This is a genomic window from Methylobacterium sp. P1-11, from assembly GCF_008329595.1.
In the GTDB taxonomy this organism is placed as follows: Bacteria; Pseudomonadota; Alphaproteobacteria; order Rhizobiales; family Beijerinckiaceae; genus Methylobacterium.
Genome location: NZ_NPKS01000026.1, coordinates 1 through 99,489, shown reverse-complemented (window position 1 = coordinate 99,489; position 99,489 = coordinate 1). Strand labels below are relative to the sequence as shown.

Annotated in this window: 107 protein-coding genes, 1 other RNA gene and 5 pseudogenes; 47 read left to right on the top strand and 66 right to left on the bottom strand. The window is 67.6% G+C overall.

The window, feature by feature from the left end; genetic code table 11:
- From CIW48_RS23555 to CIW48_RS23525, 7 genes and pseudogenes are all read left to right on the top strand, one after another.
- A pseudogene (locus tag CIW48_RS23555) lies at positions 1-687 on the top strand (glycosyl transferase); the annotation flags it as partial.
- A gap of 45 nt (positions 688-732) precedes the next feature.
- On the top strand, positions 733-1,527 hold the full coding sequence (locus CIW48_RS23550) for an ABC transporter permease (protein WP_149312909.1): 795 nt from the start codon (positions 733-735) through the stop codon (positions 1,525-1,527).
- Positions 1,528-1,751: 224 nt separating this feature from the next.
- Positions 1,752-2,027: a hypothetical protein gene (locus CIW48_RS23545; protein ID WP_246695393.1), complete on the top strand. Its 276-nt coding sequence runs from the start codon at positions 1,752-1,754 to the stop codon at positions 2,025-2,027.
- Between the two features lie 56 nt (positions 2,028-2,083).
- Positions 2,084-2,836 (top strand): FkbM family methyltransferase, encoded by a 753-nt coding sequence (locus CIW48_RS23540; protein ID WP_149312908.1) that lies wholly within the window; start codon positions 2,084-2,086, stop codon positions 2,834-2,836.
- Between the two features lie 14 nt (positions 2,837-2,850).
- Positions 2,851-3,171, top strand: a complete 321-nt coding sequence (locus CIW48_RS23535; RefSeq protein WP_149312907.1) for a hypothetical protein — start codon at positions 2,851-2,853, stop codon at positions 3,169-3,171.
- A 217-nt stretch (positions 3,172-3,388) separates the two neighbouring features.
- Complete coding sequence (locus CIW48_RS23530; protein ID WP_149312906.1) at positions 3,389-4,804, top strand: phosphomannomutase; 1,416 nt, start codon at positions 3,389-3,391, stop codon at positions 4,802-4,804.
- A gap of 233 nt (positions 4,805-5,037) precedes the next feature.
- Positions 5,038-5,229, top strand: coding sequence for a hypothetical protein (locus CIW48_RS23525; RefSeq protein WP_149312905.1), 192 nt, complete (start codon positions 5,038-5,040; stop codon positions 5,227-5,229).
- Between the two features lie 2,006 nt (positions 5,230-7,235).
- Here CIW48_RS23525 and CIW48_RS23520 read toward each other — a convergent pair.
- From CIW48_RS23520 to CIW48_RS23505, 4 genes are all read right to left on the bottom strand, one after another.
- Positions 7,236-8,336: a hypothetical protein gene (locus tag CIW48_RS23520; RefSeq protein WP_149312904.1), complete on the bottom strand. Its 1,101-nt coding sequence runs from the start codon at positions 8,334-8,336 to the stop codon at positions 7,236-7,238.
- Between the two features lie 323 nt (positions 8,337-8,659).
- Positions 8,660-9,586, bottom strand: coding sequence for an NAD-dependent epimerase/dehydratase family protein (locus tag CIW48_RS23515; protein WP_149312903.1), 927 nt, complete (start codon positions 9,584-9,586; stop codon positions 8,660-8,662).
- Positions 9,573-10,550 (bottom strand): NAD(P)-dependent oxidoreductase, encoded by a 978-nt coding sequence (locus CIW48_RS23510; protein ID WP_149312902.1) that lies wholly within the window; start codon positions 10,548-10,550, stop codon positions 9,573-9,575. The genes CIW48_RS23515 and CIW48_RS23510 overlap by 14 nt, the downstream gene beginning before the upstream one ends.
- 2 nt (positions 10,551-10,552) lie before the next feature.
- A complete protein-coding gene (locus CIW48_RS23505) occupies positions 10,553-11,812 on the bottom strand; it encodes a class I SAM-dependent methyltransferase (RefSeq protein WP_246695392.1) in 1,260 nt (419 codons plus the stop codon).
- Between the two features lie 211 nt (positions 11,813-12,023).
- Here CIW48_RS23505 and CIW48_RS23500 point away from each other — a divergent pair, with 211 nt between their 5' ends.
- Positions 12,024-12,569 (top strand): NUDIX hydrolase, encoded by a 546-nt coding sequence (locus tag CIW48_RS23500; RefSeq protein WP_246695391.1) that lies wholly within the window; start codon positions 12,024-12,026, stop codon positions 12,567-12,569.
- Between the two features lie 98 nt (positions 12,570-12,667).
- The gene (locus tag CIW48_RS33445) at positions 12,668-12,817 is read left to right on the top strand and encodes a hypothetical protein (RefSeq protein WP_173009372.1); all 150 of its coding nucleotides are present in this window, start codon (positions 12,668-12,670) and stop codon (positions 12,815-12,817) included.
- A gap of 56 nt (positions 12,818-12,873) precedes the next feature.
- On the opposite strand, the gene CIW48_RS23495 is transcribed toward CIW48_RS33445, so the two are convergent.
- The 17 genes from CIW48_RS23495 to CIW48_RS23415 form a co-directional block, all read right to left on the bottom strand.
- Entirely contained in the window at positions 12,874-14,112 is a 1,239-nt protein-coding gene (locus tag CIW48_RS23495) for an HAD-IIIA family hydrolase (protein WP_246695390.1), read from the bottom strand.
- Positions 14,109-14,711 (bottom strand): D-sedoheptulose 7-phosphate isomerase, encoded by a 603-nt coding sequence (locus tag CIW48_RS23490; protein ID WP_149312901.1) that lies wholly within the window; start codon positions 14,709-14,711, stop codon positions 14,109-14,111. The genes CIW48_RS23495 and CIW48_RS23490 overlap by 4 nt, the downstream gene beginning before the upstream one ends.
- Before the next feature lie 84 nt (positions 14,712-14,795).
- Positions 14,796-15,728 (bottom strand): NAD(P)-dependent oxidoreductase, encoded by a 933-nt coding sequence (locus tag CIW48_RS23485; RefSeq protein ID WP_149312900.1) that lies wholly within the window; start codon positions 15,726-15,728, stop codon positions 14,796-14,798.
- Positions 15,729-15,794: 66 nt separating this feature from the next.
- Positions 15,795-16,796, bottom strand: a complete 1,002-nt coding sequence (locus tag CIW48_RS23480; RefSeq protein ID WP_149312899.1) for a GHMP kinase — start codon at positions 16,794-16,796, stop codon at positions 15,795-15,797.
- A 1,274-nt stretch (positions 16,797-18,070) separates the two neighbouring features.
- Complete coding sequence (locus CIW48_RS23475) at positions 18,071-19,288, bottom strand: ABC transporter substrate-binding protein (protein ID WP_149312898.1); 1,218 nt, start codon at positions 19,286-19,288, stop codon at positions 18,071-18,073.
- A gap of 221 nt (positions 19,289-19,509) precedes the next feature.
- Positions 19,510-19,806 carry a YciI family protein gene (locus CIW48_RS23470; RefSeq protein ID WP_149312897.1) on the bottom strand — a complete coding sequence of 99 codons (297 nt, stop codon included), beginning with the start codon at positions 19,804-19,806 and terminating at the stop codon, positions 19,510-19,512.
- Between the two features lie 13 nt (positions 19,807-19,819).
- Entirely contained in the window at positions 19,820-20,104 is a 285-nt protein-coding gene (gene catC / locus CIW48_RS23465; protein ID WP_149312896.1) for a muconolactone Delta-isomerase, read from the bottom strand.
- 156 nt (positions 20,105-20,260) lie between these two features.
- Positions 20,261-21,895, bottom strand: a complete 1,635-nt coding sequence (locus CIW48_RS23460; RefSeq protein WP_149312895.1) for a GMC family oxidoreductase N-terminal domain-containing protein — start codon at positions 21,893-21,895, stop codon at positions 20,261-20,263.
- A gap of 21 nt (positions 21,896-21,916) precedes the next feature.
- Positions 21,917-22,726, bottom strand: coding sequence for a shikimate dehydrogenase (locus CIW48_RS23455; protein WP_173009371.1), 810 nt, complete (start codon positions 22,724-22,726; stop codon positions 21,917-21,919).
- A gap of 41 nt (positions 22,727-22,767) precedes the next feature.
- The gene (fabG, locus tag CIW48_RS23450; protein WP_149312893.1) at positions 22,768-23,574 is read right to left on the bottom strand and encodes a 3-oxoacyl-ACP reductase FabG; all 807 of its coding nucleotides are present in this window, start codon (positions 23,572-23,574) and stop codon (positions 22,768-22,770) included.
- Between the two features lies 1 nt (position 23,575).
- Positions 23,576-24,280: an ABC transporter ATP-binding protein gene (locus tag CIW48_RS23445; protein ID WP_149312892.1), complete on the bottom strand. Its 705-nt coding sequence runs from the start codon at positions 24,278-24,280 to the stop codon at positions 23,576-23,578.
- Positions 24,267-26,072 carry a branched-chain amino acid ABC transporter ATP-binding protein/permease gene (locus tag CIW48_RS23440; protein WP_149312891.1) on the bottom strand — a complete coding sequence of 602 codons (1,806 nt, stop codon included), beginning with the start codon at positions 26,070-26,072 and terminating at the stop codon, positions 24,267-24,269. The genes CIW48_RS23445 and CIW48_RS23440 overlap by 14 nt, the downstream gene beginning before the upstream one ends.
- Positions 26,073-26,082: 10 nt before the next feature.
- Positions 26,083-26,970, bottom strand: coding sequence for a branched-chain amino acid ABC transporter permease (locus CIW48_RS23435; RefSeq protein ID WP_149312890.1), 888 nt, complete (start codon positions 26,968-26,970; stop codon positions 26,083-26,085).
- Between the two features lie 26 nt (positions 26,971-26,996).
- A complete protein-coding gene (locus CIW48_RS23430; RefSeq protein WP_149312889.1) occupies positions 26,997-28,205 on the bottom strand; it encodes an ABC transporter substrate-binding protein in 1,209 nt (402 codons plus the stop codon).
- Positions 28,206-28,263: 58 nt separating this feature from the next.
- Positions 28,264-30,000 carry an acetolactate synthase catalytic subunit gene (locus tag CIW48_RS23425; RefSeq protein WP_149312888.1) on the bottom strand — a complete coding sequence of 579 codons (1,737 nt, stop codon included), beginning with the start codon at positions 29,998-30,000 and terminating at the stop codon, positions 28,264-28,266.
- Positions 30,000-31,016: an NAD(P)H-quinone oxidoreductase gene (locus CIW48_RS23420; protein ID WP_091787240.1), complete on the bottom strand. Its 1,017-nt coding sequence runs from the start codon at positions 31,014-31,016 to the stop codon at positions 30,000-30,002. The genes CIW48_RS23425 and CIW48_RS23420 overlap by 1 nt, the downstream gene beginning before the upstream one ends.
- Positions 31,013-32,071 carry an alcohol dehydrogenase catalytic domain-containing protein gene (locus CIW48_RS23415; RefSeq protein WP_149312887.1) on the bottom strand — a complete coding sequence of 353 codons (1,059 nt, stop codon included), beginning with the start codon at positions 32,069-32,071 and terminating at the stop codon, positions 31,013-31,015. Before CIW48_RS23415 ends, CIW48_RS23420 begins: the two co-directional genes overlap by 4 nt.
- 112 nt (positions 32,072-32,183) lie before the next feature.
- Between CIW48_RS23415 and CIW48_RS23410 the strand changes: the two genes are divergently transcribed.
- Entirely contained in the window at positions 32,184-32,882 is a 699-nt protein-coding gene (locus CIW48_RS23410; protein ID WP_149312886.1) for a GntR family transcriptional regulator, read from the top strand.
- A gap of 284 nt (positions 32,883-33,166) precedes the next feature.
- Here CIW48_RS23410 and solA read toward each other — a convergent pair whose 3' ends face one another.
- From solA to CIW48_RS23375, 7 genes are all read right to left on the bottom strand, one after another.
- Positions 33,167-34,321, bottom strand: a complete 1,155-nt coding sequence (gene solA / locus CIW48_RS23405; protein ID WP_149312885.1) for an N-methyl-L-tryptophan oxidase — start codon at positions 34,319-34,321, stop codon at positions 33,167-33,169.
- Positions 34,322-34,352: 31 nt separating this feature from the next.
- Positions 34,353-35,324: a dipeptidase gene (locus CIW48_RS23400; RefSeq protein WP_149312884.1), complete on the bottom strand. Its 972-nt coding sequence runs from the start codon at positions 35,322-35,324 to the stop codon at positions 34,353-34,355.
- An 11-nt stretch (positions 35,325-35,335) separates the two neighbouring features.
- Positions 35,336-36,409 (bottom strand): ABC transporter ATP-binding protein, encoded by a 1,074-nt coding sequence (locus CIW48_RS23395; RefSeq protein ID WP_149312883.1) that lies wholly within the window; start codon positions 36,407-36,409, stop codon positions 35,336-35,338.
- A gap of 31 nt (positions 36,410-36,440) precedes the next feature.
- A complete protein-coding gene (locus CIW48_RS23390) occupies positions 36,441-37,247 on the bottom strand; it encodes an ABC transporter permease (protein ID WP_149312882.1) in 807 nt (268 codons plus the stop codon).
- A 4-nt stretch (positions 37,248-37,251) separates the two neighbouring features.
- Positions 37,252-38,157, bottom strand: a complete 906-nt coding sequence (locus CIW48_RS23385; RefSeq protein WP_149312881.1) for an ABC transporter permease — start codon at positions 38,155-38,157, stop codon at positions 37,252-37,254.
- A gap of 4 nt (positions 38,158-38,161) precedes the next feature.
- Positions 38,162-39,226, bottom strand: coding sequence for an extracellular solute-binding protein (locus CIW48_RS23380; protein ID WP_149312880.1), 1,065 nt, complete (start codon positions 39,224-39,226; stop codon positions 38,162-38,164).
- A 67-nt stretch (positions 39,227-39,293) separates the two neighbouring features.
- Complete coding sequence (locus CIW48_RS23375; protein ID WP_091787264.1) at positions 39,294-39,998, bottom strand: isochorismatase family protein; 705 nt, start codon at positions 39,996-39,998, stop codon at positions 39,294-39,296.
- A gap of 122 nt (positions 39,999-40,120) precedes the next feature.
- Here CIW48_RS23375 and CIW48_RS23370 point away from each other — a divergent pair, with 122 nt between their 5' ends.
- Positions 40,121-41,044: a LysR family transcriptional regulator gene (locus tag CIW48_RS23370; protein WP_149312879.1), complete on the top strand. Its 924-nt coding sequence runs from the start codon at positions 40,121-40,123 to the stop codon at positions 41,042-41,044.
- Positions 41,045-41,502: 458 nt separating this feature from the next.
- Here CIW48_RS23370 and CIW48_RS23365 read toward each other — a convergent pair whose 3' ends face one another.
- The 9 genes from CIW48_RS23365 to CIW48_RS23325 form a co-directional block, all read right to left on the bottom strand.
- Positions 41,503-41,976, bottom strand: a complete 474-nt coding sequence (locus tag CIW48_RS23365; RefSeq protein ID WP_091787269.1) for a carbon monoxide dehydrogenase subunit G — start codon at positions 41,974-41,976, stop codon at positions 41,503-41,505.
- A 26-nt stretch (positions 41,977-42,002) separates the two neighbouring features.
- A complete protein-coding gene (locus CIW48_RS23360; RefSeq protein ID WP_149312878.1) occupies positions 42,003-42,707 on the bottom strand; it encodes an ABC transporter ATP-binding protein in 705 nt (234 codons plus the stop codon).
- Positions 42,700-43,461, bottom strand: coding sequence for an ABC transporter ATP-binding protein (locus CIW48_RS23355; RefSeq protein ID WP_091787275.1), 762 nt, complete (start codon positions 43,459-43,461; stop codon positions 42,700-42,702). The genes CIW48_RS23360 and CIW48_RS23355 overlap by 8 nt, the downstream gene beginning before the upstream one ends.
- On the bottom strand, positions 43,458-44,471 hold the full coding sequence (locus CIW48_RS23350; protein ID WP_149312877.1) for a branched-chain amino acid ABC transporter permease: 1,014 nt from the start codon (positions 44,469-44,471) through the stop codon (positions 43,458-43,460). Before CIW48_RS23350 ends, CIW48_RS23355 begins: the two co-directional genes overlap by 4 nt.
- A 12-nt stretch (positions 44,472-44,483) precedes the next feature.
- Complete coding sequence (locus CIW48_RS23345; protein WP_091787282.1) at positions 44,484-45,374, bottom strand: branched-chain amino acid ABC transporter permease; 891 nt, start codon at positions 45,372-45,374, stop codon at positions 44,484-44,486.
- A gap of 20 nt (positions 45,375-45,394) precedes the next feature.
- The gene (locus CIW48_RS23340; RefSeq protein ID WP_149312876.1) at positions 45,395-46,624 is read right to left on the bottom strand and encodes an ABC transporter substrate-binding protein; all 1,230 of its coding nucleotides are present in this window, start codon (positions 46,622-46,624) and stop codon (positions 45,395-45,397) included.
- Positions 46,625-46,688: 64 nt separating this feature from the next.
- A complete protein-coding gene (locus CIW48_RS23335; RefSeq protein ID WP_149312875.1) occupies positions 46,689-49,055 on the bottom strand; it encodes a xanthine dehydrogenase family protein molybdopterin-binding subunit in 2,367 nt (788 codons plus the stop codon).
- Positions 49,052-49,555: a (2Fe-2S)-binding protein gene (locus tag CIW48_RS23330; protein WP_091787290.1), complete on the bottom strand. Its 504-nt coding sequence runs from the start codon at positions 49,553-49,555 to the stop codon at positions 49,052-49,054. The genes CIW48_RS23335 and CIW48_RS23330 overlap by 4 nt, the downstream gene beginning before the upstream one ends.
- On the bottom strand, positions 49,552-50,430 hold the full coding sequence (locus CIW48_RS23325; protein WP_149312874.1) for a xanthine dehydrogenase family protein subunit M: 879 nt from the start codon (positions 50,428-50,430) through the stop codon (positions 49,552-49,554). Before CIW48_RS23325 ends, CIW48_RS23330 begins: the two co-directional genes overlap by 4 nt.
- Before the next feature lie 113 nt (positions 50,431-50,543).
- On the opposite strand from CIW48_RS23325, the gene CIW48_RS23320 reads away from it, so the two are divergent.
- A complete protein-coding gene (locus tag CIW48_RS23320; RefSeq protein ID WP_091787296.1) occupies positions 50,544-51,215 on the top strand; it encodes a TetR/AcrR family transcriptional regulator in 672 nt (223 codons plus the stop codon).
- Positions 51,216-52,107: 892 nt separating this feature from the next.
- Here the strand turns inward: CIW48_RS23320 and CIW48_RS23315 are convergent.
- The 4 genes and pseudogenes from CIW48_RS23315 to CIW48_RS23300 form a co-directional block, all read right to left on the bottom strand.
- A pseudogene (locus tag CIW48_RS23315) lies at positions 52,108-52,346 on the bottom strand (IS110 family transposase); the annotation flags it as partial.
- A gap of 86 nt (positions 52,347-52,432) precedes the next feature.
- Positions 52,433-53,878 (bottom strand): AAA family ATPase, encoded by a 1,446-nt coding sequence (locus CIW48_RS34225; RefSeq protein ID WP_246695389.1) that lies wholly within the window; start codon positions 53,876-53,878, stop codon positions 52,433-52,435.
- Positions 53,879-54,171: 293 nt separating this feature from the next.
- Positions 54,172-54,615 carry a hypothetical protein gene (locus CIW48_RS23305; RefSeq protein WP_149312873.1) on the bottom strand — a complete coding sequence of 148 codons (444 nt, stop codon included), beginning with the start codon at positions 54,613-54,615 and terminating at the stop codon, positions 54,172-54,174.
- A gap of 108 nt (positions 54,616-54,723) precedes the next feature.
- On the bottom strand, positions 54,724-55,614 hold the full coding sequence (locus CIW48_RS23300) for a hypothetical protein (RefSeq protein WP_149312872.1): 891 nt from the start codon (positions 55,612-55,614) through the stop codon (positions 54,724-54,726).
- 751 nt (positions 55,615-56,365) lie between these two features.
- Here CIW48_RS23300 and CIW48_RS23295 point away from each other — a divergent pair.
- Positions 56,366-56,725 (top strand): hypothetical protein, encoded by a 360-nt coding sequence (locus CIW48_RS23295; RefSeq protein ID WP_149312871.1) that lies wholly within the window; start codon positions 56,366-56,368, stop codon positions 56,723-56,725.
- 256 nt (positions 56,726-56,981) lie between these two features.
- Here CIW48_RS23295 and CIW48_RS23290 read toward each other — a convergent pair whose 3' ends face one another.
- A complete protein-coding gene (locus CIW48_RS23290) occupies positions 56,982-57,272 on the bottom strand; it encodes a hypothetical protein (RefSeq protein WP_149312870.1) in 291 nt (96 codons plus the stop codon).
- Positions 57,273-57,505: 233 nt separating this feature from the next.
- Between CIW48_RS23290 and CIW48_RS23285 the strand changes: the two genes are divergently transcribed.
- Positions 57,506-57,769, top strand: coding sequence for a hypothetical protein (locus CIW48_RS23285; RefSeq protein ID WP_149312869.1), 264 nt, complete (start codon positions 57,506-57,508; stop codon positions 57,767-57,769).
- 38 nt (positions 57,770-57,807) lie between these two features.
- On the opposite strand, the gene CIW48_RS23280 is transcribed toward CIW48_RS23285, so the two are convergent.
- On the bottom strand, positions 57,808-58,035 hold the full coding sequence (locus CIW48_RS23280; RefSeq protein WP_091787307.1) for a hypothetical protein: 228 nt from the start codon (positions 58,033-58,035) through the stop codon (positions 57,808-57,810).
- Between the two features lie 264 nt (positions 58,036-58,299).
- Here CIW48_RS23280 and CIW48_RS23275 point away from each other — a divergent pair, with 264 nt between their 5' ends.
- Positions 58,300-59,832, top strand: coding sequence for a sensor domain-containing diguanylate cyclase (locus CIW48_RS23275; protein WP_149312868.1), 1,533 nt, complete (start codon positions 58,300-58,302; stop codon positions 59,830-59,832).
- A gap of 208 nt (positions 59,833-60,040) precedes the next feature.
- Entirely contained in the window at positions 60,041-60,286 is a 246-nt protein-coding gene (locus CIW48_RS23270) for a PilZ domain-containing protein (protein ID WP_149312867.1), read from the top strand.
- Positions 60,287-60,407: 121 nt separating this feature from the next.
- Here the strand turns inward: CIW48_RS23270 and CIW48_RS23265 are convergent, their stop codons facing one another.
- Positions 60,408-61,136: a GntR family transcriptional regulator gene (locus CIW48_RS23265; protein ID WP_149312866.1), complete on the bottom strand. Its 729-nt coding sequence runs from the start codon at positions 61,134-61,136 to the stop codon at positions 60,408-60,410.
- A gap of 176 nt (positions 61,137-61,312) precedes the next feature.
- Between CIW48_RS23265 and CIW48_RS23260 the strand changes: the two genes are divergently transcribed.
- The 9 genes from CIW48_RS23260 (at position 61,313) to CIW48_RS23220 (ending at position 69,114) form a co-directional block, all read left to right on the top strand.
- A complete protein-coding gene (locus CIW48_RS23260) occupies positions 61,313-62,062 on the top strand; it encodes an aspartate/glutamate racemase family protein (protein WP_246695388.1) in 750 nt (249 codons plus the stop codon).
- Complete coding sequence (locus CIW48_RS23255; protein ID WP_149312865.1) at positions 62,059-63,159, top strand: ABC transporter ATP-binding protein; 1,101 nt, start codon at positions 62,059-62,061, stop codon at positions 63,157-63,159. The genes CIW48_RS23260 and CIW48_RS23255 overlap by 4 nt, the downstream gene beginning before the upstream one ends.
- A 52-nt stretch (positions 63,160-63,211) precedes the next feature.
- Positions 63,212-64,255 carry an ABC transporter substrate-binding protein gene (locus CIW48_RS23250; protein WP_091787327.1) on the top strand — a complete coding sequence of 348 codons (1,044 nt, stop codon included), beginning with the start codon at positions 63,212-63,214 and terminating at the stop codon, positions 64,253-64,255.
- Entirely contained in the window at positions 64,252-65,157 is a 906-nt protein-coding gene (locus CIW48_RS23245) for an ABC transporter permease (protein ID WP_149312864.1), read from the top strand. The genes CIW48_RS23250 and CIW48_RS23245 overlap by 4 nt, the downstream gene beginning before the upstream one ends.
- A 7-nt stretch (positions 65,158-65,164) precedes the next feature.
- Complete coding sequence (locus tag CIW48_RS23240) at positions 65,165-65,983, top strand: ABC transporter permease (protein ID WP_149312863.1); 819 nt, start codon at positions 65,165-65,167, stop codon at positions 65,981-65,983.
- Positions 65,984-66,000: 17 nt separating this feature from the next.
- A complete protein-coding gene (locus CIW48_RS23235) occupies positions 66,001-66,753 on the top strand; it encodes an aspartate/glutamate racemase family protein (RefSeq protein ID WP_149312862.1) in 753 nt (250 codons plus the stop codon).
- Complete coding sequence (locus CIW48_RS23230; RefSeq protein WP_149312861.1) at positions 66,750-68,171, top strand: amidase; 1,422 nt, start codon at positions 66,750-66,752, stop codon at positions 68,169-68,171. The genes CIW48_RS23235 and CIW48_RS23230 overlap by 4 nt, the downstream gene beginning before the upstream one ends.
- On the top strand, positions 68,168-68,500 hold the full coding sequence (locus CIW48_RS23225) for a hydroxyisourate hydrolase (RefSeq protein ID WP_149312860.1): 333 nt from the start codon (positions 68,168-68,170) through the stop codon (positions 68,498-68,500). Before CIW48_RS23230 ends, CIW48_RS23225 begins: the two co-directional genes overlap by 4 nt.
- 164 nt (positions 68,501-68,664) lie before the next feature.
- Entirely contained in the window at positions 68,665-69,114 is a 450-nt protein-coding gene (locus tag CIW48_RS23220; protein ID WP_149312859.1) for a hypothetical protein, read from the top strand.
- Here the strand turns inward: CIW48_RS23220 and CIW48_RS23215 are convergent.
- A complete protein-coding gene (locus tag CIW48_RS23215; protein WP_149312858.1) occupies positions 69,099-69,434 on the bottom strand; it encodes a hypothetical protein in 336 nt (111 codons plus the stop codon). The genes CIW48_RS23220 and CIW48_RS23215 overlap by 16 nt on opposite strands.
- Before the next feature lie 64 nt (positions 69,435-69,498).
- Between CIW48_RS23215 and CIW48_RS23210 the strand changes: the two genes are divergently transcribed.
- From CIW48_RS23210 to CIW48_RS23200, 3 genes are all read left to right on the top strand, one after another.
- Complete coding sequence (locus tag CIW48_RS23210; protein ID WP_149312857.1) at positions 69,499-69,840, top strand: hypothetical protein; 342 nt, start codon at positions 69,499-69,501, stop codon at positions 69,838-69,840.
- A gap of 570 nt (positions 69,841-70,410) precedes the next feature.
- Positions 70,411-71,259 carry a methyltransferase domain-containing protein gene (locus CIW48_RS23205; RefSeq protein ID WP_149312856.1) on the top strand — a complete coding sequence of 283 codons (849 nt, stop codon included), beginning with the start codon at positions 70,411-70,413 and terminating at the stop codon, positions 71,257-71,259.
- 47 nt (positions 71,260-71,306) lie between these two features.
- Positions 71,307-71,573, top strand: a complete 267-nt coding sequence (locus tag CIW48_RS23200) for a hypothetical protein (RefSeq protein WP_246695387.1) — start codon at positions 71,307-71,309, stop codon at positions 71,571-71,573.
- Positions 71,574-71,734: 161 nt separating this feature from the next.
- Here the strand turns inward: CIW48_RS23200 and CIW48_RS23195 are convergent, their stop codons facing one another.
- The 5 genes from CIW48_RS23195 to CIW48_RS23175 all read right to left on the bottom strand — a co-directional run bounded on the left by CIW48_RS23195 (position 71,735) and on the right by CIW48_RS23175 (position 75,414).
- The gene (locus CIW48_RS23195; RefSeq protein WP_246695386.1) at positions 71,735-72,019 is read right to left on the bottom strand and encodes a hypothetical protein; all 285 of its coding nucleotides are present in this window, start codon (positions 72,017-72,019) and stop codon (positions 71,735-71,737) included.
- Between the two features lie 165 nt (positions 72,020-72,184).
- On the bottom strand, positions 72,185-72,478 hold the full coding sequence (locus tag CIW48_RS23190) for a hypothetical protein (protein WP_149312855.1): 294 nt from the start codon (positions 72,476-72,478) through the stop codon (positions 72,185-72,187).
- 237 nt (positions 72,479-72,715) lie between these two features.
- Positions 72,716-73,972, bottom strand: coding sequence for a PHB depolymerase family esterase (locus CIW48_RS23185; RefSeq protein ID WP_149312854.1), 1,257 nt, complete (start codon positions 73,970-73,972; stop codon positions 72,716-72,718).
- Positions 73,973-74,046: 74 nt separating this feature from the next.
- Positions 74,047-74,466, bottom strand: a complete 420-nt coding sequence (locus CIW48_RS23180; RefSeq protein WP_091785570.1) for a CopG family transcriptional regulator — start codon at positions 74,464-74,466, stop codon at positions 74,047-74,049.
- A 258-nt stretch (positions 74,467-74,724) separates the two neighbouring features.
- On the bottom strand, positions 74,725-75,414 hold the full coding sequence (locus tag CIW48_RS23175) for a hypothetical protein (protein ID WP_149312853.1): 690 nt from the start codon (positions 75,412-75,414) through the stop codon (positions 74,725-74,727).
- 286 nt (positions 75,415-75,700) lie between these two features.
- On the opposite strand from CIW48_RS23175, the gene CIW48_RS23170 reads away from it, so the two are divergent.
- Complete coding sequence (locus tag CIW48_RS23170) at positions 75,701-76,099, top strand: TIGR02300 family protein (RefSeq protein ID WP_149312852.1); 399 nt, start codon at positions 75,701-75,703, stop codon at positions 76,097-76,099.
- A gap of 51 nt (positions 76,100-76,150) precedes the next feature.
- Here the strand turns inward: CIW48_RS23170 and CIW48_RS23165 are convergent, their stop codons facing one another.
- Both CIW48_RS23165 and CIW48_RS23155 read right to left on the bottom strand, forming a co-directional pair.
- Entirely contained in the window at positions 76,151-76,426 is a 276-nt protein-coding gene (locus CIW48_RS23165) for a hypothetical protein (RefSeq protein WP_149312851.1), read from the bottom strand.
- Between the two features lie 695 nt (positions 76,427-77,121).
- Entirely contained in the window at positions 77,122-77,331 is a 210-nt protein-coding gene (locus CIW48_RS23155; protein ID WP_091785246.1) for a cold-shock protein, read from the bottom strand.
- A gap of 211 nt (positions 77,332-77,542) precedes the next feature.
- On the opposite strand from CIW48_RS23155, the gene CIW48_RS23150 reads away from it, so the two are divergent.
- Together CIW48_RS23150 and CIW48_RS23145 are read left to right on the top strand one after the other, a co-directional pair.
- A complete protein-coding gene (locus tag CIW48_RS23150) occupies positions 77,543-77,821 on the top strand; it encodes a hypothetical protein (protein ID WP_149312850.1) in 279 nt (92 codons plus the stop codon).
- A gap of 255 nt (positions 77,822-78,076) precedes the next feature.
- Positions 78,077-78,367 carry a hypothetical protein gene (locus CIW48_RS23145; RefSeq protein WP_091785253.1) on the top strand — a complete coding sequence of 97 codons (291 nt, stop codon included), beginning with the start codon at positions 78,077-78,079 and terminating at the stop codon, positions 78,365-78,367.
- A gap of 367 nt (positions 78,368-78,734) precedes the next feature.
- Here the strand turns inward: CIW48_RS23145 and CIW48_RS23140 are convergent.
- A pseudogene (locus CIW48_RS23140) lies at positions 78,735-78,982 on the bottom strand (hypothetical protein).
- A 305-nt stretch (positions 78,983-79,287) separates the two neighbouring features.
- Here CIW48_RS23140 and ssrA point away from each other — a divergent pair.
- Positions 79,288-79,665: a transfer-messenger RNA gene (gene ssrA, locus CIW48_RS23135) on the top strand.
- Between the two features lie 84 nt (positions 79,666-79,749).
- On the top strand, positions 79,750-80,043 hold the full coding sequence (locus CIW48_RS23130; RefSeq protein WP_149312849.1) for a hypothetical protein: 294 nt from the start codon (positions 79,750-79,752) through the stop codon (positions 80,041-80,043).
- A 149-nt stretch (positions 80,044-80,192) separates the two neighbouring features.
- Here CIW48_RS23130 and CIW48_RS23125 read toward each other — a convergent pair whose 3' ends face one another.
- On the bottom strand, positions 80,193-80,723 hold the full coding sequence (locus tag CIW48_RS23125; protein WP_091785573.1) for a DUF2059 domain-containing protein: 531 nt from the start codon (positions 80,721-80,723) through the stop codon (positions 80,193-80,195).
- Between the two features lie 144 nt (positions 80,724-80,867).
- On the opposite strand from CIW48_RS23125, the gene CIW48_RS23120 reads away from it, so the two are divergent.
- Positions 80,868-81,053 carry a hypothetical protein gene (locus CIW48_RS23120; protein WP_149312848.1) on the top strand — a complete coding sequence of 62 codons (186 nt, stop codon included), beginning with the start codon at positions 80,868-80,870 and terminating at the stop codon, positions 81,051-81,053.
- Between the two features lie 86 nt (positions 81,054-81,139).
- Entirely contained in the window at positions 81,140-81,427 is a 288-nt protein-coding gene (locus CIW48_RS23115; RefSeq protein WP_149312911.1) for a hypothetical protein, read from the top strand.
- Positions 81,428-81,506: 79 nt separating this feature from the next.
- Here CIW48_RS23115 and CIW48_RS23110 read toward each other — a convergent pair whose 3' ends face one another.
- A complete protein-coding gene (locus tag CIW48_RS23110) occupies positions 81,507-82,421 on the bottom strand; it encodes a manganese catalase family protein (RefSeq protein ID WP_063111887.1) in 915 nt (304 codons plus the stop codon).
- Positions 82,422-82,631: 210 nt separating this feature from the next.
- Between CIW48_RS23110 and CIW48_RS23105 the strand changes: the two genes are divergently transcribed.
- Positions 82,632-82,841, top strand: a complete 210-nt coding sequence (locus CIW48_RS23105; protein ID WP_149312847.1) for a hypothetical protein — start codon at positions 82,632-82,634, stop codon at positions 82,839-82,841.
- A gap of 269 nt (positions 82,842-83,110) precedes the next feature.
- Here the strand turns inward: CIW48_RS23105 and CIW48_RS23100 are convergent, their stop codons facing one another.
- Positions 83,111-83,380, bottom strand: a complete 270-nt coding sequence (locus tag CIW48_RS23100; protein WP_149312846.1) for a hypothetical protein — start codon at positions 83,378-83,380, stop codon at positions 83,111-83,113.
- Between the two features lie 351 nt (positions 83,381-83,731).
- On the opposite strand from CIW48_RS23100, the gene CIW48_RS23095 reads away from it, so the two are divergent.
- The 3 genes from CIW48_RS23095 (at position 83,732) to CIW48_RS23085 (ending at position 86,469) form a co-directional block, all read left to right on the top strand.
- A complete protein-coding gene (locus CIW48_RS23095; protein ID WP_149312845.1) occupies positions 83,732-83,935 on the top strand; it encodes a hypothetical protein in 204 nt (67 codons plus the stop codon).
- Positions 83,936-84,753: 818 nt separating this feature from the next.
- Positions 84,754-84,939 (top strand): hypothetical protein, encoded by a 186-nt coding sequence (locus tag CIW48_RS23090; RefSeq protein ID WP_149312844.1) that lies wholly within the window; start codon positions 84,754-84,756, stop codon positions 84,937-84,939.
- A gap of 51 nt (positions 84,940-84,990) precedes the next feature.
- The gene (locus CIW48_RS23085; protein WP_149312843.1) at positions 84,991-86,469 is read left to right on the top strand and encodes a hypothetical protein; all 1,479 of its coding nucleotides are present in this window, start codon (positions 84,991-84,993) and stop codon (positions 86,467-86,469) included.
- A 169-nt stretch (positions 86,470-86,638) separates the two neighbouring features.
- Here CIW48_RS23085 and CIW48_RS23080 read toward each other — a convergent pair whose 3' ends face one another.
- The 6 genes from CIW48_RS23080 to CIW48_RS23050 form a co-directional block, all read right to left on the bottom strand.
- The gene (locus tag CIW48_RS23080; RefSeq protein WP_173009370.1) at positions 86,639-87,739 is read right to left on the bottom strand and encodes an acyltransferase; all 1,101 of its coding nucleotides are present in this window, start codon (positions 87,737-87,739) and stop codon (positions 86,639-86,641) included.
- 1,443 nt (positions 87,740-89,182) lie between these two features.
- Entirely contained in the window at positions 89,183-90,001 is an 819-nt protein-coding gene (locus CIW48_RS23070; protein WP_149312841.1) for a universal stress protein, read from the bottom strand.
- Between the two features lie 71 nt (positions 90,002-90,072).
- Complete coding sequence (locus CIW48_RS23065) at positions 90,073-91,062, bottom strand: glucokinase (RefSeq protein WP_149312840.1); 990 nt, start codon at positions 91,060-91,062, stop codon at positions 90,073-90,075.
- A gap of 90 nt (positions 91,063-91,152) precedes the next feature.
- Positions 91,153-91,506 carry a cytochrome c gene (locus tag CIW48_RS23060; RefSeq protein ID WP_149312839.1) on the bottom strand — a complete coding sequence of 118 codons (354 nt, stop codon included), beginning with the start codon at positions 91,504-91,506 and terminating at the stop codon, positions 91,153-91,155.
- Positions 91,503-91,877, bottom strand: coding sequence for an SPW repeat protein (locus CIW48_RS23055; protein WP_149312838.1), 375 nt, complete (start codon positions 91,875-91,877; stop codon positions 91,503-91,505). Before CIW48_RS23055 ends, CIW48_RS23060 begins: the two co-directional genes overlap by 4 nt.
- 17 nt (positions 91,878-91,894) lie before the next feature.
- Complete coding sequence (locus tag CIW48_RS23050; protein WP_091785295.1) at positions 91,895-92,134, bottom strand: biotin/lipoyl-containing protein; 240 nt, start codon at positions 92,132-92,134, stop codon at positions 91,895-91,897.
- 175 nt (positions 92,135-92,309) lie between these two features.
- Between CIW48_RS23050 and CIW48_RS34755 the strand changes: the two are divergent.
- The 8 genes and pseudogenes from CIW48_RS34755 to CIW48_RS34215 all read left to right on the top strand — a co-directional run.
- Positions 92,310-92,633 (top strand): annotated as a pseudogene (locus CIW48_RS34755) (ion channel); the annotation flags it as partial.
- Positions 92,634-92,844: 211 nt separating this feature from the next.
- Positions 92,845-93,060: a hypothetical protein gene (locus CIW48_RS23040; protein ID WP_149312837.1), complete on the top strand. Its 216-nt coding sequence runs from the start codon at positions 92,845-92,847 to the stop codon at positions 93,058-93,060.
- Between the two features lie 10 nt (positions 93,061-93,070).
- The gene (locus CIW48_RS23035; protein ID WP_149312836.1) at positions 93,071-93,316 is read left to right on the top strand and encodes a hypothetical protein; all 246 of its coding nucleotides are present in this window, start codon (positions 93,071-93,073) and stop codon (positions 93,314-93,316) included.
- Positions 93,313-94,659 carry a divalent metal cation transporter gene (locus tag CIW48_RS23030; RefSeq protein WP_149312835.1) on the top strand — a complete coding sequence of 449 codons (1,347 nt, stop codon included), beginning with the start codon at positions 93,313-93,315 and terminating at the stop codon, positions 94,657-94,659. Before CIW48_RS23035 ends, CIW48_RS23030 begins: the two co-directional genes overlap by 4 nt.
- Before the next feature lie 65 nt (positions 94,660-94,724).
- Entirely contained in the window at positions 94,725-95,180 is a 456-nt protein-coding gene (locus CIW48_RS23025) for a histidine kinase (protein ID WP_149312834.1), read from the top strand.
- A gap of 47 nt (positions 95,181-95,227) precedes the next feature.
- Positions 95,228-95,875, top strand: coding sequence for a BON domain-containing protein (locus tag CIW48_RS23020; protein WP_149312833.1), 648 nt, complete (start codon positions 95,228-95,230; stop codon positions 95,873-95,875).
- A gap of 72 nt (positions 95,876-95,947) precedes the next feature.
- The gene (locus CIW48_RS23015) at positions 95,948-96,757 is read left to right on the top strand and encodes a universal stress protein (protein WP_149312832.1); all 810 of its coding nucleotides are present in this window, start codon (positions 95,948-95,950) and stop codon (positions 96,755-96,757) included.
- Between the two features lie 53 nt (positions 96,758-96,810).
- Positions 96,811-97,032, top strand: a complete 222-nt coding sequence (locus tag CIW48_RS34215) for a hypothetical protein (RefSeq protein WP_246695394.1) — start codon at positions 96,811-96,813, stop codon at positions 97,030-97,032.
- Positions 97,033-97,175: 143 nt separating this feature from the next.
- Here CIW48_RS34215 and CIW48_RS23005 read toward each other — a convergent pair whose 3' ends face one another.
- The 4 genes and pseudogenes from CIW48_RS23005 to CIW48_RS22990 all read right to left on the bottom strand — a co-directional run.
- Positions 97,176-97,580 carry a BLUF domain-containing protein gene (locus CIW48_RS23005; RefSeq protein WP_149312830.1) on the bottom strand — a complete coding sequence of 135 codons (405 nt, stop codon included), beginning with the start codon at positions 97,578-97,580 and terminating at the stop codon, positions 97,176-97,178.
- Positions 97,581-97,662: 82 nt separating this feature from the next.
- Complete coding sequence (locus CIW48_RS23000; RefSeq protein ID WP_149312829.1) at positions 97,663-97,986, bottom strand: cytochrome c; 324 nt, start codon at positions 97,984-97,986, stop codon at positions 97,663-97,665.
- Positions 97,986-98,798: a universal stress protein gene (locus CIW48_RS22995; protein ID WP_149312828.1), complete on the bottom strand. Its 813-nt coding sequence runs from the start codon at positions 98,796-98,798 to the stop codon at positions 97,986-97,988. Before CIW48_RS22995 ends, CIW48_RS23000 begins: the two co-directional genes overlap by 1 nt.
- 385 nt (positions 98,799-99,183) lie before the next feature.
- Positions 99,184-99,489, bottom strand: a pseudogene (locus tag CIW48_RS22990) (cytochrome c); the annotation flags it as partial.

Below are 99,489 nucleotides of genomic sequence, written 5' to 3'. Positions count from 1 at the left end.
ACGGTGCGGCCGCACCTGGAGCCGGAGCGGTCGGTGCGCGACACCAGCCTGCAGCGGCCCGGCCGCGTCCGCCGCGTCGCCGTGCTCGGCGCGATCAGCCTCCCCGAAGGCGGCCTGCTGCTGCAGGCCCTGGCCGCGGACGCGCGCAAGCGGGACCTGCCCCTGCACTTCTCGATCGTGGGCTTCTCCGACCCGGCCCTGACGGGCGGCCTGGAGCGCGCCGGCGTCACCGAGACGGGGCGGTACTCCACCGACGATCCGACCCTCGACCGGGTCGCCCGTGCGGCCCTCCAGATCGCCAAGACCGGCCGCCACTGGGAGGATGACGAGTTCCTCGATCTCGTCACCCAGGTCTCGGCCGACCTAGTGCTGCTGCCGTCGATCTGGCCCGAGACCTACGCGTACGCGCTGACCCTGGCCCTGCGAACCGGCTTGCCGGTGGCGGCCTTCGACCTCGGCGCTCCGGCCGAGCGGCTGCGCGGCATGCCGAACGGCCATCTTCTGCCCTGCGCGCTGGTCACCGATCCCGCCGCCTGCAACGACCACCTGCTTGCCATCGACATCACGGCGGATGACGGCCGCGCCCGGCTTATTCAAGCCGCGACCTACGAGAGCCTGATTCGCGACTACTATGATCTCGCGACCCGCCACTCATCCGACCGAGGGGCGCCGGCCAACGCACTTTAGCCCCTTTTCTCATCGAAGCAGGCCCGGCAACCAGAGGTCACGTCGATGCCCGCCCTCCCGCCGGTCCAGGGACAGAAGAGCCCGATCGAGTCCTATCTGCACGTGCTGCATGCGTTGATTCTGCGGGACATGCGCACCCGTTTCGGAGCCTCCCTCTGGGGCTACGGCGTGGTCGTGCTCTGGCCCTGCGTGCACGTCTTCATGCTGATCGCGATCTACACTTTCCAGAAGCTGGCGGCGCCTCTCGGCGACAACAGGGCCCTTTTCTTCGCAACGGGTGCGGTTCCAGTTCTGGTCTTCCAGTACATTTCGCGCGAGGTCATGAAGGCTGTGATCATGAACCGGCCGCTGACCTATTATCCGCAGGTCAAGCTGTTCGACGTGATCCTGGCCCGCATCCTCGTGGAGATCGTGACTGGCTTCCTCGCGCTGCTGGTCGTCTGCTCCATCCTGGTCGTCATAGGGACCAATCCGATCCCAGCGGACCCATTCACGGCTATGTGCGGCTACCTTGCCGCGATCGTACTTGGCATCGGGATTGGAACAATCAACGTGGCGATCATCGGCTTTTTCCCAGGCTGGCTGATCGGCTACGCACTCTTCAGCATCATCCTGTATGTATCGAGCGGAGTCATGTTCCTCCCGAGCTACATGCCAGACAAAGTCTACTACTGGATGAAGTACAACCCGGCCATGCAGCTCGCTGAGTGGGTAAGATCTGCCTATTATCCCTACGCGGGCATTCAGGTAGATTATCTTTACATCATCATGTTCGGTCTGACCTGCGCCAGCATAGGCCTGTTGCTGGTCAAGCATATCGTCAGTAAACTCCAAGCTTGAAGAAAGCAGGGTTGCGCGTGTGCCCTACAACCGCGCAACTCGCGGCCGGCACGATCCTCAGGCTGCCCCACCAGGGCCGAGTGCAGGCTTCCGCGCGACCGCGACGCGAGCCTTCAGCTTCGAATTCTCCAACCGCTTCGGGCCGGGGCTGTCACACGATGACGAATGCCGTTCATGCCATTGAAACGAAATACATTCGTCGGATCCAACAGCAGCAGGTCGAATTGACCCTCCTCAAAGCCGAACGCGACGACGCCTTGCGCGAGCGCGATCTGGCCCGTGCTCGGTCGGAGGCGACGTCCACGCTGATCGAGGCGCTGGTCGGAAGCGTGCGGCCCTACGGGTTCAGTCGCAAGCGCTTCCTCGCCGCGATCCGCAAGGCTGCGCGGACCGTGCCGGATCACGGACCGGCCGCGCTTCAGCACGGCATCCTGTTCGAAGGTTCGAACAGGATCCTGGGAGCCTCGCGCATGCCGGGCCGAGCGGCGACGCGCGGCTGAACCCCGACACGCTTGCGCTCGCGCGCGATCCCGTTCCGAGACTGGAGCCCAGGACCATGGATGTCGAACTCCTGACGGTGTTCAATGCCCTGATCAACCTGAGAGATAATCTGGACGCGCACCCGCACATTCTCAGCTCGGATCTCGACTTCCTGTCCTTCGCGACGCGGATGACTCCGTACTCCAACGCGCAGCTGATGCAGGATCTGTGGGTGCTGTACGAACTGCAGGAGAAGCGGAACGGCTATTTTGTGGAATTCGGTGCCTGCGATGGCGTCAGCCTGAGCAACACGCTCCTGCTGGAAAAGACCTACGCTTGGCAGGGAGCCCTGGCGGAGCCAGCTCGGGCTTGGCATGAAGCGCTGCATCGCAATCGCAGCTGCTACATCTCCGATAAATGCGTCTACAAAACTGACGGGATTGAAGTTCTCTTTAACGAAGTTGACATCGGCGAGCTCTCCGGCATGGAAGATTTTGCCGGCGGAGACTTTCACGCCCAGTTCCGCCAGGAGCGCCGGCAATACCCGGTGGCGACCATCTCGCTGGAACGATTCCTTTCGGAGGCTCGGGCGCCACGGCGAATCGATTACATGAGCATTGATGTGGAGGGTGGCGAGTTCGACGTGCTGCAGAGCTTCGATTTCACTCGTCACGACATCGCGCTGATCAGCGTCGAGCATAATTTTTCGAGCAGCCGGGAGAAGATCGACGCGCTGCTGAGCAGCCACGGTTACCGACGGCGCTTCCGTCAGCTGTCCTTGTTCGACGACTGGTACGCGCGCCCGGATCTCGTGATCGCACGATCCTGACGGAAGGTTCGGCTATGTCGGCGCAGACCGCAATCGCCATTCTGGATTCGATGTTCGACCTGTTCAAGGAAATGGGCAGCGGCATCGCCCTCGACCTCAACTGGTTCGCGCTCGCCAAGCGCCTCCAGCAGGTTCGCGAGGAAGCCGCGTGGTCGGCCGATCTCGACTTCGTCGCCGTCAAGCTGAAGGCGCACGCCGCTCACTACGCGGCCACCTACCGCGAACCGCTCGGTTCAGAGGCGATCAGGAAGGAGAACGCCGAAACGCTCGACGAAGTCGTCCGATATTACTCGATCCTTCGCGCGCATCTGGAGCAGCAGTTACCGGCCTCCTGACGCCGTAATGATTGGCGCGTGGTGCACATGGGCGCTCCGAGAATGGCCCCCCGCCAGTAGGACAGGCTGGTCAGCCGCGTCGGTACACAGTCGCAACCCACTGTAGCCCAAACTCGACCGTCCCGAGCGCGCTGCCCAACCTCCAGCATTGAGCCTGCGTACGGTTTGAGGCATCGATCCTGTGCGCGTGCGCCCATGCGGCGACGAGGGAGGTACCGTGAGCAGTCTGAAATTTGGGACGAGCGGCTTGCGCGGTCTCGTAACCGACCTCGTCGGCGGCCCGAGCTATGCCTATGCCAGCGCGTTCTTCCGATCCGTCTCCCAGGGCGAAGGCGGCCGCATGGTCGTCATCGGGCGTGATTTGCGCGACAGCAGCCTCGGCATCGCCGCAACCGTGGCGGACGCCGCAACCGCGGCCGGCTTCACGGCGATCGATTGCGGCGCGCTGCCAACCCCGGCCCTCGCCCTCGAGGCGATGCGGCGCGGTGCCTATGCAGTCATGGTCACGGGCAGCCACATCCCCGAGGATCGCAACGGCCTGAAATTCTACCGGCCCGAGGGTGAGATCACCAAGAGCGACGAGGCCGCTATCCTGGCCGCCCTGAAGGAGGGCGCGTCCGGCGAAGCCCGGGCCTCTACGCCCGCCACACCTGAACCCGACGCAATCGCGCGCTATCAGCAGCGCTATGCTGCCGCCTTTGCACCGGATATCCTGCAGGGCCTGCGGATCGCGGTCTATCAGCAAAGTTCGGTGGCCCGCGACCTGATAGCCGACCTGCTCGCCGGCTTCGGCGCACAGGTGACGCCGATCGGCCGGTCGCAGGTCTTCGTGCCGATCGATACCGAAGCCCATCGTGCCGAGGATATCGCCTTCATCCGCGACGTCATGGAACCGGGCTCCTTCGACGCGCTCGTGACCACGGATGGCGACGCCGACAGGCCGCTGGTGGCCGACGGCACGGGTCGGATCCTGCGGGGCGACGTACTCGGGCTCATCACCGCCCGCTTTCTGGGCGCCGACACGGTGGTGGTGCCGGTCACGGCCGGCTCAGCGCTCGAGCATTCCGGCGGCTTCCGGAAGGTTGTACGCACGAAGGTGGGCTCGCCTTTCGTCATCGCCGGCATGGAGCAGGCGAAGTCCGTCGGCGCGCGGATCGTCGCAGGATTCGAGGCGAATGGCGGGTTCCTGCTCGGCTCGGACGTAACGCTCCACGGCAGGACATTGTCCGCCCTGCCGACGCGCGATGCGATGCTGCCTATCCTGGCCACCTTGGCAGCGGTGCGCGCCGCCGGCACTTCCCTCGCTGACCTCGTGGCCTCCCTGGATGCGGGAGAGATGGCCAGCGACCGGCTGCCCAACACCCCGTCCGAGACGAGCGCCGCCTTCCTCGATCGCCTTCGGGATCCGAACTTCCGCGCTGCCTTCCTCGGCCCGATCGGATCATCGGCCTCGATCGATCAGCAGGACGGGATCCGGATCGAGCTGGACGGCGGGCGCACGATCCATTTCCGGGCTTCGGGAAATGCGCCCGAGCTGCGCTGCTATGCGGAGGCCAAGACGGCACAGGAGGCGCAGGACCTCGTCCGATGGGGACTTGCCTCCGCCGCGACCGCGATGCGGGCAAACGCCTGAATCCTCACCAAGCCTCGGATCGATGCTCGAACAACGCAAGAAGCCGGGGCTCTCTTCAAGGCACGCTGACGACCTTCGGCTCTTGGCGCGACCGCTCGGGGAAGGCCAACGGACGGGCTTCGCGCGACATGCCCAATGGCCACACGCGGCCTGCTACCGATCGGCGTACCCCGCCGCGACGAGCCTGCGCAGGCCCGCTTCGAGATCGATGTGCGGCTGCGTCGAGTGCGCAGGTGCCGGTCGTCACGTTCCTGCGCCGGGTCTGGTTGCAGAACTTCCGCCTCAACGAACGCGGCGATTACGCACTGTACGCAGACGATCGGGTCCGGTGGCGCGCCGAGACCGACGGCATTCCGGCCGCCCACACGATGGCCGCCTCGCCCTACGACCTGGACGTCCATAACGCGAAGAAGTGCATCACCTGAATCGATCACGAGGTCCACAACACGGAGCGGTATCACGACGGCGGCCGCTGGTGATCGCCCACAGAGCGTCGTTCCCGGCCCGGTCTCGAAACACGCGGTGCTCGGCCCGCGGCACATCGCGCTCGCGGCGGAGGACCTGCTCCAAGCGCGCTATCCCGTCGAGGCCGCCTCCATCGACGCTGAAGGCCTCGCGTCGACCATGGCTTATCACGGTGGCAACCTCATCGGGCCAATGCCGGGGAACAACCAATTGGGAGCGTGCACCGAGGGAGCATTCGCGCTCGAAGCTTTCCAGCTCGATCGGTATCGCGAAGTCGCTGTCTACCCAGCCGGCCACAGCAGCCGGATCTGGCGTTCCGGCTGCAACTTCGGACCTACGGTGGTGCACACCCGGTTGGCGCTGAGGACCACAATGCCTGCAACCTACAGTGGCGCTGCACGCGCTCGGAGCGCCGCCGGTGGACACCGCGCTCGTGCGAGGAACATGGGGCACACGGCGGCACAGGCGCGCGAGGGTCAGCCAGCTGTCGCACTCCCGACCGGGGAAGGCGAGCCGACCTCGAGGGCACGTGCCGTGCGGGATAAGGCGATGTGCCTGCACCGAAGTCGCCATCTCGCCTTGGCCGATTCAGCATGGCTGAGGTGTGACTACAGCACTTGGTGACGACCGCTCTTATCAACCTCAATCGCCTCGCTGCGCCTGGATCGACGACACGCCCGCCGCCAGAACCCCGCGCTCCGCCTTCCCGCGCCCGATGGCTTGGCCGACAGGCGCGTAGGCGTTAGCCGGCAGGATCGAAAACGGGGCGTTCCCGATCAGAGCACGCCCCGCCTGCGTCAGAAGTGCGGAAGGACCCCAGTTTGCCGTGTCGCTCGACAACGGCTTACGTTTGGTTCGTGCCACTGCTGGCGAGCCTGCATCAGGTCACTACGGGACTGGGGTTGGCGGAGGGAGGTCCCTTTTTGCATTCTGGACGAGGCTCGCTCGATCGGTGAATGACACGTAGCGTAAGCGTATCAGATCTTCGGCTCCCTCTGGAGCTCGGGTGTGGATCGGCTTCCAGCCCCTTGCCGCGGAACGAGGCGCATAATGTTGAAAGGCTGTCTCGTCGGTCGCGTGGCCGAGCAGTGCCGCGACCTCGGTTCGGGTCTTAGCTGCCTTCAGGCGTGCCGCCGCGACGTGCCGACAGGTGTAGGGAGTGACAGGCCTCCTGATCAAACCGGGGATCCCCGTCGCTATGCAGGCAGCCCGGAGGGCCCTGCGAATCCCGGCATGCACCCGGCGCCATTCACCATCGGCCGTGGCCCGTGCCAACGCTGCGATGAACTCGCTGAGCCCTTGGATGTAGCCCTCGGAATACGCGTCCAGCTCGATCGTCCGAGTCGGTCCGTTCGCGCGGCCATTGGAATTTTTGCCGTTTTGGATGATGAGGCAGGTGCCAGTTATCTGAGCCGTTGGCCATTCACTTGGACGCAACCCGAGAAGCGACGTATGGGAGAGGTAGGGCCGCGCGAGGAACGCGTACCGGTGGCGTAGGCCTACGAGGGCCGCATCAACCGCGTTGAATTCGGTCGCGGTCAGGGACTTCCGCTTGCCCGCGCTTGTGCGCCGAGGGGTCTTGATGGCCCGCGGGGCGGCTAGACGGCCGGTTTCGGGGTCCACCACCTCAGCCAGGAGATCAAGAGCTGTGTCTATGTGCTTCGATTTGGCCGGCATCAATGTGCCGACGTCCACGAGGCATTCCCGGATTGAGGCTCGATAAGTCCGGATCGTGGACCGGGACCAGCGATCCTTCCGGGCCAGGAACCACTCGGCGAACTGGATCGGCGTGAGCGGATCGATCCCGGTCTCTCGGGTCGCCATTTCTAGGAGAAGGATACCTCTTTTACGATAGGCTTTGACGGTCGCAGGCGCTCGTGTTCGGTCTCGATTGGCTGGATCCACCACTGACCACCCCTGTTACATGCGCCGAGAGCCACCTCCACCGGCCGCATTCACAGGGTGCTCACCAACCACGAAAATCGCCATCGCACTCAGGCCTACCCGCCCAGTCCTCTGGGCCGAGTCCAAAGGCGGCAAGCGCCACGGCCTCGAACGCGTATCGACGATGTGGGCGGCAGAACGTGCGGCCCTTGTCCACACAGATGAAAGCCGCGCGCGCCTCGCAGCCGCACTCACTGCATCGGGCATACCACCCAAAGTTTGGCAAGCGATCGATCAGGCGTTGGACATGGGCACGTTGCCGGTCGCGCCTCCACTCTGAGAAGGGCACAGACGCCTCGCGGCGCCTGTTACCGTCCCGCGAGCGTTTACGCCGTTCGCCGACCTTGACGGCCGCTGGCTCCGTCATCGCGGCCTTCTCGAGTTCGCAATTCAGCGGCTGGGATGAGGCAGGTGTCAGATCGGTGTCCGCACTGACGCTCGGTGCTACGCCTATAGCGGCATGCGGTATCGATAGCTGCCCTTTGGATAGGGTTGGACCAAGGGTTCGAATGTCTTGGACGACCTTGCCGGCCGCTGGCGCCGTCATTGCGATCTCCTCGAGTTCGCGGTTCAGCGGCTCGCATGAGGTAGGGTCCGGATCGGTGCCCGCACCGACAGTCGGTGCGAGATCTATAGCGGCATGCGGTATCAACAGCCGCTCTTTTGTGAGGCTCGGCTCAAGGATTCGAATGTCCTGGACGATCTTGACTGTCACTGGCGCCGTCATTGCAACCTCCTCGAGTTCGCAATTCAGCGACTCGCATGAGGTATGTTCCGGATCGGTGTCCGCACCGACAATCGGTGCTAGGTCCATAGTGACATGCGGTGTCGATAGCTGGTCCGTGGCGAGGATCGGACAAAGGGTTCGAATGTCCTGTCCGCGGCTCGTCCGCCACGTCCAATCGATGTGACCGCGCGACCGCAGCTGCAATATCGCGTTCTTGACGGAGTTCTCCGCCACCCCCAGTTCGGCGGCGATTTCCGCATCCGTCGCCCGGCAACCCGCTCGGCCAAACTCAGAGCGATCCGCTAGGGCCCAGGCCACAAAGCGGGCGGCGCGCCGTATCTCCCGGTCCCGTCGGACATTGGCCGACCAAGCTCGTACTGAATCCGCTACCGTCATGGCTATGCTCGCTTGCCTGCAGGTCTCGGAACACTAGCAACGAACGTCGCAAGAGCGATGGCTGCACCGAGTGTCGGTGCGCTTGCTACGGAGCGCTCGGGCGGGCACCAATCTCAAGCGACATCCGGAACCGCTCCCTCGCGTTGCCTTATGGTGGGATGTAGCTTCGAGGAAGCCTACGCGATCACCGGCCGGAGCCTGGAGGATCAAACTGCCAGATTCGCCTCGTTGTAGAGGGCACTCCAGCCCATCGGCACATAGCTCGACCGCACGGCGAAGTGGACTTGCTCCAGCCAAGCAAGTCCAGTCCCGAATGCGGCTTGTCAGTGCTCGGCGTACTCCGCCGCGGCGAGCCTGCGCAGGCCCGCTCCGAGATCGATGCGCGGCCGCCAACCGGTCCGGTCGAGGAACCGCGTCGAGTCGAGCATCTTGTAGGCCGCGCCCTGAAACGAGCCGGGCGGGCTCACCAGGGGGACGGACCAGTCGAGGGCGGCTAGCGCCGCCCGCGCCACCGCCTCGACGGTGACGGGCGTATTGGCGGCGCAGTTGAGGATCTCGTTGTTGAACGCCAGGTCGGCCGCCAGGATCGCGTCGATCTGGTCGTCGACGTACAGCACCTCGCGGACGGTCTGCGGGTTGCCCCAGACCTCGAATTCCCGCGCGCCCGCTGCCTTCTCACGCACGGCCCGGTCGAGCAGGGCGCCGACGAAGTGGCTGCGGTCGGAGGCCTTATTGTCGTGCGGGCCGTACAGGGTCGCCAGCACACAGTGCAGGAAGTTCAGGCCGTACTGGTGCGCGTAGGCCTCCGAGCCCGTCGCCAGGACCTGTTTCGCGAGCCCGTAGCCGATCACCGACGGGTGCGTGGGTCCCTGGCCGAAGCGCGCCTCGGGGAGCGGCTCCGCCGATTCCGGATAGGTGCAGGATGAGCCCGTGGAGACGAGCTTGGCCTGGGGCTGGTACAGGCGCCACGCCTCGAGGACGTTCAGGTGGACCCGGGCGTTGATCGCCAGGAGCTCGCCCTGGATGTCGTACTGCACCGCGCCGGTGCGCTGGCGGGTGACCACGTGGAAGATCCGGTCGGCCGGGGGCGCGGCGCGCAGCGCCTGCTCGACATTCGCCCACTCGGAGAGGTCGCCCGCCGCGCGACCGATCCCCACGACCTCGCGGCCCTCGGCCCGGAGCCGCGGGACGAGGTTGCGCCCGAGGAACCCGTCCGCCCCGATGACGATGTCGCGCTCAGGAGCCGGCATGCTGAGCCCCGTCGCGATAGGCCTCGCGATACCACGCGATCGTCGGCCCCAGCCCGTCCGCGAGTCCCGTGAAGCTCGACATCCCGAAACGCTCGCGCAGCCGCTGGTTGGTCGAGCGGCGGGCGAGCACGCCGCGGGTCGTCGTGTCGGGGGCGTGCACCGGCCGATGCTCGCCCGCCACCTCCAGGATGGTGCGGGCGAGGTCGAGCAGAGTCGTGGTCTCGCCGCGGCAGAGGTTGAGCGCGTCGCTCGTCTCCCGTATCTCCAGGGAGCGGGCGAACACGTCGACGACGTCACCGACGTAGATGAAGTCGCGCTCGACCAGCGGGTTGCCCTTGATCTCGAAGCGCTCCCCCGGTGCCAGCGCGCGCATCACGAAAGCCGGCAGGACGTGCGCCTTGCGCGGATCCGTCGAGTCGTGGGGACCGTAGGGGTTGCTCAAGCGGAAGCTGATCGTGTGAATCCCGTAGCGCTCTGCGTGGAGGTCGGCGATCACCTCCGACCAGCGCTTCGACCAGGCATAGAAGGCCTCGTTCCGGTTGGGCGGCGCGTTGAGGTCGACCGGCCGCGCGTCGTCGAGGGGATCGCAGGCCGCCGGGTAGACCGCGACGCTCGAGGCCGCGCGCACCTCGCGGATGCCCTTCGTCAGGCAGAACCGGTAGAGGCGGTTGGCGATCTCGGCATTGCCGGTGAGCAGGTCGCTCTGCGCCGTCTCGAACTTGTCGGCGTCGTAGCGCTGCGCGGCAACGTTGATGACGATTGCGTCGGCGGGGACCGACAGCGCCTCCAGGGCATCGAAGCGCGCGGCCTCGGTCGCACCCGGCACCGCACGGCCGGAGGGGCTGACCGCGATCAGCCGCGGCACACGGTCGGCGAGATGCGCGACGAGGTTGCGGCCGACGAACCCGGTCGCACCGACAACCACGACGGTCTCGGGCAAGGAGGATGGGGGAAGGGCGGCCACGCTCAGACCGCCTTCGGCAGGTTGGCGGCGGTGATCACCTTGAGTTCCGGCACCGGAACGATGAAGGCGCCGCCGTTCTCGAGGTAGCGGCGCTCGCGCGCCAGGAACTCGTCGATGAAGTTCCAGGCGAGCACCAGATAGGCATCGGGCGCGGGCACGCTGCCCTCCTCGACGATCGGGATGCGGGCGCCGGGAATCAGGCGGCCGAACTTCAGCGGATTCTTCTCGGCCGCATACTGCACCAGCCGCGGGCCGATGCCGAAGGCGTTGAGCAGCGTCGCGCCCTTGGCCGGGGCACCGTAGGCGTGGACCGTCTTTCCCTCGGCGTGCATGCGCTCCAGCAGATCGAGCAGCGCCGTCTGCAGGCGCCGGACGTTCTCGGCGAAGCCGACATAGGTCTCGAACTTGCCGTAGCCGCGGGCCTCCTCGTCGGCGCGCATGCGCTTGACCGCGTCGCTGACCGGGTGGGCGCCGGGGAAGCCGACATGCGCCTCGAGGGAGCCGCCATGAACCGGCACCACGCTGACGTCGAAGACTTCGAGGCCGTGGCGCGCGAACAGCTGCTCCAGGGAGCGGAGCGTGTAGTAGCACAGGTGCTCGTGGTAGATCTGATCGAAGGCGGTGTTCTCGATCATGCCGCCCAGGTAGATTGCCTGCACGACGAAGAGGCCGTCCGGCTTGAGCAGCGTGACGATGCCTTTCACGACGCTGTGCAGCTCCTCCAGGTGGAAGAAGACCCCGGCGGCGGTGATCAGGCTCGCCGGCCCGTCCTGCGCGCGGACGATCTCGGCGGTCTCCGCGTTGAAGAAGCGGTTCAGCGTCGGCACGCCGGCGGCGCGGGCCAGTTCCACGACGTTGGAGGCGGGCTCGACGCCGCAGCGGCGCAGGCCGAAGGGCTCGTACTGCCGCAGCCACGTGCCGTCGTTGCTGCCGATGTCGACGACGAGGTCTTGCGGCCCGAGGCCGTACCGCTCCACGAGCCGGGCCGCCGTCTGGCGGAAATGCTCCACCAGCGTCTTCGTCGTGCCCGAGACGTAGGGGTAGTCGCTGAACATGCTCTCCTTCGGGATCGTGTGATCGATCTGGACGAGCGTGCAGTCGTGGCAGAAGCCGGCGCGCAGGGGGAAATGCGGCTCGCGCCGGTCAGCGAGCTCCGGCGGGATCAGGCGGTTGCAGTGCGGTTGATCGCTCAGGTCGAGGAACAGCTCGACATCGCGTCCATCGCAGACGCGGCACGCCATGGCGAGTTTCGTTCCCGTCATCCTACGACCTGTGACATCCGCGGCGCGAGGCTTTACGACCCCGCGAGGCTTATCGGCTGAGCAAGGGCAGCGCAACGCGCGGTCGCACCTCGATCGAAGTCAGAGCCGAAAGGCGAGACAGTTTTAACATCGCGCATGTCCTTCAGCGGCGAAGATCCACAATGACCGCGGTAGATGATAAAAAATACAAGCCCCGGGTCTGAAGAAAGCTATGATCTCGACTCCGAATTGGACAGTCCGCAAATCCCACCACGTCATGAAGGATCGCTGGCTCGGTCTCCGTGCCGACGATTGCGTGACGTCTTCGGGTCACGTCCTCGATCCCTATTACGTGCTCGAGACCGCGGATATCGCCCTCGTGCTGGGCATCGACGCGGCCGATCACGTCATACTCGTACGCCAATACCGTCACGCCTACGGGGGCCCGAGCCTGGAGCTTCCGGGAGGGGCCATCGACTCCGCCGACCCCGACATCATCGCGGCCGCCGAGCGCGAGATGCGTGAGGAAACCGGCTACATCTTCGCCGATGCCGAGCGCGTGGTCACCCTGAATGCGGATCCGGCCCGCTACGCCAACCGCATGCACCTCATTCGTGCGCGAGTGACCGCGACCGGGCCGGCGCGGCCGGATCCCGGCGAGGACATCACCGTGGTGCGCGTACCGCGGGCCGAGGCCTTACAGCTCGCGCAGTCGGGCTCCATCGTCGGCGCCGTGCACGTCGCCATGATCCTGATCGGCCTTTCCGGCCACGGATGAGGGGCGTCATCGGATTGTGGATCGAGCGATCGAACCGCTGACAAGACCCGCGCGTTCCGCCAATACGATTAATCGTCGGTTAAAGAGCGGATTGAAGCGTGCCCGAGTACGACATCAAGATCGTCGCTCCGCGAGATCGGAAAGCCGCGGACGCGGAAAGCGAGACGTCGCCCAGGCCCAAGCTCGACTGGGATCGCGCCATGCGCGAGGCTGCGGAAGCGGAGCTCTCGATTCAGTCGCACGATTGAGATTGCCGGACGGCGAAGCGCGTCTCGGCGAGGCCCGACACCTCCTGCCGCCCTTCCTAGCCCGTCAGAGCGACCTCTCGCAGGAAGGCGAGCAGATCGTCCGACCTGAAGTGGTGCACGGTGAGCCCCGCCGCGCAGCCGGCGGCGAGATCCGTTTCCTGATCGCCGACCAGGAAGCTGCGGTCGCGGTCGATGTCCCAATGGGCCATCAGGTCGAGGATCATGCCGGGCTCGGGCTTCCGCCATCCGTGGACCGCCCTGTAGGCCTCGACCGTCCCGTCCGGATGATAGGGGCAGTAGCGTAGATCATCGAGATGCGCGCCGGCCTCGCGCAGGTCGTCCTGCATCCAAGACGTCAGGCGGGCGACGTCGGCCTCGGTGTAGAAGCCGCGGGCGACCCCCGCTTGGTTCGTGACGACGAACACGAAGTAGCCGGCATCATTCAGCGCGCGGACGGCGTCGCGCGCGCCCTCCATCCACTGGAACCGGTCCACCGAACCGACATATCCGTGGTCGCGATTGAGAACGCCGTCCCGATCGAGGAAAGCGGCGGGTCTCCTCCGACGGGCCGGGACCTCACCCTGAGCCCGGGCGTAGCTCTCTGGCACGCCGATATCGAGGAAGTAACCGTCGTGGGCCACGCCCACCACGCGGCCCTCGGCGACCAGCGCAGGCAGGACGTCCCGTTCCAGCGAGCAGGCCGGCAGCAGGCCGGTCAGCGCATCGCGACGCACCAGATAGACGCCCGCGTTGACAAGACCGGGACCCGGCTCAGGCGGCCGCTCGAGGAAGGCGGTGATCCGGACGCCGTCGAGGAGAGCGACGCCGTAGCGCGCGGCGTCCGGCACCCGACGGAGCGACAGGACCATCGCTGCCTCGGGATGACGCGCCGCCATAGCGGGCAAGGACAGCAGATTTACGTCGAACCACGAGTCGCCGTTCAGCAGGAGAAAGGTCTCGTCCGCCTCGGGAAGGGCGTGCACGACGGCGCCGCCGGTCCCGGCCTGCTCCGGCTCGATCGAGACCCGCAACGTCATGCCGAAGCGGCGGGCGACCGGGTTGTCGGTGGCGTAGGCGCGGATCTTCTCGCTGTGGAACGAGGCCAATAGCACGACGTCGGTGAAGCTGTGGCGGCCGAGTTCGAACAGCAGGACGTCCAGGAACGGCTCCCCGGCCACGGGCAGCAGCGGCTTGGGCATCGCCGAGGTCAGCGCTCCCAGGCGCGTGCCGAAGCCGCCGCACAGGATCATGGCCTGCCGGACGGGGCGGCCGCTGCTCCTCTTTGTCTCGGTCACAGGCCGCCCTTCACGCTGCCATCCCCGCGGGGGAACAGGTTTTCCTCGACGAGGCCGCAGACGATGTGCGCGGCGGTGATGTGGATCTGCTGGATCAGGGGCGTGACGTCCGACGGCGCGTGCAGGCAGAGATCCGCCCGCTCCGGCATCTGACCACCCGTCTCCCCGGTGAACGCGACGACACGCACGCCTAGCCCCCGGGCCGCGTCCATCGCCTTCAGCACGCTCGGCGAGCGGCCGGAGGTGGAGAGGGCGAGCAGGACATCCCCCGGCCGTCCGAGGGCCAGCACCTGCCGCTCGAACACGTGCTCGTAGCCGTAATCGTTGCCGATCGCGGTGATCACCGAGGTGTCGGTGGTCAACGCCACAGCCGCGGCCGGCGGCCGATCGTAGTTGAGCCGCGAGACGAACTCGCCCGCGATGTGCTGCGCGTCGCCGGCACTGCCGCCGTTGCCGATCGTCAGGAGCTTGCCGCCGCCGCGCAGGGACGCGGTCACGAGATCGGCGATCTCGGCGAGGGCCGTGTGGAAGCGGGAATCGTCGAGAGCGGCCTGGAAGGTGTCACGGGTCTTCGTGAGAAAATCGACGCTCGCGCTCATGATCACCTCGGTCAGTTCCCGCGCCGGCCGACCTGTCGGGCCGCCCGGCGGGGCGATCGCTGCTGGGCTGGGGCCGTTCGCGGTTCAGACGTTGGCGAACCGCGAATTGCGGATCATCCGGAAGCCCTTGATCAGCTCCTTGATGCCCCGGTCCAGATCGAAATCGGGGAACCAGCCGGTCGCCTCCAGCTTCTCGTTGGACACGATGTAGTCGCGCTTGTCCGGATCCTCGCCGATCGGCGCCTCGACGTAGACGAAGTTCGGAACGTGCGCCTTGATGCGCTCGCAGAGTTCCAGCTTCGACAGGTTGGCGCTCGACAGGCCGAGATTGTACGCCTCGCCGCGCATCCGGCCGTAATTGTCCATCGCGTGGATGAAGCCTTTGGCGACGTCGCGGATGTGGATGTAGTTGCGCTTGAAGTGGCCCTCGAAGACCAAGAGCGCCCGGTCGGTCACGGCCCGGTGTGTGAAGTCGTTGACGAGGAGGTCGAGCCGCATGCGCGGCGCCATGCCGAACACCGTCGCGAGCCGCAGGCTGACGCCGCGCCCGCTGTCGAGCACGGCCTTCTCGGCCTCCACCTTGGTGGTGCCATAGAGCGAGATCGGCCGCAGGGGCGATTCCTCGGTGCAGAACTTGCCGGCCTCGCCGACGCCGTAGCCCGAGTTGGTCGTCGGGTAGACGATCCTCTGCTCGCCGCCCGCACGCTGGACCAGGGCGATCACGGCGTCGCGGTTCAGCGTCGTGGCGCCGATCGCGTCCTCCTTGCAGAGGGGGGCACCGACCAGGGCCGCGAGGGGGATGAGCACGTCGTGCTTCGGGATCAGCTCGTCCAGGATGCGCGTGTCGCGCGCGTCACCCTTGATCGGCTCGAACGTGTCGTACTGGCAGGCCGAGAACAAGTCGGGGGCGCCGGACTTGAACGTGTCGAGCACCGTCACGTGGTGCCCGCGCTCCAGAAGCATCGGCACCAGAATCGTCCCGATATAGCCCGCGCCGCCGGTGATCAGAATTCGCATCGTTGCCTCTCGTCGCGATGAGTCATCGGCCCTGTGCGGCCGGGCTGGAGCCTGTGAGGACGCCGCTCAGCGCGTCTGGCGATAGATCAGGGTGGACCCGTCGACATCGATGCCGATCGGAACGACGGACAGCGGCGCGACCCGCCCGATCAGAGCCGGAAGCCGGTCGGGATCGATGAGAGCGAGGAAGAAGCCGCCGCCGCCCGCGCCGCACAGCTTCGCTCCGTAGGCCCCCGACGCGACGATCGCCTCGAACAGATCGTCGAGCACCGCGTTCGAGACCTCACGGGACAGGGTTCGCTTGATGCGCCACGAGGCGGAGAGCATCTCGCCGAGTTGCGTGAGCCAGCCGCTCGTCCCCGCCTCCAGCAGCGAGACGCATTCCTCGACGAGGCGGTAGAGTTCGGACAATTCCTTGTCGATTGCGCGCGCGCGTGTCACGGCGATCTGAGCGGCGACCGTTGTCGTTGCGCGCCGCGCGATGCCTGTATGGACAAGCACCATCGATGCGTTGAGTTGCTGTATGGCCGCGGAACTCATCTGGACGGGCGAGATTCGTATCGCGGAACCGCTGAAATCGAATCGATTGATGCCGCCAAACGCAGCATGAAGCTGGTCCTGGACGCCGACGTTCTCGCGCAAAATCTCGCGCTCGACTTCGATCGCCTTCTTCGACAGCTCGATCTTCGTAGGCTTTTGATTCAATATCGCGTAGATCGTACGCAAGAAGCCAACAGTGAAAGCCGAAGACGATCCGAGCCCGCTTCCAGCCGCCGGCAAGTCGGAGATGATACTCATATCGAGCCTTCGACTCACGTCGAAATGCTTGAGCACCTCTCGAACGACTGGATGTTCTATTTCGTCGATACTGTTACAATGCTCAACGCGCGAATAACTAAGCCTATAATTGTAATCCTGGCAGCCAATCAAATCCAGCGCTGCGATGATGATGTACTTGTCGATCGCGGCGCCAACGACAGCGCCCGGCGCCCGCTCAAAATATTCCGGGTAATCTGTGCCGCCGCCGAACAAGCTAATTCGAAGCGGGGTCCGCGTGACCGTCAGCATAAAAGTATTCCGGGTCTTTCATTTGCATAACACGACCAAAGGCAGCAAACTTGCGACCAAAAGTTTCTTGACCGCCATTCCTAGAAAAGCACGCCTATCATTATCATTTCACCCGCGACAGACATGAGACAACTCCATGCTTGGACGGCGCCATAAGATGCATCTCCGATCAAATTCTACCTTAAAAAAATTTGTTAAACAATGTAGATCTGCTTTCAAATCTTGAACAACGGAGCCGCACAGCTTCGAAGTGCGCTTTTCCGCCGTCGATGATCGACAGCATGGGACTTATGGGCTTCTGTCGGCAGCTGGGGCCGACTCGGACCTTCAGGTGAACGTGCAACGACATCGCCGATCTCGCTATTCGGTCGCGAGGGCCAAGCGGCAAGAGGCCTGAGCTGGAATGAGACCGCGGTTCCGATAGCCTCGCCCCCATCGACAGCCATGGCAGATGCCCACCGCCACATCTCGCCGAGTCGTCTCAACCGAGCACTTGTCGGACTGCTCACATCTGGCGAACTCACAACTTGTTAAAGCCACGGCTTCGGGGGAAACCTCGCAAGCGCAAGTTGCTCGATCATAGTTAAGAGACGGTAAAAATTTTCTGATGTCCTCCGTCCTGATAGGGACGAGGTGGCAGGGAACCATCGTCGGACTACTTTCGGCGTGCAATGGGATTTCAGACCTCCCATACGATCCTAAGTAGTCCCGCCTTGATGCTTCTTGCGATCGCCTACCTGCTAATCGGCAGTGCCATGAGCCGGGAAGGCTGCGCGACGAGTTCAAACGGTGGGTGCTTCATCGTTCCGGACGGCCATACGGCTGAGATTGACCGCTGTAGCCGTCAGCAAGCCAAAGTCTACCTTCGCCAGACACAGATTTCGGCACCGACGCAAACCTATCGCTCGCACCCCGCGAGAGAGCGCGCCCCTAGATGCCGACACGGGGGCGTGACCTGACCGGTATTTTGGACCGAGCCATTTGCCACAAGGACGAGTCGGAGTAGGCAGATGTGCCATGGGCGATGAGAAGCCGAACTCATCGCCCGTGGATGATCGTTTCTCTTTGAAAGATTTTCTGGAATATACGGTCTCTTTTCCACCCAAGCGTGACGTTGGTAAGCGCGCCACAGGCAGCAGATGGCAGCAAGCCGACCGATAGCTCCAGGCGTTCAAGCCGGAGAAACCGGCTCTCCTTACTGCAGCCCAGCTTGTGACCGCGTCACGTACGAACGATTCATCGTCGCAGCTCCCGGTGCATCTCGAAGGTGCGTATCACTCCTTCACCGACTTGCACGTGCTTTCGGAGAGCGGCTGAAATGCTTGCTCACCAGGAATGGTCTTCAGAATTTTATAAAAATCCCACGGTCCATTCGATTCCGCCGGCGCCTTCACTTGGGCGAGATACATGTCGTGCACCATCCTCCCGTCCGGCCGCAGCTTGGCGTTTCGCGCGAAAAAGTCCTGGATCGGCAGCTCGCGCATCTTGGCCATGACCCGCAGGCCGTCGTCGGTCCCGGCGGCTTCCGCCGCTTTGAGGAAATGGAAAACTGCCGAATAGTCTCCGGCTTGCACCATGGTCGGCATCCTGCCGCCCATCCGCTCGCCGAATCGCTTGGCGAAGGCGCGCGTCTGCTCGTCCATGTCCCAGTAGAAGCCCGTCGTCAGGATCATGCCTTGAGCGGCCGGCAATCCGACGGAATAAATGTCGGTCAGAAAGATATTGAGGCCGCCCAACCGCTGCCCGCCCTGAAGAATCCCGAACTCGCTCGCCTGCTTGATGGTGTTGATCGTGTCGGCGCCGGCATTGGCCATGCCGATGATCTTCGCGCCCGACGCCTGTGCCTGCAGCAGGTAGGATGAGAAGTCCGGATTGGGGAAGGGGTGTTTGACCGACCCGAGCACCGTGCCGCCCTTAGCCTTGACGACGCGGGTGACCTGCGCCTCCAGGTCGTGCCCGAAGGTGTAATCGGCCGTGATGAAGAACCACGTGTTCTTCGGATCATCGGCCAGAGCCGAAGCCGTCCCGGCTGCGAGGGCGTAGGTGTCCCAGGTCCAGTGGGCGCCGGTCGGTGAACAGGCGGCGTTGGTCAGCGCCATGGAACCGGCACCGGAGTTGATGTCGATCTTCCCCTTGCTGCGCGCGACCTCGCGCACGGCCAGACCCGCGACCGAGGAATTCGTGTCGAAGATCGCGTCGACCCCTTCGGTATCGAACCAACGGCGTGCGATCGAGGAAGCAATGTCCGCCTTGTTCTGGTGATCGGCGAAGATCAGCTCGACCCTTCGGCCATTGATCGGACGGCCGAAATCCTCCACCGCGAGTTGGGCGGCTGTCACGGATCCTCGGCCGGCGAGATCCGAGTAACCACCGGACATGTCTGTCAGGATGCCGATCTTGATGCCGTCGTCGGCATATTGGGCTGATGCCGGCACGATGGTCAGGGAGCCGGCGGCGAATGCGGCGGCCGCCACCAGGTTACGACGGATCATTTCTTCCTCCCCTGTCTCTTGCTTATGATGTGCGCTCTCCGCTGCCGGAGAGATTGAGTGTCGCCCCGCGTGGCGCTGAACGGCGGCGCGGTCAGGTCGCCGCGCCCCTCGGGATGTTGTGCCTCGGCCGCAGGAGCGGCCGGCGCGCTTCGGCAGGCCGGCCGTCGGCGCGGTGCTGTCACCAAGCGCCATCACCCCATACTGAGGAAGGCCTTTCGCCCTCAGAGATAGCTTCGGCCGTCGAGGTAGGCCTTGCGCCAGCGCCTGATCTCGACGCGCTCGAACAGGCCCACCTTGAAGAACGGGTCCGCCTGGATGAGGGCCTCGGCTTCGGCGCGGGTGTCGACATCGACGACGTACAAGCCGCCGCCAGCATCGCTTCCGTCGTCGTTCAGCTTTGCCCCGCAGGCCAGGAGCCGATCCTTGATCTGGTCGAGATAGACCAGATGCTCCGCGCGGTTCGCTCTGCGCATTTCAAGGCTTCCGGCCTTGTCGAAGGTCTCGATCATGTACGGCATGGGAGATCACCCGTCAGTTGGCTGCGATGGCGGAGGGATGCTGCGCCAGCGGCGTGACGCTCAGCGACATGTACCGGTAGAGCGGCAGCGAAGTCAGGATGTCGTGAAGCTCGTCGTTGCCGGCAACATCGAACACGCTGTAGTTGGCGTACTGTCCGGCGACGCGCCACAGGTGCCGCCACTTGCCCTCATGCTGCAGCGCCTGCGCGTAGGCCTTTTCGTCAGCCTTCAGGCGATCTGCCTCGGCCTTTGGCAGAGTGGCCGGAAGGTTGACCTGCATGTGGACCATGTAGAGCATGTCGGCGATCCTGTGCTGCGGGCGCGTGTGAACGCTTCTGACGTGAGATGGTCTGCCGTGCTCTCTGCCGGCTGAAGACGAGACCGAACTGGAGCCACCGCGGTGCGGACGCGCTGTTCTGCGTCTCCCGGGCGGGCCCGCGATGGAGGGCTCTCCTCAGGCATCGGCGCGGATCAGGTCCGCCGCCTTCTCGGCGATCATGAACACGGCCGCCTGGGTGTTCCCGGAGACGATGCGCGGCATGATCGAGGCGTCCGCCACGCGCAGTCCCGTCACGCCGCGCACGCGCAGGTTCGGATCCGTGACCGACCCGGGATCGCCGCCCATGCGGCACGTGCCGCAGATGTGGTAGATCGTCTGGCCGTCGCGGCGGGCGAAATCGAGCCAATCTGCATCCGTCCGGCAGCCCGGGCCCGGGTTGAGCTCGGCCCCGCGGAAGCGATCCATCGGCGCCTGCTCGACGATGGACCGGGCGATCTTCATTCCGTCGACCATCGCACGGCGGTCCTCCTCAGTGGCGAGGAAGTTCGGGCGGATGGCCGGGGGCTTCAGCGGATCGGGCGAGGCGGCGTGGATCGTGCCGCGCGATTCCGGCCGCAGTTGCGTGACACCGATCGTCATACCGGGCAGGCGATCGAGCTTGCGCTCGGCGGCGTTGGCGTAGCTCGCGTGCATGAAGAAGTACTGCACGTCCGGCCCGTCCAGCCCAGGCCGCGTGCGCACGAAGCCGTGGGCGAGGCCGGTCCCGAGCGACAGGATGCCCCGCCGGGTAGCGAGATAGCGCGCCGCCGCGAGGCCGAGGCGGAGGCCACGGGTCTGCTCGTTCAGCGTCACCGGCAGGCGCACCCGCCAGTTCATGCGCGTGCAGTAATGGTCCATGTAGTCGGCGCCGACGCCCGGGAGAGCTCGTCGCACCGTGACGCCGAGACCGGAGAGGATCGCCGGATCGCCGAGGCCGGATAGTTCCAAAATCTGGGGGGTCTGGGCCGCTCCCGCGGCGAGGATCACCTCCCCGCGGCAACGGTAGAGCCGCTCGCGCCCGCCGATCAGCGCAGCGACGCCGCTCGCCCGCTCCCGGTCGAAAGTCAGCCGCAGGACGTGCGCGTCCGTCACGACGGCGAGGTTGGCGCGTCCCAGCGCCGGTCGCAGATAGGCGTCGGCGGCGCTGACCCGCCGCCCGCGCCGCTGATTGACTTGGTAATAGCCGAAGCCGTCCTGGCTCGCCGCGTTGTAGTCGGGGTTGCGCGGATGTCCGGCCGCTTGTGCGGCGGCGATGAAGGCTTCCGCGATCGCCGGCCGTTCGGCAACTTCGGTGAGCGGCAGCGGGCCGCCGCGGGCGCGTAGCGGATCGGCCGCTCCGTCGTAATCCTCGAGCCTGCGGAAATAGGGCAGCACGTCGGCGAAGCCCCATCCGCGGCACCCGGCCTGAGCCCAGGCGTCGTAATCCTGCGGCTGACCGCGCACGTAGATCATGCCGTTGATCAGCGTCGACCCTCCGAGGCCCTTGCCACGCGGAACCGCGATCACCCGGTCGCCGGTCGCCTCTTCGGGCTCGGTCCGGAAGCGCCAATTGTAGGATGGGTGCTGGAGCAGGCGGCTGAACCCGGCCGGGATCGCGACCCAGGGGCTGCTCGCCCGTCCGCCCGCCTCGAGGAGTAGCACCCGATGTGCCCCGGACTCGGTCAGCCGGTTGGCCAGGACGCAGCCCGCCGTTCCGCCGCCCACGATCACGTAGTCGAAGTCGCCCGCCGCGACGGCATCGGTGTCGGTCGGTTCCAAGGTCTGCGCCACGGTTCGCTCCAAGATCCGGCCTCAGAGTGCGCCCATGTGGCGGGCCATGAGGGCGATCTGGCGCTCCAGCATCGGCAGGCCCTTCTGGATGCGGCAGCCCGCCGCCGACGCCGCGGCGAGCAGCGGCGTCGTCTCCGGATCCATGATCGCCTCGGCGACGAACTGCCCGCCGTGGAGGGCGCTCAGATCGAAGGGTGAGGCGTCCTGCGGGCGCATCCCGAGCGACGTGCCGTTGACGAGGAGGTCGTGCTCCGCCTGGGCGCCCTCGGCGGCGACCGGCAGCGTGGGATAGGCGGTGCGCAGGCGCTCCACCAGCGCCCGGGCGCGGTCGGCGGTGCGGTTCAGGATCGTCAGGCGCGCGACACCCGCCTCGGCGAGCGCGAAGGCGATGGCGCTCGCCGCGCCACCGGCCCCCGCGAGCGCCGCGCTCCGGTCGCGGGGTTCCAGGCCCGAGGCGCGCAGCGCCTCGACGAAGCCGATCCCATCCAGCATCGTGCCGACCATGCGCCCGTCCGCCTCCCGCCGGACACAGTTGACCGCCCCGATCTGCTCGGCCTCGCGGGTGAGCGCGTCGCATAGGTCGGTCATCGCCGTCTTGTGCGGGACCGTGGCGATGAAGCCGCCGAAATTGCGTAGGTGCCTGAGCCCGTCCATCACCACGGCCAAGCCGTCCGCCTTCACGTGCAGCGGGACGAGCACGCCGTCCACGCCGTGGTGGGCGAAGAGCGCCCCCATCACCTCGGGCGCCTTCACGTGGTAGATCGGGTCCGCCAGGATCCCGTAGACCCGGGTCCGGCCGGTAATCCCGGCCGCCGTGAGCGCGCTGTTCATGGCCGTCCTCCCGTCCATCGGCTGTCCTGAGCGGCTCCGGCTCACGTCATGTACAGGCCGCCGGCCACGTCGACGGTCTGTCCGGTGACGAAGCTGGCCTCGGCGGAGGTCAGGTAAAGGGCGAGATCCGCGACCTCCTCGGGAGCGCCGAGGCGGCCCATCGGGGTCAGGCGAATCTGCTCGTCGTTGACGGTGCGGCCCACCGCCCGCACCATCGGGGTCTCGATCCGGCCCGGCGCGATCGCGTTGACGCGGATGCCGAACGGGCCGAGCTCCGCCGCGAGGTGCTTGGTGAGGCCGATCAGCCCGGCCTTCGAGGCCGCGTAGTGGCAGGCGACGATCGGCGAGTGGGTCTTGCCTGCCACCGACGACATGTTGACGATCCAGCCGCGCCCGGCCGCGCGCATCGCGGGCGCCAGCGCCCGGACGGTGTTGAACGCGCCTGTCAGGTTGACCGCGACGACGCGGTTCCACTCGTCCGGATCCATCTCCCAGACCCGGTGGGCCGCGCCGTCGTGCTTGGGCGAGATACCGGCGTTGTTGATGACCGTGTCGAAGGCGCCGCCCATCGGGTCGGCCGCCTCCGACAGGGCGGCCTCGACCGCCGGATAATCGGCGACGTCGAGCCGCATCGGCACGGCGCGACCGCCGGCGGCCTCGATGGCCGCGACCGTCGCCGCGACGTCGTCCGGGTTCACGTCGGCGACGCCGACCAGGGCCGCGCGCGCGCCGAAGCCCTCCGCGATCGCCCGGCCGATCCCGCGGCCGGCGCCGGTGACGAGGACGCGCCGGCCGGCGTGGCTCGCGCGCCGCGCGACCGCGTCCGTATTGGTGTCCCGCTCGGTCATCTCAGATCCCCAGGTAGGCGCGCCGCACGTGGTCGTTGTCGAGCAGGGCCGCGGACGCGTCGGCGAGGACTATCTCGCCGTTCTCCAGCACGTAGCCCCGGTCGGCGACCTGCAGCGTGTGGAACACGTTCTGCTCGACGATCAGCACGGTGGCGCCGGTCTTCGCGATCCGGTCGACGACCGCGAAGACCTGCGCCACCACGATCGGCGCGAGGCCGAGGGAGGGCTCGTCGAACATCAGGAGCTTGGGACGCGCCATCATCCCGCGGGCGATGGCCACCATCTGCTGCTCGCCACCGGACAGGGAGCCGGCATTCTGGTCGAGGCGCTCGCTCACCCGCGGGAACAGGTCGAGCACGTCCGCGAGCGTCTCCGACTGGCGCTCGCGCGCCGCGCGGCGGTAAGCGCCCATCAGCAGATTCTCCCGCACCGTCATCTCGGGGAAGAGCTGGCGCCCCTCCGGGATCAGGGTGACGCCCCGCGCCACCATCTCGTGTCCCGAGAGCCGGGTGACCTCCTCATTCTCGAACAAAATCCGACCGCGCGTCGGCTTCACCAGGCCAGCGATGGTCCGCAGCGTCGTCGTCTTGCCGGCGCCGTTCGCGCCGACGATCGTCACCACCTCGCCGGCGCGCACCTCCAGCGAGACGGCGTGCAGGATGCTGGTCGCGCCGTAGCCGGCATCCACGCGCTCAAGCATGAGCATGGACGAACTCCTTGCCGAGATACGCCTCGATCACGGCGGGGTCGCGCACCACGTCCTGCGGACTGCCCTGGGCAATGATCTGCCCGGAACTGAGGACGATCACCCGGTCGGAGAGCGCCATCACCGCCTGCATGACATGCTCGATGGCGATGATGCTGACGCCGGTATCGCGGATCGACAGCATCAGGTCGATGGCGCGGCGCACGTCGGTCTGATTGATGCCGGCCATCACCTCGTCGAGGAGCAGCACGCGCGGGCGCATCGCCATCACGCGGGCGACCTCGAGCCGCTTGAGGCCGCCGATAGTGAGGCCGCGCGCCTCGCTCCCGAGCCACGGCGCGAGCCCCATCCGCTCGGCGGTCTCGCGCGCGACCGCCCGCGCTTCTCGGACGTCGCGGTGGCGGTGGAAGGCGCCGACCATGATGTTCTCCTCGACCGTCATGGCCGCGAAGGGCTGCACGATCTGGAAGGTGCGGCCGACGCCGAGCATCGCGAAATCCGCCGGCCGGCCCGGCTGGTGCCACGTCCCGTCCGGCGCGCGGACGCTCACCGTTCCGGCATCGGGCTTGAGGAAGCCCGAGATCATGTTGAAGACGGTGGTCTTGCCGGCGCCGTTCGGGCCAATCAGGCCGAGGATCTCGCCCTCCCGAAGCGTGAAGCCGACATCGCTGGTCACGTGCAGGCCGCCGAAGCGCTTCTGCAGCCCCTCGACCCGGATGACGTCCGCGCCGATCGGTGGCCGCTCCGCAGACCGCGGCACGGCCGGAACCGTCCCGGCCTGCGCGCCGCGGCCGCCCGCGCCGGTCCGTGTGAAGCGGGACACGAGACCCATCAGCCCGTTGGGCAGGAACAGGACGACGAGCACCAGCACGAGGCCGTAGACGAGGCCGTGGAGCCCCAGGGCCTTCGCGCCGAGCCAGCCGCGGGCCAGTTCGGTGATCGGCACGAGGAGGAGCGCGCCGAGCAGCGGTCCGAACACCGTGCCGAGCCCGCCGATCAGCGCGAACATCGCGATCTGGATCGACAGGGTCAGCGAGAACATCGCCGCCGGCTCGATGAAGGTCAGGTACATGGCGTGGAAAGTGCCCACCATCGCGGTGAGCGCCCCCGACACCGCCACGGCGATGAGCCGCACGTGCACCGTGCGCACGCCCGCGGCGCGCGCGGCCGATTCCCGCTCGCGGGTGGCGACGAGGTAGAAGCCGATCCGGTGGCTCCGCATCCACCACGCGACCGCCAGTGTCAGCAGGAGGAGCCCGAAGGCGATGGCCAGTGGCGGCCAGCGGTCCCGGAACACCATCCACGTCCAGCCGAACTTCAGCGGGATCATCAGCCCGGTGGCGCCCCCGGTCAGGTCCCGGAAATGCAGTGCCAGAACGCGGAAGACTTCGAGGAAGGCGATCGTCGCCAGCGAGAAGAACGGTCCGTGCAGCCGGAAGCACGGGTAGCTGATCGCGAGTGCCACCAGCACGGCGAGGGCGCCGCCGGCCACCATGCCGATCCACGGGCTGATCCCGGCGCCGACGAGCAGCATGCCGCAATAGGCGCCGAGGCCATAGAAGATGCCGTGGCCGAGGGAGAGCTGGCCGGCGTAGCCGCCGACGATGTTCCAGGCGGTCGCGAGCGCCGCGAAGACGCAGATCGTGATGAAGACGTGGTAGATGAACGGGTTGCCGACCGCGACCGGCACGGCCACCAGGGCCGCGAGAACGAGCGCCAGGGCCGCTGCGCCCCGGCGCGGGAATGCGGATAATCCGGCTGACGGGGCGGCGGGGATCGGGATATCGGTCATCGCGGTCCCCTCACGGCGAGACGTGGGACAGCCGCAGCTGCCGGCCGAAGAGGCCCGAGGGCTTCAGGATCAGGATCGCCAGGAACACGCCGAAGACCGCGACCTCGCGCATGTCGGCGCCGACGTAGAAGCCCGTGACGCTGTCGATCAGGCCGATCAGGATCGCCCCGACGAAGGCGCCGCGGATCGAGCCGAGGCCGCCGAGCACGACGACCACGAAGGCGATCAGCACGAAGTAGGTGCCGCTGTTGGGCGAGGTCGGATAGAGCGGCGCGATCAGCACCGCCGCGACTCCGACGCAGGCCGCGCCGATGCCGAAGGTCAGGGCGTAGATCCGGTTGACGTCGATGCCCATCAGCTCGGCCGCGGCGCGATTCTGGGCGACCGCCCGGATCGCCCGCCCCGTGCGGGTGCGCGCCAGGAACGTCTGCAGCGCCGCCACGAGCACGATGGCCGCGCCAAGGATCACCACCTGCCCGAGCAGGACCCGCACCGGCCCGATCTGGAGCGGCTGGCGGAGGCCCGACGGCGGCGTGTTGGCGATGTCCGCCCCGAAGACGAGAAGGGCGAGATTGATCAGCACCGTCGAGAGGCCGACCGTGGCGAAGATCTGGATGTGATGGTCGCCCGCGGCGAGCAGCGGCTGGATCAGGAACCGCTGGGTCAGCGCACCCAGCAGGAACAGGATCGGCACGACGAGGATCAGGGCGGCGAACGGGTGCAGTCCGAGCCCGGTGACGGCGAGGTAGGTCAGGTACATCCCGACCATCAGGAACTCGCCGTGGGCGAAGTTGACGACCTTCACGATGCCGAAGATCAAGGTCAGCCCGACGCTGACGATCGCGAACAGGCCGCCGAGCATCACCCCGTTGGCGACCACCTGGAGGAAGACGTCCATCCTCGATCTCCCTGACGGCGGTGCGGTTACTTGCGCATCTCCATCGGCGCGACGGCGGCGCTGTCGGGATAGACGGTGACGAGCTTGCCGCCCTGCCACTGCATGCCCATCATCGCGGCGCGCTCGTTCTGATTGTTCTTGCCGAACTTGAGCCCGTAGCCGACCGCGGTGACGCCATCCTTCACGTCGATCCCCTGGGCCGCCTTCACGACGGTGTCGGGCTCGAAGCCCTTCGCCTTGCCGACGGCCTCGAGGATGAGCTTGGCGCCAACGTAGTTGTTGAGCGAGTGCCCGGAGCGCGGGGCGCTGCCGTACTTCTTCTGGTAGGCGGCGACGAAGTTCTCGATCCCCGGCGTGTACCGCGTGTTGACGAGGTACTGGGTGAAGTCGGTGTCGAGCACGCCCTCGATGACCTTGTGGCCGACCGCGTCGGCGGTGGGTTGCATCGAGTATCCGCCGCCGCCGCCGATGATGGCGCCGGGCTTGAAGCCCGCCTCGTTGGCCTGCTGCAGGAACAGCACGGAATCGTTCTGGTAGGAGGTCTGGAGCAGGACGTCGATGCCGCGCCCCTTCAGGTCGAGCACGAGGGAGGACATGTCGACCGTCGAGGCCGGGTAGCCCTGCGCGGTCACGACGTTCAGCTTGGCCTGCGCGGCGAACTTCTTCTGGAAGCCCGCCACCGAGGTGCCGTAGCTCGAATCTTCGTAGATGATGCCGATCTTCAGGTCTTCGGGCTTCTTGCCGAGCCCGGCCGCGACCTTCTTGACGATCATCTCCACCGCGAGCTTGGCCATGTCCTCGGCCGTCGGGTTGGTGCGGTAGAGATATTGCAGCCCGCGCCCGGTGACCTCCTCGGCCACCGCGCCGAGCTCGAAATACGGGATGCCGGACAGCTCGGCCACCTGGCTCGCGGCGATCGAGCGGGCCGACGAGTAGGAGCCGAAGATCGCCGCCACCTTCTCCAGGGAGATGAGGCGGCGCGCCTCGCCGATCGCCTGGTTGTTGTCGACCGCATCGCCGCGGGCGAGCACCACCCTCTGCCCCTGGACGCCACCGGCGGCGTTGATCTCGTCGACTGCGATCTCGACGCCCCGGGCGCTCTCCTCGCCCAGCAGCGCGAGTTGCCCGCTGAAGGGGAAGAGCGCGCCGAACTTCACGTCGGCGGCCCGGGCCGTCGTCTGGACCGCGGCGCCCAGCGTGAGGGCGGCGGCGAGTGCACGCGCCAGAACTCTCATCGTTTCCTCCCGTGTCAGTCGTCGACCCGGCGCTTCGCGCGCCTTCTCGTCGGGTCGGTCATCGGCGTGAGTAGGCGAGGGCGTCCTTGCCCTCGAAGCTGGTGATCGGCGGGTAGGCGCGCTGGTCGGTGATCACGTCGATCACCGAGACGTCGCCGCCGGCGAGGGCGTCGCGCAGCGCCGGCGCGAGATCCTCGGGGCGCTCGACCCGCGTCCCGACGCAGCCGCAGGCGCGCGCGATGGCGGCATGGTCCACCGCCTCGAAATCGCAGACGTCGGTGAAGTCGCCGAACAGGCTCAGCTCCGCGTGCTTCTGGTATCCGAGGATCTGATTGTTCAGGACGACGACGATGACCGGAAGCCGCATACGCCGCGCCGTCTCCAGCTCCGACCAGACATGGCCGAATCCACCGTCGCCGGTCACGCAGATCACGGGCGCGTCCGGGCGGGCGGCCTTGGCGCCGAGGGCGAAGGGCAGGCCCCAGCCGAGACCCGCGATGCCGCGCGGCGTCAGGAAGCGCTGGCCGGCTCTCCGCGCCGTGAGGAAGTTGGCGACCCAGATCGAGGCGTAGCTCGCGTCGGCGACGACGACGGTCTCGGGGGTCGTCGCCGCGTCGATCTCGGCCATGATCCGCTCGGGCCGGATCGGGGCGGCCTCCATGTCGACGAGGCGGGCCATGTCGCCGACCTGGGCCTCCCGGGCGCGGACGATGACGTCGGCGAGGGCCGCGCGGCGGCCTTCCAGTTCCGACAGGTCGCGCTGCCGCAGCGCCTCGGCGAGGGCGGCGAGGGTCAGCTTGGCGTCGCCGACGAGGCGCAGGGCCTCGTAGTTCCGGCCGACCTCGCCCCCGTCGACGTCGAGATGGATGAACCGGGCGCCGGCTGGGTAGAGCGACCAGCTGTCGGTGCCGTTCTGGTTGGTGCGGTTGCCTACGAGGAGGACGACGTCGGCCTCTGTGACGAGCGTGCGCAGGTGGGACGAGCGCGCCCGCGGCGCCATGAAGTAGCCGACGACCCCGACGGAGAGCGGGTCGGTCTCGGCGACGGCGCCCTTGCCCATCACCGTTGTGGCGACCGGCAGTCCGAGGGTCTGTAGGGCGGCGAGTTCAGGATAGGCCCCGGAGGAATGGACGCCGCCGCCCGCGATGACCAGCGGGCGCCGCGCCCCGGCGATCAGGTCCGCGGCCTCCGCGATCCGGGCCGGGTCGGCGAGGGTGCGGTCGAGGGGGTAGGTGCCGAGGCTGGCCGACCGGCGCGGTGCGGCGGCCTCGAAGTCCGGCCGCTCGTCGAGCAGGTCCAGGGGCACCAGCAGCACCGCCGGCCCGGGCCGCCCGGAGGCCGCGGCCGCGAAGGCCATGTCGACGTAGTCGTCGATGCGCTCGGCGACCGCGACCCGGCGGACCCACTTGGCGACGCCCGCGAACAGGGCGAGGTGGTCGAGTTCCTGGAAGGCGTTCCGGTCGGTGAAGTTGCGGTGGACGTCCTGGACGATCGCCACGACCGGAATGGAGGCCTTCAGGGCTTCCGCGAGGCCTGGCACAAGCAGCGTAGCGGCGGGGCCGTTCTGGGCCGCGACCACCGCGACCCGGCCCGAGATCCGCGCGTAGGCGTCGGCCATCGCGGCGCCGGCATTCTCGGTGCGGTAGCCGATCTGGCGGATGCCGTGATGCGGTGCAGCCAGGAACAGGGCCGAGGGGATGCTCTGGCCGAACACGTCGCGGACCCCGTGCCGGTGGAGCGCGGCCGCGAGGGCGTGGGCGCCGGTCATGTTGGCACGCTCGGACATCTCGGACATCAGCGGCTCCCCTGCGCGGCGTCGCCCATCGACAGGACGATCTTCCCGATATGCCGGCCCGCATCCATGCGGGCATGGGCCTCTGCGACCCGGTCGAACGGGAACACGGAATCGATCGAAGGCCGCGCCCGGCCCGCCGCGAGCAGCGGCAGGACGTGCTCGGCGAGGGCGTCGGCGAGGCGCGCCTTCAGGGCGACCGGACGGGCGCGAAGCGTCGAGCCCGTCAGCGTCACGCGCTTCATCAGGAGCGGCTGGAAGTCGATCTCCGTCACCCGCGAGCCCTGCTGGAAGGCGATCTGGGCAATGCGCCCATCGACCGCCACGGCGTCGAGATTGCGGGCGATGTAGGGGCCGCCGACCATGTCGAGGATCACGTCGGGCCCGCGCCCGTCGGTGGCCGCCCGGGAGGCCGCGACGAAATCCTCCCTCCGGTAATCGATGGCGGCGTCCGCGCCGAGCTTGAGGCAGGCCGCACACTTCTCCGGGGAACCCACGGTGACGATCACTCGGGCGCCGCGGGCCTTCGCGAGCAGGATCGCCGTGGTGCCGATGCCCGAGGAGCCGCCGTGAATCAGGAGGCTCTCGCCCGCCTGCAGCCGGGCGCGCTCGAACACGTTGCTCCAGACGGTGAAGTAGGTCTCGGGGATCGCGCCCGCCTCGACCGCCGGTAGGCCGTCCGGCACGGGCAGCGCGACGGCCTCGTCGACGACGGCCCACTCGGCGTAGGCGCCGCTATGGACCAGCGCCATGACCCGGTCCCCGGGCCGGAAGCGCCCCGCGCCGGGCCCGAGCGCCTCCACGACGCCGGCGAGTTCGAGCCCGAGCACCTCCGAGGCGCCGGGCGGCGGCGGGTAGCGGCCCTCGCGCTGCATCACGTCCGGGCGGTTGATGCCCGCGGCCTCGACGCGCACGAGCACCTGACCCTGACCCGGCTCCGGGCGGGGACGCTCGACGATCCGGAGGACCTCCGGACCGCCTTGCCCGGCGGCGATCACGGCTCTCATCCCGATGCTCATCGCTCGCCCCCCCGCGTTTCCGCCGCTTCGGGAAGAAGCAGCACCTTCATGGCTTGCCGGCTGCGCGCCAGATCGAACCCCGCCTGGGCCTCGGCCAGAGGACGTCGATGAGTGATCAGCGCGTCGAGCGTTCCGGCATGGGCGGCGAGAAGCCGGATGGCCTCGTCGAAGGCGCGCGCCGTGGTGTCGTGAGCCGCGCGAAGCTGCTTCTTGCTGCGGACGAAACTGGTCAGGTCGAGGTCAAGGGAGCCGGAATGGATCCCGGCCACCACCAGCACACCGCCGGAACGCAGCGCGGCCAGCCCCTCCACCACCGACCGGGCGGATCCCGTCGCCTCGATCACCCGGTCGGCCTCGCCGCCGAGGGCGTTCCGGATTGCGGCTTCGAGGCTGCCGCTGGTGAGATCAGCCGTCTCACGGATGCCGATCCGGCGGGCAACGTCGAGGCGGGCGGCGTCGTCGAGACCGGCGAGCAGCACGACTGCGCCCCGGAGCTGCGCCACGAAGGCGATGCAGAGGCCGATCGGACCCGGTCCGAGCACCGCCACCCGGTCGCCTGGTCCCACCTCCGCCACGTCCACGGCGTTGACCGCGACCGCGAGCGGCTCAGCCAGGGCAGCGATAGCCAGGGGCATGTCGTCGGGGAGGCGGCGGCAATTCGCGGCGGGAACGACGACCTGTTCGGCGAAGGCTCCGTCAGCGTGCAGGCCGACGATCCGCCGGCTCTGGCAATCCTGCGGCCGGTCGGCGGCGCAGGCCGAGCAGGCGCCGCACGGCACCGTCGGCCAGCAGGTGACCCGGTCGCCGACGGCGAGCGCGGTCACGCCGTCGCCCACCGCCCGGACGATGCCGGCGAACTCGTGGCCGAGGGTGACCGGCATGAAAAGGTTCATGAACCCGTAGCCCGGCGTCCACTCGAAGGCGTGGATGTCGCTGCCGCAGATGCCGGCCGCGGCAACCGCGATGGTCACGCGGCCCGCGCCCGGCTCGGGCGGTGCATCGACATGGACGAGGTCCGCCCCGAAGGCAGCCGTCGCCTTGCGCAACGCAAGCATTTCCGTCCCCTGTCTGCCGCCGAGCCTCGCAGCCCCGCGGCCTGCGACACGGCGTGGACCGTCGACGCAGACTGTAATTTGTTATAACAAGCATCGGGCAAAGGGGAGGAATATGTCAAGCGCCTCGGCGTCAGAGCCAGACACCGGCGAAATCTTGCCGGACTGGGTCCGTCCGATCGTCAAGGAGAGCCTGAGCGAGCGCGCCTATCGCGAGTTGCGGGTCGCGCTGATGCGCGGGCAGCTGCGCCCGGATACGCGCCTGCGTCTGCGCCCGATGTCGGTCCGGTTCGGCATCAGCGCGACGCCCATGCGCGAGGCCCTGCTCAGGCTCGTTGCAGAGAAGGCGCTCGCGCTCGACGCACGCGGGACCGTCGTCGTGCCCCGGCTGACCCTGGATCAGCTCCTAGAGATTCGGGCGATCCGCACCGATCTCGAGGGGCGTGCCGCCGCCGCGGGAGCTGACAGGCGCGCGACCGAGGTCGACGAGTTGGAGGCAATCCACGCGCAGATCTCGCAATGCCACGCGAGCCGCGACTTCGCGCGCGCGGTGAACCTCAACACCGAATTTCATTTGGCGCTTTGCAGGCTCGGTCAGATGCCGATCCTGTACGAAATCGTCGAACTGCTGTGGGTGCGATGCGGCCCGATCCTCTCGCACCTCTATGACGACGGAGTTCCCGATTGGGAGCCCCATCCGCATCGGCGCATCATCGACGCCCTGCGCAGCGGCAACTCGGATGCGGCCCGCGATGCCGTCCGAGAGGATATCGAGCACGGTGGCAGCGGGTTGTTTGCCCATGTCCGCGCCTAGTCCGCGGGGTGACAGGCGGCTCGTCAATTGGGCAGCCACGTCCTCCTTCACGCCTTGCTGGTCCGAAAGCGGACCGGCGCAAATCCACTCATCTGAGACGTTCAGGCGGGCGCTTCGTGGTGGTAAATGCTGGCCGAAAACCGCCGGTGCGCTCATGGGCGCCCATATTAAAAAACAGACGTTGCATCCACGCGATAGCAAACCCACCACCTTGTGGATTGGCGAGTCATGACTAGTATAGTCGGGCCTGAACAGATCCTAGAATCCGGTCACATGGATTTTTTCTAAGTGATTGCATGCAAACGTGGCGTGAAGCGGTCAAGCGCATGCAGGCTAAGGTCGAAGCTTGGTTTCTTACCCGTGGCGAGATCGGCTAGAACCTCACCCACGACGCTGCAAAACTTGTAACCGTGGCCAGAGCAGGGCGAGGCGACGACCACTTGGGGCAGGTCTGGCAGCGTATCGATCACGAAGTGCTCATCCGGTGTGTTTGTGAAGAAGCACGCCCGCATCGCCATCGTCGGACCGTTCGCTTGGGGAAAGTAGCGGCTGACGCAGGGGCGTAGCACCGCCTCGTCCTCGGCGCCGCATTCCCGCGACAAGGTATCAGCACCGCCCGTCTCACCGAGATGGTGCCAGCGGCCGATCTTGAAGCCCGGCACGTGCCAGATCGGAAAGCCGTAGAACTTGCCCTCGTCGACCTCCATGTTGAACACCGGGAAGCACTCCGGTGCGAACAGAGCCGGTTCCCGCGGCTGGAACCAGCCGAGCACTTGCCGTTCGGGCACCGCGACGGTTTTGAGTTGAGGTACGAACTCACCCATCCAAGAGCCTGCCGCGAGGATGAGCCGTCCCGCCTCGTAGGTGCCGCGTGCGGTCTTGACGCGCACGCCCGACGCAGTCGGCTCCCAACTCAGCACCGGCTCCCGCGCCCGAATCTCGGCACCCGCAGTCTGCGCCTGTGTGACGTGCGCGACGATCGCGCGCTCCGCAGAGACGAAGCCACCATCTGGCTGGAGGACGGCACGATGCGTGTCGGGCAGGTTGTAGCCAGGCGCCACACGCCTCAACTCAGCGCCATTGAGCAGTCGATGCGGGAGGTCATGCGTCCGGCAGGCAGCGAGCGAGCCCTCGACCATAGCGCTGCCCTCCGGCCCCGCGTCAATCGAGCCGGTGATGAATAGAAGCTGTTCCCCGAAGCATCCCTCCAATTCCCGCCAGTTCTCGTAGGCGCGGCGCAGCAGTGGCACGTAGGAAGGATCCTCGAAGTAGGCGAGACGGATGATCCGATTGAAGCCGTGCGAGGATCCCATGGCGTGCGGGATGTCGAAGCGCTCGAGTCCCAGCACCCGGACGCCGCGACGGGCCAGATGCCAGCAGGCGGCCGACCCCATGCCGCCGACGCCGAGCACGATGACGTCGTAGGTGTTCGCTGACATCGCGTGGTCTCCTCAATCGCCCGAGACGCGCTTAGGCCCAGACGTCGCCGAGCAGGGCGAGCCAGTTGCCGCCCATGACGCGCTCGATGCGGGGGGCCGGCCAACCGCGCCGCTCCATCGCCGCGGTGAGGTTCGGAAAGTCGCCGATGACGCGGATGCCTTCGGGGTTCAGAACCTCACCGAAATCCGTGAGCTTGCGCCCGTCACCCTTGTCGTGGGTGATGTAGTCGAAGAAGGCCTGCCCGTAGCCCTGCGTGAAGTCGGTGCCGATACCGGCGTTCTCCTCGCCGACGAGATCGATCACGTACGCGATGGCGTCGAGATAGTCCTCGATCGTCGAGGCCGCGCCCCGGGCCAGGAACGGCGGGAACATCGTCACTCCGACGAAGCCGCCTCGCTCGGCGATGAAGCGCAGCTGCGCGTCCGTCTTGTTGCGCGGGTGATCCTTCAGGGCGGCGGGCAGGCAGTGGGAATAGGCGACGCGCCGCTTCGAGGCGCGGATCGCGTCCTCGCTGGTCTTCGGCCCGACATGCGAGAGGTCGCAAAGGATGCCGAGCCGGTCCATCTCGGCCAGTACGTCATGGCCGAAATCGGACAGCCCGCCGTCGCGCGTCTCGTAGCAGCCCGAACCGACGAGGTTCTGGGTGTTGTAGGTGAGCTGGACGATGCGCAGTCCGAGGGCGTGGAATAGCTCCAGGTACTCGATGCGATCCTCGATCGCGCTGGTGTTCTGCCAGCCGTGGATGATGCCGGTGCGGCGCTCCGCCTTCGCGCGGTGGATGTCGGCGACACTGTGGATCGGGGTGATCAGGTCGGCGTGCTCGCGAAACCAGCGTCGCCAGCGGGCCATCGTCCGCATGGTCGTGGCGAAATCCTCCCAGACGCTGCAGGTGCAGTTGGCGGCTGTGATGCCGCCGCGGCGCATGTCCGCGAAGACCTCGGGCCCGAAATCGGAGACGATCAGCCCGTCGATCACGATCAGGTCGTCGTGCCTCGTGGTCATGGTGCGTCCTCTCAGAGTTCGACGGGGACGAAGTGGCAGGCGTCCGGTGGAACGGCGACGTGAACACGCGCGCCGGGTTCGAGCATGACCGGTCCGCCGGTTGCAGGGGTCGCCCGGCGCGCCGTCAGGCACAAGCCAGACGTGGTTCGCAGCCGGTACTCGACCGAGAGACCCCGGTAGGTCGCCGCCTCGATCTCGGCGTCCAACATGTCGGGCTCCGTGTCCGCGCCGGGGGAGGAGATCCGGACCCGCTCGGGACGGATCGCGAGGACCGTCGTCCCCCGGCCGGCGACCGCACCCGGGACGCGGATCGCGTTGCCGTCGGCGAGCCGGAACAGGCCCGGTCCCTCGACCGTCCCAGGTAGGAGGTTCGTCACCCCCATGAACTCCGCCACGAAGCGCGAGCGCGGCGCGCCGAACACCGCCTCCGGGCTTCCGTCCTGCTCGATCCGCCCAGCGCGCATAACGACGATGCGGTCGGCGATCGAGAGCGCCTCGTCCTGATCGTGCGTGACGAAGATCGTGGTGATGCCCATCGCCTTCTGGATCTGGCGGATCTCGAGCTTCATCTCCCCGCGCAGTTGCGCGTCGAGGTTGGAGAGCGGCTCGTCGAGGAGCAGCACAGAGGGCTCGATCACCAGGGCTCGGGCGAGAGAGACCCGCTGCTGTTGGCCGCCGGAGAGCTGCTTGGGCAACCGATCCGACATCGCGGACAGGCGCACCCGGTCGAGCGCCCGGGCGACGCGGGACGCGATCTCGGCTCGGGGCAGGCGACGCATCTCCAGGCCGAAGGCGACGTTCTGGGCGACGCTCATGTGCGGAAACAGGGCATAGCTCTGGAAGCCGAAGCCAATGTTGCGCTTGGCCGGCGGCAGACGGGTCACGTCACGCCCCCCGATCAAAATGCTGCCGGCATCCGTCTCGACGAACCCGCCGACCATCCGCAGCGTCGTGGTCTTGCCGCAGCCCGAGGGGCCGAGCAGGGCGACGAGCTGGCCCTCGGGCACATCGAGGGTGATGTCGTCCACGGCTGTGAACCCGCCATAGCGCTTGATCAGGGAACGCAGTGCGACCGTTGTCGACATGGTCCGTTCTCCGGGCTGTCGGGTGGCAGTATCAAAAGGCCTGCGCGAGACGTGCGTAGCGGTCGCTGACGAGGAGCGCCGCACCGACGATCAGGATCTGGACGGTGGCGACCGCCGCGACCGTCCCGTCGAGGTTCCATTCGAGATAGTTGACGAGGGCGATCTGCAGGGTCGTCCGGCCCGGACCGACGAGGAAGATCGACTTCTCCAGATCGATGAACGAAATCACGAAGGAGAACAGGGCCGCCGCGACGATGGCGGGCCGGATTGCTGGAAGGGTCACGCGCCGCAGCACGGTGAGTGGGCCGGCGCCGAGGCTCGCAGCAGCCTCCTCGATCGCCCGGTCAGCCGAGGCGAGCGAGGCGCTGACCAGCCGGATGGTCCAGGGCAGCGCGATCAAGGTGTGCGCCACGAGCAAGCCGCCGATCGTGCCGGCCACCTGGATGTCGAGGAGCGCCTCCACCTCGATGAAGGCGATGAACAGGGCGGCTCCGCCGACGATGCCCGGCACCACCATCGGTGCGAGCAGCAGAGCCTGGACGGCATCGCGGCCGGGGAAGCGGCCGCGCACCAGGCCGAGGCTCGCCGGCACGCCCAGAGCGAGGCTCGCCGCCGTGGCGAACAGCGCCGTCTGCACGCTGGTGATGAAGCCGTCCCGGAAGGCGTCCGTGTCGAGGGCCCGCGCGTACCAGTCGAGGGTATAGCCGTTCGCCGGGAAGGCGAGAATGCGGTTAGCGAAGAACGACACCCAGACGATGACCACCAGGGGTAGCACGATGAAGGCGAGGACTGTGCCCGAGATGGCGCCGTAGGTCCGGCGGATGCCTGCACGCGACATGGCCCTACTCCGACCAGCGCCGGTAGCGGCGCTGTACGAGGACGTTGGCGGTGGTCGTCAGCACGAGGGTGACAGTCATCAGCACGAAGGCGAGGGCTGCACCGAAGGGCCAGTTCATAGCCTTAGCCACCTGCTGGTAGACCTCGGGCGCCATCATGTGGAACTGTGGGCCGCCGATCAGCACCGGCGTGGCGTAGGCGTTCATCGACAGGATGAAACAGAGCATCGTGCCGGCGAGCAGCCCGGGCAGCGCGAGCGGCAGCACGACCCGCCGCAGGATCGTGAGGTGCCCGGCGCCCAGACTCTCGGCCGCCTCCTCGAGGACCGGATCGATCCGCTCGATCACGCTCTGCAGCGTCACGATCATGAAGGGCAGCGTCACCGAGACGAGACCGATCACCACGGCAGTGGGGGTGTACATCAGCCGGGGTGGAGTGAGCCCCACCGCGGAGACCAGAGCGGCGAGAAGGCCCTTGTCGCCGAGGATGACCATCCAGGCAGCGGTGCGGACCGCGTTGCCCATGAGGAGCGGGAGAATGATGAGGATCAGGAGCCTCGACTTCCAGCGCGATCCGACCTGCCGCACCAGCGCGTAGGCGACGGGAAATCCGAGCGCGAGGCAGATCAGCGTCGAGAGGGCCGCCACCCATAGGGTCGTCAGCAGGACGTCTCGATAGAAGGCGTCGTGCAGGAACTTGGCGTAGTTGGCGAGGGTGAACCCCTCAACCATCAGCTCGCCCGGCACGAACCGGTTGAAGCTGTAGCGAAACATTAGAGCGAGCGGCCCGAGAAGAGCTATGACGACCAGCAGCGTCCCCGGCAGGACACCGCCGATGACTCGGGGAATCCGCGGCCGGCCCCGGGGCGCGAAGTCGGGCGCCAGGACCTCCGGGTGTGCGAGGGTAGCCATCGGGTCAGCGTGCCATCGTTTTGTTCCACCACTCGAGCCACTCGGCGGTGTTCTTCGAGACGTAGGCGTAATCCGGGAAGTTGAGGTGCTCGCGTTCCTCGGGCGAGAAGTCGATCCGGCTACGCAAATCCGGGCTCAGCTCCGCCGAACCGTTGGCCGGCGCGTAGAAGCTCGCCGCGGCGAGTTCCGCCATCGCCTTCCGATCGAGCATCGCGTTCAGGTAGACGTAGGCGCCCTCCGGGTTCGGTGCGCGTCTCGGCATACCAGCGCCGAAGGTGATCGCGATTGCGCCCTCCTTCGGGTACTGGATGGCCAGCGGCGACCCCTCGTTAATCCATTGCAGGCCGCGGGCCTTGTAGTTGAGGGCGATGTCGACCTCGCCGGTGGCCAGCGCGGCGCCGAGCTGCTGGTGTGCTGCGTAAAGGCGGGGCTGGACCAGCTCCTTCAGCGCGACGAGCCGGTCTCGGCCGGAATCGACGCTCGTCATGTTGCCGCCCTGGATCAGGCCGGACATCATCATGTAGTTGAAGTAGAGCTGATTGGTCAGTCCGAGCCGGCCGGCCCACTTCTTGTCCCAGAGCTCTTCATAGGATCGAGGCGGATCCTTGATCTTATCCTTGTTATAGATGATGACTACGCCGCTGTAGAGCCACGGCACGAAATAGTCCTTGCGTAGGGCCGGCACCACATCGCCGTAGTTCGGGATACGCGCTCGGTCGAGGTCGGCGAGCACGTCCTGCTTCATCATCTCGAACCCGTCCGAATCGTTCAGATGGATCACGTCGATGCTGCCGCGGCGCAGGCGGCGCTCAGCCAGCAGCTTGGCCTTGCGCTCCGGCTCCATGCCGAGATCGCGCACGACGGTCAGTCCCTGCGTCTCCACGAGGGGCGTCTCGACGAAGCGCACCGTGCGCTGGTTCCAGTCACCGCCCCAATTAGAGACGACGACCGTGCCGGCTGCCGCGTGCGCCTCGCCCCCCACGCCTGCCGTGAGGATTGCCGCCGCGCTGCCGAGGAGCGCCTGCCGACGCGTCGGTGAAAACGTCTCGGCGGACCGGAAAGCATTCATCGGCTCACACTCCTGCGAAGGGTCGGCGGGCGGAGGATCGGGCCGCCTCGCGCGGACGGTCCGGCGATCAGGCGGCGTTGCGCAGTCCCACCTCGTCGAGGTAGGCGACACAGCGCTTCAGCGGCTCGACGTCGGCGAATTTCGCGTCGATGTCGAACAGGTTCCAGGCGACGGCGCCGGGCACGCGGTCGCCGATGCACTCCTGCACCGCGATGGTGCGGAAGCCCTCAGCAAGACCGTCGCAGAGCGTCGTGCGAACGCAGGCCGAGGCAGTCACCCCCGTGACCAGGATCGTGTCGACGTTATTGGCGCGCAGGAAGCCGGCAAGATAGGTGCCGTGGAAGGCACTCGCGCGCTTCTTCACCAGCACCTGCTCGCCCGGCATGGGCTCGATACGGCTGTCGATCGCCCAGAGCTCGGGCTTGTTCTGGTCGACGACCTCGACCGGGATCTTACGGTGCCACAGACCCATGTCGGTCTTGGGACTGTCGACGTCGGTGACTTGGTAGCAGGTGGTGACGTGCACGACCGGGTGATTGTTGCGGCGGCAGGCGGCCAGAAGCGCCTGGACACCGGGGATGATCTGCTCGTCGATGTTCTCGCAGGTGAAAGGATTGCCCGGCCGCGTCCAGGCGTTGGCGAGGTCGACATTGATCAGGGCGGGACGCCGGCCGAACCCGACCCGGCGCTGAAAACCGCGCTCCTTGTATAGCGCGCGCGCCTCGGCGAAGGCGGCTTCGAGGGCGCTGTCGAGTTCGGTGTTGAAAGCCATCTGTCTGGTCCCCTGCATCGTTCGTTCCAGCCCGCCGCGGCGGGATCAAAGCGAGGATGTTGCAGATGGCTCCGGGTGTGAAATGATAAATCGCGAGTCATTGATACGATTTTTGGCATCAAATGCGATTTGACCTTCGGCACGTGACGAGCTGCCTCGTCCTGGCTCAGGAGCTTCATTTCGGCCGGGCAGCCCAGCGCCTCGCGACGACGCAGCCGGGCCTGAGCCGCCTAATCGCGGAACTCGAAGTCGGCGTCGGGGTGAAGCTGTTCCGCCGTACGACCCGAACGGTCGAGGTCACGGAAGCTGGTCGCGCCTTCCTTGCCGAGTGCCGGATCGGCCTCGATCATCTTGAGCGAGCCGTGACGCTGGCTCAGCGTACGGCGACTGGCATGGCCGGTGTTCTGCGCGTCGGCTACATGGATTTCGCGATCAACGGCCGATTGCCGGAGCTTGTCCGCGCCTTCAGCGAAGTGCGGCCTGGGATCCGGCTGGAGCTGTCGCACGTCCCCTCACAACTGCAGCGCGAGGCGTTGCTCAACGATCGCATCGACGTCGGCTTTACCCTGAGCGCTGTCGATAACGAGCACTTCGACAGCCTCCTCTTCGACCGCGACTCCTACGTGGCCCTGTTGCCGGTGACCCATCCTCTCTCGAATGCGCGCAGCCTCACGCTCAAGGATCTTGCCGGGGAGCCGTTCGTGATGGGATCGGGCGGGAGCTGGAGCGCTTACCGCGAGGCATTCTTCGCGATCTGTCACCGCCGCGGCTTCCATCCGATCATCAGCCAGGAGGCATCGTCCAGCGAGGGGATTTTCGGCCTCGTGGCGGCGGGCGCCGGCGTGAGCACCTACGCCAGCTGTGTACGCAACGTGCAGCGGCGTGGGATCGTGATCCGCTCTCTCGACGATGTACCCGACACCATCGCGACCTACGCGACTTGGATGAAGCCGGCCCGATCCACCAGCCTCGAAGCCTTCACCTCCTTCCTGGCAACTGTGTGGGGCGCTGCGCCAGCAAGTACCAACACGCAATCGAATCTTTGAGAACGCGAACGGAAGCGGGCTGCCTCTGATCTCCTGCGGCACAAGGCGGCTCCGGATGCCAGCTAGGGGCCACCTTCGGAGAACAAGAAGCTATCTCGGGCTGTAATCTCGAAGGTCCCGTAGCGTTGCCAATTCCGACCTGTAGATCCAATTCCCGTGACGTCCGCTCGGAGATGTCTTCCAAGCGTGCCGAATGACCGAGAGGGGCGGATTTCGTTGAAAAACTCGGGACCGGGCCGAGGGAGCACTGCGGACTGCTCCCGACGGAGAATTTTCTGCCATCGCATTGCCCAAAATTCGCTGAACGAGCGGTAATGATCGGCTTTGAGAGATGAGAATTCCTCGCGGCCCAGCCTTGGATGACGCCTGAGGAGCCGCCTCCGATTTTTTTCAACGAAGCCGGCGCAAAGCAGACTTCATTTAGCTGCGTTCGACTGCCTTCTCGGAGTTCTTGACCCTCAGGACGCTTCGGCTGCATCCGTGACGGGCGATGGGGCACCGAGTTCGGCGGCGAAGGCACCGAAGAATTGGTCGGCGAGCTTGCGCGATGTCGCCTGGATCAGGCGGCCGCCGAGGGAGGCGATCTTGCCGCCGATCTCGGCCTTGGCCTGATAGCTCAGAAGGGTTTCGGAGCCCTCCTCCCGAAGCGTGACTACGGCACGGCCCTTGGCGAAGCCCGCCATGCCCCCGTTTCCCTGGCCGGTCAGGGTATAGCCTTCTGGAGCGCGGACATCCTCAAGACGTACAGTGCCGGCGAAGGTCGCCGACACGGGGCCGATCTTCAGCGAGACCTTGGCCGCGAATTCGTCCGGCGAGGCCTGAGTAAGCTCCTTGCAGCCGGGAATGCAGCGCCCGAGCACGTCCGGATCGTTGAGGGCTACCCAGACGGCCGAACGCGGCGCCGCGATGCGGTATTCGCCGGTGATCTCCATCGTGTTCTCCCTTCGAAGCCTAATCGTCAGACCGCGCAGTATCGGTCTTGGATCTCGCTGTCGGCACGCAGTATCGCGGCCGAACTTTCGTGGACCACGACCCCTTGGTCGATGATCACGGCCCGATCGGCGAGGTTGAGCGCCCACTCGACGTTCTGCTCGACGAGGAGGAGCGTCACACCCCGCTCGCGCAGCGAGACAAATAGTCCGCCCATCTCCTCGACGAGGACGGGCATGATGCCCTCGGATGGCTCATCGAGCAGGATCAGCTTCGGCCGAGATATGAGAGCGCGGGCGATGGCGAGCATCTGCTGCTCGCCTCCCGACATCGTCACCGCGACCTGGTCCAGGCGCTCGGCGAGGCGGGGAAAGGTTTCGGCGATCTCGGCGATTGCCGATCCCTCGCGGATCGTCGACGGTGCCCGCAGCAATCCGAGCTTCAGGTTTTCGCGCACGGTCAGGCCGGGCACGATGCGCCGATCCTCCGGCACGTAGCCGAGCCCCAGGGAGAAGCGCCCATGGGCCGGTCGACCGAGCAGATCCTGCCCGAGGAAGCGAACCCGACCGCCGACCTTCGGGATCAGGCCCATCACGGCCTTCATGGTCGTGGTCTTGCCCGCGCCGTTGCGGCCGATCAGGGCCAGAATCTCGCCTTCGCACACCGCGAAAGTGAGACCGTGCAGGACATGGCTCGCCCCGTACCACGCGTCGAGGCCGTCGATCTCAAGCATGGCCGTATCCACCGCTCTGGCCGAGATAGACCCGCCGGACCTCACGGTCTGCCTGAATGTCGGTCGGGGTGCCATCGGCAATGAGGCGCCCGTGGTGCAGGACGAGGATGCGTTCCGATAGGCCGAGGATCATCTTCATCTTGTGCTCGACGAGCAGGATGGCGCGTGCATCCGACAGGCGGTGGAGGAGGGCCACCATGTCCTTGGTTTCTTCCGGCCCCATCCCGGCGGTCGGCTCGTCGAGGAGCAGCAGCTTGGGATCGGCGGCGAGGGCGATGGCGATCTCCAGGGCCCGCTGCTCCCCGTGGGCGAGGGCGGCGGCGGGTCGGCTCCGGCGGCCGACGAGGCCCACGGACTCGAGGAGCGCGTCGGCCCGGTCCGAGAGGCCCGCGAGACGGTCGCGACGGCTCCAGAAATCGTAGCGGTTTGCCCGCGCCTGCAGGGCCGTGCGAACGTTCTCGTGGGCGGTGAGCCGCGGGAAGACCGTAGTGATCTGATAGGAGCGCGCGATGCCCAGATGCGCGAAGCGGGCCTGGGGTACGCGGGCGAGGTCCCGGCCGCCGAGGTGGAGGGATCCGCTCGTGGGCTTCAGGGCTCCCGAGAGCAGGTTGAAGAAGGTACTCTTTCCCGCGCCGTTGGGGCCGATGACGGCGGTGATGCGCTCGCGACCGAGGGTTGCGCTGATCCCTTCGAGAGCGGTGAAGGCGCCGAAGCGGCATCCGAGGTTCTCGACCTGGAGGACGGGGCCGGTCATGGGCGCCCCCGCATCGTGGCGAGCCGGGCCAGCGCCGTGCCCCAGAGGCCCCGGGGCAGGAACAGCACGAAGAGGATGAAGACGGTGCCCAGTGCAAGCTGCCAGTGCGGCGTCCACAGGCTCAGGGCGTCCTCCAGCACGAGGACTGCGAGGGCGCCGACGAAGGGCCCGAAAAAAGTCCCCGCGCCGCCGACCAGCGTCATCACCACCGCCATGCCGGAGGTGTTATAGGCGAGGCTATCGAGCGGCACGATCGACAGGTGGATGGCAAAGAGCGCGCCCGCGAGGCCGCAGAACAGCCCGGACAGGACGAAGGCGAGCAACTTGGTCCGCTCCACATCGAAGCCGCAGGCCCGCGCGCGGGTCTCGTTCTCGCGGATCGCCTCGATCACCGAACCGAAGGGCGAGGCGAGGATCCGCGACATCATCGCCAGGGCCGCGCCGACAAAGGCTAGCACAACAAAATACTTGGTGAGCGGGTTCAGGATGTCGAAGGCAACGGGGCCGAGGCCGATCCTGGTGACGGTGAAGCCACGTAGGCCGTTCTCGCCGCCGGTCCAGCCGGAAGCCTGGAGCGCCGCGTAATAGACGAGTTGCGCCAGCGCCAGGGTCACCATGGCGAAGTAGATGCCCCGCGACCGGATTGAGACCGCGCCGATGGCGAGTGCCAGCACCCCGGCTGCAGCGACCGCGAGCCCCATCGCGGCGAGGGGATGCAGCCCGAAGGTGCCTATAGCGATGCCGGTGACGTAGGCCCCGGTCCCGAAGAAGGCCGCGTGGCCGAAGGAAAGCAGGCCGGTATATCCGTAGAGCAGGTTATAGCCGACGGCGTAGAGCCCATAAATCAGGACATTGACCGCGAGCGCCTGGGACGGGAGCAGGAAGGGGAGGACGAGCAGCGCGAGGATCGAGAGCGGTGCGCGCCACCGTGAAAGGGCGCCTTCGGCGAGGGGTGACCGGCGCGGAGCCGGCGGCGCGGTCGCCAGGACGGTTTGGTCGAGGGGCTGCATCCTCGCTCTCCCTCAGGCACCGAGGCCGGGCTTGCCGAACAGCCCCTGGGGGCGGACGAGGAGCACCAACGCCATGAAGGCGAACATGGCGATGCTCGCCATCTCGGGGGCGAGGAGCGCGGTCATCGAGACCACGATTCCGGCGAGGAGCCCAGCCACGACGGAGCCCAGGAGGGAGCCCATCCCGCCGATCACCGTGACAGCGAAGGCCTCGCCGAGCACGACGTTGCCCATCTCCGGGTTGACCGAGCGCATCGGCGCGGCGAGCACGCCGCCCAGGGCCGCCAAGGCGATGCCGAGTCCGAAGACCCAAAGCCACAGGCGCTCGATATCGACGCCGAGCACCCGCAGGATCTCGGGATCGCGGGCCCCGGCCCGGACGATCAGCCCGACCTTCGTCCGCTCGAGACCGACCCACAGAGCGACGAGGACCAGGGCGACGACGCCGATTACGAAAATCCGGAAGATCGGAAAGAAGCCGACCCCGAGGTCGACCACGCCGGAGAGTTCCTCAGGGGTGGCGAAGGGCAGGCCGTCCGAGCCGAACAGGATGCGCACGCCCTCCACGAGCACGTAGCCGAGGCCGAAGGTCAGGAGCAGCGCGTCGTCCGGCGGCCGGCCTGCCAGGGGGCGGATCAGGAACCGTTCCACGAGCAGGCCTAGGGCCCCGACGAGGAGCGGGCCGAGCAGAAGGGCGGCCCAGAAGCTGCCGGTACGCTCCATTACGAACACGCCCGCATAGGCGCCGACCATGAAGACGTTGCCATGAGCGAAATTCACGATGCCGAGCATGCCGAAGATGATCGATAGGCCGAGCGCCAGCATCACGAAGACGGCCCCCAGTGCCACTCCCGAGAAGAGCTGCATGGCGATCAGTTCGAGGTCGAGGGATCCCCAATCCATGGCCGTCTCCCGCTCCCCCGTCAGGCGCGGTGCCCGAGTTCGTCGCAACGGCGCAGGGCAGCCTCCGAGCCCGGCTCGATCTCCACGATTTTGAAGAGGTCGGCGTCGTTGGCCATCTCGGACTTCTTCTTCGATTCGGTGACGAGCACCGACTGGACCGCCTGATGGTCGCAGGCGCGGTAGTGCTCCGGCCCCTTGGCGACGTCGTATTTCAGGGTCTCCAGGGCATCGACGACCTTGTCGGTGTCGGTGCTGCCGGCCGCCTTGACGGCCATGAGGAGCGAGCGAACGGCGGCGTAGCCGTAGGCGCCGTAATCGGTAGGCACGGCACCGCCGTAGGCCGCGCGGAACGCGTCGTTGAACGCCTTCGCCGAAGGGACGGTGTCCTCCAGGCGCCAGTAGTAGTTGCTGGCGCCGACGACGCCCTCGAATGCGTCGGGTCCTGCGGCGAGGCGCTGGTTGTGCAGCAGCACCGGCACGACGATCCTGACGACCTTCTTCAGTCCGAAATCGTTGGCCTGCTTGATGCTGTTGGCTTGGTCGCGGCCGAAATTGCAGATGCAGAGGATGTCGGGCTTCATAGAGCGCAGACGCGGCATGAAGGTCGAGTAATCCGCCGCCCCGAAGGGGTGCAGGATCTCCCCCGCCGTCTCCGCGCCGATGGCGGCGGCGGCGCGCTTGAAGCCCCGCAGCATCTCGTGACCGTAGGCGTAATCGGCGACGAGATAGGCGACCTTCGTGCCCTTCCTGAACGCGTGCTTGGCGACCGCGGCGGTCGTCATGTGCGGGTTGAGGGCCTCGTGGAAGGTGGTGCGGCTGAAGTCCTTGGCCTCGTTGATCGTGTCGGACTGGCTGATTGACACGTAGAGGACCTTGCGGGAGCGGGTGATCTCGTTGACCGACAGTTGCACCGCGCTCGACAGGGCGCCGACGATGAAATGGGCTCTGTCCTTCTCGATCAGCTCCAGGGTGCGGGTGGCGGCCTCGCCCGGGTTGAGCTTGTCGTCGCGCACCAGAAGCTCGGCCATCCGCCCGTCCAGGCCGCCGGCCTCGTTGAACTGCCTGATCGCGAGCTCTGCGGAGCGGATCTGGTCCTTGGCCTCAGCGCCGAACGGCCCGGTGACCGGCGTCGGGAAGCCGATGCGGATCGTCTCGGCCGCGCGGGCGGGACGCGGCCGGCCGATTCCGGCGAGCGTGCCCGCGGCCATGCCCGCGACGAGCATCCGGCGCGAGAGCGTAGCCTGACCCATGATCCGTTCCTCCTATGCGCGGGGCTCTTGAAGGCTGGCCCGCGTCGCGAGATGCGCGAAACCCTCACACCACGCCGAGCGCCCTCAAGATGCGTTCGGGCGTCATGGGCAGCTGCGAGACCGTGGCGCCGAGCGGCTGCAGGGCGTCGTTGACGGCATTTAAGGCCGCGCCGCTGGAGGCGGCGGTGCCGGCCTCGCCGCAGCCCTTGGCGCCGAGTTCCGTGTCCTTCGTGGGCGTCTCGACGTGCCGGATGACGATGTCGGGCATCTCGCAGGCCATCGGCACGAGGTAGTCGGTCATCGATCCGTTCAGGAGTTGGCCGGTCTCGCCGTAGCGGCACTCCTCGAAGAAGGCGGCACCGAGCCCCTGCACCACGCCGCCGCGGATCTGCTCGTCCACGAGGAGCGGGTTGATGACCCGGCCGCAATCCTCGACGACCCAGTGCTTCAGGATGCGCACGAGACCGGTCTCGGTATCGACCTCGACCAAGCTGCCGTGGATGCCGTTGGTGAAGGCGAACGGATAGCCGCGCGGGGCGAAATGGTGTGCGACGGTGAGGGCCGGCGACACGCCCGGCGGCAGCAGGTCGGAGCGGTAATAGGCGAGGTTGGCGACCTCGGTCAGCGTCACGCGCGGGCTGCCATCCGCGTCGGTCACTGCGCCGTCGCGAATGTCGAGGGAGCCTGTCTCGGCCTGGAGGATGGCGGCGGCAATCTCCAGGATCCGTTCCTTCAGCTTGCGCGCGGCCTGAAGGGCGGTCTCGCCGCCGATCCCCGCCCCGCGACAGGCCCAGGTCGCCCCACCGGACGGCGTCGTCTCGGTGTCGCCGGTCAGCACGCGAACGCGGTCGCGGTCGAGCCCAACGCCCTCGGCGACGATCTGGCCGACGATGGCCTCACTGCCTTGGCCCTGCTCGGTGATGCTGATGGCGCAGGCCACGTCGCCCGACGGCGTCAGCTTGAGGACGCAGCCGTCCTGCGCCGAGATGTGGGCACCGCCGACGCCGTAGAAGGCGGGCGTCGGGTTGGTGATCTCCACATAGGTCGCGATACCGATGCCCCGGTGGATGCCCTTCTCCCGTAGGGCCGCCTGCTCCGCGCGCAGGGCGGGGTAGTTCATGACGTCATGGAGCCTGTCGAGGCATGCCGCGAGCGAGAGCTTTTCGAACGTGTACCCGCTCGGCGTCTTGTGCGGGTACATGTCGTCGGTCACGTAGTTGCGACGGCGGATCTCGAAGGGGTCGAGATCGAGCTCCCGCGCCGCCAGATCGACCAGCCGCTCCGTCACCGCGCAGGCGATCGGGTGGCCGACCGCCCGGTATTGGCTCATCTGCACCTTGTTCTGGGCGAGGACGGTGAGGTCGGCCCGGTAGCCGTCGAGTCGGTAGGGCGCCCCGATCAGGCGCACTACCTGATTGCCCTCGACGGCGCTGGTGCGCGGATAGGCCGAGAAGGGGCCGACGCCGGTCACGTCGTCCACCTCGATCGCCCGCATCCGCCCGTCGCCCTCGAAAGCGAGCCGAGCGCGCACCCGGTGGTCGCGGGCGTGGATGTCGCTGGCGAAGGCCTCCATCCGGTCGGCGGTGAACTTCACCGGCCGCTTGAGCAGCAGGCTCGCGCCTACCACCGCCATGTCCTCGTGGTAGAGATGCAGCTTCATCCCGAAGGAACCGCCGACATCCGGGGCGATCACCCGGACCCTGGCCTCCGAGAGCCCGAAATGCCGGGCGTAGATGTCCTGGAACTGATAGGGCGTCTGGGTCGACTGGTGGACGGTCAGCCGTTCTTCCGCTGGATCGTAGTCGGCCACGAGGGAGCGGGGCTCCATCGTCACGGCGGTGTGCCGGCCGAAGCGGAGGTCGACCGCAACGCTCCAGGTTCCTTCGAAGGCCCGCGCGGTGTCGCCCGCTTCGATCCGCGTGCGGAACAGGACGTTGTCGGCTGCGTCCGCGTCGATCCGGGGAGCGTCAGGGGCGCTCGCGGCGTCGAGATCGACGACCGGCTCCAATTCCTCGAAATCGATGCCGACGAGCTCAAGGGCGTCCTCGGCCTCGGCGCGGCTCTCAGCGATCACCATGACCACCGGCTGGCCGGCCCAGACCACCTTGTCCGCCGGCAGGGGCATCTGCGGGGCCGAGCGCATTCCCTTGAAATGGGTGAGAGTTCCGGTCCAAGGTGCGCAGATCCCCACGAAGTCGGCGCCGGTCAGCACCGCATGCACGCCCGGCATCGCGGCAGCATCGGCCGTCTCGACCGATCCCAGGCGGGCATGGGCGTACGGGCTGCGCAGGAAGGCGGCGTGAAGCATACGGGGCAGCACAACGTCGTCCGTATAGCGCCCCCGACCCGCCAGCAGACGCTTGGCGCCGGGCCGGGGAAGACCTTTGCCGATGTAGCGGGTCCGGCCCGGGCTGTCGGTGACCGCGCTCATGCCGCCTCCTGGGTGGCGCAGGCGGCCTTCGCGACACCCTCGACGGCATCGACGATCGCCTCGTAGCCGGTACAGCGGCAGTAATTGCCCGACAAGGCGTCTCGGATCGCCTCCCGCGAGGGCGCGGTTCCGCCGGGGCTGCATCCTTTCAGGAAGTCGAGAGCGACGACCAGGATCCCCGGCGTGCAGAAGCCGCATTGCAGGGCATTCCGGGTGTGGAAGGCCTCCTGCAGTGCGGCGACCGATCCCGAATCCGAGAGCCCTTCGAGGGTATCGACCCGCATCCCGTCTGCCTGCACAGCGAGCATCAGGCAGGCATGGACCGGTTGCCCATTGAGATTGACGATGCAGGCTCCGCAGGCCCCGACCTCACAGCCGAGGTGCACGGCGGTGAGACCGAGCTCCTGCCGGAGGAAATCGGCCAGCGAGAGGCGCGGCTCCACGAAGCGCCGAACCCTCGAGCCGTTGACGGTGAGGCTGACAGGTTGCGGCGCGATCATGCGGCCTCCGCCTGCTGAGGGCCGTCACCCAGGGCGGAGAGCACCCGGCCGAGGAGGACCCGGGCAAGGTGCATCCGCGCTGCGGCTGAGAGCGTATCGTCGGCGTCGGGGGCGAGATCGGCCGCGAGGGCCGCCTTCGCCGCTGCGATGCTCTCCAGCCCGAGGGGGCGGCCGGCCAGGGCGGCCTCGGCCGCCGGAGCCCGCGTCGGTGTCGGGCCGACGGCGCAGAAGGCGAGCCGCGCCGTCTCGACGAGATCCCCCGCGAGGTCGAGGTGCGCCGCAAGGCCGACCATCGCGTAATCGCCCCGACGACGGGCGATCTCGTCGAAGCGCATCCGCGTGCCGGGGCGGCCGAGGGGAACCCGCACCGCAGACAGGAGCTCGCCTGGCGCGATCACGGTCTCGAACAGGTCCCGGAAGTAGTCGTCCGCCGCCACGTTCCGGGTTCCGGCCGGTCCGGTGATCTCGATCGACGCCCCGAGCGCACGCATGCAGGCCGGCAGCTCGGAGGCGGGATCCGCCAGGGCGAGGCTGCCGCCCATCGTCCCGAGGTTCCGAATCGCCGGGTGCGCCATGAAGGCCGCCGCCTCGTTCAGCATCGGCGCGTGGGCGGCGATCAGGCCGGAGGACAGGGTCTCGGCATGACGGGTCAGCGCGCCGATCCGCAGGAAATCGCCTTCGATGGAGATCCCCCGCAGTGCGTCGATCCGGCCGATGTCGATGAGCAGGTCGGGTGCGTCGAGGCGCAGGTTGAGGGCCGGCAGAAGGCTCTGGCCACCCGCTAGATAGCGCGCCTCGCCCATGCAAGCGGCATAGGCGTCGAGCGCTTCCGCCACGCTCGTCACACGGCGGTAATCGAAGGCCCGCGCCTTCATGTGCGTCCCTCCCAGGCCGCCAGTTGCCGGATCAATCGTTGTTGACCACTTGGTTACAAGCTATCGAGGGCCCGAGTGCGCCGTCAAGCGAAATAACCAATCGGTCACGAAGCATGGCCCCAACCGTCGACTGCCCCGAGCATCCCACGCCACCGAAGATCCGGCGCCGTCTGCCCGCGGCCGAGCGCGAGCAGCAGATCGTGGAGGCCGCCGCGCAGTTTTTCGCCGAGCACGGACTCGGCGGTCAGACCCGGGAACTGGCTAAGGAGCTGGGCATCACCCATTCGGCGATCTTCCGGTACTTTCCGACCAAGGAAGCGCTGCTCGACCGCGTCTACGAGCACGTCTACGTCAAGCGCTGGAACCCGGCCTGGACGGGATTGGTCCGGGATCGGTCTCAACCGCTCAGTTCCAGGATCGTCCGCTTCTACGCGGAGTACACCGAGCAGATCTTCGATTTCGTGTGGGTCCGTATCTTCGTCTTCTCAGGTCTGAAGGGTTACGACATCGCGCCCCGTTACCTCACGATCATCCGAGAGCGGGTCATCCATCCGATCTGCGCTGAGGTCCGGGCCGATCTCGGCCTCCCTGGCCCGGAGACGATACCGTTGACGGAGCGGGAAATCGAAGCCGCCTGGGCCATGCACGGGAAGGTATTCTATCTGGCGATCCGCAAATTCGTCTATGGATGGCCTATTCCCCAAAATCTCTCTCAGACGATATCAGACGACGTAAAGTCATTTCTAGAGGGATCGCGTTTTGTTTTCTTGGAAAGTGTAAAATAAGCGAGATCCTAAAGTGATCGAATCCCATTGTCGAGCAACAATCATTGATTACGCGACTTCAGTTCTGATCGAACGGCCGAGTCAAAGCGACCGCGCCGAAATTGTCGAAACTCTAACGTTTCAGCGGTTTTGGCAATTTCGGCCCAACTGGCACGCAGTCCGCACAAACGTTCCTGTGCTGTGCACATTGCTCGGCGGCGCAGGAGAAAATCTCCAGCAGTTCGCGTGTCAGAAACGTACACCCCGATGCTGAGGTTCGGCGGGCGTCGTGCCGACCTGCCGAGTGAAGGTGCGCCGGAGTTTGGCAGCGTCGCTAAAGCCGCAAGAGGCCGCTTCCAGGCACTCCGATGGACAGAGTGCGGCAGCTTCTGGCCGATTTTGTTGAAAAACTCGGAGGCAGCGCTTCAAGCGTCATCGAAGATCGCCCCGAGAGAAGATTTGCCTCTTGCGGACGGCGCAACACCATTCCCGCCGTGCGTTCCAGGCGTTCAATAGCAGGATCTTCCCCGGCCGGCGCCGTTCGCGGCGCTGCTTCGACCCGGTCCCGAGTTTTTCAACAAAATCGGCCGAAAGCGGCTAGTCCGCTGCGGATAGCATTTGGCGAAAAAGCGGATGGGCGCCTTCCGACCGAGGCTGTCGTCTAATCGTCTCGCATGAAGCGAGTCCTTTTTGGTTCGTCGGGCTGTCGCTTGCCGGGAGCACGGTCGTCTTCGCGGTCGGCATGAGCCGCTGCATGATGGGGCTTCGCAGGATGAACCTTCCGACATGTGAAGCGCACTCGATGGATCGGCGGGATTTCATGGTGCAACAGCCTAGGCGGAATGGTTCGCCCACGTCCCGGTGGGGACGCCTCGACGCGCTTTGACGCGCGGAAAGCTCGGGTGTTCTGAGATCAGGCCACGACAGCCTTCGCTTGGTAGGTTTGGCCGGACCGCAGCATGGCATGCATGACGACAGCCAGCTTACGCGCGCGACAGCCACGGCGGTGCGCTTGAAACCGAGCCGCTCCCGCAGCTTCAGCCCCCAGGCGGGCAGGTCGCTGTCCGTCCGGCTCCGCGTCTGGACAACGGTCGCGGCGTCGTAGCGAAGCCCCCGCATGTGCCCGTCTCACCTCCGGAAGATATGCCCGTCTTCCGAGGCTTCACATCGGCCGAATGCCGCAACTATCTCGCAGCCCCGGATACGATGCCTACGATCCAATGTGATCGGATGCCGCTCTAATGCCGCACGGCGAGAGTTTCGCGCGCTGTTACGAATGCCTCGACCAATCGGGTCAATCGCCTCACCGATCCGCCACGCCAGGATCGTCGAAGCAGCGCGACCGCTTCCCCGTCCAGAGGCGCTTCGAAGGCAGGATCGAGCCCGCGATTGGCCGCGATACCCGCCAGGATCGGTCCGAGCAGCGCCTCAAGATCTGCTTGGCTTGGCGCCGCCATCTCCAAGACGCGCAGGCGGTCGAGCAACGGACCAGGAAGGTTGCCCACCTCGTTGGCCGTGGCCAACCAGGACACTCGGCTGATGTCGACCTCGGTCTGGAAACAAGGGTCCTGGTAGGTCCGGGCCGTCTCCGGTTCGAGCATCGGAAGCAAGGCATCCCAGAGCCTGCCGTGATCCGCGCGCGTTGCGGCCTTCTCCAATTCGTCGATCTGCATCAACGGATTGGCGGTGCCGGACCGAGCCACCGCCATGATCGGATGCGCCGGCTCGGACGTTGCCCATCGGCGATCGAGGCCACCCAGCGATGCGCCCGCGTCCCGCGTCGCATCGACCCGCCACAGCCCTAACCCGAGATGATGAGCGATCCTCGCCACGAGGCGACTCTTGCCGGCACCCGGCGGGCCTATCAGCAGGGTCGGCCGGAACGTGGCTTGTTCACGTCCGATCAGATCGGCCAGAAGCCTGTCGATCATGGCCAACGCGTACGGGAACTCGAAGGCGAGCCGCTCGCGCACGGCTGCGAGATCCGGAACAGCGACGAGCGGTAGCGGCTTGCCGATGATGTGCTCATAGCCGCGGGCGATGGACCTGCCGCGGTCGCTCCCGGTCTCCTGGATCGCTGTAACGACGAGGACGTGCCCCTTGGGCACCTCAGCGTGTGGAGCATCGGCGTCCGGCGTCCGTGCCGTCGTCTCGACGGGCGCCGTCTTCTCGCGCCGGCGCGTCTCGTTTAAGGCGAGTTGAGCCTCGATCTTCTTCCACCTGCGCCGCTCCCGCGTCGCCGCGCCGTCTGCCACCGGACGTGTCAGGATCTCCCCGACGGGTAAGAGCGCGTGGACGAGTGCCACGTCGCCGGCGAAAGCGTCATCGGCGCCACAGGCCAGGGCCGCGGCCGCGGCAATGGCACTGCTCGCCTTTTCGGAGAACGTGAGAAGCGCGTCCGTGAGCGCGTCGTGCCAAGCTGCCTGCAGGGCGGCAGCGAGATCGGTCGCCCCGGTGACATCCGTATAAGCGTCCGACTCGGCGACGCGTCCGAGAGTGAGGCGCGTCTGCGCCTCGGCCAGGGCCGCGAGCCCTTTCCGGAGGTCGAGAACCGCGTCGCGCTCCAGCCAAAGGGGCTGGGCCAAGCGCGCGGCAGCTCTGCGATCATCGCCGCCGCAGGAAAGCAGCGTCGCGACATCGGCCAGCGCCCGCGCCGCCGGCTGGTCGCGCTCCACGGCCAGCACGTCGAGGAACCGGATCAGGGCGGATCGGCGGGCGATCCATCGGCGGTCACGCCACAAGACACCGTCCGAAGTGGCCGCCGCCGCGATCCAGGCGGAGACCAGCGCCTCGGCTTCCGGGGCGAGTGTGATGATATCAAGGGCGAGCTCAGAACAAGCAGAAGCCACGCGAAGATCGTGAGCGAGGCAGGCGCGCAGGCGGCGCGGAAGCATCGGCTCGAGCAGGCGACGTGCCGACTCAGGATCGATCTGCAGGGCAGGCGAGGTCGAAGAGAAGGCCATCTGCGTAATCCCTCTCAGCGGGCGACGCCGCCGCGGTCGGAACCGCGGCGCGGAACGGAGCACCAAGCCCGGGCGAGGCAGAGCACCTCGAGATCAGCCCGGCGTCGAGCTCGCCGCCCGAGCACATGCACGAGCAGGTCGATGCAGGAGCTGTCACCCCGTGCGGCGCAGAGGCAGATCGCCGACATCGCCGGATCGACACGCCCAGGAAGGGTGACTGCCTCGGCAAGGATGCGGAGGGCGATGCGGTTCGCAGCCGTCGGATCGCCCCGGCAAGCCGCGGACCAGTCGGGGGAGGGCAGCGGCTGCACCGCGTCCAGGGCCGCGGACAGGCGGCGCTGCGCCTCCATATCGAGCGCCTCCGGGGTGAGGACGCGCCACCAGAACAGGGGCGGCAAGGGGCTGGCCGCGTCAATTGTGCCGGAGCGGCTGGCATCAGGATCGAGAGCGGGTGTCATGGAGACAGACCTGGAGAGCGCGGGCGCGCAGGCGCACGGCGCGAGATGGATCGAGGGCGTGACGGAGGCATCGGGTCGCGGGCGCGACCCGATGTCAGCGTGGTGCGATCAGGGTGCGAGCGGCCCGGGCGAGTGCGGGCGGTTGGCGTTCTCAGGGCCGCCGAGGCTCGCCAACGCCATCGTCAGAAGGTCCGGCACAGCCGCGCGCAAACGGGCTTGGAGCGCCGTTGTCACGGCCTCGAGCGCGGCCGAGACCGGGGCCGCGAACAGCTGATCTATGGCCGGTCCGCTCACCGTCAGGTCATCGCCGTAGCCGGCCCTTCCATAGACGTCGATCAGCACCGCGCGGGCCTGAGCGACCTCGTAGCCGAGTGAGGCCAGAAACGCGCGACCCTGGACCTGCGCACAACGCAGCACCCATTCGACTTGGTGTATTTTCCTAGCCTCGTTCTTGCCGGAGCCCCTCTTGACCTCGGCGATAACGGCCCGGCTCACGTGCCGGTCGACGACGACCAGGTCGAGGAATACAGTCTGCGCGACGGCGCCGGCGAGTTCGATCGAGGTCTGGCCGAGCTGGGCGGCGCTGCTGGCGCGCACCAGTTCCTGAGTCGGCACGGTGATGGGCATCGCGATGTTGCGCAGCACGATGTATCGTCCACTTCGCTCGAGGACGTCGGTGATGGCCGCCTCGATCAGGCTGCCGTGGCGCTTGACCATGGAGGCCAGCACGGAACCGAGCTGCGACAAGCCCGGTCCGAGCAGGGGATCAGGCACGAAGGTCGCTCGGAAGGCGCCGTCGAGCGCGGCCTCGGCCGCGGACATGAGCTCGGGAGCGCAGACCTGCGCCATCGCGGGCTGGACGTGGCCGCAGCCGAGGGCCGCGGCGCTGCCGAGCGGGACGGTGATGCGGCTGGTGGGCGCGGAGCTAGGCTGCCCACGTGCGGATAGCCGCTGTCGGCCGCCGCGCTGGGCAGCGGGGTGGGGAACGACGATGGTCATGGATGGATTCCGTCCAGGCGACGCCAACCCCGCGCCTTCCGCCGAACGGCAGGGCGCGCGGGCTCGTTGCTGCGGCCTCAGGCCTGCGGCGGCGAGGGCGTCAGGATTGCGGGATGGCGAGGGGACACTGAGGCACGGCGCTGTCGCGTGCCAGCGCGCCTTCAGGCGATCAGGCGGGTTGCCGGGACGAGGGGTGGGGCTGCCCGGATTTCATGCATCGGGCCAGTTTCGCCGGCGTGATAACGCCGGTAGGGAAGGTCTCAGCCATGGTCGGTATCCTTTTCCGATACGGATCGTGGTCAGGCCGGCGCTCGGTGCTGCTAACACCGGTGCCGGCCGCCCTCTGCTAAAGAGCGGCGCGGCATACGCGTGCGATCTGCCAGGAACGAACTTGGCGTTGATCGGCGCTTTTGAGAAGGCCGCGGATGCGGCAATAGCCGTTTAAGCGAGCGGTTCCTGTCGCGATCGTTAACGGAAGCCTGGCGCCCATTTACGTGTTGCAGGTCAGCGCTCCAGATCGCATGATCACCTAGAGGGCGGAAGGCTGGTTGTCGCCAGTGAGGTCTTGCTAAACGAGCGAATCCCGCCAATTATTACGGATCACTTCAGAAATATCTATCTTATACCATCATTGACTTTGCGGATATCATTTTTAATCATGGCGGGTTCATTGTGAGCAGGTATGTGGCGGACCTCGAAGTACAATCGCATTGAGGAAATGCACGTGTTTCGATCAGGGCAGAGAGGCAATATGCCTATCGGCCTCTTGGTCTTTGAAGGTGGCTCCTCACGGCGCTTCGGTCGGTTCGCCTACAGCTCCGACTATCTAGCTGCAGAAAGACGCAGGCCGATCGACCCCATTGGCCTTCTGCTGGGAAACAAATGGCGGCCTGCGGCCCCGGGAGAGGTTCATCTGGCCTTTCACGAAGCAGGCCCCGATGGCTGGGGCAAAGGAATTCTGACCCAGGCATTCCCAGAACTGGAACTCGGCATGCCGGAATTTCTGGCTTTGGGCGGACTGTGGCGCACGGGCGATCTGGCCTTCGGTTCAACGCCAGAGGCTCCCGAGACGTGGACACCCAGGACAGAAGCGGCGCTTAGGCTGGCTTAAAGCGAGGATTATCTCGAAGATTTGCTGGTTGCAGCAGAAAATCATGAAGGAGGCGAAGCGTCGACGCACCAACTTGCGCAGCCACTCATGCACAGCTCAGATATTGGAGGAAGCTCGACTTCTTGATTCTATATTGTGATCGCGCGAACTCAGATCGAGAAAATAGATAATATGGAAGTTCGTTCGAACGGCGAATGATCGACTAATCACAAACGTTGAATCTGCTGGCAACGCTGGCTTCCGAGATCTCTTCAAATTAGGCAGCCCGCGCGCCAGCCACGTCCCGCCCGTGCGCCTGATCCATGATCTCGCCGATCCGCTCGCCGACGGCGACGGCGATCTCAACCGAGGCCGCGCCTTCCGAACCCTGCCGGCAGATCCGGGTGAGGACGTCGGTCACGCGCTGCTCCATGACGCCGAGGATCGCCGCGGCCGCCTGGGGCTGGGCGCCGCGCAGAACCGCCGCCAAGTCGCAATAGGCGTCGTGAAGAAGCTGGAGCGTCAGCCGATCGACAGCCTGTTCGTCCTCTGCCGACAAGCCCCGCATTACGCCCCTCTCCCGATCACCGCCGTCAGCCTTGCCCGGATGCGTTAACAAGGCGTGAAGAAGGCCTCTGTCCCGCAGGATTCCGCTAACCCTGCCGCAGCGCCGGAGGAGGAAAATCCGCAAGCCGGCGGTCCGGGCACCAGCTCGATCCACCCGCGACGCACGCCCGGATGGAACTCGGTGCGCCCGTGACGGGTCAACTCCGCACGATCCCTCAGCGCGAGAACGTCCCCATGCGCATCCTCATCGCCACGAGCCTCTGTCTGGTCGCGACTGCCGCGACTCCCGTCTTGGCCCAGGTGCAGCAGAACAACCCCAACGCCGCGAACCAATCCATGGAAACCAGCGGCCAGATGCGCGCCCTGCGTCAGGAGCAGACGACCCAGAGCAACACGCTGCGGATGGACATCCAGCGGAACCAGGCCGCGACGCCCGCCCCGAATACAGGGCCGAACGCGATCGGCCCGACCGGCGGCACGGGCGTCATCGGCCGCTGAGGCGCGAAACGCCGCCGACCGGTCTCTGCCGGCTCTCCCTACACGTCCGGCAGAGGTCGCCCCTTCACGACCACCCGCGGCCACCGGTCCAGCCCGATCGGCATCAGTACGGCGATCTGGGGTGGGATCGCGGTGTCGCCCAGCAGACTCGCGAGCGAGATCCGGCAGGCCTCCTCAAGTTCACCGTGGGTGCGCGCACCGGAGGTCTTGATGTCGGCGATCAGGAGCGCCGCGATCTCGTGGGCAAAGGCATCGCCGTCCAACATGCCGGACTCCCGCTCCGTGTCCGATCAGCATAGTCTCCTGCGGGACTTGCGGGCATCAGCATAGAATTGCGTATCCACATACCGATTGTGGATGCTTTGTCGCGCTCGCAGGTCGACCGCCCGACGCCGCCGTGCCCTGCATCCCGGTATGCATCTGCCCCCCCGCGATGCATACCGGGCAGCGCCGCCCGGGCCCGCGCGAAAGCGGCGGTTAAGGCTCGGCGTGCCAGATCGTGGCAACGAAGCGCCGTCCGCGGAGGTCCGATGAACGTCTGGCGGCGCGTCGCCCCGTGGCTCGGCTCGGCCCGCACCTGGATCGTCCTCGGGATCCTGGCCCCGCTGGGCATGGTCGTGACGTCCGGCCTGATGCTGGCCGACCTGCGCCGCGACGCCTGGACCAGCGCGGAGCAGACCTCCTGGAACCTCCTGCAGGTCCTTGAGCGCGATATCGCGCGCAACATCGAGATGTACGATCTCTCGATCCACGCGGCGGTCGATAACCTGAAGGTGCCGGGCCTGGCCGAGGCCGACCCGCGCCTACGCCAGCTCATCCTGTTCGACCGCGCCGCGACCGCCCGCGACATGGGCGTGATGCTGATCCTGGACGAGCGGGGTGACGCCGTCGGCGACATCGCGGCCGTCCCGCCGCGCCCGGGCAACTACGCGGATCGCGAATACTTCCAGGTCCACCGGGCAAGCACCGGGCTCGGCCTCCATGTCGGGCGCCCGATCGTGTCGCGGCTCAACGGAGAGCGGATGCTCCCGTTCAGCCGCCGCATCGACAGGCCCGACGGCAGCTTCGGCGGCGTGGTCCTGGGCACCGTGAAGCTGTCCTACTTCACGCACCTGTTCAGCGAGATCGATCTCGGACCGGGCGGGGCCATCAACCTGTACCTGACCGACGGCACCCGCCTGATGCGCTACCCCTATGTGGAGGCCGATCTGGGGGCGAATATCGGGCAGACCGCGATCTTCAAACGGTTCCTGCGCGAGGGGCGCGGCAACTTCGTCAGCACCTCCGTGCGCGACGGCGTCAAGCGAAACTACACGTTTACGCGGATCGAAACCCTGCCGCTGATCCTGAACATCGCCCTGTCCACCAAGGACGTGGAGGCGGAGTGGGCCGCGAAGGCGACGATCATCGGCGGCATCGTGCTGGCGCTGTGCGGCCTCACGATCGCGCTGTCGCTCCTGTTCGGCCGGGAGCTGCGCCGGCGGGAGGCGATGCGGGCCGAGATGGCCGCGCTGTCGCGCACCGACGCCCTGACCGGCCTGCCGAACCGCCGCTGCTTCGAGGATGCCCTCCGGCGAAACCTGGACGCGGCCCGGCGCGACGGCCACCCCCTTTCGCTGCTCATCGTCGACGCGGACCATTTCAAGCGGTTCAACGACCGCTACGGGCACCCGGTGGGCGACGCGATCCTGCAGGGCTTGGCGCGCTGCCTGGCCACGAGCGTGCACCGCCCCCAGGATCTCGTCAGCCGCATCGGCGGCGAGGAATTCGCCCTGCTCCTGCCCGAAACGGACGAGGCCGGCGCTCTGCGCATCGCGGACGTGGTCCATGCCGAAGTGTCGAAGCTGACCGTCGCAGCGGCGGGGATCGGGGCAGGCGTCGTGACTGTGAGCATCGGGCTCGCCTGCGTGCGACCGAGCGGCGACCGGAGCACGCCCCTGCCAGACCCGTACCGCTTGGCGGACGGCGCCCTGTATGAGGCCAAGAACGGCGGTCGCAATCAGACCCGCAGCGTCGCGCCGCCGCCGCCACTGGGAGCCCTGCAGCTGGTGCGGACGTCCTGACCCGCGCGCCGGCGCGCTTTCACGAAGTTTTTTGACGGAATCGACACGAAATCCGTGATTTCCTGGACCGGATGGCAAACGGCACGCGGAGAGCCGGAGGCCGTCGCGCCGGGACGACGCGGGTGGAGATCGACCATCCGTGGCTCGGACCGGCGAAGAGCGGGTGGATTCCGGAGCGATCCGGTCCCGCAACCATAGGGTCACGAGGATGGAAGACAGACGCGCGGCGCCCCGCAGACGGACCCTTCTCGAGGGTCGCATCGAACTCGCCGGCGGCGGCGTGATCGACTGCACGATCCGCAACATGTCGGATTGCGGCGCCCGCCTGAAGGTGGTCAGCGTGATCGGCGTGCCCGACGCGTTCGTGCTGGCCTACGGAGCCGGCCAGCGCCGGGCGGCACGCATCGCGTGGCGGCAGGAGACCGAACTCGGGGTCGCGTTCGGCGACGCCTGACAGGCCGGGACTGCGAGCCGAGGCTTCCACGCCCACCCGTGTTGAGGGGCGGATCGGATGGGCGTGGAAGGCCAGCGCCCGGCTGGTGCGCCATCGATGCGACGACAGGGTTAACGTTTCCTTACCGGCCCGCAGGGTCCGCGCGCCGGGCCTGAAGCGTCTCGGCGATCACCACGCCGGTCCGCAGCACGTGGCGATGGGCGATGGCCCCGGCCTCGGCGGCGTTGCGTGCGGCGAGGGCCTCGAACAGATCCCGGTGTTCCCGGGCGGATTCCTCCCAGCGGCTTCCGCTGGAGAGCGCGCGCAGGCGGGCCCACTGGGCCCGGGCCTGCAGCGGCGCGTGCGCTTCCGCCAGCGGACGGTTATGGGCGGCCGTGACGATCGTCCGGTGAATCTCCTGATTGAGGGCGAAATAGGCGTCGAGCACCTGGTCCCGGTGCATGCGGTCGAGCTGCGCCTGCTTCCCGCGCAGGGCGTCCATCAGCGCTTCGGAGATCCGCGGCGCCGCGAGTTCCGCGGTGAGGCGCTCGATGCCGGCCAGGGCCTCGAACAGTTCGAGGATCTCCTCCGGCGTCCAGTCCGGGACGCGGGCGCTGCGATTCGGGTGCAGATCGACCAGCCCTTCCGCCGCCAGGAGCTTGAGGGCTTCCCGCAGCGGAGTCCGCGAGACCCCGAGCGCGACCGACAGGTCCGTCTCCACGAGCGTCGCGCCCGCCGGCAGCACGCCGCGGACGATCATGTCCTTGAGCCGAACCGCCGCCTGCTCGTGCAGTCCGGTCCGGGGCACCTGCGCGGCCGGGACGACCAGGGCCTTGCGGGGCCGCCCCCGGCTTCGTGCGACGACGTCCATCGATCCTCCCGCTCCACCGCGCCAGCCTAGCGCGTCCGTCCGCACGATCGATGATCCATTTTTCGGCCGCTTGCGCTGTCTTATCATGCATTTGCGCAAATTGCATGCAACATGCAGAAAATCCCTTGTCGCACACGCCAGCCTGTCGGATGCTCCGCCTGTCGGGGAAGGATGCGATGGACCGATCGAACCGCACGACGCGTCTGGGCATGCTGACGCCCTCGTCGAACAGTGTCCTTGAGCCGGCCACCGCCCATCTGCTCGCCGGCTGCGCGGGCGTGAGCGCCCATTTCGCCCGCTTCCGCGTGACGGAGATCGGCCTGTCGGCGGCCGCTCTGGACCAGTTCGACCCCGAGCCGATCCTGGCGGCGGCCGAGTTGCTCGCCGATGCCCGCGTGGCCGCGATCCTGTGGAACGGTACCTCCGGCGCCTGGCTCGGCTTCGCGGCGGACGAGCGCCTGAGCGCCGCGATCACCGACCGGACCGGGTGCCCGGCCTCCACCGCCGCGCTCGCCTTCCGCGACCTGTTCCGCGCCCGGGGTTACGGGCGGATCGGTCTCGTCACGCCCTATACCGGAGACGTCCAGCGCCGGATCCAGGCCAATTGGGGGGCGGCCGGGTTCGACTGCGGCGCCGAGCGCCATCTCGGCCTGTCGGAGAACTTCGCCTTCGCGGAGGCCGGTCCCGAGGCGATCGCCGGCATGGTCCGGGCGGTGGCGGCCGAGGGTGTCGACGCGGTGGCAATCGTCTGCACGAACCTCGCGGGCGCCGCGCTCGCCCCGGCCCTGGAGGCCGAACTCGGCGTGCCGGTGATCGATTCGGTGACCGTCACCCTGTGGAAGGGCCTCGACCTCGCGGGCTGCCCGACCACGCATCTCGCCGCCCATGGCCGCGCCTTCGCGGCGGACGGGGAGGGCCGTCCGTGAGCGCCGGGACCACCCTGATCCTCGACGGGATCACCCAGCGCTACGGGACTGCGCTCGCCGTCGACACCGTGACCCTCGACATCAGGGGCGGGGAGCTGGTCGCGCTGCTCGGGCCCTCGGGCTGCGGCAAGACCACCCTGCTGCGGGCGGTGGCGGGTTTCCTGAAGCCCACGGAGGGGCGCGTCATCATCGGCGGCCAGGCGGTCGACCATCTGCCGCCGAATCGGCGCACCGTCGGCATCGTGTTCCAGAACTACGCCCTGTTCCCCCACATGAGCGTCGCCGACAACGTCGCCTACGGCCTCGCGGCCCGGGGCGTCGGGCGGGCCGAGCAGAAGGCGCGGGTGGCCGAGATGCTGGCGCTGGTGCGGCTGGAGCACCTCGCCGGACGCTTCCCGCGGGAGATGTCGGGCGGCCAGCAGCAGCGCGTGGCGCTCGCCCGGGCGCTCGCCGTGCGGCCCTCGATCCTGCTCCTCGACGAGCCCTTCGCGGCCCTCGACAAGAACCTGCGCCTCGACATGCAGATCGAGATCAAGCGCATCCAGCGCAGCGCCGGCACAACCACGCTGATCGTCACGCACGACCAGGAGGAGGCCCTGTCGATGGCCGACCGGGTCGCCGTGCTCAATGCCGGCCGCCTGGAGCAGTTCGCCCCCCCGACCGACGTCTACGACCGTCCCGAGACGCTGTTCGTCAACACCTTCGTGGGCACGGCCAATGTCCTGCACGGCCGGCTCGCGACCGAGCCGGGCGGCGCCCGCGTCGTTGCGCTGGAAGCCGGCGGCCTGCTCCCGGCCGCCACGACCCTGCCGGACGGGACGCGGGTGGCGGCCTGCCTGCGGCCCGAACACGTCGCCTTCGCGGAGGACGGTCCCGGCGCCGAGAGGGGTATCGGGGGCGGACTCGACGGCGTGGTCGAGATCGGCCTGCCGCTCGGCGCCACCCTGGTCCACGAGATCCGCCTCGACGGCGGCGCCCGCCTCAAGACCGCCGAGGCCCGGGCCGCGGGCGCCCGGCCCCGGCCACCCGGCACCCGCGTGCGCCTGCGCCCGACCGCGCCGGAGCGGGTCAGCGTCTTCCCCGATCCCCGCCATTGAGGCCGAGCCCACCGAGGCCGAGCCCGTCGACATCGAGCCAGGAGAGCCGACCATGACCCTGCACCGCCGCAGCCTCCTCGCCGGCGCCCTGACCCTGGGCGCCGCCCAGGCCTTCCCGGGCCTGTCCCACGCGCAGGCGCGCAAGCTCGTCTTCGCGACCTTCACGGGCAGCTGGGAGGAGGCCCACCGGGCGGTGCTGGTGCCGGCCTTCCGCAAGAGTTCGGGCGGCGACGTCATCCTCGATCCGATGCTCTCGGTCGACCAGATCGCCAAGGTCCAGGCCGCCCGCGCCAACCCGCCGATCGACGTGATGCTGCACGATCCGGGCCCCGCCCTCACGGCCATCGCCCAGGACCTCGTCGAGCCCTATCCGGTGGCCCAATCGGCCCATTACGGCGACCTGATCGCGGACGCGCAGGAGCCGATGGGCCCGGCGCCGTTCTTCCAGATCGTCGGCCTGACCTACAACCCCGAGAAGGTGAAGACCCCGCCGACCTCCTGGGCCGACCTGTGGAAGCCCGAATTCAAGGGCCGGGTCGGCATCACCAACCTCAACTCGACCCTGGGCACCGGCTTCCTCGTGGAGATCGCCCGGATGCACGGCGGCTCGGAGACGAATATCGAGCCCGGCTTCAAGGCGCTGGAGGCACTCAAGCCGAACCTCGCCGCCGTCGCGGCCAATCCGGGTGCCCTGGCGGCCCTCTATCAGCAGGAGCAGGTCGATATCGGGCCGGGCAATTTCAACGCGATCCAAATCCTGAAGGCCCGGGGCGTGCCGGTGGAGTTCGCGGCGCCCAAGGAGGGCATCATCGCCTTCAAGACGACGATCCACATCGTCAAGAACACGCCCGTGAAGGAGCTGGCCTTCAAGCTGATCGAGGCCGCCCTGTCGCCGGAGGTGCAGGCCAAGCTGATGCAGAGCCCCTACCTGATCGTGCCGACCAACCGGAAGGTGGCGATCGAGGGCGAGGTCGCGAAGGTCCTGGCGAAGGACGCCGACGAGCTGAAGCGCAAATCGGTGTTCCAGGACTGGGCCGCGATCAACCGCAGCCGGGCGGCCTGGATCGAGCGCTTCAACCGCGAGATCCGGGTGTGAGCGCCGGCCCGGCCATGGCGGCGGCAGGCGCGGTCGCGGCGCCCCTGCGCCCGGGCCGCGCCTGGACGGCGGCCTACGACATCCGGCTCGCGCTGCCGCTCGGGGGCTTCTTCCTCGTCTTCTTCCTGGCGCCGCTGGCGCTGCTGGTGCTGGTGAGCTTCTACGCCGATCCGGGCATGACCCGGTTCGGCCTCGACCAATACGCCCGGTTCCTGCTCGACCCGTTCTCCTTAAGGGTGCTCGGCGCGACCCTGTGGCTCGGCGTCGAGGTCACGGCGCTCACCCTCCTGCTCGGTCTGCCGCTCGCGCTGCTCCTGACCTGGGCGCCCGGCCGGCTGCGCGGCCTGCTGACCCTGATCGTGCTGCTGCCGCTGCTGACAAGCGTGGTGGTGCGGACCTTCGCGTGGATCGTGATCCTGGGGCGCCAGGGCATCGTCAATGCCGGCCTCCTGGCGCTCGGCCTCACCGACACGCCGCTGAAGCTGCTCTACACCGAGGGCGGCCTCGTCCTGGCGCTGGCGCAGGTGCAGATGCCCCTGATGGTCCTACCGCTGGTCACCGCCCTGTCGCGGATCGACCCGAACCTCGCCGATGCCTCGGCGGCTCTGGGGGCGGGGGCGTGGCGCACCTTCCTCCGGGTGACCCTGCCGCTCTGCCTGCCCGGGATCGTGGCCGGCTGCCTGCTGACCTTCGCGGCGGCGATCACCGCCTTCATCACCCAGTCGCTGATCGGCGGCGGGCAGATGCTGTTCATGCCCATGTACCTGTACCAGCAGGCCTCCTCGCTCAACAACTGGCCGTTCGCGGCGGCGATCGCGATCGTCTTCCTCGTGGCGGTGCTCGCCTGCGTCACGCTCCTCAACCTCGTGGGCCGCCTGTCGCGCGGCCGCGCGCAAGCCTGAGGTCACCATGCGGACGCGGCTGCGGCGCGATCTCGACTGGTTCAGTTTCCACGGCACCGTGCTGCTGCTCGCCGGGCTCTGCCTCGTCCTGCTGGCGGCGCCGACCGTGATCGTCGTGGTGGTCTCGTTCACCAGCGGCTTCTCCCTGCGCTTCCCGCCGCCCGGCTATTCCCTGCGCTGGTACGCGGCCCTGGCGGAGGCCGAGCAGCTCCGGGCGGCCGCCTGGAACAGCCTCGTGGTGGCCGGCTGGACGACCCTCCTGTCGGTGGTGCTGGGCACCGCGGCGGCGCTCGCCATCGCCCGGTCGCCGCTCCTCTCCACGCGGCTTCTCGATAGCCTGTTCCTGTCGCCCCTCGTCCTGCCCGCCCTGGCCTTCGGGCTCGCCGCCCTGATGCTGTTCAGCCTCGCCGGAATCCCGGTCTCGCCGCTGACCCTGATCCTCGGCCATACCGTGGTCTGCGTGCCCTTCGTGGTCCGCACCACCGTGGCGGCCCTGTCGCAGATGGACCCGGTGCTCCTCGAGAGCTCGACCTCGCTCGGCGCCTCGCGCCTCACCACGTTCCGCCGGGTGACCCTGCCGCTGATCCGGCCGGGGATCCTGGCCGGGGGCTTCATCGCCTTCATGGCGAGCTTCGACAACGTCCCGGTCTCGCTGTTCCTGCGCGACGCCGCCACCGACATGCTGCCGATCCGGATGTGGCAGGATCTGGAAGGCCGCCTCGACGTCACGGTGGCGGCGGCCTCCAGCCTGCTGATCCTGGCGACCGTGGTGCTGGCCGTCGTGATGGAGCGGGCCGCCGGCCTGTCCCGCCGGATGGCCGGCTGAGCGCCCGGAGCCTCTGCATGCGGATCCTGCTCCTCAACCCCAACACCTCGGCGGCGATGACCGAGCGCATGGCGCGGGCGGCCGAGGCGGCGCTCGCCCCCGACGCGCGGATCACCGCGCTCACCGCCAAGACGGGCCTGCCCTACATCGCGAGCCGGGCCGAGGCGCAGCTCGCCGGGGCGGCGGTGCTGGAGACGCTGGCCGCGCACCATTCCGGCCACGACGCGGCGGTGATCGCGGCCTACGGCGATCCCGGGCTGATCGCGGCGCGCGAGCTGTTCGACCTGCCGGTGGTCGGCATGGCCGAGGCGGCGATGCTGAGTGCCTGCCAGCTCGGGGCGCGGTTCGCGGTCGTCACCTTCGCGCCCGCCCTGCTGCCCTGGTACGAGGATGCGGTGGCCCTGGCCGGCCTGTCGGCGCGCTGCGCGGGCCTCTACGCCGTGCGCCGGCCGTTCCAGGCGGTCACCGCGGTGCAGGAGGAGCTGCGGCCCGACATCCTGGCCCTGGCCGAGCGGGCGGTCGGGGAGGGGGCCGACGTCGTGATCCTGGCCGGCGCGCCGCTCGCCGGCCTCGCCACGACGCTGCGGGACTCGGTGCCGGTCCCGCTGGTCGACCCGCTGGCGGCCGCCCTGGGCCAAGCGCAGGCGCTGGTGCAGCTCGGGACGCGGCCACCCCGGGCCGGACGCTTCGCCCGGCCGCCCGCGAAACCGGCCACGGGCCTGAGCGGGCCGCTCGCCCGCTGGATCGCGCACCGCGAGGACGAGTCATGACCCGGATCGATGCGGCGGGCCCGCTCTGGACCCTCTCGGCCACGGCCCTGTGCCGCCGCTACGCCGCAGGGACCGCGAGCCCCGTGACGGCCGCCCGCGCCTGCCTGGATCGGGCCGAGGCCGTGAACCCCGCGCTCAACGCCCTCGTGGCCGTCGATCCCGAGGGCGCGGAGCGCGCCGCCGCGGCGAGCGCGGCGCGCTGGCGGGCCGGGAGACCGCTCGGCCCCCTCGACGGCGTGCCGGTGACCGTCAAGGACAGCCTGAACGTCGCCGGGTTCGCGACCGGCTGGGGCAGCCGGCTCTACGCGGGGCAGGGCGCGGACCGGGACGAGACGCCGGTGGCCCGCCTGCGCGCGGCCGGGGCGGTGATCCTGGGCAAGACCAACGTCCCGGAACTGACCGTCCAGGGCTACACCGGCAACCCCGTCTCCGGGGTCACCCGCAACCCCTGGGACCCGGCCTTGACGCCGGGGGGCTCCAGCGGCGGCGCCGTCGCGGCGGTGGCTTCCGGGATCGGGCCCCTGGCGCTCGGGACCGACGCGGGCGGCTCGATCCGCCGCCCCGCCTCCCATACTGGACTCGTCGGCCTGAAACCCACCGCCGGCCGGGTGCCGCGCACCGGCGGGCTGCCGCCGATCATGCTCGACCTCGAGGTGGTCGGGCCGATGGCGCGCACGGTCGACGACCTCGCGGCGGCGATGCGGATCCTCGGGGCGGCCGATCCCGGTTCGGTCGCGCCGAACGGCTTCGGCCCGTTCGGGACCGCCGCCGTGCCGGAACGCCCGCTGCGGATCCTCACCGTCCCCACCTTCGGGACGGCCCCGGTCGATCCCGAGATCGCCGACAGCGTCGCCGAGGCGGCCGGCCGCCTCGCCGGCCTCGGCCACCGGGTCGAGACCGGCCGCTTCGACGCGGCGCGGGCCATCACGGAGGCCTGGCCGATCCTCGGCCAGGCCGGCATCGCCTGGCTGATGCGGGCGCATCCGGGCCGGCACGACGATCTGGGCGCCGACATCCGTGCGCTGGCGGAGGCCGGCGCGGTCCTGTCGGCGGCCGATTTGTTCGCGGTGCAGCGGATGGCGCTGGCGCTCCGCCAGGATCTCGCCGCCCTGTTCGCCGACCACGACCTGCTGATGACCCCCACGGCCGCGGCGCTGCCCTGGCGGGCGGAGGACACCCATCCGGCTCACATCGCCGGGGTGCCGGTTGGACCCCGCGGCTCGGCGACCTTCACGGGCTTCGTCAACGCCGCGGGCTGCCCGGGGATCTCGATCCCCTGCCGCCCCTCGGGCGCCGGGCTGCCGATCGGCTTCCAGCTCGTGGCGCCCTGGGGGGGCGACGAGACCCTGGTGGCGATGGCGGCGGCCTACGAGGCGGCCCATCCCTGGCGGATGGTCTGGGAGGGCAGGGCGCCGTGACCGGCCTGTCGCTCCACGCCGTCGACGCCGCCACCGGCCGGCCGGCCGAGGGGATGCGCGTGCGCGTCCTGAGGGCCGGGTCCCGGCGGCGGGTGATCGCCGAGGGGCGGCTCGGGGCGGACGGGACGCTCGATCATCCGATCGTGCGTACGCGGCTTGCCGCCGGCCTCTACGAGGTCGTGTTCGCGATCGGGGACTTCGTCGGGGCGTCCGGGGAGGGGTTCCTGGAGGAGGCCGCGATCCGCTTCCGGATCGCCGACCCGGACGGCCATTGCCACCTGCCGCTGAAATTCACCGCCTTCGGCGTCGCCCTGTTCCGCGGCTGCTGAGCCGAGGAACGCGGTTCTCGGGCCCGGCACGGTGGTTGCCGGCGGGGTTCACCGGAACGCCCCTGCGACGGCGCGGATCGGGCCTTTCCCTCCCCGCGAGGTGACCGCGGCTCCCGGAGTGCCTAGACTCGCTCCCGGGCGGTGCGGCGCGCAGGAGGAAGCCGATGCGGGTTCAGGCGATGACGATCCCGGCTGCGGCCGGGCGCGCGACGCGCGCCGCCAATCCGGCGCGCCTGATCCTGGCCGCGCTGGCGATCCTCGCCGTTCCGGCGGTCTGGGCCGCAGCCGGGCGGGCCCCCGCGGCCGCCCTGGACCCAGACCTCGTGCGGGTGATCCGCTTCATGGCGGTGATCAAGGGCGGGTTCGCGCTGGCGGCGCTGGCCGGCTGCTTCTGGCGCCTCGGACGACCCGCGACCGCGTGGCGGAGCCTCGTCTACGTGGCTGGGCCGCCGCTCATGGCGGTCGGTGCGGCCGGCCTGTGGTCCCTGCAGGATGCCGCTTTGGCGGCGCTCGCCCTGCATCTCGGCCTGTTCGCGGTCCTCGCGGCGGCGCTGACCGATCGCGATGCCCTGCCCGACCGGCTCCGCGCGACGCGCCGTCAAATCGTCTCGTAGGCGAACAGGACCGCGATCAAGGTCAGGCCGATCAGCCCGATGACGAAGCAGATGTCGGCACAGCGCTCCAGGCGGATCGAGAGGTCGCCGACATCCCCCAGGCGGATCGACAGGTAGGACGCGACCGCGCTGATCAGGAACAGGACGGCCGTCAGGGCCGCGGCCTCGTCGACGTGGCTCGGCCCGATCCAGCCCTCTGCGATCTTTACGAGACCGATCAGCGTGGTGCAGACGCCGACCATCGTGCCGGCATTGGGGAGGATGTGGCGCGACAGGCCGTCCTCGCCGGATCCGGGGATGGCCTTCCGCCTTTCGGCCATGCGCGCCTCGTACAGGCCTGCACCGGCCGATGTGTCCCCTATACCGCGCCCGTGGAGGTTCGTCATGAAGCGACCGCTCACCACCAGCTTCTCCGCGCCGCCACCGGCGCGGGCCGAGCCCCCCGAGCCGGCGCCCGCGGCGGCATCCTGGCGCGACGTCGCCCCGTTTGCCGCCGCCCTGATCGCCACCCTGGAGGCGATCGAGGCCGGGCCGAAGGCGGGACCGGCGATGCGGGCGCACCGCTCCGCCATGCGCCGCCAGGGTGAGGCGGCCGCCGCGCTCGGCGGATCCGAGGCACTGGAGGCCGTCCTGAACCAAGTCGCGGAGGCCGATGCGGCGCAGGCCGCCCAACGGCTCGCGCTCATCCGCGAGGCCTGGACGGGGCTGCCCGGGGAAGCGTCCTGATGTCCGTCGCCGGCGGCCGAAGAGGGCCGGAGGCAGATCCCGCAGGAGGCGCCTCCTTCGCGCATCTTGACGGCATCCACGCGCACGCCTCCACCCCACGACAGATCGATTTTTCTTGGCCACATCAATGATTCGCCGACAAATCAAACAGTGTGATGACAAATACTGACATAACCTAGATTTAAGAATTCTCTCGCACCATCGTCGTCTGAACAGCGTCGAAGATGCGGTGCCCCGGACAAGCGCGAAGCTGGCGCGCTTGACGCGCGCGCGTGGTCCCACCGCGCGGATGACGAGTGTCACTGCCGCGAACCAAACTCAGAGCGCCCGACGGGCCATGAAACGCGCGGATCCCCTCGTCGTATCCTCGACGAGGTTCGTCGGTTCATCTACACACGCACGTCAGACTATGCCGGCAGCTGCGCCCGGGAGACCAATCCGGCTGATGACACCACATCGACCCGTCTCGACCTAGTCCTGTACGGCCGCAGGTGGCTTATATCAGCGCCGATAACAAGCTGCGAGCAGACCGACACATCCCTCATCCGGATTATACTTAAAGGTTTTACCATGGACGAAATGGATAGAAAGTTTATCTCAGAGCAGATACTTGACGTAGGTCGCCAGCTCTACGCTGCGCTTGACAGCAAGATCATGACCGCACACGCGCAGCAGATTGCGCAGATGCAGGATGTCCGACGTCTCGCCGTCGCCCAGCTTGCACCGAAGAACGCCTTTGCCCTCATCACCGATCATCCGATCGCTTATGAAAGCAACGATCACACTGTTCCGAGGGGAACAAAGGACGACAACACGCGCAATCAGCGCTTCTGTCACTCCCTGGAGACCTATTTCGGCCGAAAGGTCGCGGCCCTGGATCTCGGCTGCGCGGGCGGCGGCCTCGTTTTTGATTTTCTCATTCGCGGCAACGCGGCGTTCGGAATCGAAGGAAGCGACTACTCCCTTCGAGCTCAAAGGGCCGAATGGTCGATCATTCCCGATTATCTGAAGACGTGCGACATCACGAAACCATTCTCGTTGATCGATCAAAGAACCGGCAAGCAGGCTAAATTCGATGTGATCACGATGTGGGAGGTCCTCGAGCACATCGAGGAATCCCTTCTCCCTCAGCTGTTTGCAAACGTGAAGTCTCATCTGGCCGAGGGCGGTCTTTTCGTTGGATCTGCCGCAACTTACGACGATGTCGCCAACGGCGTGAGCTACCATCCGACCGTCAAGCCGGAGGTGTGGTGGCGCGATGTTGTTCGCAAGCATGGACTGGAATTCGTGCCGAAGACCATGTTCCTGTTCAAAGATTTCTGCCGAGGCTCCGGCAATGAAAATGCGTTCTACGATGCCGACTTCAGCAAGAATCCTGAACTCGGCTTCCACTTCTTGATGAAGCACCTCGCCGCTTAGGCGCTCGGCGTTGCAACCGGCCGAGCACACGCGGCCCCGGTGGCCTCATGGTCCGTTGGACCCGGCAACGCACCCTTGAGCGGGTCGCGCGGTCGCACCACATCGGCTCCAGCGACATTGCGGGGCCGATCATGTACGACCTCATCCACACGCTCCGCCTCTGGCTCTGGCGCCGGCAGGTGACGGCCATGGAGCGGGATTGTCGAAGTGTCGGGACCAGCGACGGCGACTGGATCGCGGCCACCGTTGCGGCCTCCGCGGCGAGTTCCGGCTCCGGGACGCCGCTCTCCCATGCGAGCGGTTCCGGCCTGTAGCGCCAATCCCTGCACGGCACCGGGCTGCCTTCGGCGACAGTCCCGGACGAGGCCCGTCCGGCCTGCGGCCCCGCCCGGTAGCAGGATGGCCCAACCATCGCGCACCTGTGCCGGCTGCCTGCTATGCGACAGGGGCGTCGCGCGCCGCCGCGTGGGAAGGTTCAGCCCTCCGGAGACGGCTCGGCGGCGGCGGCACCCGGCTCGGGCGCCGGTCCCGTATCGAGCGTGCCGCTATGGACCAGAGCAGCCGCCCAGGCACTCGCGATGATGCGGACCTGCTCGATGGCTTCGGCGCGCGTGAAGGGCCGGTCGCCGGTCCCGGGACGGCCTTCGGCCCAGGACACGTAGCCGGTGCGCCGGCCGCTGGCATCTTCGACGCACGCGGCGTCGTCGAGGACACAGATCCGGAGCGGGAGCTTAAGGCCGAGCGTGGGCATGAGGCCCATATAGGGCGCCGCTTCCGCGAGAGGCCGGATCGGCCAGGGCCGAACCGTCCGGGCAGCGGTGGCCGGAACGCGGTGATGCGGTCGACCTCGACCGTCAGGCCGCCGCGCCTGAGCCGGCCGGCGGCGCGGACGGGACCCTGCAGCCCCTCGACGCGACGGTGATCGTCAGGCGGGTCTCGCCGCGTCGAGCGCCTGGGTCAGCTGCGCCACGACCTCGTCGCCCCTGGGCGGCGGCACGGCCTCCTCGACCCGCCGAGCGACTTCCATCACGAGGTATGTCACCGACGGCGGCCACGCCACGCCATTGTCCAGAAGCATCCGGGCGGCGCTCACCAGCATCCTGAACTGCTCCGGCGGGATCGTGGTCCCCGCCTGATGCTGGCTGAGAATGTGATCGGCGATCGCGGCCGCCAGTCCGGCAACTTCAGCCATCTTGTTGGGCGGATCGCCAGCCGTCATCTCAGATCGCGCTTCGTCTTCGAAAGCTCGGTGCGGAGCATCCGTCGCCTCTCCCGGGTCTCGGAGGCTCACGGTTTCACAAGCAACCCTGGCGAGCAAGCCATGCGTTGGCGGTACAACTCCGTTGCCGCAGACGGTGCGGGCTTCCAAGGCCCGCGAACGATGACCGAACGCTCGGCGCCGCGGGGAGATCCGGAAGCGGCCTCGCTCGAGGGGAGGCCGCGACATCTGCCGCCTTCACTGTCGGACGCCGGCCGTTTGCGCATGGGCCAGGAAGAACCGGACCATCTCCCGGCTGGCATCGGGGCCCCGCGGGTCGGTGAACGAGCCGGCCGCGCTGCCGCCCGACCACGCGTGGCCGGCCCCGTGGAGGACCCACTGCTCCACCACCGCGCGACCGGACGCGTCCGTCCGGACGGTGCAGGTATAGGCGACGCCGTCCGGCGTCCGGCCCTCGGTCACGGAGGTGCGGAGTTCCGGGCCGGATGGGCCCTGCGCGACGACGCGATCGCCGTTCGAGGCGTTCACGGTCCGATCGCCGTCACCGTGGAACACGATGAGCGGCACGGCATGCCGTCGCGTCTCCGGATTCGCGCCGTCTCCCTTCATGGCGGCGAAGGCCGAGGGCATGTCCCGCGCCGAACCGCAGGCCAGCCCCGAATGCACGCCCACCGCGGCGAACAGATCGGGGTAGGTCGAGGCCAGGATCGCGGCGGCGGCGCCGCCGGCCGACAATCCTGCGGCGTAGACCCGGCCCGGATCGGCCGAGAATTCCGCGACGACCTGACGCGCGATGCCGGCGATCAGGGCAGGCTCGCCGCCCTCGCGCCGCTGGTCGCCGGGCTCGTACCAGTTCCAGCACCGCTGCATGTTGGCCGAGCGCGGCTGCTCCGGATACACCACCAGGACGGTTTGCTCCTCGGCGACCGCGTTCATCCGCGTGCCCGCGGCGAAGTCGTCCGGGTTCTGCGTGCAGCCGTGCAGCATCACCACGACCGGGAGCGCCTGGCCGGCATAGCCGCTCGGGACGTAGACCTTGTAGTTCCGGCTCCCGGACGCGCTGTTGAAGGTGCGTGTCTCGAAGCGTGCCCCCTCCGGGAGCGAAGCCGGGGCAGGGGGCGCGGCGCTGCGCCCGCCGCCGAGACCCGTTCCGGCGCCCGCCCGCGCGAGCGTCTCCTGGATCGTGCGCAGGATGGACTCCGCCACGTTGCCGTCCGGTCCGGGGGCGGGGTGAACGTCCGCCTGGCTGTCCGCGCCGACCTCCGGCGCTGCCCACGCCCCTCCCGGCGTGGAGGGGGCTGCGAGGTCGAGGATTCCGGCCTCGTCCCCGGAGCGCACCCCCGCGGCCTTCCGGCTCGCCTCTGTCCAGGAGGCAAAGGCCGCCGCCTGCTGTGTCCGGAGCTGGGCCATCGTCTCCATCACGCGGGCGGCGCGGGCCGGGTCGGACTTCGGGAAGGCGAAGGGCGAGTAGTCGGTCTTCGAGAAGCGGTTCATGGGGCGGGTCCTGAGAGCGAGGATCGACCGCGGCGGGATGCCCCGCTGCGTCGGCACGTGAGAGTCGGTGGGCGTCAGAGCGTGCGGTCGGCGAGCGCCGCCTTGACCGCGGGGCTGGCCTGGAAGGCGCCGAGCACCTCGACCGAGGCGATGGCGGCGCGCGCGAGTTCGGGCGTCACGTCGAGGGCGATGCTGGCGAGCCCCAGCACCTGGATATGCAGCGGCGCCCCGGCATCGCGCGCCGCCTCGAGGGCCTGCTTCGTGTAGTGCGACAGGCCGAGGCTGAGCTGCTTGCGGGCAACGGATTGCCTGACGGCCTCGCCCTGGCGCTCGATCTGGTTGCGCACGGCGGTGCGGATGAAGTCCGCGCGGTTGGCGTAGAAGCCGTCCCGGACCATCAGGTCGATATGGCCGAGGTCGACATAGCCGAGATTGAGCGTGATCTTCTCGCTGTCGGGCAGTTTGGGCCGCAGCTCCGGCACGGTGTTGGCCACGCGATCCATCTCCTGACCATCCAACGGGATGGCGTACAGATGGTCTGCGGAAGGGACATTGCAAGGGCCGCGTCTGGGAGTCCCTCCGCTCGGGCGCGCGTCCGGCCGGGCCCGCCGGATCACCGGGTCGGGGGTTGGGGGGAGGATCCGTGACGGGCGGCCCGCTCCGTCGGCGGCTGGCGCCGGGTCGAACCGCGGCGGTCCCGAACGGCGCAGCGATCCATGATCGGGCGCTGCGGTTCCGTACGGGCGCCGGATCTAGACCGTGCCGGCCCGATGCCGGCCTCCGGCCGGCGCCGCCTCGTCCCATTCGCGGTCCTGCTCGGCGAGGCGGGCGGCACGGCGGGCCGCAAGCGCCTCGCCGTCGGATTCCGGCGCGTCCCGGGCGACCTCGGCGGATGGCGGGGCGGGCGGGCGCAGGATGGTGGCGAGCGTCGCGACGACCCGGTCCAGATCGCTGGACGTCACGAATCCGCTGCCGAGGAGCTCGCGGCGCGACCGAAGGGACAAAGCGGCACAGGATTCGCCGCCGAGGCGGAGCGCGGCGATCTGATCGGCATCCAGAGGCAGGCGCTCGACCGGGATCGCGCGCAGCCGGTCGAGCCTGCGCGCGCCGGTGGCCTCGGTGCCGTGCCACGCGCGGCCTTCCGGAAGCCAGCGCGCGATCTCGTCAAGGATGAAGGTCCGGACGCGGTCGACCCGGATCGGGCCGAATTTCCGGATCCTGGCGATCGCCTCCGGCGCGGACTGGGCGAGATGACCGAGATCCCGATACCCGGCCTTGCGCAGACGGGCCCGCAAGGAGGCTGTCAGCAAACCGCGGCCGAATCCGGAGGCGGAAAGCCGGTCGATCGTGTCGGGCGGCAGGTCCTCGAAGAGCGGGAGCTGGGCGCTGACATCGGCAAAGAGGCTGTCGGACCAGACGGTGCTGAGGGTTCGGCCGGGCATCGCCGCCGCCGATACGGCGATCTCGCAGCGCCCGCAACCGGCGCCCACCGCAGGATCTCGCAGGCTGTGCCCGCCGACAGGCGCAGGGCCCTCGGCATGCCGGTCTCGGCTGCCGGGCCGTAGCCGGGACCGCGCCATCGGGTCGTCCCGGTCGTCCCCGTGCGTGGCCGCGCTCGTGACGTGACCGGCACGGATGCAACGCAGGGGGCAAACGCCGCCGCCTGTGGTAGACGCCTGTCAAAGTGCATTGGCCATCCCGGGCTGAACGCACCCATGGAGAGCTGCAGTGGCGCGTCCCGACCTCGGCACGAAGCGGATCTGCCCGACCACGGGCAAGAAATTCTACGATCTGAACAAGAACCCGGTGATCTCGCCGTATTCGGGCGAGGTCGTCCCGACCGCGGTGGCAACCTCCTACTCCACCAGGGCGGCGGCCCCCGTGGTCGCGCGCAAGGAAGCGCCGGCGGACGAAGAGGATGAGACGGAGGGTCCGGAACTCGTGTCCCTCGACGAAGTCGAGGCCGAGGAAGCCGACAAGGATACCGACACGGAGACTGAGAGCGATGACGCTCTCGATATCGATGACGAGGACGATTCGGTCGAGGACGACACCCTCGTGGTCGATGAGGACGACGACGATGACACCACGGATCTCGTGGAGGTCAACGACGACGACGACGAGTAGAGGGGGTCCCTGATCGCGCCGCCCCGGGGCGGCACGGTCCCGGAAACGCGGTCAGTAAGGGCCCACCCGGGTCATGGGTCTGGCCATGAGCAGGGCGGCGCGGATCGCCATGCGGCGCGACGGCTCGTTGGCGTCGACGTTGACCATCGTGGCGGGTGCGAGGGCATGCGCCGCGACGGCTGCGGCCAGATCGAAGACGTGATCCGGCCCGATCGGGTGCGCCCGCGTGGCTGGGTCGGCGAGATAGGCGTCGATCGCTGTCCCGACATCCTCGATCGCGATCCGCTCGGTGGTCACGAGGTCCCAGAGCGTGGCATCATCCGACATCCGCGACGTTCTACACCCCGCGCCCCGACGCGCAACAATGTAACATCGGAGGCCGCCCCATCAGCAAGGATTTCCGTAAGCGGGACGAATCCCGTCCGACGCCGCCACGTTTCGATGCCGGGCGCGCCCCGGACCGATCCTGCGGTCCGTGTACGGTCTGCTGCCGGATTCTGGAGATCAAGGCGCTCGACAAGCCTGAGGGCCTCCTGTGCGGCCACAACACCGGAACCGGGTGCGGGATCTACAGCCTGCGTCCCGAGACATGCGCGCGCTGGGACTGCCTGTGGCGCAAGATCGGCGCCCTGCCGGATGCGCTCAGGCCGGACCGGTCGGGCGTCATGTTCTCGCTGGAGAGCCGACCGCCCGTCGCAGAGGCTCCCGACCAAGCCTGCATCGTGGGTCGCGCCGTGGACGGGGCGCAGGCTTTCGATCGTTGGGAGGTGGTCGAGGCCTTCGCCATGTTCGTGCGGGAGGGATCGCTGCCGGTGTGGAAGGCCTCCGACCGGGACGCAGTCGCGATGAGCCGGGGCCCGGAGACCCCGGCGCGGGGACGTCCGCGGCGGAAGCCGCCGCGGAATGCGTCCGGTTCACAGGCGCGAGCCGATACGCAACGTGGCTCGCGGAGCTGACGAGAGGCGGATCCGGTCGGCCGCAGCGCGAAGACGCGGGCTCACCGTCCGCCCGGAACAGGAGCCTCAGGCGCTCTTGAGGTTGGCAGCGCTCTCTTTGCCGCTGCGACGGTCGTTCTCGACGTCGTAGGAGATCTTCTGCCCCTCGATAAGATTGCGCATCCCGGAGCGCTCGACGGCCGAAATGTGGACGAACACGTCCTTGCCGCCGTCATCCGGCTGGATGAAGCCGTAGCCCTTGGTCTCGTTGAACCACTTCACGGTACCGGTAGCCATTGCAATAACCCTGGTCGTCGGCTCGCCAACGCGGCGGGCCTGACGTTCGAACCGGCTGTGGCGGCCGACCGTTCCGTGCGATGTGCAGGTTGCTGATCATCCGGGCTATCTTTGCGGCCCCTGGAGGCGCAGGATATCGGTCTCGGCGGAGCGACTGCCTCGGGCTCTGGCGGCTCGGGGCCCGCGTCGCCTGGAACGGACAGGCGGGGCAATGGCAGACGTCGTGAGCTTTCCAGCCGACCGGCGCACATCCTGCACGATCTCGCCATATCGCGCCTACCGTTTCGCACCGGATGGCAGCGTCAGCTCGACCATACCGATCACGGCCGCCGACGATGCGGAGGCCCTGGAACGGGCTTATCACCTGAGCGACGGAGCCCGCGTCGAATTGTGGGCGCGGGCGCGCTTCGTCGCGCATGTCGATCCCCTGAACGGCCCGGTCGCCACAAAGATCAAGCTGCTCGAGGATGAGCCGACAATCGAGCCGTGAAGGCAGGGCCGAGCGGGTCGCAGGCCAGCGCGTTCGTCCGCGTCACCGAGGATGCGTCGGGACGGGAGACCGGTATGGCGAGGCTCCTGATCTGGTCGCACCCGGCGGCGACGCCGGAAGACCGGTCGGAGGTGGCGCGGCGCTGGCGGACGTACAGACACGGTTAGCGATGACCGGCTACAATGCTAGGCGGCGTGTTGCGCCCACAGTATGCACCAGCTTCAGGAGAGCACCTGAAGGGGAAGGACTATCGAAATGCCGCGCTGGATCCTGGCTACTTTGCTGTTCGGCTTGATGAGCCACGCGACCATCGCGCAGGCACAGCAGGACATCCCGATCCAACGGGATCTCAAGCGCATGGATCGCCTCGACCAGCGCCTCGGGCGCGACGATCCCGCGCTGCAAGTCGACCCCAACGTGACGCCGGACAACCCCGACGGCGTCGTCGGCTTCGACGGACCTCCCTTCAACTACGGTGATCCTGGCGTGATGGGCGATGGCCCGCTCCCGCCCGGATCGCCGGCCGATGACGATGATTGGTACTGAGCCCGGCGCACGCATCTCGGCCCGGTTCCGACCTGTTCCCGGGGCGGGGCAGGGTCCGATCTCACCCGAGATCAATCGGACGTTCGGCTGAAAGGCCGGCTCGCGCGGCACGCGTGTGCCTGCCTCGCCATCGGGCTGGCGCTTGAACGCGCTCGCCCCGGCGCGGCCCCCTCGTCGCGCAGGATCTCGGTCAGGTTCCTTCCATCGTCCCCGACCGCAATGGGGGCGGAGGGGACGATGATAGGCCGGGACATCGGACTCGACGCCTTCCCGAGCGGGCGCGTGCCGATCGTCCAGCCCACATTCGCGGCGGTCAAAGCCTGAAAGGGTCGAGGTTCGCGGACCGGAGACGCGGTGCGGGCCGACCCTACCGGGCGGCTTCACCCAAACGCAGCCCGGTGAATATCAGCGTCGCCGTGTAGACGGGGACACGTGCCTCATCGCGGACGATCACCGTGTAGGTTTGCCTGTCGCCGTCACTCGGGATCTCCCAGCGCGCGACGTCAGGACGCGCGATCATCGCTTCCCTGCGTGCGGCTTCGAGATCGGCGCACGCCGTTCCGCTTTCCTCGCGCTGCAACCGACCTCGTGAATGTCGAAGAAGCGGCGTGGCACCCACGCCTCCGTGATCCAGCCCGCCCCCTGTGGCGCTAATCCAGATCAGAAACGCCGGTTCTGTTCGCCTGCGGACGGTTCGGATCACAGACGGGCTCGCGCGCCGACCCGGGCGATCTGACCTTTGTCGTGCGGCTGTTCCCGCGGCGGCCTGTCGGCGCCGATCCACGGCCCTGCGCCGTGCAGGGTGGCCGTGCGGACGGTGACGCTGGTCGCGTCGCGCACCCGCAGGCACGAGAATGCCGCGCCCGCCGAAACCGGCGGGACACGCGGCCTGACCAGTGGACCCGCGCATCGCTTTCAGCGTAGAATGTCCGCGAGGTTGATGACCGGTTCATAATAACGCTTCAGGACCCGGGGGCGGTACCCGGCGCCTCCACCAGAAGCATCCTGCCCCGGATACCGCACGGGGACGAGGGCGCGCGTCCGGCGTTGCGGATTGCGCGCTGCCAGGGTGCTTCTGATGGGGGCGAAACAGGTTCGACTGGGCGGTAAAGGGATCGCGAGTTCTGTCCTGTTTCGGCAGGATAAGATGCGGCTTTCGGTAAGGACTCGACCGGTTCGGCGCGGGCAACCCCCGTTCCGAGCACCTGACCAAAACTCTAAATGCCAACGACAACGTCGGCATGGAGATGCGCCTCGCGGCGTAATCTTCCGGGGCGTGGGCACGCCTAGCAACAGAACCCGAGGCTTCGGCCTCGGGGCCCATCTTAATTTATCCTGCCCGTTATGGATCAGGGTTGCGGCTGGGCAGGCTGGAGAGTTGCTTGAACGAGCCCGAACAGGGAAGCGCTGAGGCCGTCTACGTCTCGGCCATGGTCGGCGAGATGATGCAGCGCGTTCTCGAAGACGCCCTCGCCGATCTCGCACGGACCCGCGGTGCGGCCTATCTCGACATGTTCGTGGAGCGTGAGCTGGCCCGCTACGCCGACCTGTTCCGCGAGCGGCCGGACGACACACCCGAAACCTCCAAGATGCTGCGCGCGTGGTTTGCGATGGAAGGCAGCGTGGCGTTACGCGCCGTGGTCGAGCGCGCGAGCACCGAGGCGCGACGCGACTAGGAGCGGTCACCGGAGTAGCGCGGAATCGGACCCCGCGTCGGATTGAGCGGGACCGTCCGTTCGCGCGACATGTCCGGGCCGACCCCTCAGAGCGCGACGGGCCACCGGGCACACCGGGGCCGGCCGCCTCGGTGTGCCCGGTGCGCGGCTCAGCGCGGCTTTGCCTGACCGCCCGGCGCCCAGCCGTGAGCCTGGATCGCCTTGGTGAGCTTACCCTGTATCTCGGGCATCACCGACTGCATCCATTGCTGCATGCCCGCGAGCTGGATCTGGGCGAGTTGCGGCTGGGCTGCAGCGAGATGCTTGCCGGCCGGCGTGGCATAGAACGCGGCGATCGCCTGCAGGTCGTCCTTGCCCAGCACCGTCGCGAAACCGCGGGCCTGGATATCGAGCAGGTCGTCGTAATGCGCGGTCAGGGTCGGCATCACGACCTCCTGGACGAGGACCTGCGCCTTCTCGGGTTCCTTGATGCCGATCTGCTGCATCATGCCGACCAGGGGTGCGGACATGGAGCTGAGGGTTGCGGTCCGGTCACCCTGCATCTGCGCGACCGTCTCCCGGGCAACCTTCAGCAGAGCCGGATCCGGCGCGGTTGCGGGCTGCTGAGCCGATTGCGCGAGCCCTGATTCAGGCAGGACGACGCCGAGACACAAGCCGACGAGAAGAACAGAGAGACGCATGATTACCTCAGTCACGATCACCGTGCCCCGCTCGGGCGCGGCCGGCCCGCGTTGCTAGCACAGTCGCGCGCAGGATCGGTGACGGTGGCGGCCCTGCATGGCGGCCTTGGGCCGCCGGCCGAGGCGAAGGGGTGAGGACGAGAGATGGACGCGGTCGACCTCGGATTCTGGGCCTTCCTCGCCCTGGCGCTCCCGGTCCTGCTCCTGCCCGTCCTCAACGTCTGGTGGAAGGGGCGGCGTGTCGGACCCACCCTCCTGCTCAGCCTCATCTTCTGGCCTGGCGCCCTGATCCTGGCGATCCGACTGAGACACCAGCGGGATCTTCAATGATTCACAGGAAGACCTCGATGAACGATGTCGGGACGGGTGAAGTTTGCCTCGTGACTGATCAAATCGATCCGTCTGGAGGAACGTCCATGTCGATGAAGACACTGACCGTGGCTGCTGCCATCACGCTTGCCATCTCGGGTGCAGCGATTGCCCAGACGGCCGCGGGAGGCGGAAGCGCCGAGCGCAACATGAACAATCCCGGCTCCGTGAAGAGCAATTCCGAGAAATCGATGGGGGCCGGAAGCGGTGCGATGAGCACGGGCACAGGTCCCGGGACGAGCGGCGGCCCGCCCGTTAGCACGCCCGGAGCGCCCGCCGGGAGCGGGACGGGCAACGGCGCCACCGGCAGCGGCGCGGCCCCGAGCGGCCGGTAGCCTCTTCGCGCCTCTTCAGAGCTTCTCGCGCCCCGCGGATCCGAAACCGCGGGACGCTCCCAGGCCCGTCGCCGCCCGCTCAGCGGCTCTTCTTGTAGAGCTTGCTGGCGATCTCGAAGATCTCCTCCGGCGCGTAGTTCGGCGCGAAGGCGCCGTAATTGCCGTCGAGTTCCGGGATCTTGCCGCCTTCGGGCAGCCCGTCGACCACCTCCAGGTTGCCGGGCGGATCACCGGGCAGGGCGACCTCGTCGTTGGACCAGACGCCCGCCGCCTCCTTGTAGTCGTCGGGGCTGAAGCGGTAGAGCCGCCGGTGCGAGCCCTCCTGCAGGTACTTCTGGCATTCCGGGATCTTGTCGAGAACGATGTTCGGGGTGGGCAACATCTTCTCGATCTCGACACCGGTCAGCTTCTTGAGCGCCAGCGCGTAGGCATGGGCGTGGACCGAGCCGCGGACCAGGAGATAGCCGCAGACCTCGCGCCCGGTCGGATCCTTCAGGGTCTCGTAGACGCGCAGCTTGTGCAGGCGCGCGCCGCATTCCAGGTGGAAGTTGTGGAGCAGGTCGATGATGATGTTGCCCGTCGTCGTGACCATGTCGACGTTCCAGGACTGCGCGTTGGAATTGATGGGCGTGGCGCCGCCGCCGTTGCTCAGGAAGCTGCCGGCGAGCCGGATGTCCTGCATGTCGTGGAATGGCGCCTTCGAGACATCGACCTCCTCGGTGTCGTCACCGGGGCCGTTGTTGAGCATGGCGATCCCGGTCGAGACCAGCTCCACATGCCCGAGTTCCTCCGCGAAGATGCTCGAGACCAGGCTGTAGAAGGGCCGCAGCTTCGATTTGTTGCGGAAATTGAAGCTCTGAAACATGTAGTTTCCGAGGGTGGACATCTCACCGTACTTGCCACCGAGAAGCTCCTGCAGCGCGGCCGCCGCGTTCGGATCGGGCTTTTTCGGCTGTGGTAGTTCGGCCTGAAGGCGGTCGAGCTTCATGAACATGCGGGCAGCTCCGTTCGCGCGGGGTGCGCAACACGGCATCTGTTCGGGAGGATGATTGTTCCTGCTGCGGCGCGGCACCGTCCGGGCGGGCGCTGCGAACCCGCTGTGGATAGCGGCGCCGGCAGGCCCCCTGCGCCGCCATCCTTTCCGACGTCGTAACCCGACGGGCCCTACCAGCCACGTCCCTGAGGCGGCAAAGCGGGTGCTGGCATGGGTGATGACGTGGCCGTGGTCCTGCTGACCCTGACGGTCGAGAATGCCGAGCTGCGCGCGCAACTGATCGCGGCGCAGGACATGCTCATGGAGAGCGCCGTCGACGCCGGGCAGCTCCACGCGCGCGTCGAGGATCTCCGGATGGAGCGCGACGCTTGGCGGGCCGAGGCGGAGCGCCTGGAGGCGCGGAGCGGTCGGCGCGCCTGACGGGTCAGGCGATGGCCCAGAACAGCGGCAGCGCGCCGGCCAGGAACAGGGCCGAGGAGAGGAGCACGGCGAGGCGCTCGCGATGGTGGCGAACGAAGGCGTGAGGATTGGCGAACATGGCAAGCCGGACTCGACGGGACGGCCCACATGCGCCCCTGAACCTTGACGGATCGAGGGCGCTTCGCGCCATCCACAGGTGGTCTTCGGCCAGTGTCACGGCCGGGCCACAGGTGCCAGGCCGGGGACCGTACCTCTTCCGGTCGGCGCGCCTACCAATACCGGTTCGGCCAGCAGCGTCGCCCGCCGCGTCCGAGATGGAAGCCGCGGGGACAGGCTCGCCCGACATACCCGCCCCACTGACCACCCGAGCGGCACCCGCCATAGGGGCCGCGATGGCCGTAGGGCCCGCAGCCGCCATAGACCTGCTGGATCAACCCGTCCTGCGGGGCGGGGAGGGGCGAGCCAGCGAAGGGCAGCGCCGAGGCCGGCGCCGCCATCCCGACGGCGAGCAGCGCCGCGGCAGCAAGAGACTTGAGCATCAACCGCTCTCCAAGTTTTGGCTGTGCCGAACACCGTCGGCAGGGCCTGAATACCGAGCCCCACTAAAGGCGCGGTGTCCGCTATCGCTTCGATTGCGCGGGATGGAGGAGCCTTTCCTTAAGAGCGGCCTCACACCTGCCGTCCGCCGCGTCGGGCGACGCCGTGCCGGTCTGGTTCAGTGCGGGCGTGCGGCGGCACACGGCCTCGCGGCACCCACCGGTCTAGTATTCCCGTTGAAAGCTGACATTCGGCCCAGCAACGCCGGAACGATCAAGACCGCCAGAACGACGATCTTCCTCATTCGACACCGTTGACCGGATGACTTCGCACCGAAGTCCTCGAGGTTCGTCATGAACGTCCACATGATCGCCGCCGCCCTCGCCGCGGCGCTCGTCACGCCCGCCTTCGCACAGGGGCCCGCCAGCCGGCATGCCGTCCCGGAAGCCGCCGAGGTCATGCTGCCTGAAATCTCGGTGACCTATCATCGACCCGCTCCCGCCAACCGCTATGTCGGCGCGCACGGGGGCGCCACTTCCAGCCCCTTCACCCGCTGAGGGCCGGGTTGCCCGCATCGCGCGGGCCGGGCGCCGCCTCAACCCGCGGAAGTGGCGCCGCCACGGGCCGCCATCGCCTTGCGCGCGACATAGCGTTGGATGTGCCATGGCGCACCGCGCGGACGGTCCTATTGGCATACCGTATTCCCGTGGTCGCCTTTCCCCCCTCGGCGGCCCGATCCAGCGGCGCAGTGACCTCGACGGTTGCTGCGCCGTTGTCGTTTCCGGCCGCGGCCGGCCGGACCGAGCCGCAATCGCGGTTGACGAAGCCGCCCCCGAGGGCGCGCCGTGTCGCGGCGATGCGGGCCCGTCCGTGGCGGGGCTGACGGGAAACGCGGCTCCTCACCCCCATCCCCGTTCGGACCGCTGCCGTGCCGAAGTGCCGGCCCGACGCGCGACGGCTTTGCGGCCAACCCCGAGCCGTACGGCGTCCAGCAGAGCGCGCGTGAGGAACCCCATGGCACGCGGAGGCGAGGGGGCGCCTGCCGCGGCGGTCGCGCGCTATCTGGAACGTGGAGGGGGGTGACGACCTCTTGCGTCGCGCATGCCCGGCATCGCGGCGAGCACCAGCGGATCGGCCTGTGCGAAGATCGGCGGACCCGACAGGGTTCGACCGTGCGGCCCTGGCCTTCGGCGGGCAACCGGAACCTCGGCCAGGATCAATGCTGCTCGGCCGGTCCGTACCCGAATCCGACATCAATCCGTCTGTCACTCCATCGAGCCGCCTCGCCCTCCCTGCGATTCAAGCCGGTCGGGAACCGCGATCCGGTCGCTCGTAATGACAGGGTTGTGACAGCCCGCATCCCATAGACGGTGCCTTGAGGCTGGCCGAAGCGGTCGAAAGCTTCCCCCCTTTCGGTCTTGAAACCGCCAAGCAGGTCAGATTATGGATTCGAATGAGATCTGCAATTTGGACAAAATCGATGATTGCGCCAAATCTTATTCAACCGATCAAACCAGAATTCCCTTGCGGCAACCGCATTGCCGGCATCGTTCGTGCTTGAGCCACGATTATACGAGCGACTTGATTTTTAGGGGACGGGAAACAGCAAATTATGAGCCTGGAACCCATTGGCTTAATAACCTTGGTTATAGGATTATTCTGCATCGCGATGGGAACGCGCGCGACATCCATCGTCTTTATATGTTTTTGCACACTCGGATCGGCAGCGGCAATATTACTTGGCGGCGCAAACATCCAACCGGCACATCTGTTTTTGATTTTTATCGCATTCTCCGCCCTAAGCTGGAAGAAAATACTACAGAACGCGCTGGAAGGCTTCGCGGCTCCGAAGCCCGGATTCTGGCTGTTATGCTTTGCCGTGTATGGCGTTCTGAGTAGCTATCTTATGCCTCGGCTGTTCAACGGGGTCACTTACATTGTCCCTCTGGGCTCAACCGACACGCCTATAACAAGTAGCGGCGTCGTACCGCTCGGACCCGTATCCAGCAACTTAACACAATCGATGTACCTGATCGGCGACCTTGCATGTTTCGTGATCGTCCTCGCTCTTGCGTCAACGGCACAGGGATTCAAATCGGTTGCATACGGCTTGATCGCGTATTCGGGCATCAATGTGATCTTTGGTTTCGTTGATTTGCTGACCGCGGCGACAGGAACCCAAGGCGCCCTTGGTTTTATTCGGAATGCTCAGTACACTTTCCACGACGAAGAAAGCATCGGAAGTCTGCGGAGGATCATTGGCTCCTGGCCGGAGGCCTCGGCCTTTGCCGCGATGACATTAGGCGCGTGCGGATTTACAGGCACACTGTGGCTCTATCAACGGCACACGACGATCAATGGCATTCTAGCGATCCTTTCGCTGGCATTTGTACTGCTTTCAACATCATCATCTGGATTGGTAGGATCGGGATTTGTTCTCGCAGCCTTGTATCTCGTCGCCCTCTTTCGATGCGGATCGCACCCACGTTACCGCGTGAGTTCAGCGTTCGTCCTGCTCTGTCCCTTGATGTTCTGCCTCATCGCGTTGTCAGTGGCGCTCAACGACAACGCCTCAAGCCGAGTCACGGAATACGCAAATATCTTGCTGTTCGAAAAATCTTCGAGCCCCTCCGGCGTACAGAGATCTGCTTGGAACGCGTTGGCTTGGGAGAACTTCAAGGAAACGTCGGGACTCGGAGTCGGCCTGGGAACAAATCGGACATCGAGTTATATTCTTGCCGTCCTGTCAAACGTCGGCATTCCCGGCGCGGCCTTCGTTACACTGTTCCTGCTTTCAGCCTTCGCAGTTCGCAGGGGGATACGTCGCAGTTATTATAGCGATCTCCGCATGGCCGCGACCGTGGGAGCGATGTCACTCCTGGTTGGCGGAATCATAGCTGGAGGGACTGTTGACCTTGGTCTTTTATTCTACATCTTTGCCGGACTCGCTTCATCAAACCCCGAAGGTCAATCGTCTTCTGACGCCACCATACCGGGTGGGACACGGACGGGCCTTGACGCAATGGCGCAGCGGCTGGACCGCAGGCACGGCCCTGCCGTGCAACCATTGCAATCTCATTTGTCGCTATAACGCCCGACCACGACAGCCGCCGAAGCCGGCGCTCCCCTCAAATTCTGAGACGTGCCGGCTCTTTGCAGTGAGCCGACCTGACATCATGGGCGCGGGTTGAGCAGCAATCATTTCCCACCAGACACCGACCCGTTCCGTGTATTTGGCGTGGCCCAAATGACCTAAAAACTCACACCCGCCCCGAATATTTTCGATAGATCTGCGTCAGCTTTCTTCTCAGCGGCGCGTCGTACAGCCTATACGCACAATAGGACAACGCCGACATGAGCAGTAGAAAGACACCTTCTATAACAAATTTTTCCGTTAGCGATAAGCTTACATGTTTGTTCATGATAGAAATCAATCTTGTAAAGGGATAATGAAGAGCATAAATTGGAAATGATAAATTGCCGCTCCAGTCGGAAGCCCACCTTTCAAAAGCATTATAGCTGGCCTTGATCGAGATAAACACGATCATCGGCATCACAACTAAAATTGCAGCAACGTCCACGAGGAAAGAGCCAGGCCCCTTGTAGTACGTGGAGACGACCATTAAAAGAAGAAAGCTCGGCACAAAGAAATTTACAGGTCGTGACCTGTCCCGGATCTCATACAAGAATATTCCTATCGGAAACGAATACATCACTCTTGCAAGTCCAAACCAGAGATCGACGGGATAATAGCCCCGGTTCGCATCCCCATATCGATATGTTCCCGCTGTCATGACTGCGCTCCCGATCAACACGCACGCGCACAAGATCGTTTTTTTGTGCTTCGCATTCACCCAGATCGGAAAGAGAAGATTGGCAATGATCTCAAAAAAGAGCGACCAAACTGGAAGATTTAGAGGAAATGCCGTTTGTTCAAGATCTCCGTTCAGTTTGACGGGTAGGGCAGCCGCTCCAAACAAGAACGCAACGCTTATATCGACTATATGAGCGGATCTATTCGCAACGCCCGGTCGAGCCACTTCAATGAGTGCCGCGATGATCGTTCCCAAAAATATGAGAGGAAAAACCCGTATAAGCCTTGTGACGTAGTACTTTCTATACGGCATAGTGCCGCTCTGCAGGCTTGCTTTATAAGCGGAACACATAACGAAGCCGCTTAGAACAAAAAAGAAATCGACCGCTAGATAAGCGCGGTTTGCAAACCAAGCGATATCGAGACGATGCGAGACATGTGTCAAGACGACAGAAAAAGCGGCGACTCCGCGCATGAAATCCATACTGTGGTAATGCTCGGATGCGCCCGAGACTACGAGGCCGCCGTTTCGATTCTCATTTTTCATTCGACTTCCTTCTGAACTGCGACCGATGTCACAGAGACCTATCGGCTGAAATATCCGATTTACGAGAAATATTTTTTGAAAGCAGATTTTTACATCTGCCATGAACAATGAGGCGGCCCTCATTGTTCACGCAGCCCCCATTGGCCGCCGGAATTCTACTTAAGTCCTTGTTGCCGAATCCATGGGCGCGCATTTACTGCAATTAAATTCTATGAACAAGTCTCTTTTTTCAATAATTGGCGTTCACAGATGCCGGCTACAGCCGGCTAGAGCACCGATCGAGACTGGGAATTCGCTGAGTTCGAAAATCCGTCTCACTGCGAGCGTGGGTTCGGACGTGCGGCCAAGGCGAAAGCGAATGCCGTCTGTAAAATTCAAACATCAACCCTCGATCCTAAACGGATCGACGATCTTGTGTGGGAGAGAATGGGTAACCGTAGCATCACAAAAATTCTCAAAAGCGTTCGGCCTCCGACTCAGTGATTTCTGAACGGTCAAAAATCTACTCGATGCAAAATTCTTGACGATCAGTAAGGCCAAGCAGCCGTGTTTTCGACGCCCCCAAGGAGTTATGTCGGTTTTGCCGGAGGCATCGTGGTGACGGGCTTGTCCCGGTCGCCAAGCGCGCCGTCTCCGCGGCCCGGCACGGGACACCGTTCTTGATCGAGACGCTGATGTTGGTGGCGGCCATCGGCGCGACCCTCCGCGGTGCAACCGAGGAAGCGGCGATGGTCGTGTTCCAGTTCCTGGGCGGCGAGGTGCTCGAAGGCGCCGCGGCCGGCCGCGCCCGAGCGAGCATACGCGGCTTCACCAGCGTGGTCCCGGATGGCGGCCTGCTTGAGCGCGGCGGGACGACGAAGCGGGTTCCAGCGGCGAGCCTTCCGAGGCGGCGCGACCGTGCTGACGCGGCCGGGCGAGCGCGTCGCGGTGGATGGGACCGCGAATTGACGGCGAGAGCGCGGTGGACGAGGCGCCGGCCACCCCCGCGAGAGCGTGCGGCGGCGCAAGGGGCCGGGCGACGGCGCAAGGGGCCGGGCGACGGCGTATGCGCCGGTACGATCAATCGGGACGGCGCGCTGCGCGTCCGTGTTGCCGCGGCGGCGCGCGACAAGGCCACCACCCTCGTCGCTCGCTTGATGGAGGATGCGCAGGAGGCCGTCATGGCTGAAATCGCCCGCGACCGGCTGGACCCCTGGTCGGCGACCATCCCCCACCAGCCACGCCGCCGACCAGCTTGCCGTGCACGAACCAACGGATTCCGTCCAACGCCCAGTGAGCGCGAGCCCTCAGGGCGCGACCTCGGGCGGCGTCCCGCCCGGGAAGCCGAGCGGCTCATTCGCCGGCGGCACGTCGTTCGGCGCGCAGGGCGGGAACGCAGGAGGGGGCGGGAAAGACGGATCCGGTCGGCCGGGATCGCCCGGCTGGACTTGGCCGCACGCCCGCTCAGTGGGACAGGAGGCAGCAGACGGGTGCGTTGGCCAGCAGGTCGCGGGTGACCCCGCCGAAGAACCACTCGCGCAGCCGGCTGTAACCGTAAGCGCCCGTCACGATCAGGTCGGCGCCGAAGTCACCCGCCGCCTTCCGGACGTCGTCGGCGACGGTCCAGCCCGAGGGCTTGGCCAGCTGCGCCGTCGCGTTGACGTCGTGCAGCGCCAGGTAGCGGGTCACGTCCTCGACCTCGGCCCGGTCCTCGCCGTCCGACACGCGAAGGACCTGCACCGCCTCGGCGCGCCGTAAGAGGGGCAGGGCGTCCAACACAGCCCGGCGTGTCTGGGGCGTGTTCTTCCAGCCGACGACGATGCGTTTCGCCTCCACGTGCTCCACGCCGGCCGGAACCACGAGGACGGGGCGGCCTACGCCCATCAGCGCATCGCCGACGTCGACGGCCATGCCGGAGGTCACCGCCTCGTCATCCGCGTAACGGCCGACGACGACGAGGTCGGCGGCCCGCGACTGCCCCTCAAGGAACGACACCGGGGGGGCGAGGTCCGTGCGCCATTCCGTGCGGTCGTTCAGGCAGGAGGCGTGGCGAAAGATCTGCTCGACACCCGCGAGCCGGTCCAAGGCTGCCTGCCGGATCTCCTCGATGACCATGTCCATGGGCACGACGGTCTCGCCGTAGCCCCGCGGGTAGTCCGGCACGCAGGCCGCGGCGCCGACGAGCCGCGCGCCGAGCCGGTGCGCCAGTTCGGCGGCGAGGCGCACCCGCGCCGGCGCGTGCAGCCCGTCATCGACCGCGACTATGATGCTGACATAGGACATGGTAGCCTCCGCGGATTGAGCTTCGTGACCGTGACGTTGAGGGCATCCCGAAGGGGCGGCGTTGATCTGGCTCAAGCCCGCCAGTCCTGGCCGGGGAACAGGAAGCGGTCGCCCGCACGGAGGAGGGCCGCCAAGCCGTGGATGGCCGGTTCCGGACGGGTGATCACGAAGCGCGGGATGGCCTGCATCGCCTCCCGGGACGGCGGCTTGTCCTCGAAGGCGTCCCCGAACGCCCCATCCTGCAGGGTCTCGACGATGCGCGGTGCGATCCCGCCGGCCAGGAAGACGCCGCCAGTCGCGGAGAACACCAGGGCGAGGTCGCCCGTGTATCGTCCCAGCAGGCGCGCGAACTGGCGTATCACCTCTCGCGCGAGCGGGTCGGTCCGCGCGCCGTCGAGGACGTCGGGCGGCGAGCGCCAGCCAGTGCGCACGCCTCGCGCCGCCGCGATGGCAAGTGCGAGCCTGAGGAGCCCAGGGCCGGACAGCAACGTCTCGGCGGTGATCCTGCCCTCGGCCTGCATCAGCGCCTGCCACGGCAGGGCGTCGCGCTCGCATGGACCGAACCCGACGTGGCCGGCCTCCGTCGTCTGGATCAGGAGGCGGTCGCCCGCTGGGATCAGGGCGGCCGCGCCCAGGCCCGTGCCCGGCCCGAGGACGAGCCGCGGCCCTGTCTCATCGGCCGCCGGCCCGATCCGCGCCAAGTCCGCCGGGTCGTCCAGGCCGAGGACGGTGAGAGCAGCGGCGAGCGGCACGTAGTCGTTGACCAGCCGCACGGCTTCCAGGCCCGACGTGACGCCGATCTCGCTCAGGTCGAAACGCCACGGCGCGTTGGTCAGGCGCGTGATCCCGCCGTCGACGCGCCCCGCGACGGCGAGGAAGGCCGAGCGCGGGCGGCGCCCGTCTTGACGGTCGAGAAAGGCTCGGATGGCGGCGGCCGGGCCGGGAAAGTCCCCTGTCGGCACCTTCCAGATCGGGCCCGGACAGGCAGCCGCCTCCGGGAGGACCGCGAGGCGGGCGTAGGTGCCGCCGATGTCGGCGAGGAGGACGGGAAAGGGCAGCATGGCCGAAGGGACTCCGCGGCGCGCAATGGCCTCGGTGCGAGGCTCCTCGGCAGATGGCACCCACCCGTGGGTTCTCGGCCGGTCACGACCTCACGGCAGCGCCGCCCCGGCCCTCTTGAGGCTGAGGATGTAGTCGATGACCGCGTCCATCTCGTCCCGGTCCAGCCGAAGGCTCGGCATCCGCGCGTGGTGGCTCTGCAGGAAGACGGCGAGCGCCGGCCCCGTCGTCGAGGGCGTCTCCGCGACCCGGAGGAAGGCCGGGCCGACGAACGCGCCTGGCTGCGATGCGCGGCCGATGACGTGACACTGGCTGCAGAGCTGCGTGGCGATGGCCCACCCCCGGACGCGGTGGTCCTCGGCGGGACCGGCAGCCGAAGCGGCGGTGCCGACCGCCAGCAGGGCGCCGAGGACAGCCGAGCGGAATGCCCGTGACGGGAACGTCATGACCGCCTCGCGATCCTGAGCCAGGTCACAGCGGACGCGATGGCTACGCCACCGAGCGCGACGTGCGCCCAAGTCGCGCCGTCGTTGGCGGCGAACCCCAGCGCCCATGGCGCCACGAGGGTCCAGGCGCCGACGAGCAGCACCCCCCGTTCGAGCACGACCCGGAAGCGGAGCTGGTTCGCGCCGTAGAGCATCACGATCAGCAACCCCGGCAGGAGCGCCGACGCGGCCGCTCGGGTATGGTCGGTGAAGACCAGCACCCAAGCCGTCAGCACCAGTGCGACGCCGGATGCGTGCTGCAGGATGCCGAGCACGATCTCGTCCGTCCGCCAAGTCGGCGGCGCGTGTGTGGTGGTGTCAGCGCGGGACATGACCTGCCTCCCGGATGTCAGGCGTGGACCTCTGCGATGATGCAGCCGGGGTCGACCACCTCGTTGACGGACGCGAGGACCAACAGGCGGCCCGCGGCGGGCGAGGCGATGTCGTGCAAGGCCTCGCCGATGCGCACGGCGGCCACGGCCTCGCCGGCCTGCACACGCACCCCGTCCGCCACGAACCACCGCTCCAGAATGCCCTCGGGCAGCATGCCCGTGGACCAGAGGTTTTCGGCTACGTGGATGTCGGCCATGGTCGCCTCCCGTGTCGGGCACTCGCCCTGGTGCGCCGCCGGAGGAGAAGCCAGCCGGTGAAAGGCCGCTTTGATCTGGATCACTCCATGCGGTCGGCGTCTCGAGCCAGGTCAATGGGACATCCGCGCCAACGGGCAGGCTCGCCACACGGGAACATCCATCCGGGACAACGCCATGCTCCGCGCCATGACGGCCGGCGTCGTTCGCGTCATGTCCACCATCCTGGCGCTCTACGAGACGCTGCGGCCGACCTCCGAGCACCTGTCGGAGCTGCCGGTCCCGCCGCGCTTCCGCATCCTGGCCGTCGAACTCATGACGCTCGTCGGCCACACCGTCGCGGTCCGGATCTGCGCCGGCGCCTACCGGCTGCCCGTGCTCCGTCTCGGCGTCGGCGTCATCGCGGGCGCGCCGGTGACGTCATTCGAGGATTGCCTGTACTTCTCGGTGGTGGCCAACACCTCCCTCGGCTTCGGCGACCACGTCCCGACCTCGCACACCCGGCTGCCCGCCGGGGTCGAGACGCTCAACGGACTCCTCCGGATCGGCTGGTCCGCCTCGTTCACCGACCTGGCGATGGAGCGGGACCGGCCGCTGCACGGCAAGGCGCACCCGGACCGGGTGCTCAAACGCCGCCGGTCTTGCGCTGGATCAAGGCGGCCGGTCCCGGAGGTGCCCACAGTTGCCGCAACATCCCAATCGGAGGTGCGCCATGCGCAAATACCTCGTCACCTTCCACAAGACCGTCCCGGACGATACCGGCCACGACCATCGCGTCATGCAGCGACAGGCGATCGTCGGCGCCCGCTCGGACGTCGACGCCGCCCGCGCGGCCAGGGCGATGCTCTGCAAGGCCTCCGGCGTCGTCGACTGGCAGCTGCGGGCCGACACCTGCGAGATTGTCGAGCTCGCCAAACATGCGGCATGAGGAGGGCGGAATGAGTCACGAACTCACCGAACCCGTTCACTGGCAGGGACGGCAATGGGCCGTGACCGGCTACGGCATCGAGGCGCTCGACGGAATGTACCACGTGCCATTCTCGGAGATCCCGGATGCGAAGGCCGAGCGGCCGGATTGGCTGGACGCCCTTTGCCGGCGCTACGGCACCGACGGCGACGACCTGGCCGCGGCCCTGAAGGTCGCGCGGTCGATCCAGGCCGACGCGTCGAAGTCAGCGGCTTGAGCACGCCAGCCGTCGCCGCGGCCGAGGCGGTCGACGATGCGGTCGACGACCCCGAGGCTGCCAGCCCCGCCGTCGGCCCGTCGAAGCCGCGCCTGCTGAGGGTCCTCGGCCCCGGCCTGATCACCGGCGCCTCCGACGACGACCCGAGCGGCATCGCCACCTACAGCCAAGCCGGCGCGCAGCTCGGCTACGGCCTGTGCTGGACCATGCTCTACACCCTGCCCCTGATGGCATCGGTGCAGATGGTCTCCGCGCGCATCGGGCGCACAACCGGCCAAGGCATCGCCGGCGTGCTGCGCGAGCATTATTCGGACGGCCTGCTCCAGGTCGTCGTATTGCTGCTGCTCGTCGCCAACATCCTGAATCTCGGCGCCGATCTCGGCGCCATGGCCGACGCCCTGAACCTGCTGCTGCCGGGCCCGCGCTGGCTCTACGTCGTCCTGTTCGCCAGCACCTGCGTGTTCATGCAGGTCGTCCTGCAATACGCGCGCTACGTCGCCGTGCTGAAATGGCTGACGCTCAGCCTGTTCGCCTATCTCGGGGTGGTGATCTTCGCGCATGTGTCGTGGCGAGACCTCGGCGCGGCCCTGGCCGTGCCGCACGTGGACCTCAGCGGCGCCGGCCTGACCACGCTGGTGGCGCTGTTCGGGACGACCATCAGCCCGTACCTGTTCTTCTGGCAGGCCGCGGAGGAGGCCGAGGACCTGCATGCCTTCCCCCGGCGGCGGGCTCTGCTGCGCGCACCCGAGCAGGGGATCCGGGCGCTGCACCGCATCGAGATCGATACCCTCGTGGGCATGAGCTTCTCCAATCTCGTGGCCCTCGCCATCATGGTCACGACGGCGGCCGTCCTCCATCCGAACGGCGTGACCGACATCGAGACCTCCGCCCAGGCCGCGGAAGCATTGCGTCCGCTCGCCGGCCCATTCTCCGCAACCGTCTTCGCGCTCGGCATCATCGGCACCGGGCTGCTGGCGGTGCCGGTGCTCGCGGGGTCGGCGGCCTACGCGGCGGGCGAGGCGCGGCGCTGGCCGGTGGGCTTCGGCCGCCGGATCCTGGAGGCGCGGGCGTTCTACGGCACCGTCGCCCTCGCCACGCTGGTCGGCATGATCATCAGCCTGGGCGCGGTCGACCCGATCCGGGCGCTGTATTGGAGCGCCGTGGTCAACGGCGTCGTCGCGGTGCCGGTCATGGCGGTGATGATGCTGGCCGCGGCGCGAACCGACATCATGGGCGCCTTCGCAGTGCGCGGGCCGCTCAGGCTCCTCGGCTGGGTCGCCACGGCCTGCATGCTGCTGGCGGTCCTCGCCATGCTGGCGACGGCCGCGCTTCCCTTGATCTAGCGCAAGGCGGCCAGCCGCGACGCCCACATCGTCTGCTCATCGCAACCGAGAACGGGAATCGCGCGATGCGGGCAAGTGGCGAAGATAGGCAACCTGTGGTCCTCGTGGTCGAGCCGCAGGCGCTGCCGGGGATGTGGCTGGAGGACGTGCTCACCGGCGCCGGCTGCGCCGTCAGCGGTCCCTACGGCACCTGCGAGGATGCCGCCGGGAGCCTGGACGGGCGTCCCCCGGACTTCGCGGTGGTCAGCGTCGACCTCAACCGGGGGCCCGGCTTCCCGCTCGTCTGCGCCCTGCGGCGGCGCGGCATCCCCTTCACCCTGATCGCGGGGAACGCCCAGGTCCCGAAGGCCTTCGCGGACGTGCCGCTGTTCGAGCGGCTGTTCGATGCGCGGGATATGATCTCCGCCGTGACCGCCGGCTGCGCCGTCCGGGGCTGCGCCCGTGCCTGCCCGATGCTGCACCGGATCGCGGCCGGTGAAGAGCTTGCGCTGGATCAATGTCCGCCCGCCTGCCGGGCTTAGCGTCGGCTTCGGCCAGGCAAAACCTGGTTCCTTCGGGGAGAGCCACGATGGGCGACAAGCTGATCCGCCAGAACGTCATCGACGAACTCGACTTCGAGCCGAGCGTGGAGGGGGCCCATATCGGTGTCGCGGTCGACAAGGGCATCGTCACCCTCACGGGGCATGTCGGGACCTACGCGCAACGGGTCGCCGCCGAGAAGGCGGTGCGGAAGGTGCGCGGCGTGCGGGGCGTCGTCGAGGAGATCGAGGTGCGTTTCGCCGGCGGGACGTCGCCCCGCGACGAGGGTCTCGCGCAGCGGGCCGTGCAGATGCTCGACTGGTCGGCGACCGTGCCGCGGAATGCCGTCCAGGTCCAGGTGCAGGGTGGCTGGGTGACGCTGACCGGCAAGGTCGATTGGCAGTACCAGAAGCAGGAAGCCTACCGGTCGATCCGGCGCCTCGCCGGAGTGGTCGGCATCATCAACAGGATCGAGGTGAGCCCCAAGGCCAGCGTGCCCGAAATCCGGTCGAAGATCCTGGCCGCGCTCAAGCGCAACGCCGAGCTTGAGGCGGACGCGATCACGGTGACCGTGAAGGACGCCAAGGTCGTCTTGGAGGGCACGGTGAACGCTTGGTACGAGCGCCGCCTCGCCGAGAACGCCGCCTGGTCGGCTCCGGGCGTACGCGCCGTGGAGGACCGCCTGACGCTGGGCTGAGGCTCGGATGGACGGGCGCGGCCGTAAGGCCCCCGTCGCTCTTACGCCCACCCTTCGACCCGGAGCAATTCCATGCCCTACGCGAGCATCATGGTGACTGTAGACCTGACGGATGAGGCACGAAGCCGCGTGCGCCTTGCCAAGCACCTCGCCGACGATTGTCACGCGCGCCTGATCGGCGTCGCGGCGGAGCAGGCGGCCTACGCGGTCCCTCCGGTGGGCCCGACACCGGGCAGCGCCTACGCGCTGGCCGCGGGCGACGAGACGATCCTGAATGACCTTCGCCGCGCCCATGAAGCCTTCGCGGAGGCGGCCGGCGGGTCCGAGCGTGTGGCGTGGCGCTCGAATCTCGGCGTCCCGTTGCCGTTCCTTCTCGCGCAGGCGGCAGCGGCCGACCTCGTGGTGGTCGGCCGCAGGATGGAGCCGGTCCCCGCGCTGTTCGCGGTCGACCCGGCCGACGCGGTCATGCATCTCGGGCGCCCGGTCCTGCTGGCGCCGCCGGGGGTCGATCATCTCGATGCCAAGCGCGTCGTGGTCGGCTGGAAGAACACCCGGGAGGCGCGCCGTGCCATTCTGGACGCGCTGCCGTTCCTGAAGCGGGCGTCGGAGGTGCTCGTCGTCTCCGTCGACGAAGAGGCCGCATCCGGCGAGCAGGATACGCTCCGCCTCCTCCAGGCCCACGACGTCGCTGCCATCCATGTCCGCCGCGATGCCCAGGGCAGATCGGTTTCCGGAGCGCTGGTCGAGACGGCCGCCGAGCACGGGGCCGACCTGATCGTGACCGGCGCCTACAGTCACGGCAGGCTTCGCGAATGGGTCTTCGGCGGCGTCACCCGGGACCTGCTGGCCGGAGCGCCCATCTGCTGCCTGATGAGCCACTGATGCGCGTCATCGGGCAGGCAACCATGGTCCGCACGGCCCTCCTGGCGCTCGCCATGGTCGCAGCGAGCGCGTCGGCCACCTGCGCGAACCCCGGAGCCGGCTCTCCCGACGCGGAAGGGACCTTCGTCGAGCCGGCCGACGCGCCGCATCGTCACTGCTCGGGATCCTGCCTGAAAAGCGGGTCCCTGCAGTGGTTCTGCAAGCCACACCAGACCTGTAGCTTGGATTGCGGCTCGACGCCCCCGCGCATGCACTGCCACGACCCGCGGCGGTGAGGGGCAGCACGGCGGTCCGGCCGCCATGCGCCGCCTCGCATGCCACTTGCCGCCGGCCGCCACGCGGACGCCCTGCTCGATGGTCGTGCCGTCCACGGGGGCCGAGTTCGCGCCGCACCGCGCGGCCCGCGCTTGCCGGGCCGTCAAAGCCGTGCGCGTGCGAGTTCCTCGATGGCATGAGTCAGGCGGTGCACGTCGCCTGGATGCGGCAGAGGCGTCGTGCGCTCGGTCAGAGCCCCGATCAGCCCGTCGACGTAAACGGAGGCGCCTGAATAGGTTAGGGTCCACTCCGCGAACCGTCGCCGCTCAATGTCGTCGTAGAGCAGCACCTCAACGTCCGCATGGCGCGGGTCGCGGCGGATGCTCTCCATCAGCGTGTCCACGCCGGTGCGCGGCCCCTCAAGGATCTGCGCGAAGCGTCCTCGCGACACGACGAGCGCCCCCGTGACCCGGAGCCGGGCATTCCTGGCCAGCGACGTCTCGACGATGTTGCGAACCTCGGCATCGGAGGACGTCCGCCGGCTGACGTAGAGAAGCGAACCGTCCATGGCATTGCCTCTGTGCTGCCACGCGGGCTCTGTGCTGCCACGCGGCCTCTGTGCTGCCACGCGGCCTCTGTGCTGCCACGCGTCATGGCGCGAGCGCCTTCAGATAGGCCGTGAGGTCGGCGGCGTCGTTCGGATCGAGCCGGAAGTCAGGCATCGCGGGATGGCGCCGTTCGACCCCCTCGATCAGGACGTCGGCGAGGTCGTCGACGGGAAACCGCTCAGCGAGCGTGCGAAAGGGCGGAGCCTCGCGCATCGGGCTCGCGCCGCCTGATCCGACCGCGTGGCACCGCGCGCAGTTCTCGCGCGCGAATGTCCGTCCGTGCGCCGCCGACGCAGCCCCGGCCGGCGAGGCAGCGGTCAGGACCGCGGTAACCGCGGCCGAAACGACAAGGCCATGTCCGCGCATCAATGGCTCATCAGGCAGCAGAGCGGGGAGCGGTCCAGGAGGTCGCGCGTGACGCCGCCGAACACCCACTCCCGCAGCCGGGAGTGGCCGTAGGCGCCCGCGACGATCAGGTCGGTGTCCTGCCGCAGGGCGAAGCGCAGGATCTCGGAGCCGTCGTCGTCCACCGTTTGCAGGTGATGGACGGTGGCAGAGGCGCCGTGCCGCGCGAGGTGGCTGGCTACGTCCTCGGCGCCATCGTGCCGGGCGTCCGAGCCGACGGTCGCCACGAAGACCGTGTCGGCCTCCCGCAGGAGGGGCAGTGCGCCCGATACCGCCCGTCGTGCCTCGGGGCCGTCCTTCCAGGCAACCACGATCCGCGACGCCTTCAGGCTCACGGTCCTCGGCGGCACGACCAGGACCGGCCTGCCGCCCTCCATCAGCACGGGATCAGGCGGCACGCCGAGCGGCCCAGGATCCTCGTCGCCGGGTCCGCGACGGCTCACCACCACGAGGTCCGCGGCGCGCGCCTGCTCGATGAGATGGGCGGTGGCGTCGGCGAAGCACCAGCGCCAGTCGGTGCGGATACCATCCCCGGCGAAGCGTTCGAACGACGCGTGCGCCTGCTCAACGATGGCTTGTATCTGCGCTTTGTTGCGTCCCTCCTGATCGATAGCATCGTAGACGTCCCGCACCAGGATGGGGGCCGGCACAGTGTGGGCGGCCACGCCCGTCAGGGTCGCTTCGAAGCGTCGGGTCAGGTCGGCGGCGAGCCGTATCCGATCCGGGGCGGCCTCGCCGAGGTCGGCGGAGACGAGGATGTTCGCGTAGTCCATGGCGGCCTCCGCCGTGCGTCGATACCGAAGGAAGCTTGGTCCTGGTGAGAACGGGCCACCTTGATCCATCGCAAGTCCCGTGACGGCTGCGGCCCGTCGGCTCCACGGGTTCCGGGAGGCTCCCCGTCCCGTCGGCTCGCTATCGTCACGGGGCCGCCGAGCGCGCGCATGGCGCCGCCGACCTCGGATGCCAGGTCGGTCCCACGGAAATGCGGATCGCGTCCGGGGTCGGGTTGGGTCTCGTCGAACGTGCGATAGACCCGGAGCGTGGAAGCCGAGGGGGCGAAGAACGCCTCATTATGGGCGATCTCAAGGAGCGCGGCTATCCAGCGCCCACGAGCCACCGCACGAGAGCCAATCGTCAGGCGACACCGTGCCGGAGCGCTTATCTTGTGCTGGGCTGGAAGTGCTGGTTCGTGAACGGCAAGGTGGTTGGCGTCTGGATACGGATGAAGGAGACGCCGCCGGCCGTGTGGCAGGTATTACAGGCGGTCGTCAGGTCGGAGAACGCGGACTGAAGACCAGCCGCATCTTTCTGCTTGGCCGCCTCCCTCATGCGGACGAGGGCGCGGTCGGCGCTCGTCACGAACTCTGACGTCCCCCCATCGCTTTGGTCCGGCGTGAGTGCGAGTTTTCCGGTTGTGTGAGACCCTGACGGGAGGAGCAGAGCCGTGAAGAAGGGCAGGTTTAC

What these genes read in the sequence shown, in the direction of transcription:
- CIW48_RS23550 (WP_149312909.1), top strand. Translation starts at nt 733, where the DNA reads ATGCCCGCCCTCCCGCCGGTCCAGGGACAGAAGAGCCCGATCGAGTCC.
- CIW48_RS23540 (WP_149312908.1), top strand. Translation starts at nt 2,084, where the DNA reads ATGGATGTCGAACTCCTGACGGTGTTCAATGCCCTGATCAACCTGAGA.
- CIW48_RS23535 (WP_149312907.1), top strand. Translation starts at nt 2,851, where the DNA reads ATGTCGGCGCAGACCGCAATCGCCATTCTGGATTCGATGTTCGACCTG.
- CIW48_RS23520 (WP_149312904.1), bottom strand. Translation starts at nt 8,336, where the DNA reads ATGACGGTAGCGGATTCAGTACGAGCTTGGTCGGCCAATGTCCGACGG.
- CIW48_RS23515 (WP_149312903.1), bottom strand. Translation starts at nt 9,586, where the DNA reads ATGCCGGCTCCTGAGCGCGACATCGTCATCGGGGCGGACGGGTTCCTC.
- CIW48_RS23505 (WP_246695392.1), bottom strand. Translation starts at nt 11,812, where the DNA reads ATGACGGGAACGAAACTCGCCATGGCGTGCCGCGTCTGCGATGGACGC.
- CIW48_RS23500 (WP_246695391.1), top strand. Translation starts at nt 12,024, where the DNA reads ATGATCTCGACTCCGAATTGGACAGTCCGCAAATCCCACCACGTCATG.
- CIW48_RS23490 (WP_149312901.1), bottom strand. Translation starts at nt 14,711, where the DNA reads ATGAGCGCGAGCGTCGATTTTCTCACGAAGACCCGTGACACCTTCCAG.
- CIW48_RS23485 (WP_149312900.1), bottom strand. Translation starts at nt 15,728, where the DNA reads ATGCGAATTCTGATCACCGGCGGCGCGGGCTATATCGGGACGATTCTG.
- CIW48_RS23480 (WP_149312899.1), bottom strand. Translation starts at nt 16,796, where the DNA reads ATGCTGACGGTCACGCGGACCCCGCTTCGAATTAGCTTGTTCGGCGGC.
- CIW48_RS23475 (WP_149312898.1), bottom strand. Translation starts at nt 19,288, where the DNA reads ATGATCCGTCGTAACCTGGTGGCGGCCGCCGCATTCGCCGCCGGCTCC.
- CIW48_RS23470 (WP_149312897.1), bottom strand. Translation starts at nt 19,806, where the DNA reads ATGCCGTACATGATCGAGACCTTCGACAAGGCCGGAAGCCTTGAAATG.
- catC (WP_149312896.1), bottom strand. Translation starts at nt 20,104, where the DNA reads ATGCTCTACATGGTCCACATGCAGGTCAACCTTCCGGCCACTCTGCCA.
- CIW48_RS23455 (WP_173009371.1), bottom strand. Translation starts at nt 22,726, where the DNA reads ATGAACAGCGCGCTCACGGCGGCCGGGATTACCGGCCGGACCCGGGTC.
- fabG (WP_149312893.1), bottom strand. Translation starts at nt 23,574, where the DNA reads ATGACCGAGCGGGACACCAATACGGACGCGGTCGCGCGGCGCGCGAGC.
- CIW48_RS23445 (WP_149312892.1), bottom strand. Translation starts at nt 24,280, where the DNA reads ATGCTCATGCTTGAGCGCGTGGATGCCGGCTACGGCGCGACCAGCATC.
- CIW48_RS23440 (WP_149312891.1), bottom strand. Translation starts at nt 26,072, where the DNA reads ATGACCGATATCCCGATCCCCGCCGCCCCGTCAGCCGGATTATCCGCA.
- CIW48_RS23435 (WP_149312890.1), bottom strand. Translation starts at nt 26,970, where the DNA reads ATGGACGTCTTCCTCCAGGTGGTCGCCAACGGGGTGATGCTCGGCGGC.
- CIW48_RS23430 (WP_149312889.1), bottom strand. Translation starts at nt 28,205, where the DNA reads ATGAGAGTTCTGGCGCGTGCACTCGCCGCCGCCCTCACGCTGGGCGCC.
- CIW48_RS23425 (WP_149312888.1), bottom strand. Translation starts at nt 30,000, where the DNA reads ATGTCCGAGATGTCCGAGCGTGCCAACATGACCGGCGCCCACGCCCTC.
- CIW48_RS23420 (WP_091787240.1), bottom strand. Translation starts at nt 31,016, where the DNA reads ATGAGCATCGGGATGAGAGCCGTGATCGCCGCCGGGCAAGGCGGTCCG.
- CIW48_RS23415 (WP_149312887.1), bottom strand. Translation starts at nt 32,071, where the DNA reads ATGCTTGCGTTGCGCAAGGCGACGGCTGCCTTCGGGGCGGACCTCGTC.
- CIW48_RS23410 (WP_149312886.1), top strand. Translation starts at nt 32,184, where the DNA reads ATGTCAAGCGCCTCGGCGTCAGAGCCAGACACCGGCGAAATCTTGCCG.
- solA (WP_149312885.1), bottom strand. Translation starts at nt 34,321, where the DNA reads ATGTCAGCGAACACCTACGACGTCATCGTGCTCGGCGTCGGCGGCATG.
- CIW48_RS23400 (WP_149312884.1), bottom strand. Translation starts at nt 35,324, where the DNA reads ATGACCACGAGGCACGACGACCTGATCGTGATCGACGGGCTGATCGTC.
- CIW48_RS23395 (WP_149312883.1), bottom strand. Translation starts at nt 36,409, where the DNA reads ATGTCGACAACGGTCGCACTGCGTTCCCTGATCAAGCGCTATGGCGGG.
- CIW48_RS23390 (WP_149312882.1), bottom strand. Translation starts at nt 37,247, where the DNA reads ATGTCGCGTGCAGGCATCCGCCGGACCTACGGCGCCATCTCGGGCACA.
- CIW48_RS23385 (WP_149312881.1), bottom strand. Translation starts at nt 38,157, where the DNA reads ATGGCTACCCTCGCACACCCGGAGGTCCTGGCGCCCGACTTCGCGCCC.
- CIW48_RS23380 (WP_149312880.1), bottom strand. Translation starts at nt 39,226, where the DNA reads ATGAATGCTTTCCGGTCCGCCGAGACGTTTTCACCGACGCGTCGGCAG.
- CIW48_RS23375 (WP_091787264.1), bottom strand. Translation starts at nt 39,998, where the DNA reads ATGGCTTTCAACACCGAACTCGACAGCGCCCTCGAAGCCGCCTTCGCC.
- CIW48_RS23370 (WP_149312879.1), top strand. Translation starts at nt 40,121, where the DNA reads ATGCGATTTGACCTTCGGCACGTGACGAGCTGCCTCGTCCTGGCTCAG.
- CIW48_RS23365 (WP_091787269.1), bottom strand. Translation starts at nt 41,976, where the DNA reads ATGGAGATCACCGGCGAATACCGCATCGCGGCGCCGCGTTCGGCCGTC.
- CIW48_RS23360 (WP_149312878.1), bottom strand. Translation starts at nt 42,707, where the DNA reads ATGCTTGAGATCGACGGCCTCGACGCGTGGTACGGGGCGAGCCATGTC.
- CIW48_RS23355 (WP_091787275.1), bottom strand. Translation starts at nt 43,461, where the DNA reads ATGACCGGCCCCGTCCTCCAGGTCGAGAACCTCGGATGCCGCTTCGGC.
- CIW48_RS23350 (WP_149312877.1), bottom strand. Translation starts at nt 44,471, where the DNA reads ATGCAGCCCCTCGACCAAACCGTCCTGGCGACCGCGCCGCCGGCTCCG.
- CIW48_RS23345 (WP_091787282.1), bottom strand. Translation starts at nt 45,374, where the DNA reads ATGGATTGGGGATCCCTCGACCTCGAACTGATCGCCATGCAGCTCTTC.
- CIW48_RS23340 (WP_149312876.1), bottom strand. Translation starts at nt 46,624, where the DNA reads ATGGGTCAGGCTACGCTCTCGCGCCGGATGCTCGTCGCGGGCATGGCC.
- CIW48_RS23335 (WP_149312875.1), bottom strand. Translation starts at nt 49,055, where the DNA reads ATGAGCGCGGTCACCGACAGCCCGGGCCGGACCCGCTACATCGGCAAA.
- CIW48_RS23330 (WP_091787290.1), bottom strand. Translation starts at nt 49,555, where the DNA reads ATGATCGCGCCGCAACCTGTCAGCCTCACCGTCAACGGCTCGAGGGTT.
- CIW48_RS23325 (WP_149312874.1), bottom strand. Translation starts at nt 50,430, where the DNA reads ATGAAGGCGCGGGCCTTCGATTACCGCCGTGTGACGAGCGTGGCGGAA.
- CIW48_RS23320 (WP_091787296.1), top strand. Translation starts at nt 50,544, where the DNA reads ATGGCCCCAACCGTCGACTGCCCCGAGCATCCCACGCCACCGAAGATC.
- CIW48_RS23305 (WP_149312873.1), bottom strand. Translation starts at nt 54,615, where the DNA reads ATGACACCCGCTCTCGATCCTGATGCCAGCCGCTCCGGCACAATTGAC.
- CIW48_RS23300 (WP_149312872.1), bottom strand. Translation starts at nt 55,614, where the DNA reads ATGACCATCGTCGTTCCCCACCCCGCTGCCCAGCGCGGCGGCCGACAG.
- CIW48_RS23295 (WP_149312871.1), top strand. Translation starts at nt 56,366, where the DNA reads ATGCCTATCGGCCTCTTGGTCTTTGAAGGTGGCTCCTCACGGCGCTTC.
- CIW48_RS23290 (WP_149312870.1), bottom strand. Translation starts at nt 57,272, where the DNA reads ATGCGGGGCTTGTCGGCAGAGGACGAACAGGCTGTCGATCGGCTGACG.
- CIW48_RS23285 (WP_149312869.1), top strand. Translation starts at nt 57,506, where the DNA reads ATGCGCATCCTCATCGCCACGAGCCTCTGTCTGGTCGCGACTGCCGCG.
- CIW48_RS23280 (WP_091787307.1), bottom strand. Translation starts at nt 58,035, where the DNA reads ATGTTGGACGGCGATGCCTTTGCCCACGAGATCGCGGCGCTCCTGATC.
- CIW48_RS23275 (WP_149312868.1), top strand. Translation starts at nt 58,300, where the DNA reads ATGAACGTCTGGCGGCGCGTCGCCCCGTGGCTCGGCTCGGCCCGCACC.
- CIW48_RS23270 (WP_149312867.1), top strand. Translation starts at nt 60,041, where the DNA reads ATGGAAGACAGACGCGCGGCGCCCCGCAGACGGACCCTTCTCGAGGGT.
- CIW48_RS23265 (WP_149312866.1), bottom strand. Translation starts at nt 61,136, where the DNA reads ATGGACGTCGTCGCACGAAGCCGGGGGCGGCCCCGCAAGGCCCTGGTC.
- CIW48_RS23260 (WP_246695388.1), top strand. Translation starts at nt 61,313, where the DNA reads ATGGACCGATCGAACCGCACGACGCGTCTGGGCATGCTGACGCCCTCG.
- CIW48_RS23250 (WP_091787327.1), top strand. Translation starts at nt 63,212, where the DNA reads ATGACCCTGCACCGCCGCAGCCTCCTCGCCGGCGCCCTGACCCTGGGC.
- CIW48_RS23240 (WP_149312863.1), top strand. Translation starts at nt 65,165, where the DNA reads ATGCGGACGCGGCTGCGGCGCGATCTCGACTGGTTCAGTTTCCACGGC.
- CIW48_RS23235 (WP_149312862.1), top strand. Translation starts at nt 66,001, where the DNA reads ATGCGGATCCTGCTCCTCAACCCCAACACCTCGGCGGCGATGACCGAG.
- CIW48_RS23230 (WP_149312861.1), top strand. Translation starts at nt 66,750, where the DNA reads ATGACCCGGATCGATGCGGCGGGCCCGCTCTGGACCCTCTCGGCCACG.
- CIW48_RS23220 (WP_149312859.1), top strand. Translation starts at nt 68,665, where the DNA reads ATGCGGGTTCAGGCGATGACGATCCCGGCTGCGGCCGGGCGCGCGACG.
- CIW48_RS23215 (WP_149312858.1), bottom strand. Translation starts at nt 69,434, where the DNA reads ATGGCCGAAAGGCGGAAGGCCATCCCCGGATCCGGCGAGGACGGCCTG.
- CIW48_RS23210 (WP_149312857.1), top strand. Translation starts at nt 69,499, where the DNA reads ATGAAGCGACCGCTCACCACCAGCTTCTCCGCGCCGCCACCGGCGCGG.
- CIW48_RS23205 (WP_149312856.1), top strand. Translation starts at nt 70,411, where the DNA reads ATGGACGAAATGGATAGAAAGTTTATCTCAGAGCAGATACTTGACGTA.
- CIW48_RS23200 (WP_246695387.1), top strand. Translation starts at nt 71,307, where the DNA reads ATGGTCCGTTGGACCCGGCAACGCACCCTTGAGCGGGTCGCGCGGTCG.
- CIW48_RS23195 (WP_246695386.1), bottom strand. Translation starts at nt 72,019, where the DNA reads ATGGGCCTCATGCCCACGCTCGGCCTTAAGCTCCCGCTCCGGATCTGT.
- CIW48_RS23190 (WP_149312855.1), bottom strand. Translation starts at nt 72,478, where the DNA reads ATGACGGCTGGCGATCCGCCCAACAAGATGGCTGAAGTTGCCGGACTG.
- CIW48_RS23185 (WP_149312854.1), bottom strand. Translation starts at nt 73,972, where the DNA reads ATGAACCGCTTCTCGAAGACCGACTACTCGCCCTTCGCCTTCCCGAAG.
- CIW48_RS23175 (WP_149312853.1), bottom strand. Translation starts at nt 75,414, where the DNA reads ATGCCCGGCCGAACCCTCAGCACCGTCTGGTCCGACAGCCTCTTTGCC.
- CIW48_RS23165 (WP_149312851.1), bottom strand. Translation starts at nt 76,426, where the DNA reads ATGTCGGATGATGCCACGCTCTGGGACCTCGTGACCACCGAGCGGATC.
- CIW48_RS23155 (WP_091785246.1), bottom strand. Translation starts at nt 77,331, where the DNA reads ATGGCTACCGGTACCGTGAAGTGGTTCAACGAGACCAAGGGCTACGGC.
- CIW48_RS23150 (WP_149312850.1), top strand. Translation starts at nt 77,543, where the DNA reads ATGGCAGACGTCGTGAGCTTTCCAGCCGACCGGCGCACATCCTGCACG.
- CIW48_RS23145 (WP_091785253.1), top strand. Translation starts at nt 78,077, where the DNA reads ATGCCGCGCTGGATCCTGGCTACTTTGCTGTTCGGCTTGATGAGCCAC.
- CIW48_RS23125 (WP_091785573.1), bottom strand. Translation starts at nt 80,723, where the DNA reads ATGCGTCTCTCTGTTCTTCTCGTCGGCTTGTGTCTCGGCGTCGTCCTG.
- CIW48_RS23120 (WP_149312848.1), top strand. Translation starts at nt 80,868, where the DNA reads ATGGACGCGGTCGACCTCGGATTCTGGGCCTTCCTCGCCCTGGCGCTC.
- CIW48_RS23115 (WP_149312911.1), top strand. Translation starts at nt 81,140, where the DNA reads ATGTCGATGAAGACACTGACCGTGGCTGCTGCCATCACGCTTGCCATC.
- CIW48_RS23110 (WP_063111887.1), bottom strand. Translation starts at nt 82,421, where the DNA reads ATGTTCATGAAGCTCGACCGCCTTCAGGCCGAACTACCACAGCCGAAA.
- CIW48_RS23105 (WP_149312847.1), top strand. Translation starts at nt 82,632, where the DNA reads ATGGGTGATGACGTGGCCGTGGTCCTGCTGACCCTGACGGTCGAGAAT.
- CIW48_RS23100 (WP_149312846.1), bottom strand. Translation starts at nt 83,380, where the DNA reads ATGCTCAAGTCTCTTGCTGCCGCGGCGCTGCTCGCCGTCGGGATGGCG.
- CIW48_RS23095 (WP_149312845.1), top strand. Translation starts at nt 83,732, where the DNA reads ATGAACGTCCACATGATCGCCGCCGCCCTCGCCGCGGCGCTCGTCACG.
- CIW48_RS23085 (WP_149312843.1), top strand. Translation starts at nt 84,991, where the DNA reads ATGAGCCTGGAACCCATTGGCTTAATAACCTTGGTTATAGGATTATTC.
- CIW48_RS23080 (WP_173009370.1), bottom strand. Translation starts at nt 87,739, where the DNA reads ATGAAAAATGAGAATCGAAACGGCGGCCTCGTAGTCTCGGGCGCATCC.
- CIW48_RS23070 (WP_149312841.1), bottom strand. Translation starts at nt 90,001, where the DNA reads ATGTCCTATGTCAGCATCATAGTCGCGGTCGATGACGGGCTGCACGCG.
- CIW48_RS23065 (WP_149312840.1), bottom strand. Translation starts at nt 91,062, where the DNA reads ATGCTGCCCTTTCCCGTCCTCCTCGCCGACATCGGCGGCACCTACGCC.
- CIW48_RS23060 (WP_149312839.1), bottom strand. Translation starts at nt 91,506, where the DNA reads ATGACGTTCCCGTCACGGGCATTCCGCTCGGCTGTCCTCGGCGCCCTG.
- CIW48_RS23055 (WP_149312838.1), bottom strand. Translation starts at nt 91,877, where the DNA reads ATGTCCCGCGCTGACACCACCACACACGCGCCGCCGACTTGGCGGACG.
- CIW48_RS23050 (WP_091785295.1), bottom strand. Translation starts at nt 92,134, where the DNA reads ATGGCCGACATCCACGTAGCCGAAAACCTCTGGTCCACGGGCATGCTG.
- CIW48_RS23040 (WP_149312837.1), top strand. Translation starts at nt 92,845, where the DNA reads ATGCGCAAATACCTCGTCACCTTCCACAAGACCGTCCCGGACGATACC.
- CIW48_RS23035 (WP_149312836.1), top strand. Translation starts at nt 93,071, where the DNA reads ATGAGTCACGAACTCACCGAACCCGTTCACTGGCAGGGACGGCAATGG.
- CIW48_RS23025 (WP_149312834.1), top strand. Translation starts at nt 94,725, where the DNA reads ATGCGGGCAAGTGGCGAAGATAGGCAACCTGTGGTCCTCGTGGTCGAG.
- CIW48_RS23020 (WP_149312833.1), top strand. Translation starts at nt 95,228, where the DNA reads ATGGGCGACAAGCTGATCCGCCAGAACGTCATCGACGAACTCGACTTC.
- CIW48_RS23015 (WP_149312832.1), top strand. Translation starts at nt 95,948, where the DNA reads ATGCCCTACGCGAGCATCATGGTGACTGTAGACCTGACGGATGAGGCA.
- CIW48_RS34215 (WP_246695394.1), top strand. Translation starts at nt 96,811, where the DNA reads ATGGTCGCAGCGAGCGCGTCGGCCACCTGCGCGAACCCCGGAGCCGGC.
- CIW48_RS23005 (WP_149312830.1), bottom strand. Translation starts at nt 97,580, where the DNA reads ATGGACGGTTCGCTTCTCTACGTCAGCCGGCGGACGTCCTCCGATGCC.
- CIW48_RS23000 (WP_149312829.1), bottom strand. Translation starts at nt 97,986, where the DNA reads ATGCGCGGACATGGCCTTGTCGTTTCGGCCGCGGTTACCGCGGTCCTG.
- CIW48_RS22995 (WP_149312828.1), bottom strand. Translation starts at nt 98,798, where the DNA reads ATGGACTACGCGAACATCCTCGTCTCCGCCGACCTCGGCGAGGCCGCC.